Consider the following 112,322-nt stretch of genomic DNA (forward strand, 5'->3'; position numbering starts at 1 on the left):
ATCAAGATCTCCCTTGGCTCTCTCAGCCCTATCGAATACCGGGTGAGCCTTGGACTTGCAACATAAAACCAGTCCAAGTTTTTATCCGCACCCCCAGAGGGTCAATTTTCGGTGGCAATCAACACCCGGCCTCCTTGTGCTGAATGGCTTTCTCGATCTTGGTGCCGAAGCTGCCATGCTTCCATTCCGCACTGCCAAGGCCGCCGACCACAAGGTAGTGCAGCTTCTTGCTAACGCCTGAAATCGTCCCGCCGCGCGTTTCGATGGCTTGCTCGCAGAGTTTGCGTGGCCCGAAAACGAAGTCGCCGGTGAAGCAGAAGAGCTTGTTGGGGATCTCAACCTCTTCGAGGCGATCGATTGGCAACTCGGTCACGAAGCCCGCATCCGCAATCTCGTCCAGCTTGCCGCCAACGAGCTGGCGCAAGGTTTCGGCGAGATGGCTGCGTTCTTCCTCGGTCACAAGCCCATCCGCCAAGATGCTTTCGACTTGGGCTTTGATCACCGTGCCTGGCCATGTCAGGGCGACTGTTTCGGCGCCGGTGAGCCATGATCTGAGGAATCCGATTTCGGCATCGTTGAGATGTCCGTCAGACATGATGCCTTGGACGATGCCGACCAGCGCCGCACATGAAGTGCGCATCTCGTTTCGGAAGGCTGTCGCCTGGCGTTGGTAGATGTTGATCACTCGATGCCCCCGGGTTCGCTTGCTGCCTTCCAGATGAGAGAGGTATCGCCAGTGAATGTGACTGCCATACCGGTCAAGGTGCATGTGCGAGTGGCTCCAGCCGCAAGATCGATGGACAAGTCCTCACCGCGTAGTCCTTGCCACATGGCCAGATAGTGCAGCGCCCCTATCCGCTTGCCCGCCTTGATGGCCTTTCCTCCGCCGACCCAGGGCAGGCTTGGCAATTCACCACGCGAGGCCTGTGCAGCCAGTTCGGGGGATTCCTTCGCCTTCTCGATTCCCCTGAGCCAAGAACAAATGAGACCTTTGTCGGGGCCGCCCCATCGTTGCGCCCAAGACTCTCCCTGAGGTGAAGCAGAGCTGAAACTGCATTCAACGATCATGCTGGCTCCATTCGAGGGACGTACGAGGAATATTCAGGGCGCATCCTAGCGCTCGGCTCGCAAGCAATCATGCGCGCGAACCCTCATATTGCTGCAGCGCTACGCTATTGCGTGGCAAGGCGTTCCGCAACTTCGCGTGCACTGAGGTCTCGCACTGCCGCAAGGCTTTCGAGTTGCGCCGCCCGCGGACGTGCCTTGCCTTGTTCCCAGTGGTAGATCGTCTGCCCGGACACGCCAACCAGTTGCCCATAGCTCGCCGCGGACAGCCCGATCTTTGCGCGATGTGCCGCCAACCTGGTTGCACTGAATCGGCGCTTCGTGCCTGCTGCCGCTTCATTGTCCGGATCAGGCGTCGTGGCGGGGCGTTTCGCTCCCTTCGCAACACGACGCAATTCCTTCTCGAGCGCATTCACCTGTCGACGTAGTTCGGCAATCGACGCGCGATGCGCGACTGATGCCTTCTTGAGCGTTTCGATCTCAGCGCGCACTTCTTTGCGAGCAACGCGGGAGATTTCGGCTTTGAGGATCGAGGCGATATTTGGCATGGACGCATTGTGCCGCGCCGTTGCAGCGACGACGCTCTGCCGTCGGGCCTGTGAGTCCTGAGCATGAAAAGCGACAGCGGTCGGCATCGAGGCGGTTCCCTGAGCGGATTTTTTCTCCCTGGCCTTTACCAGCGCCGAACCACTGTCGAGAGGCAGTGTGCGTGACCCAAGTGAAGTCAGAGTGAAGTCCGTGCAGGAGTTCTGTGAAACGATACTTGTCGTCTTGTTTCGTGCAACCGCTGTCCCCAACACAGCCTGCCAGACCAAGGAGCTCAATTGCTCGGTATGCCGCCTTCATTTACTGGCTCGTCCACGCGAGCAGTCCGCAGTCTCTACGCAATCAGTTATCCCATTCTCGATACTCAGGGGGGTGTGCCATTGCGGCCCTCACAGTGCCCTATGCCGAGCGGATCGACCAGATTCAGCGGAAGTCAACTCCAGAAGTGACCGAACGACTAGGCGTGGCAGCCCGAACGCTGTCAGTGCGTGCTGGTGGAATGGTCTCGTTGGGAAGCTTGAATCCCACCGAACGGGAAAGCATCCTCAAACGCTCAGACCGATCCAACGGCCGCTGAGTTGCCAGAGGCAGCCATCGAAATTGCCTTCTCCTGCAAACCGAGCCGGCGACGGTCATGCTTTTCGACATCTAGGCGTATCAGTCGGTGGGACGAGAAATTCCCAACTCTCGGATGTGGCGATGGAGGGTTGCGCGCGACACGCCCATCGAGATTGCAGCTTCAGACACATTCCATCCACAGCGCTCCAGAACCGCTTCGATCGCAGCACGCCTGCCAGACGGACGAGTGTTTCGCGACACTCCTCTTTGCCCCAAAGGGGGAGGAAGATCGGCCAGATCGATCTTCCCGTCCGAGTCCATCGCAACGGCGAATCGCATGGCATGGTGGAGCTCACGTAAATTTCCGGGCCAATCGTGCGCGAGCAGCGCCTTCACGGCGGCAGCCGTCAGCACGGGAGCCCGCCGTCCGACGCGTTGCGCGGCGCCAATCACGGCCCGCTCTATCAGTTGCTCGAGATCGTCGCGCCGCCGCAGCGCCGGCAAGCGCACCGTAGCCCCAGCCAGTCTGAAATAGAGGTCTTCGCGAAAACGCCCTTCTCGCACCAGTTGCGCCACGTCGTGCAAACTTGCCGCGATAAGGGCAAAGCGCACTTGCACCGGCCGCGTCGCACCTACAGGCGTGAATTCACCATCTGACAACACTTGCAGCAACCGCGTCTGCAAGCCGAACGGCATATCGCCGATTTCATCGAGAAACAAGGTTCCGCCGTCCGCCTCCAGAAGCCGGCCTCGCGAGCCGTGCCGGGATGCACCAGTGAAGGCACCGGGACGGTAGCCAAAGAGCTCGCTTTCAATCAACTCCGCGGTGATCGCGGCGCAGTTGATACCAACGAACTTGTCGGGCCTGCCGCCTGCATCGACATGCAATGCGCGCGCCAACGCACTCTTTCCTGTTCCGGTCTCTCCGTGCACGAACACCGGTATCTGGTGGGCCATGAGCCTGCGCGCCATCAACACCGCTTCGCCAACTGCCGGGTCGTCTCCGATGATCTCCTCCACCGCAGGCTGGCTGATGTCGAAGGTGCGATCGAGCTTCTCCGGCGCCGAGACGGCGCGAAGCTGCCGTCTCGGCTGCTCCACGCGAAAGAAGTGCTGGCCGCTTGCAAGCTGGAGCACGAGATCCCTGCCGTCGAAAGCCTTTTGCCACTGGTCCATTCCGCAGACATCGGACAAAGGGCGGCCGATCAACGGCGCTCCTGCGGGAAGGAGAATGCGCTGCGCCAACGGCGTGGCGTCGAGCACTCTGCCTGATGAATCGAGGGCGACGCGTGACTCGACAGCCGCATCACAGAAGTCGCCATGCCTGGACACGCGAAGAATCGTGTGTCCCACATTGCGACGATCGAAATAGAGGTTCTCGATGCGTCGCGCCGACGCAATGACCACCTGGCGAACCACAGCCTGGGTCGCGCGGTCGGATGCCCGGAGCGTCGTGACATTCAACGCCGCGGCGAACTGGCCGCCGGCGCCGAAAACGGGCGCCACCGTACAGCTCACACTCGCCAAGCTCGAAGCGAAGTGATCCTGCATCACGACGGAGAGCGCCCTCTGCTCGCGGATGCACAGTGCAATTCCGTTCGTACCTTGCATCTCCTCCGACCAGATCGAGCCGGGCAAAACGCCCGCATTGCTGCAGGCGTCGAGAACCAGTTCGGTCGAACGAAAGCCCAGAGCGACGCCCTGGGGGTCAGTCAACATCACGACATAGTCCTGTTCGGCCAGGAGCTCGAACAGGCGTTGTACTTCGCCTTGCGACAGCGACAGAAGATCAGCGATGGGCTCGCGATGGTCCTGGATTTCGACCGCTGTGAGAACACCAGGGCGACCCACCCTTTCCGGGTTGAGGCCATGGAGCGAAACACAGCGTTCTCTCGACGCGGCAACGCTCCCACGTTCCATCACTTCATCCTGGATAGGTGCGAGCACTGCGGCAGCGCGCAGCACGTTCGAATGGGATGCTTTGTCCACAGCGCGTTGTCTCCTGCAGGGGGCCTGGAGCCGGCCCTTGTCGAAGGATTTTGCATCCTTTGCCCCCTGGTGTCACGCTGGCGGAACTGCGTGTCAGCCCCGCACAGACGCCTTGCGCACCTTCGGCATCACGTCCTGTGCAAGCCTGCGCATGGTCTCCCATTCCCATTCGCGGTTGACGCCGGATCCGTCCATCGATGCCATCATCAGTCCATGGAATGGCCCCGTGCGTTCGCGGAACGCCACCAGCTTGTCCGCCACGGTGCCGGGAGATCCGTAGATCACCATGCTCTCGATGAGTTGCTCAACGGTCACGGCGTCGTCGGGCTGCTTGGGGTCGTCCTTCATGACAGCCGTGTAGTTCACGGACTTGAGAACACGCCACAAATAGTCGAAGTAGTAGTAGTTGCTGCCGGCCGGATCCATCACCCGCTCACGGGCTTCAGCATCACTGGCAGCAATGACGATGTTTCGGGCGACCCGCCAGTCATTCCCGGTGGGTTCGCGGCCCGCGGACTCGCACCCCTCGACATACTTTTTCCAGTGACTGGCAATCACATACTCCGGACAGAAGTTGGCGCTCATCGCGCCGAACCCGCGCGCTGCAGCCGTCTTCACGCTGTCGGAGAACGGCGACATCGCGGTCATCGAGATCTCGGGGTGCGGGAGCTGGTACGGCTTGGGCATGAAGCCCACGCCCAGCTCGGGGATGACCATGTCCTTCAGAGAGATCTTCCAGTGCTTTCCCTGGATATCGTAGGGCGGGTCCTGCGACCAGAGCTTGAGGATCGTGTCGATCGATTCCATCATGCGCTCGGTGCGATACGCACCATCGAGCACTTCGAACAACTCCATGTCGCTGGCCAGGCCACCGGGGCCGATGCCGAACATCAGGCGTCCTTTGCTCATGTGATCGAACTGTGCAATCTCTGCGGCCACCACGGCCGGATGGTGGTTCGGCAAGGCGATGACGCCCGTTCCGAAGCGGATGCGCTTGGTCTGGTGGATCAGTGACGCAAGGAAGATGAGGGGTGACGAGATCGGCTCCGTCGTGCAGGAAATATGCTCACCGATCCACACCTCGTCGAAGCCGATTTCATCGGCGTACACGATCTTCTCGGTAGTTTCCGTGAAGCTTTCCGACTTGGGCCGGGCGGGTGGATGCAGAGGCATGCCGAACAATCCGAGTTTCATGAAGTCTCCTTTTTTGCAGGGTTGAAAAGCGCAGCGGATGCCGCGCGGGGAACATGGAAAGACTCAGGCCACGGCTTGTTCCGCAGCGGCCTTGCAGCGGCTCGAAACGGCCACGCCCGCTCCGTCGAACCAGACGAGCGGGTCCGATTGGCCCTCTGCCAGTTGCACGGCCGTGACGCGACCGATGAACAAAGTGTGGGTCGCGTACTCGACGCGCTGGTCGACTTCGCAGGAGACCGCGGCAAGTGCCGAGGTCAGGCAAGGGAGCGAGTCGGAGCTGTCTTGCCAATCGCCGGTAACGAAGCGCTCGCCTCTGCGCGAACTCTGCGAGAACGCGCCCAGCAAGGGGTGATGAGCCCCCGCCAGCAGGTTCACGCAGAACCGCCCCTGTGCGCTGAGCGCAGGATGCAGCCCTGACGTGCGATTCACCGCCACCAGGATGGCCGGCGGGTCCATGGACACCGGAATGACGGCGGAAGCGGCCATCCCGTGAGGCTCGCCATTCGCATCGCGTGTGGTGATCAGGGTGACCGAGGACGCAACGCGACGCATGGCGTCTCGAAATGCGGTTGCGACATCGAGTGCGGCAGAGGAATCGGGGAGCGAGGACATGGCGGGAAGTCTCCTGAGTTGGTTTGGTGATGCGCTCCCAACGATCTCTGCAGATCGCATGCCCGAAGCGAATCTCAATCAAATCAAGGACTTAGTCGCGATGCGCCGTCCCGGCCGCGACACTTTGCGACACATCGGTGTCGCATCGGAAAGCCGAGCCAGTGCTTTCCTGTTGGCTTTTGAAGAAGCTCAGACGGCGCTAGGCGCCGACCTTCAAAGCCCTAGTCGGGCGCGCCTTCCCCATGCAGCCCGACGATCAGCGAGCGCAGCCACGTGATGGCCGGGTCCTTGTGAAAGCGACCATGCCAGAACAGGTTGATCGCAATCTCCGGCAGCTTGGCCGGGTGCCGGATGTAGGACAGGCCAAAGGGCCCCGCCAAAGCCTGGGCGAGCCGCTCAGGAACGGTTGCCACCAAGTCGGAGTCGTGAAGGATGTGGCCCACCGCCACATAGTGCGGAACGGTGAGGACCACCTTTCGCACCACCTTCTTCCGTCCAAGGATTTCGTCGGCGTTGCCGTGCCCCGTTCCCGCGGAGATCACGACGACGTGGTCGGCCGAGGAAAACTCGCTCAATGAAACCGTCTTCTTGTCGAGGGGATGACCTCGCCTGAACATGCAGACGTACTGCTGCTTGAACAGCCGGCGCTGAAAATAGCCCGCCTTGAGCTGCGGCAACAGACCGATCGCAAGGTTCACATGACCCGCTTCCATCTCATCCTGCAGATTCACGGCCGTGTTCCGAACAGTGCTGATTGACACATTCGGCGCAACACGTGCCACCTCCTTCATCAGCTTGGGCAGGAAGTAAATCTCGCCGATGTCCGTCATGCCCACCGTGAAGGCGCGCTTCGAAGTCGACGGGTCGAATGACGCCTTCTGGTTGATGGCCGCGTGGATGACTTGCAATGCGCTCGCGGTGGGTCCTGCAAGCTGCTGCGCATACGGCGTCGGCTCCATGCCGTTTGGCGTTCGAAGGAACAACTGGTCATCGGTGAGCTTGCGCAGGCGAGCCAGCGCGTTGCTCACGCCCGGCTGGGAAAGGCCGAGGCTGCTGGCCACCTTCGAGACGCGTCGATCGACTAGCAACTGATGGAAAACGACCAGAAGGTTGAGGTCGATGTCTTTGAGCTCCATGGCGCCTCACATTCGCGAAATCAATCTGAACTATTCCCCATATTCTATTGAGCGATGGCACGGGAATGGAGATCATTGCTGCACCCACAAGACGCTGTTCCCCAACGGCAGCACAGGAGACACAAAACATGGATGACACATCAGCCGTCTTCCCCCAGAAGATCCACTGGGAAAACCAAGGCACCAGCCGGATCCCCTTCATGGCCTACACCGAGGCTGATCAGCATCGGCAAGAGTTGGAACGCCTCTTCTACCGAAACCACTGGTGCTACGTCGGCCTCGAAGCCGAGATTCCAGAGATCGGGGACTTCACGCGCACGGTGGTTGGCGAACGCTCCGTGATCATGGTGCGCGACGCCGAGGACTCCATCAGCGTCGTCGAGAACGTGTGCGCTCACCGAGGCATGCAGTTCTGCCGCGAGCGCCATGGAAACCGCAAGGCGGAGGGGTTCACCTGCCCTTATCACCAGTGGAACTACACGCTCACCGGCGACCTGCAGGGAGTGCCCTTCCGCCGGGGCGTCAAGCAGGATGGAAAAGTCAACGGCGGGATGCCCGCCGACTTCAAGCCCGCCGAGCATGGCCTGAACAAACTCAAAGTTGCAACCCGCGGGGGCGTTGTCTTTGCTTCCTTCGACCCCAACGTCGAATCGCTCGAAGACTTCATGGGGCCGGAGATCCTGGGCTATTTCGATCGGCTGTTCAACGGACGAAAGCTGAAGATCCTCGGCTACAACCGCCAGCGCATTCCTGGCAACTGGAAGCTGATGCAGGAGAACATCAAGGACCCGTACCACCCGGGTCTGCTGCACACCTGGTTCGTGACCTTCGGCCTCTGGCGTGCCGACAACAAGTCGGAGCTCAGGATGGACCGGCACCATCGGCATGCCGCCATGATTTCAACGCGCGGTGCGAGCGGCAAGGCCGACCAAGTCACCCAGGTGTCAAGCTTCAAGGAGAGCATGCAGCTCAACGACCCTCGCTTCCTCGACATCGTGCCGGAGCCCTGGTGGGGCGGACCGACGGCTGTGATGATGACGCTGTTCCCGAGCGTGATCTTTCAACAGCAGGTCAACAGCGTCTCTACGCGCCACATCCAACCGAGCGGCCCCGGCGCCTTCGATTTTGTTTGGACCCACTTCGGATTCGAGGACGATACCGAAGAAATGACGCAGCGCCGGCTGCGTCAGGCCAATCTCTTCGGACCCGCCGGATTCGTGTCCGCGGACGACGGTGAAGTGATCGAGTTGTCGCAAAAGGGTTTTGAGCAGAAGCCTTTTCATCGCACGCTCGCCGAGCTTGGCGGGCGCGAGGTCGGCGACACGGATCACATGGTCACCGAGACCCTGATCCGGGGCATGTACGAGTACTGGCGCAAGGTGATGGAGGCTTAACGTGGACTTCAAAGACTACTTCGAACTGTCCCAGCTCTACGCCAGCTACGCCCAGGCCGTCAGCTCCAGCCAATGGGAACTCTGGCCCGAATTCTTCACGGAAGACTGCATCTACAGGCTTCAGCCACGAGAGAACTACGACCGCGGCTTTCCGCTGGCGACGCTCTCGTTCGAGAGCAAGGGGATGCTCAAGGACCGTGTCTACGGGATTCGCGAAACCCTGTTTCACGACCCCTACTACCAGCGCCACATTGTCGGAACACCGGTTGTGCTGAAGGCCGAAGCCAATCGCTTCGAGTCGGAGGCCAACTACGCGGTGTTTCGCACCAAGCTCTCCGAGCTTTCGACGGTCTTCAGCGTCGGGCGCTACATCGACGTCGTCGTACGGACCGAACAGGGACTGAAATTCGCTTCGCGGCAGGTCATCTATGACAGCGAAATGATCCCGAACTCCGTCATCTACCCGTTGTGAGGCAACCCATGAGCCATCCTGATTTCCAATGGACCGACGCGACTCCGGTCGATGAAGTACCGGCAGACGATGTCGTGGGCATGCTCGTCGGCGGACGCGACATTGCCTTGTACAGCGTGGACGGTCAGATCTATGCGACCGACAACATCTGCACCCACGGACACGCCCGCCTGTGCGAGGGCTTTCTGGAGGGACACGAGATCGAGTGCCCTCTGCACCAAGGCAAGTTCGACGTGCGCAACGGCGCACCGACGTGCGCCCCCGTGACGGAAGCGATCCGCTCCTACCCGGTGAAGATCGAAGGCGGTCGGGTGTTTCTTTCACTGGGCTGATTCAGCTGCATGGCAATGCCCTTGCGGCGGCGTGAAGCGCCGCTGCAGGACGGCAGTTCGACAAGCGGAACACGAACGTCCGCTTCCCCTCGCGCCAAGAAGAATGGAGACATCAATGCGTCACATGGCGATGCTCGCGCACCGAGCACAGACACACCGTTCCCCAGCGGCCCGGAGGCCCCATGAGTGACCGAACGATCGTGATCGTGGGCGGTGGTCAGGCCGGAGGATGGGCTGCGCAGACGCTGCGCAGCGACGGCTTCGATGGCCGGGTGGTGCTGATCGGCGACGAACCTCACCGCCCCTACGAAAGGCCGCCCCTGTCAAAGGCGGTGCTCGCAGGCGATGCGCACCCGGACACGACCTACCTGCAGAAATCGGAAGCGTTCGATGCGCTGAACCTCGACTGGCGCCCCGATGTCAGCGCAACGCGCATCGACAGGACCGCGAAACGACTGCATCTGAGCCACGGCGAGCCGATTCACTACGACAGCTTGATCCTCTGCACCGGAGGACGTGCGCGCCGTTTGGGCATCCCGGGTTCCGACCTGCCTGGCATCTTCACCCTGCGCAGCATCGGCGATGCGGCAGCGCTCGGAGCGGCGCTCGTCGCCGGAAAGCGGCTGCTTGTGGTGGGCGGAGGATGGATCGGACTGGAAGTCGCGGCAACCGCCCGAAAGAAGGGCCTGGACGTCATCGTCGTCGAGGCCATGGACCGGCTGTGCGAGCGCACGGTGCCTGCGGAGATTTCCAGTTATCTGCTGCGGCTTCACACCGCGCATGGCGTTCAGGTCGAATTGGGTGCGGGGATCGAGCGGTTGGCCCAAGGGCCGGGCGAAGACCTGACGGCGACCCTCAGCGACGGACGGGAGCTGGCTTGCGACGTGGTTCTCTTCGGCGTTGGATTGATCGCGAACGATGAACTCGCACGCGAAGCGGGTCTGGCATGTGAAGGCGGCGTCCTGGTCGATTCCCAGTGCCGGACCTCGGATCCGGACATTCTTGCCGCTGGCGACGTCGCGGTCTGGCACTGCGACTGGGCTGCCCGACGCATGCGACTGGAGTCCTGGCAGAACGCCCAGGAGCAAGGGATCGCGGCCGCGCGCGCCGCGCTGGGAACCACGGTGAACCATCAGCCGCTGCCGTGGTTCTGGTCCGACCAATACGACGTCAATCTGCAGATATTCGGCCTTCCGACACCCAGGCACCAGGTGGTCGTACGCGGCGACGTGGGCTCCAACAGCTTTGTCATGTTCTTTCTTGAGGCAGACAGAGTTGCCGCTGCGCTCGGGCCAAACGCGGCACGCGACCTGCGCTTTGCGCGACGCCTGATCGAGCGCCGCACGAGCATCGATCCCCAACAACTCGCCGACCTCCAGGTCCCTCTTTCCAAGCTCTGAAGGTCGAAAACGACCGGACGGCTTTTCACATTCAACAGACCTAAATCATGACCCCCACCTATCTCTGGAATCCCCCTGCCGTTCCTTCGCTGCCGGTGCGCGGCACCTCGCAGCGCCTGCCCATCAACCGGCTTTTCTTCGTGGGCCGCAACTACCACGCGCATGCGGTGGAGATGGGACGACCCGTCGACAAGACCATCGAGGTCCCGTTCTATTTCACGAAGAGCCCCTCGACGTTGGTCGAGTCGGGTGTGACCGTCGCCTATCCGCCCGAAACCAAGAACTACCACCATGAGATGGAGTTGGTGCTGGTGGTCGGAGCGCCTGGCTTCCGTGTCAATCGCGACGACGCCCACAAGTTGATCTATGGGTATGCCTGCGGTCTGGACATGACGCGACGGGACCTCCAACTGGTTGCCCGCGACAAAGGCCGGCCATGGGACCTCGGCAAGGACGTCGAGCAATCGTCCGTCGTATCCGAAGTGGTGCCAATGGCCGGCAAGGTGCTCGACCAGGGCGCCCTGAGGCTCAGCGTGAACGGCCAGGAGCGGCAGAGCTCCGACCTTTCAAAGCTGATCTGGAACATTCCCGAACTTATTGAGGATCTCTCGAAGTTCTACCACCTCGAGCCGGGAGACCTGATCTTCACGGGAACACCCGAGGGCGTCGGTGCATTGCAGCCGGGCGATCGCGTCGAAGGCAGCGTTGCCGGCGTCGGAGAGATCACCCTCACGGTCGGCCCGGCCGAATGATGCAACAAGGCTCCCCAGAGCAACGCTGAACAGCCAAGCTGCGCCGTGCACCAGTCGCGCTCGCAGCCCCGCAAAGGAACCGCCGATGACCGCCGATACCGTCCCCTCCCCTGTGCACCTGAAGGCCGTCGCCGGCCCGTCCCAGCCCGACCCCAGTCCGGCGCTCGAGCAGCTTTACCGAGGCTTCGAGCGCGAGTTGCTGGTCCCACTCTGGACGGAGATCGGCGACCTGATGCCCCGCCACCCGCGCAGCAAGGCAGCCCCGCATGTTTGGCGTTGGGACCGGCTCGTGGAGCTCGCCGCCGAAGCCGGGCGCATCGTCCCTGTCGGCCGCGGCGGGGAGCGCCGCGCGATTGCGCTGGCCAATCCCGCGCTCGGCGGCAGGCCGTTCGCCACACCCACGCTGTGGGCCGCGATCCAGTACCTGATGCCGGGCGAAAACGCCCCGGAACATCGGCATACGCAACATGCCTTCCGCTTCGTGGTCGAAGGCGAAGGCGTATGGACCGTGGTCAATGGCGATCCGGTCCGCATGTCGCGTGGCGACTTCCTGCCGCAGGCCGGCTGGAACTGGCACTCGCACCACAACGCAGCCAGCGCACCGATGGCATGGATCGACGGGCTGGACATTCCGTTCTCCTACTACACCGAGTCGCAGTTCTTCGAGTTCGGACGCGAACGCGTCAGCACGGCCGAGCAGTCGACGCCCGAGCGTTCGCGATCGGAGCACTTGTGGGGACACCCTGGTTTGCGACCGCTGTCGCAGCCCGAGTCCCCGGTGGCCACGCCCTTGCTCGCTTACCGTTGGGTCGACACGGACAAGGCGCTCGCAGACCAGTTGATCCTGGAAGCCGAGGGCCATGCAGCCACGCTCAGCCCGGGTCATGCGGCCGTTCGCTTCACCAACCCGAGCAACGGGCGCGATGTGCTGCCCACGATCCGTACGGAGATGCACCGCATCCGAAGCGGTGCCAGCACCCTTTCGCGGCGCGAGGTGGGCTCGTCCGTGTACCAGGTGTTCGAAGGCAGCGGCAAGGTGAAGGTCGGCGATCACACCTGGACTGTCAAGCGTGGCGACATGTTCGTCGTACCGTCGTGGCAGCCTTTCTCGGCCCACTGCGATGAGACCTGCCCCGGATCGCTCGACCTGTTCCGCTTCAGCGACGCCCCGATTCTCGAGGCGCTCCACTCGCATAGAACTGCCTCCGCCGAGCTCGAGTGACGCGAGTGCCCCAGCGAGCCACCAAGGCACGGACGCAGGGATAGTCCGGCTTGTCAGCAGCGCCTGCTGGGGGACACTCGCAAGAGAAACGCACGGCAAGAAGTTTGACCACGCAGTCGTCGATGAACTCCCCCGGAACGTCGTTGTTCTTCAACTCCAGGACCGAGCGTCTTGCGCTCGCGCGCCGACGCTACTTCGAGGAAGGACTGCTGCCCTCTGGGGTCGTGAGCGACGCGGTGTATCAGTCCTGGGCGCGGTGCCAGCGCCTGCATGACGGCCCTGGCGCAAAGGTTTCCTTTCAGCCGGTTTCGAGCAGCCGGGCGCATCTGGCGCTGCAGAAGAATCGCGATCTCGTCCACGCCTGGCTCGAAGAACTCCCCCAACTGCAGTCGGTGCTGGGCGCGACGTCTTGCGCGGCCATGCTCACCGATGCAACAGGCGTACTCATCGGGGCAACGTGCGTGGGCCGTTCGCACGAACGCATCATGCCGATCGCGACCCGCACTGGCGTGAACCTCTGCGAGGAAGCAGTGGGCACGACCGCACCGGGCGTGGCTGCGCGCACTGGTCGTCCTGTGTCGGTCGACGGCGCGGAGCACTTCTTCGACGAAGTCAAGGCGATGCATTGTGCCGCAGCGCCTATTCACGACACCCGTGGCCGACTCGTTGGTGTGCTCGATATATCGAGTGAAGCCATTCCATTCAGCTTCGATGCGATCTCCGTGGTCGGACTGTATGCCGCGGCCATTGAGAACCGGCTCTTCATCTCGCAGTCCGACCAGCATCTCGTGGTGCGATTTCAAGTGGATGCAATGCTGCTCGATTCGAGATTTGTCGCGCTGGTCGGCATCGACATCAACGGCCAGCTCGCCTGGATGAACGGTGCGGCGGCCCGTCTACTGGGGTTGCCGCCAGCCGAGCGCGGCGCGAATACCTCGTCCGTGGAAGAGGCCATGGGCGCCAGCATCGCGCAACTGGCATCACTGCCCCGATCGGGCTCGGCGCCATTGCAACTGGCGAATGGACTGATGGTCTGGGCCCGCGGCGAGATGCGCGCCGCCGATGGTCACCGCGGCCTTGTCCCGGGGGTCGATGAGTTCGGGAAACGTGACCCCACTCCTGCACCAGCAGTGACTTCCCCTTGCGCCCTGGCCGTGCCGAGCGACGAAGAGAGCACTGCCGAGCTTGCGACCGCGAGCGCAATCGAAGAGCCGGACGTCGCCTCCTCACCGCCCGGACCTGAAGCGCCTCGCGATGCCAGCGAGCCATCGGTCAGGCTTCGCGAATGCGGCAACGATCTCATCGATCGAACCTTGGAAACCTACGGCGGCAACGTCACCAAGGCGGCCGAGAAGCTCGGCGTTTCGCGCGGGTTGATCTATCGGCGACTGCGCAATCGCGCACAGGTCAAGCGCTAGCTTCGCACCATCCACCGTTCCGAAACGGAACACCCGCATCGACCGGGTTTTCCCGATGCTTCGGTCACCGTATGCGGTGAATTACCTTCCCCCTCCGATACGACTTCGGCCTTCGTCCGGGGCGGTATCGAACGAGCATTTTTCTCCCAACCCGAGGTGGATACGCCATGCGACTCTCTCCGCATTCCCAGAACGACAAAGACAACGACGACAAGCTGGACCGATTGGAACGTGCATTGATCGCCGGACGGCTCGATCGACGAGGCTTCCTGCGAGCAGCCGCCGCGGCAGGCATCGCCACGACGAGCCTGCATTCGCTCGCCGACGAGCTGGATGCCGCGCGAGCCAATCAGGCCGAGCGAACCGCCTCGTTGCTGCCTGCCTACGACTACATCGTCGTCGGGACCGGCAGCGCCGGCTCCGCACTCGTCGGCCGTCTGGCGGCAAAGACAAGCGCGAGCATCCTTGTGATCGAAGCGGGCGATTGGGATACCGCACCCTCCGTCATGGACCCGCGGCTGTGGTTCACCAACCTGGGGACCGAACTCGACTGGAAGGACGTCGCACTGCCCTCGTCCAGCACAAACGGTCGGGCCATTCCCGAGCACATGGGCAAGGTGGTTGGCGGCGGTAGCAGCATTAACGCAACCATCTGGGCGCGGCCCTTTCGCAATGACCTCGAACACTGGGCTGCGCAGAGCGGTGACGCTGCCTGGGGCTATGAGCACGGCCTGGGTATCTATCGCCGGATGGAGAACTGGCAGGGCAAGGCCGACAGACACTACCGCGGCAAAGGCGGGCCGGTGTGGGTCCAGCCCGCATTCGATCCGCCGCCCGTCGCGCTGGGCATGCTGGCGGCATGCCGCTCGCTCGGCATGCCCATCCTGGACGACCTGAACGGCGCCCGGGAAGTCGGAGCCGGCGGCTTCGCGTTGATGAACCAGATCATCCGCAACGGGCGCCGGCAAAGCATGGCGCGTTCGTACCTTTACCCCGTCCTCGGGCGAAAGAACGTCACGGTCCTCGTCAAGGCGCACGTCAACCGCCTGACGTTCAGTGGCACTCGCGTCACGGGCGTGGAACTCACGCGCGACAACGCTGGGCCTGTTCGCATCCAGGCGAAGTCCGAAGTCATCCTGAGCGCGGGCGGGATCAACACGCCAAAGCTGCTCATGCTCAGTGGCATCGGCGACGAGGCGCAGTTGCGCGCACACGGCATCCAGACCGTGGCGCATTCGCCGGATGTGGGGCAGAACTTCCACGACCACCTGCTGCATGGCGGCTGCATCTGGGAGCCGAAGGAGCAGGTTCCGCATCGCAACAGCGCCGCCAACGTGTCGGGCTTCCTCAAGAGTCACGCTGGCCTGAACACGCCGGACTTGAATCTCGTACAGATCGAGCTGCCCTATGCCAGCGACGTCGTCGGCAAGCAGTTTTCCCCGCCGCCAAGCAGCTGGGCCCTGTGCGCAGGCCTCGTGGCCCCCAAGAGCCGCGGCGAGATCCGGCTTCGCTCGGCAAATCCGGCTGACCGTCCGATCGTCGATGCGCGCTTTCTCAGCCACCCCGACGACGTCAAGGCGCTGGCGCACGGCATCGAGGTGTGCAGGGAGATCGGCAATTCGGCGGCCATGCGCGATTTCGTGAAGCGCGAGGTCGCACCGGGCGAGCAGCTGTCGGGCAAGGCGATGGAAGACTTCGTGCGCAACGGCGCAACAACCTATTTCCATCAGGTCGGCACCTGCCGCATGGGCAAGGATGCAAAAGCCGTGGTCGATGCCAGGTTGCGCGTGAACGGTGTGCAGAACCTGCGAATCGCGGACAGCTCGATCATGCCGACCATCCCGGCGGTTGCAACCATGGCGACTTGCGCGCTGATCGGCGAACGCATGGCGGAGCTCCTGCGCCCGAAAGCCTGAACACCCGCTCCCTCACCGACCTCACTCATCCCTTTTCATTCAAAACCCCATCGACGGAAGACTCTCATGCAAACACAACTGCTCATCGACAACCAGAAGCGTGCCGCCCATGGAAACGCCATCTTCGAGCGCCGGCATCCGACCAGCGGCGACATCGTCACCCGCGCTGCCGCGGGCGACGTGGCCGATGCCATTGCGGCCGCGGACTCGGCCAGCATCGCGTTTCAATCGTGGCGACACAGCTCGCCGTCGGAGCGCCGCCGCATCCTGCTGAAGGCGGCCGACGCGCTGGAAGCGAGGATGCCGGATTTCATCGAAGCCATGGCGGCCGAAGTGGGCGCTGCCGCACTCTGGGCGGGCTTCAACGTCGTCCTGGCTGCAACCGCGTTTCGCGAGGCCGCGTCGATGACCACGCAGATCCAGGGCGAGACCATCCCGACCGACAAGCCCGGCGCGTTGTCGATGACCGTGCGCCAGCCCGTGGGCGTGATCCTGAGCATCGTGCCGTGGAACGGTCCGGTGGTGCTGGCCGCCCGGGCCATCGCCTACCCGCTGATGTGCGGCAACACCGTGGTGTTCCGGGCATCCGAAGCCAGCCCGCGCACCCACATGCTGGTGGCAGAGGCGCTAGTCGATGCAGGGCTCCCGCCTGGCGTGCTCAACTTCCTGACCAATGCGCCCCAGGACGCACCGGAGGTGATCGATGCGCTGATTGCCCACAAGGCTGTGCGACGCGTGAACTTCACCGGCTCGACGCGTGTCGGCCGCATCATTGCGCAAAAGGCCGCCGTGCATCTGAAGCGCTGCCTGCTGGAGCTCGGCGGGAAGTCGCCGCTGGTGATCCTGAAGGACGCGAACATCGACGATGCGGTGAACGCAGCCGTGTTCGGATCGTTCCTCTACCAAGGCCAGATCTGCATGTCCACCGAACGGATCGTCGTCGATGAATCGATTGCCGATGAATTTGTCGCGAAGTTCGCCGCACGCGCGAAGGAATTGCCGGCGGGCGACCCGATGAAGAACCCGCAATGCGTGATCGGCCCCATGGTGTCCAAAGACTCCGGCCCGCGACTCAATTCACTGCTCGAAGACGCCGTCGCCAAAGGCGCAAAGCTGGCGTGCGGCGGCCGTGCCGAAGGCGCGTCGATGCCGGCAACCATCGTCGATCACGTCACCCGCGACATGAAGATCTACGACGAGGAAACCTTCGGGCCAGTCACGACCATCGTTCGCGTCAACGGCGACCAGGAGGCCGCGACCGTGGCCAACGACACGGCCTACGGGCTCTCGGCGGCCGTCTTCTGCAAGGACGTCATGCGTGCCCTGAATGTTGCGATGCAGATCGACACCGGGGCGTGCCACGTGAACGGCGCTACGGTTCAGAACGAAGCACAGGCGCCCTACGGCGGAACCAAGCACAGCGGCTATGGCCGCTTCGACGGACGCGCGGTCATCGATGAATTCACCGAGCTGAAGTGGATCACCATCGAGCCATCCGGACAGCAGTATCCGATCTGAGGTTCATGCAAGGCACGATGGGTGCTCCCAGCCGTCATTGCTGACCAACGGCCTGCTCAAGCCACCTGTTTCGCGGGTCGTCGAACTCCCCATTCGATGGCCACGAGCAGGAGGCAGAGCAGGCCCAGCGCGGATATGCCCCAGAAATAGTCCGTCGTCGCCACGAAGGTCGATTGCACAGCCACCTGCTGTTGCAGGTAGCCCAGCGCGCGTTGCGCCGCAAGAAGCGGTGCATCCGTGGCGGCAAAGTGGGTGGTGAGCTGCGCAAGCATTTCATCCACCCCGGGCCGCCCTCGCACGATGTCCTGAGCAAACTGGTCGTAGTGCCAGGCGGTGCGCCACTGCGTCACCAGCGTGGCCAGCGCAATGCCTGCGGCCGTGCCGAACTGACCCAACATGTTCTTGACTTGGTTGGCAGTCGAAAAGACAGCCTCGTCGTGCTGAACGTTGCGGTAGGTCTGCACCGCCGTCGTCGCGAGCACGAGGATCACGAACATGCCATGCAACATGAGGACCGGTGCGATGTGCAGCCATGGGTGCACCTGCGGTGTCAGACGCGCCAGCAATGTGCCGTAGAGCGCGAGGCACGTGAAACCCAGTGCATAGAAGGGCGTCGACAGCGCATGGCGCTTCATCAGGTGAGCCATGAAGAACCAGGTAACGACACCTGTTGCAGCTCCCGTGGCGAGCAACGACCCCACGGTCTGCAGCGGCAGGCCCAGGCCCTGCCTGATGAGAAGCGGAACGACATAGTTATCGCCGGCCATGACCATGTACGCGACGGTGAACGCCGCGACTCCCAGCAGGTAGCGACCGTGACCCAGCCGCGCAAGTAGAAGCGGCGCCCGGTGCCGCCGCCGCTCCCTGAATGCGTAGATCGCGAGCAGGGCGATGGCCAGCAGGATCCATGCAAGGATCGTCGAGCGATCGGGGAACCAGTCATAGCTGGACCGCTGCAGCGCGTGAAGCAGCGCGAAGGTACCGAGCATCAGAAGAAGCAGGCCGGTCGGATGTGCTTCGGAGCGGAGTTCGGCCGGCGCCGACTCCTCGGGCAGCACCACGGTAGCGAGGGCGGCCATCGCCACCGCCGGCACACCCAGTATCCAGAACGCATACCGCCATGACCCGTGATCGAGCGCCATGACGGCAACCAGGGGCCCAAGCACACTGCCCGCAACAAGACCGTAGGCGAAAAACCTCACGCCGTCGAAGCGCCGCGCAGACGGGGGGATGTGATTAACGATGACTCTTGCCACCGTCACGAACGTCGCGCCGCCTGCGGCCATCAACACCCGCCCGACGACGAACTGCACCATGGAGCGGCCGGTCGAGCTGACCAGCAGACCCGCGACGAAGATCGCTATGGAGACCTGCGTGAACAGCCGCCAGCCCAGGCGCTCGACAAGCCAACGCTGCTTGTAGATCGCACCGACAGCCACCAGCGCATACATGGTTGCGGCAAGACTGAACTCCTCGGGACTTGCGCCCAGATCTCCGATGATCGCGGCGGCGTTGATCGCCACGATGGTGCTTTGAAGGAAGTCCGTCGTTGTGAGACAGAAGACCAGCATGAGCAGCAGGGCATGGCGCGAGAGAAGCCCCTGGGCGCCTCGAATGGTGGAACTCGTCGATTGCTTCATCGCTGGGCGAGCGCCGCATGGTCGGCAGCGCGTAGAATATAAATTTATTTACTGAACAGTACAGTAAACAAATAAACAGGATTCGGCATGAGCAGCATTCCCCCACCCACGACACGGTTGTCTGCGCGGCCGAGAGGCCGACCGCGCGACCCCGCCCGCCTTGACCGGATGCTCTCTGCCGCCCGTGAGCAGTTCGCCCAACTCGGGCTCGAAGGCTCCAGCATGGACGGCATTGCCGAAGCGTCGGGAGTCTCGAAAGTCACTCTCTACAAGTACTTTCCGTCCAAGGAAGCCCTGTTCAACGCGACCGTGAACGAGCCGGTGCGCCAGGCGCTGGACCTGGACATCGCGTCGCTGGATCCGGGCAATCCGCGAGAAGCACTGCTTCGCGTTGCACAGAGCTATCTGGGTCTGATCACGGATGCGGCAGTGATCCAACACGTCCGGATGCTCAATGCGTCCGGAGCCCGCAATGTCGACCTCTCGACCAGCTTCCTGGAGAGCGGTCCGGAGGCAGTGATCACGACGCTCATCAAATACCTGAGGGCCTGTGATCGCGTTCGCAGCCTCAGAATTGCTCATGCACAGGATGCGGCCGAACAGTTCGCCGCGATGGTTCGCGGAAACGAACAGCTTCGACTAATTCTTGGCCTGCAGTGCCGACGAACAGGCGCACAGACAAGGCGCTACTGCGCGGCTTGTGTCGAAGTTTTCCTGAAGGGTTACGCAGCCTGATGAATGCTGCACGGAGATGCCGATGAAACCGATGATGAAAGCCGTGGTTCTGGATGCCCCGGGCCCTCCCGAGGCGCTTCGCATTCGCCAATTGCCGGTGCCGGTTCCTCGGCGAGGCGAGGTGCTGATTCGCGTTCGCGCTTTCGGCATCAACCGGTCGGAGTTGCACACCAGGCTGGGCCTCGCCGAAGGCGTTACTTTTCCGCGCGTACTGGGTATCGAAGCCTGCGGCGTAGTCGAAGCCTGCCCCGGCGGGGAGCTTCAATCAGGTCAACAGGTGGCGGCGATGATGGGGAACATGGGACGCACGTACGACGGCGGCTACGCGGAGTACACCTGCGTGCCGGTAAGCCAGGCGATTGCCTTCCGGAGCGATCTTCCGTGGAGCACGTTGGGGGCCATACCGGAGATGCTTCAGACCGCTTATGGCTCTTTGACGGCCGCACTGGATGTGCAACCTGGCCAGTCCATCCTGATCAGGGGTGGCACATCCTCGGTGGGACTGGCCGCCGCCGTACTGGCGAAGCAACGCGGCATGACCGTGTATGCGACAACACGCAATACAGCCAAACGACAGGTCCTGGTGGACGCTGGCGTCGACCACGTACTCATCGACGACGGCGATGTCGCATCGCAGGTTCTCGCGCATAGCGAGGGCGTGGACACCGCGCTCGAGTTGGTAGGCACGCCCACCTTGCCGGACACCCTGCGGGCGACCCGCAACCGGGGCACCGTCTGCTTCACGGGAATGCTCTCCAACGAATGGACCGTAAGGGACTTCTACCCCATCGCGTACCTGCCGCGCTGCATTCGGCTTTGCGCATATTCTGGGGATGCGAGCGACCTGCCGGCGCCTGTGCTCCAGGACTTCCTGGACCGGGTTCGCGCCGGAACAGCAAAGGTCCCCATTGACCAGATCCGCAGCCTCGACGAGATCGTGGAGGTTCATCGAAGGATGGAGAACAACCAGGCGAGCGGAAAGATGGTCGTGCTCACCTAGCTTTCCCCGAATGCAGGCCATGAGCGAAGCGAACGCGATATTCGCCAAATCTATGCGCTGTATTCACTACATACTATTGGCTTATGTCTCCAGTGGCGCAATGATTGCGCCACCCGCACCCACGAACAGGCGCCCAGCGAGCAGCCTACAACGGAGACAAAAATGCATCGGTTCCACCTCTCATAGGGCCTCGGCGCCCGCCGCAGGAGCGTCAATACGCGCTGACTCGCAGATCGAACGAGCAGTTTGAACGCGACGCCTTGACGCCCTTCCCGTGACGATCGAAGTTTGAACTTCGAGCTTCCTTGAGCCAACACGAGCTCCTCTGAGCACTCCTGGCGCATCTCCCCAAATGATGCGCACGGATCGCGCTCGGCCCGGCTACGCGCGGCCGCATCTGCCTTCGCTTCGACGCAACGGCAATCCACCTTTCCTGCTACCTCACGCAACCCAGGACCTGGCTTCGCCAGAACGACCATGACGACACCGAACACCTCTTTTCGCCGCACTGCCCTGACACTCGCCGCACTGACCTGCGCGAGCATCGGTCATCTCGCGAGCGCAGCCACGATCGGCATCATGGCGCCGCTTTCCGGGCCCATTGCAGTCGTGGGTCAGGACCAGGTCGATGGCTTCATGCTGGCCGTCGAACAACTGGGCGGAAAGCTCGGCGGCCAGGCAGCCACCGTATTGAAAGAGGACGACCAGCTGAAGCCGGAGATCGGCGGCCAGATCGTGCGCAAGTTCATCGACAAGGACAAGGTCGACGCCATCGTTGGCCTGAGCTTCTCGAACGTCATGATGGCAAGCCTGCCGCGCATTGCCGAGTCCGGCACCGTGGCCATCGCGACCAATGCAGGACCGTCGCCAGTCGCTGGCGCCGGCTGCAAGGCGAATGTCTTCTCGACGGCTTGGCAGAACGACGGTGCAGCCGAAGCGATGGGCAAGTTCGCGCAGGACCGCGGTGTGAAGAAGGTCTACCTGATGGCGCCGAACTACCAGGCCGGCAAGGACATGCTGAGCGGCTTCAAGCGCTACTTCAAGGGGCAGATCGTTGAAGAGGTCTACACGCAGGTGAACCAGCCGGACTACTCCGCCGAACTCGCTCAACTCCAGGCGGCCAAGCCTGATGCCGCTTTCGTGTTCTATCCGGGTGGCATGGGGGTCAACTTCATCAAGCAGATGGCGCAGGCCGGACTGATGACGAAGGTTCCGCTGTACTCGGTCTTCACGGTGGACGGCACGACATTGCCCGCCTTGCGCGATGCGGCCGTCGGCAGCATCAGCGGCGCGATGTGGGACGCCGCGCTGGACACGCCGGAGAGCAAGAAGTTCGTCGCCGCCTTTGAAGCCAAGTACAAGCGCACGCCAAGCGAATACGCAGCCACCGCGTACGACGCGGCCAACCTGTTGAACATCGCGCTCGGCAAAGTCAAGCCAGGCGACGGCAAGGCGCTGGCTGCCGCAGTCCGAGCCGCCGGCGACGAGTTGAAATCGGTGCGCGGCCCTTTCGCATTCAACAACAACAACATGCCGGTGCAGAACTACTACGCCTTCGAGACCGTGAAGGACGGCGGGCGCATCACCGGCAAGTTGCTTGCAACGCCATTGACGAAGCACGTCGACGCGTATCACACGCAGTGCGCACAGAAGTGATCTCATGAGCAGCACGCTCGTTCTCGCACAGCTTCTCAACGGGCTCCAGTACGGGGTCCTGTTATTCCTGCTGGCCGCCGGCCTGACACTGGTCTTCGGCATCATGAGCTTCGTCAACCTGGCGCATGGATCGCTCTACATGATGGGCGCGTACTTCGCGGCCACCGCCTTCCAGTACACCGGCTCGTTCGGTCTTGCCGTTGCAGCGGCCATGGGCGGCGCGCTGCTGCTGGGCCTGGTGCTCGAACTCGCGGTCGTGGCGCGGCTCTATCGCCGCGACCACCTCGACCATGTGCTGGCCACATTCGGACTTGTGCTCTTCTTCAACGAGCTGGTGCGCATCGTCTGGGGTTCGCAACCGGTCTTCCTGCAGGTGCCCGACTTCCTGAGCGGCGCCATCGACATCGGCGGGTTCAGCTATCCCTCCTATCGGTTCGCGATCATCCTGGTCGGACTCGCGGTCGCGGTGGGTTCCTGGATGCTGATCAACAAGACAAGAGTGGGCATGCTAATCCGCGCAGGTGCCGTCAATCCGGCAATGGTTGCGGCCCTGGGCGTGAACATACGGTTGCTCAACGCCATGCTGTTTGCCGTTGGCGCCATGCTGGCAGGACTGGCAGGTGCGATGGCCGGGCCGATTCTTTCGGTTCAGTCGGGCATGGGCGAGTCTGTCCTGATCACCACGCTCGTGGTCATCGTCATCGGGGGTATCGGCTCGGTGACGGGGGCCTTCTATGCCGCCTTGATCGTGGGCATCGTCGACACGATGGGCCGTGTATTCCTGCCGCTGATCCTCAGGCAGATGACGGAGCGCTCCTTTGCCGACGCAGCCGGTCCCGCGTTGGCCTCGATGCTGGTCTACCTGCTGATGGCGGTGGTTCTGGCCTGGCGGCCCCAAGGGCTCTTTCCGGCCAACAGGTGATCCCATGAAATTACTCCTCTCACGCCCCAGTGTCTGGGTGCCGCTGCTTGTCCTACTGCTCCTTGCAAGCGTTCCCCTGGTCGCGCAAGCGACCGGCGAGACCTTTTACATCGCCTTCTTCGCACGCATCATCATCTATGCCATTGCCGCCTGCGCGCTCAACATCGCACTGGGCTACGGTGGGCTGGTGAGCTTCGGTCACTCGCTGTTCCTGGGGCTGGGAAGCTATGCGGTGGGCCTTGCGGCGTTTCACGGCATCGGCAGCGGCTGGGTCCATCTGCTCGTGTGCATGGTCGCGTGTGGCCTCGTGGGGCTTGTCACAGGCGCGATCAGCCTTCGCACAAGTGGCATCGCCTTCATCATGATCACGCTGGCCTTCGCCCAGATGGGCTATTTTCTGTTCGTGAGCCTGAAGGCTTATGGCGGGGATGACGGGCTGTCGATCGCGATGGGCAGCCGCTTCGGGCCGTTCGATCTTTCTTCGGCCACCAACGTCTACATCGCCGCATTCGTTGTTCTCGTCTTGTCGCTTTGGTGGTTAGCGCGCCTTCGCGTAGCGCCGTTCGGCATGGTGATTCGCGGCGCCAGGCAGAACCTGCGGCGCGTGAATGCGGCAGGCATTCCGGCCAGGCGCTACCAGTTGCTGGCCTACGTTATCTCTGGCATGTTGTGCGGCGTCGCGGGCCTGTTGCTGGCCAACCTCAATGCGTTCGCATCGCCCAGCACGCTTGCCTGGTCGGTGTCCGGCGAGCTGATCGTGATCGTGGTGATCGGCGGGCTCGGGTCGGTCTTCGGGCCACTCCTGGGTGCCCTGGTCTTCCTCGGCCTGGAAGAAGCGCTGAAAGGCGTGACGGAACACTGGATGGTGATCTTCGGCCCACTGATCGTGCTGGTCGCCCTGCTGGGCAAGCGCGGCATCGTCGGCCTGCTCGAACACTTCGACGCGCGCGCACCGGTCAACGTATCGACGACCGTTCCCATTGCAGAACACGCAGCCATCGATGCGACATCGACAGCCAGGAAGACGACATGACCTCAACCGTTCTTCGCACTGATTCGCTGATCAAGCGCTATGGCGCCCTGCTCGTCACCGATGCCGTATCGCTGGACATCGGCGAAGGCGAACTGCACGCGATCATCGGGCCCAATGGCGCCGGCAAGACGACGCTGATCAACCAGCTCTCGGGTGAGCTCGCATCAGACTCCGGCGCCGTATGGTTCAACGGCGCCGACGTGTCCCGCCTTCCCATCCAGGAAAGGGCGCAGCGCGGCCTGCTGCGTTCCTACCAGATCACTTCGGTGTTCGAAGACTTCACCGTGATCGAGAACGCCACGTTTGCTGCACTTGCCTCCAAGCGACATGCATTCCAGTTCTGGCGCCCGATGGCCGCCGATCGTCGAGCTCTGCGTTCGGCCGAAGAGGCCCTTGCAGCAACCGGCCTCGGGAGCCGCCATCATGTGGCCGCTGGCGATCTGGGGTACGGCGAGAAGCGGCAGCTCGAACTCGCCATGAGCCTGGCCGCAGGTCCAAAGTTTCTGCTGCTCGACGAGCCAATGGCCGGCATGAGCGTGCAGGAGTCCAGCAGCGTGATCGCGCTGCTTCAGCGGCTCAAACGTCAGTACACCATTCTCCTAGTGGAGCACGACATGGACGCGGTATTCGCATTGGCCGATCGCATCAGCGTCCTGGTCTACGGCAGGATCCTGTTCACCGGGACCCCCGACGAGATCCGCAACCACCCTGAGGTACGGGCTGTGTATCTGGGCGAAGAAGAGGCCGAAGCATGAGCACATTTCTGTCTGTCAAAGGCGTGAAGGCTTCCTACGGCCACGCGCAGGCGCTGTTCGACATTTCCTTCGACGTGGGCGCCGGCGAAGTCGTCACGCTGCTCGGGCGCAACGGCATGGGTCGCTCCACCACGGTGAAGTGCCTCTTCGGCATGTTGCCTGTGACGGGCGGGAACATCTGGGTCGGTGGCACCCGGGTCGATCGAATGCCCTCGCACCGCATTGCCCGGCACGGGCTCGCTCTGGTGCCCGAGGGGCGCCAGGTTTTCTCCAACCTCACGGTGGAAGAAAACCTCGTCGCCACGGCACGCGCAAGCAAGAAGGACGTTATTCGTCAATGGGATCTGGACCGCGTCTACGCCTTCTTTCCCCGGCTCAAGGAAAGGCGCGGCAACCTTGGAACGCAACTTTCCGGTGGCGAGCAGCAGATGCTGGCCATCGGCCGGGCGTTGATGACGAATCCTCGCCTGCTGGTGCTCGATGAAGCCACCGAGGGCCTGGCCCCCCTGATCCGCAACGAGATCTGGCGCGCGCTCACGGAACTCAAGCAGGACGGCCTGTCGCAGATCGTCATCGACAAGAACGTCAAGTCGCTGTTGAACCTCGCCGACCGTCACTTCGTGATCGAGAAGGGACGCGTCGTATGGAGCGGGAGCTCCACCGAACTGCGCGGGCAACCTGAGATCGTTCATCAATACATGGGGGTTTAGTGCGATGGCGGCGAAGCGGACGCCGCGCATCCGAGACCTCCGAAGAAGTCCCTTCCCGATATCCAACACCATGAAGCTCTACAACTTTTTCCGAAGCGGCACCTCACACCGCCTGCGCATCGCACTGAATCTCAAAGGTCTGAGCTATGAACAGATCGCGGTCGACTTGCGCAAAGAGGAGCATCTCGGCGAAGCCTACACGGCCATCAACCCCCAGCAGTTGGTGCCGACACTGGACATCGGTGACACCCTGCTCACCCAATCGCCAGCGATCATCGAGTGGCTGGAGGAACGCTATCCAGACGTTCCTCTTCTCCCCTCGGGGTTGCTCGAACGCGCACATGTCAGAGCCTTGGCCGCGATCGTCGGATGCGACGTTCATCCAATCAACAACCGTCGGATTCTGGAGACGCTCCGCCACCGCTTCGGCGCTGACGAAGCAGCGATCAATCAGTGGTGCGGCACCTGGATCGCCAGCGGGTTCGACGCTTTCGACGCGTTGATTGCAGCCAAGGGGTCCATCAGTGACTTCTCGTTCGGCGACCGTCCGACGCTGGCCGATGCGTATCTTGTCCCTCAGATCGAAAGCGCCCGCAGGTTCAAGGTCGAACTCGGTCGTTGGCCCAGGCTGCAGGCCATCGATGCTGCCTGTTCAAGCCTGGAGGCGTTCAAGCGCGCAGAACCGTCGGCGCAACCTGACGCCGCTTGAGTGGTGCAGAGCGATGCCTGGCCACAAGCAAGATGCCCGATACACCTCAACGCACCAGGAAAGTCCGCAGATCGTTGGTGAACTTGACAGGATTCTTGAACATCAGGAAGTGATCACCTTGCTCGGCTGAGGTGTAGCTGTAGAGCGTAGCGTTCGGGATCACCGACCGCGCCCAGCGTTGGCTGGGGAGATTGTTGCTTTCGTCGCCCGAGAAGATCGCAACGGGTATGTCGATCTTGTGGCGGACAACGTCACGCCAGTCGCTCACCGTGTGATTGAACAGAACCCGTCCCATCGCCTGTGGATCGCTCTTGATGACGGCGCTGGCAAAGCCCTCGGAATTCGCAAAGTAGGGCGAGTCGAATGACTGGGCGCGCTCGAACGGTTTCATGTCCGTGATGAGCTTGTTGACCGGGCCACCCGCAGTCAAGGCGGCCACCATCCGCTCCGGCGAACTGGTGCTCCCACCCGCTTCCGAACGCTCCTTTTCCGACCAATCGCTGTGCGAGTAGATGGAGATGGGTTCGTCCACGAAGACCGCCTTGTGCATGGCGCCGGTACCGAACAGGTCGATGTAGCTCCAGAGAATGGCCGCGCCCATCGAGTGCCCAACGTAGTCGGCCGACTTCACGCCGAGGTGGTCGCCGAACTCCTTCAGATCCATCGAATAGCGTGCGATCCGGTTGCCGTAGTCGACGTGCTGCGACAACCCCTGGTTGCGCGGATCCAGCACGTAGACACGGTAGTGCCTGGCAAGCAGATACATGACGTTGATGTACTGGGCACCATTGGCTGACCATCCTGGCACGAGGATCAACGGCTTGCCCTGCCCTGCCTCCCAGTAGGCCAGCTTGACCCCGTCGTTGGTGACGAAGTGGTTGACCTGGAGGTCCTTGAAATCGGACAGCCTCGCCGGCACGCCTTCGACGCGATGGGGAAACACGAAGTCTCGGCCCAAGACCTCCAGCGCGGGTTCGGCCCTGACCTGGACGGAAAGCAAGCCGCACACCGCGGCAAGCGCGAGGCCTGCGATCGTCTTTTGCATGTACTTCCTCCGAAAATCAGCCGGCGCTTTCTTCCGGCGCCTTCCCGAAGAGCTTCCCCGCACCAGCCCAGTCGGAAGCCTTGACGTCTTCGAAGATCACATAGATGTAGTTCGGGTCCGTCCCGGTATTGCGGACGATGCTCTCCGTGATTTCCGATGCGACCTTTTCCTTTTGTGCATGGTCCTTGCCTTCAAACCAACTCACACGAACGACGGGCATTAAGTGCTCCTTGAAACAGTTGAAGCCGGCACCTCAAGCGCCCTTGGTGAGCGTGGTGCTTCGGCCATGGAATGCCAATGCTAATGAGGAATTGAAGTCCATAATTAGCCATTTTTTCCACTCTGTGTAGCCTCAGAAGATACATCCATGCAGCGTGACCCCCTGTCCGGCGTGTCCGTCTTCGTGGCGGCCGCGCGATCGAGCACATTCACGGAAGCCGCCGAGCGGCTGAGCCTGACGAAGTCGGCGGTGGGCAAGACCATTGCCCGCCTGGAAGACCGGCTCGGCTTCAAACTGTTCCATCGAACCACCCGCCTGACGAAGCTGACGGCCGACGGCGAGGCCTATCTCGCCGCCTGCACTTCGGCAATCGACGAGATCACTGCGGCGCAGGCGGCCCTTTCGTCCGACAACCAGATCCTCAGTGGGCGACTGCACATCGACATGCCCATCGCGTTCGGTCGGCGGGTCCTCTTGCCCGCGCTCATCGAGATCACGCGGCCTCACCCGGATCTGAGCCTGACGCTCACGTTCACGGACGCCACCAGCGACCTGCTGCATGACGGGGTCGATCTGGCGATCCGCTTCGGGACCCTCCCAGACAGCGCCGAACTCGTTGCGCGCCATCTGGTGACACAAGAGCGCGTGATCTGTGCCTCGCCACCGTATCTGCGGGCACGCGGAGAGCCTCGGACCCTGGCGGACGTCCGTGCGCATCGCTGCATCGTTGGCTCATTGAAGGGCCCCCCCCTCGTCTGGTTCGTGAGCGATGGCGGAACGCAAAAGCGCTTCACTCCGCCTGCGACACACCAGCTGAGCGATGGAGAGGCCATGGTGGATGCCGCCATCGGTGGCCTCGGGATCGTCCAGTTGCCTCACTCGCTGGTGCGCGAGCCGTTGAGCACCGGCCTCCTGAGACCTGTATTGCAGGCTTACTCGGGCGTGGGAGTGGAGGTGCATGCCGTGTGGCCGCAACAGGCACATCTGAATCCTCGTGTGCGCTATGTGATCGATCAACTTCTGGCCTATGCGGCCAAAGGTCGGCTGGGTTGACGCCCAGACGGTCCCTCCCGAATTAATCAATTCTTAATTTCTCTAAAGAGTTATTAAAGCCCTTCGTTCAGCATCCGCTCCAGCAAGCGAAGACATGTCGTCACGCGCATGCCTTTCAGACCGGAGACCTCATGCTGAACTGCGCAATGAAGCGCCACCCGCTGCGTAGCGCGAATCCGAGATTCACAGCATCTCTTCTGATTCCACTGCTTGTCGCGATGGCTGGCTGCTCAACGCAGCCGCCGTATGCGGCCGACGCCATCTCAGCACCGACAGCCTGGTCCGCAATGCAGCAGGAGGCCCCCTCCGAAGCCACCGCGAACGTCCAGTGGTGGCGCCAGCTGCACGATCCCACCATCGACGCGCTGACCAGCGCAGCACTGGCCGACAACCCGACCCTCGCTCAAGCCATGGCACATGTCGATGAAGCCAGGGCTCAGTTGGGCGTTTCCAGCGCACAGCGCTTGCCGACTTTGAGCGTCAACGCCGGCAGCACGCGCAGCCGCAGCCTGAACACCGACAGCAGCGATGCAAGCACACGCACGACCACAGCGACCTCCGTCGGCATCGGCCCCAGTTGGGAGCTTGACCTCTTCGGCCGCATCCGCAACTCGGTGGAGGCCAGTGAGCGCAAGCTCGACGCCCGGGATGCCGATGCCCGCGCGGCCCACCTTTCGCTGACTTCGCAGATCGCAAGCCAGGTGCTGGCGTTGCGGGCCTGCGAGTTTTCCAGCATGGTGCTGGCCGAAGACATCGATTCGCGCGAGAAAACGCTTCAACTTACCCGTCGCCGCGTCACCACCGGATTTGTCGCACCCATCGAAGAAGCGCGCGCAATCAGCGGACTGGCCACCGCACGCACAAGCCTTGCCGCTCGGCGGCAGGAATGCGCCCGCAGTGCCAATGCACTGGTGGCACTGAGTGGACAGCCACTCGACACCGTTCGCGCACTTGTTTTCGTCCCGTTGTCAGCATCGCTTCCCGCTGCAATCGGCAGAGACACCCGGTTTGGGATCGACTCGGTGATGCCAGTCGCACCGCGCGCGCGGTTGTCCTTGCCAGCCGAGGTGCTTGCGGCACATCCCAGCGTGGTGAGTGCCGAGCGCGAAGTCGCCGCTGCCTGGGCGGAGATTGGCGTGGCACGGGCAGAACGCCTTCCGCGACTGGACCTTTCAGCGGCATTGAGCGGCCAATGGCTTCACGCGGCCGGCACCACGCTCGACTACACAGCCTGGTCAGCAGGTCCCGCTCTCGTGGGAAGTTTGTTCGACGGCGGACGCGGTGCGGCCAACGTGGCAGCGACAGAGGCCCGCTACCGAGGCGCAGTCGCGGCCTTGCGCATCGCCGTGCGCTCGGCGGCTCAGGAAACCGAAGACGCCTTGGCGGCGGTCGCCTCGTCCGATGAACGCCGTCTCACCACCCATGAGGCGGTGGTCGCCGCTCGGCTGGTTCTCGAAGCCACAGAAGCGCGTTGGCGCGCTGGCGCCGTGAGCCTCTTCGAGCTTGAGGACGCACGACGCCAGTTCGCGGCAGCGCAGGACAGCGCAATCACTGCCGCACAGGACAGCGGCCAAGCCTGGATCAGCCTCGTGCGAGCTTCAGGCAATGCCGCCGTCACCGAAACCGCTCTCTCTTCATGAACTCGAACGAGTACGACAACACCGAACTGGTCACGCTCCAGCCCGCAAAGCATGCCCCGCGCCCTGCTCTACGTTCGGGCCGACGCCTTGTGTGGGTTGTTGCCACATCCACGATCGCCGTGCTGTCCATCGCATTTGCCGTGTGGGGCCTTCGGGAACGCCATTCGCCGCTCCCCGCGGCACCGACCGCCTCTGCATTGACGGTAACGGAAGCCCTCGCGCGCACGACCGAATGGCCCACCACGCTGGATGCCACTGGCGCGATTGCGCCATGGCAGGAAGCTGTCGTCGGCTCCCAGACTTCGGGGCTGCGGATTGCAGAACTGCATGTCGGCGTGGGCGACGTCGTACGACGCGGCCAGCTCCTCGCGCGCTTCGACGCCGCCATGCTGCGCGCGGATGAAGCGCAACTTCTCGCCGGCGTTGCGCAAGCCGAAAGTCTCGCCGCGCAGGCCGATGCGAACCGCGAACGCGCCCTTCAACTCAAGGGCAGTGGGGGAATCAGCGAGCAGGAGATCCTTCAGTACGTCACGCAAGCCGCGACTGCGCGAGCGCAGGTCGATTCGGCTCGCGCGCAATTGAACTCCAAACGACTGCAGCTGCGCCACGCAGATGTCATCGCCCCTGACGATGGTGAAATCAGCGCGCGCTCCGCCACCCTTGGGGCGGTGGCGAGCAGCGGGCAGGAGCTCTTCCGGCTGGTGCGGCAAAGCAGGCTCGAATGGCGCGGCGAGCTCACGGCCAGGCAGATCGCAGCCGTGAGCTTGGGGCAGTCGATTTCGCTCGCGCTACCCGACGGAGGCTCCGCCCAGGCGCGCATTCGTCAGATCGCGCCCCTGCTTGACGAGCGTTCGCGACTCGGCGTCGTGTATGCGGACATTGCCCCTGGCAGCACTGCACGCGGCGGCATGTACGCCAGCGGTCACATCGCACTGGCGCCGAGCGATGCGTTGGTGGTGCCAGCGTCGAGCGTGGTGATCCGCGACGGTCGCAGTTTCGTTTTCAGGTTGATTGGGACCGGGGCCACGCTCAAGGTGCGTGCGCAGGCCGTGACGACCGGACGTCGACGTGGCACGGAAATCGAAATTCTGCAAAACCTCGCGCAAGGCGATCGCGTTGTTGCACAGGGCGCTGGCCTCCTCAACGATGGCGATACCGTGCGCGTCGCCAGTCCATCAGTCACCGCACCGTTGGCGGCGCTGACATCGCGAAAGGGTTGAGAGATGAACTTCGCCACGTGGTCCTTGCGCAACCCGATTCCCGCCATCCTGTTGTTCGCCCTCCTGACATTTGCGGGTGTGCGCGGTTTTCAGCAACTCCCGATCCAGACTCTTCCAGACCTGGATCTGCCAACCGTGAACATCGTGCTCTCTCAGCCAGGCGCGGCTCCCGCCCAGCTCGAGACCGAGGTCGCGCGCACGGTGGAGAACTCGCTCGCCACCATCACCGGACTCAAACACATACGCACGTCGATCACCGACGGCAACGTGCAGCTCCGTGTGGAGTTTTCGCTGGAGAAGAAGCTTTCGGACGCCCTGATCGACACGAAAGATGCGGTCGATCGCGTGCGTTCGAACCTGCCGACGGACCTGCTTCAACCGACCATCAGCGCCGTCACCGAACGCGGCAGCCCGATCCTTACCTACGCCATCGCATCCGATCGGATGAACGAGGAAGCACTCTCGTGGTTCGTCGATGACACGGTCGGCAAAGCGCTGCTCGCGGTACCCGGTGTCGGACGCATGGACCGGCTGGGTGGCGTCCAGCGCGAAGTCCGCGTCGAAGTGAATACCGCACAGATGAATGCGCTTGGCGTGACCACAACGGACGTCTCGCGGGCATTGCGGCGCACCCAGCAGGAATCGTCCGGTGGGCGCGGCCAGATCGGCCTCTCCGAGCAATCGGTAAGAACGGTTGCGACGGTGCGGCAGGCAGCCGAACTGGCGGACATGCCAGTGACCCTGGTCGATGGACGCGAGGTGCGGCTGGACCAGGTGGCATCGGTGCACGATACGAATGCCGAACGCAACCAGGCGGCATTGCTGGACGGCAAGGCCGTCGTGGGGTTCAGCGTCTATCGCGCCAAAGGCTTCGATGAGACGCGAATCGCACAGGGCGTCACCGAAACGCTGGAGCGCATGCAGGCGGCCGACGCGTCGCTGGTCATCACACCGGTATCGGGGAGTGTGGAGTACACCCGCGAACAGTTCCGCGGCTCGATGCAGATGCTGTACGAGGGCGCAATCCTTGCGGTGCTGGTCGTCTGGTGTTTCCTGCGTGACTGGCGTGCAACGCTGGTGGCAGCCTCTGCCCTGCCGCTGTCGATCTTGCCGGCGTTCGCGGCGATGTCCTGGCTCGGCTATTCGCTCAACACACTGACGCTGCTTGCCCTGGCAGTGATCGTCGGCGTCCTGGTCGACGATGCCATCGTCGAGATCGAGAACATCGAGCGCCACCGGCGCATGGGCAAGTCCGTGCTGCAGGCCACCGGCGACGCGGTCAATGAGATCGCGTTGGCGGTGATCGCGACCACGATGACGCTGGTGGTGGTTTTTGTGCCGACGACGTTGATGAGCGGGGTACCAGGACTCTTCTTCCGACAGTTCGGCTGGACTGCGGTGATCGCCGTGCTGGCGTCGCTTTTCGTGGCGCGTCTGCTCACACCCATCATGGCCTCATGGCTTCTGAAGCCGCATGCACCTTCGGGAAATCCGCAGGCAGACGGTAGGCTCATGCGCCTCTACCTGGGCTCGGTGCGGTGGTGCTTGACGCACCGCAGAACAACGATGGCCGCAGCCGCGGCGTTCTTCTTGATCTCGATCGCGCTGGTTCCGCTGATACCGTCAGGCTTGATTCCTGCATCGGATCGTGGCTTCACCACCGTCAACGTCGAGCTGCCGTCAGGCAGTTCGCTGAGCGACACCGTGGAAGTGTCGGAGCGCGTGCGCCGCGCGCTGCACGACGTCCCGGGAATTCGCAGCATATTTACCGTCGTGGGAGCCGCACAAATCGGTGGTTCGGGCCAGGTTTCCGATGTGCGCAAGAGCGCGCTAACCTTGGTGCTGCAAGCCCGTGAAGACCGCCCCTCACAGATGGCGATCGAAAAGAGTGTGCGCAGGATACTTGTCACGGTGCCTGGTGCACGCTTTGCCGTGGGGGGTGGCGGCGCAGGCGAACAGATGTCGTTGATTCTCACGAGTGACAACGCGCAGGCACTGAAGGCAAGCGCGCAAGCCTTCGAGCGCGATCTGCGCGGGGTGAGCCGACTCTCGAGCATTCGAACCACAGCCAGCCTGGAGCGCCCCGAGGTCATCGTGCGGCCTGACCTGAAACGTGCCGCCGAACGCGGAGTGAGCACGGCCACGATCGGCGAGACCATCCGAATCGCCACCAGTGGCGATTTCGATGCGCAGTTGGCCAAGCTCAACCTCGACAACCGCCAGGTCGACATCCGTGTGCGCGTGCCCGATACGACGCGACAGGACATCGAAGCGCTCTCGAACCTACGGGTGCCTTCTCGCAACGGACTGGTGCCGCTTTCGAGCCTGGCCGAACTGGCCGTCGAAAGCGGCCCGGCGCAGATCGACCGCTACGACAGGCGCCGCTACGTCACCGTCAGCGCCGACCTCGGCGGCATGCCGCTGGGCGAGGCACTGGCAGCAGCCCGCGCACTGCCGGCGGCACAGCAGATGCCGCCAAGCGTTTCGCTGATCAATACGGGCGATGCCGAAGTGGCAGCCGAGCTGACCTCGGGCTTCGGCCTCGCCATCCTCACTGGCGTGCTGTGCATGTTCTGTGTGCTGGTGCTTCTCTTCAAGGACTTCCTGCAGCCCATCACCATCCTTTCAGCGATTCCGCTTTCGCTGGGCGGCGCCTTCGTGGCGCTGCTTCTGGCGCGAAGTGAGTTGGATGTTCCGTCGATGATCGGATTGGTGATGCTCATGGGCATCGTCACCAAGAACTCGATCTTGCTGGTGGAACACACGGTCGTCGGCATGAGGGAACACGGCCTTCTTCCCATGGATGCGTTGATCGATGCCTGCCACAAGCGTTCGAGGCCGATCGTGATGACCACGGTAGCGATGATCGCGGGCATGCTGCCCATCGCCCTCGGGTTGGGCTCGGACGCGAGCTTTCGTCAGCCAATGGCGATCGCCGTGATCGGTGGGCTTGTGACCTCGACACTGCTCAGCCTGCTCGTGGTTCCTGTGGTATTCACTTATGTCGACGGGGTCGAGCGCTGGTTCAGGTCGCGCTTCGCGCAGTAGACCACCACGCACCTTAAAAAGATCCTAATAATCCACCGTCATCATTCAAGATGTCCCACCTGGCCAGAAGAAGTTCCCCTCCATGCACCTGCTCCTCGTAGAAGACGACGACATGCTGGGTGAAGCCGTGTGCGATGGCGCGCGCCAGAGCGGCTGGTCCATCGATCGTGTCGGCAATGCATCCGCTGCCCGGATCGCGCTGATCGACCATACCTACGCCGCCGTGCTGCTGGACCTGGGCCTGCCGGGCGGAGAGTCGGGGCTGACGGTATTGCGGTCGATGCGAAGCCGCTACGACCCGACACCGGTCCTGATTCTCACGGCGCGCGATCAGTTGAGCGAGCGCATCCACGGCCTGGACGCCGGCGCCGACGACTACCTCGTCAAGCCCTTCCAGTTCGACGAGTTGTGGGCGCGCGTTCGCTCGGTCATTCGCCGCAGTCAGGGTCGCGTGATACCCGTTTTCTCCCGTGGCGATGTCACGGTCGACCGCAGTCGCCGCGTGGTCACCAAGGCCGGGGTCGATGTGCCGCTGAGTGCGCACGAGTACCGCACCCTGCTCGCTTTGCTCGAACGCCCCGGCCACGTCGTCACGCGCGACCAGCTGCACGATGTGGTCTACGGAACGGCCAGCGCCGTCGAAAGCAACACCATCGCAGTGTTCATTCACCAGTTGCGCCGCAAGCTCGGCGACGACCTGATTCGCACCGTTCACGGCCACGGCTACGTTGTCGGCCAGCCTCCGCCGTGAACTCGAAATCGCTGTACGCGCGGATGATCCTCGTGCTGGGCGCGACCATCGCCCTGTGCTGGATCGCAGCGTTCGCGACGCTTTTCGCGTATCTCTCGCACAACAAGGCCAGCATCTGGGACGACAAGCTCAAGACCATCGCCACGCGCATCCTGCTGACAATTCCGGCTGGCAAAGACATGGTCGCGACGGGGCCCGGATTGCAACTGCGCGATCCCGCATTGGCCGAGAGCGAGCAACTCGTCTTCCAAGTCTGGATTGACCGCAAACGGTTGTCCGTTCGCACGCCCGGCGCACCGGCATCCCCGCTGCGGCCTGACTTCGAGGATGGCATTGCCACCACAGTGATCGAGGGAAGGCGCTGGCGCGTCTATTCGGTTTCGGATTCCGAGGGCCGAATCTGCGTGCAGGTCGGCAATCTCCACAGCGTGGTGGATGCCGAAATGCAGCACGAAGCATTGGTTGGCTTGGTACTCAGCTCGATTCTCTTGCTGATCGTAGGCACGCTGATGTGGTTCGTTGTTCGCAGTTCGCTCAAGCCCGTTGTGGCGCTGGAAGCCGCCATGCGAAGCCGGCGCAAGTTCGACCTCACACCGCTGACCTCTTCCACGCTGCCGCGCGAGTTGCATCCGTTGATTGCTTCGTTCAATCATCTGTTGGAACAGGTCTCCGATTCGATCGAAGGCGAGCGCCGCTTCATCGGTGATGCCGCGCACGAGTTGCGAACCCCCCTTTCCACGCTGCAGGCACAAGCCCAGATCGCCCTGCGTGCCACCACATTGGTCGACAAAGACGTGGCGCTGACCAAACTGCTTCTGGTCGCGCAGAGAAGTACTCGACTGTCCGAACAGCTGCTCGACCTGGCTCGACTGAATTCGAGCGCCAACGCCCCACAGCACGCGCTGGCAAACTTGAGCGATCTCACTCTGCTTGTGGCGCGAGATTTCGACACCCATGCCTTTCAGCAGGAGCGTTCGATCCAACTCGATATTCGCAGCAATTGCATCATCCTCTGCAATATCGATGAGATGGGAATCCTGCTGCGCAACCTGATCGACAACGCGCTGCGGTACACCGCGAAGGGAGGACGCATCCGCATCAGTTGCGGGCATGAGGCCGCCGCCACACAGGAAGGCGGGCAAACGGCGGAACAACGGGTCTGTCTCGAAGTGGCGGACGACGGGCCTGGCGTTCCACTGTCGGAACGCAATGCGATCTTCGAGCGCTTCTATCGAGTCGCAGGTACTTCCGTTCGCGGCAGCGGTATCGGGTTGTCGCTGGTGGCCGGGATTGCCCAACTACACCGAGCAACGATCGAAACCGGGGACGGCTTGGAAGGGCGAGGTTTCTGCATACGGCTCGTTTTCCCCTCGGTGGGAGCCCCGTCTTAGCTTCTAAGTACTCGCCCCCGGACCGCCGGTCCGAAGACTGGTGAGGATTGTCTCCGGAAGAGGAAATCCGTCACTTGCCAAATCCGAATGGCGGTCCGTCCAGCCTGCGGCCCTGGGACACGATCGTGACGTTCATCGCGCCGCTGCTACTGGAGACGGACCATCGACACGCTGCCAAGTTGGTCGCGAGTTCCACTTCTGGATCTGGAAAACAGGACATTCATGGATTGGAACCTTTTGCCGATGTCGAAGCTGGCGCGGCCGGAACATTCGCAGATGTGGTGGGGTGCCGGTGCGCGCAGCCGTCCATCAGAAAGACGCCGATCACCAGGGCAAGCACAGCGGCGTGGGCGACTGCAAAGCTGGAGGGATATTTCACTTGCTGTCATCCACTCGCAGACGCGGCTCGTCGCCGACCAGCGCGAAGCTTGTCTTGCTCCGGGCCGCGGGGCCGCCGGTGTCGTCCGTCGCGCCAAAGGCAATGCCCCAGAGCAGGAAAGATGCGAACAACGGCGTGCTCGGCGCCGCGTCGCTCGAGATGAGCTGCAGGTCAAACCTGCTCGTATGCCAAAAGCGGGTGTTGACACCCTCGAAGTTGTCATGGGGCGCGTTCACCAAGATCCGCAGCAACGCGCCGCGACCGCCGCCATCGGGCTCGCACTCTGCGACCCGACCGACCTTGACGCGCCGGAAGAACACCGGCGAGCCCACGCCGAGCAAACTGGCGTCCTCGACATGCAGCAGGAACTGCGCGCCGCCGGCATCCAGCCCGTCGGTTGTTCTGAGGCCCTCGTTGATCCTGCGGCCTCGGCCGAGGAGGAGCCGGGCGATCAGTGCGATACCAACCAATGCGGCGATCAAGGAGATGAGCCAGATCATCGTGTTCCCCTTGCCTGCGCGCTAGTCGAGCGACACGACACGATCACTCTCTCCCGGCGTGCAGCCGTCGGAGACGGGTGTCCAGCCGCGGCGCACCACAACCTGCTTGCCGTCGTGGCACAGCTCGACGCGCTCGCTCCCGGGGCGTTGTTCGCGCACGAATGCCTCCACGGTCGAGGGCAGGCTGATGTGCAGCTTGAGCGCATAGATGTCGTCTTGCGGGTGGTCGTCCAGATGCAGCAGCGGCACGAAATTCGACGCGAAGATGAGCGCATGCGAGTCGACATCGACCGGCTCGGGCTTGTAGGGGGCCTCGCGCAGCCATTGCTGGGCGCGCTCGCGCAGGTCATCCCCGTCGGGCAGTCCACCCCAAGCCACGGCAAGCAGCTCCATGACCCACTGGTTGCAGTTCTGGTAGCGCAGGCTGAACGGATAGGCATTGGCGCTGTAACGCGCGGCCAGCAGATGCAGGGCGCGTGGCGTGTCGAGTGCGGCACTGCGAAGCGCCTGTGCCGCTTCGGAGGGAAGGTCCACGATGGAGACGTAGCCCAGCGCGGCGTCGTCGATGCCCATGACGAAGCCGGCCAAGCCCTGGTCGTAGAGGCGCGGGTGTCCTTCGTCGCAGGCGTAGTACAGCTGCCGCGCGGACCAGGTGCCGTCCGCGGCTTTCCAGGCGATGGCAGCATGGGAGTAGCGGATGTGAAAGCGGGAGAGATCGAGGCCGGAGCGGCTGATCAGCACGGCGTCGCTGCCTGTGTTCGAAAGCGCTTCCTGCACGACGGCGGTGAAACGCAGCACGCGATCCTGCTCGCTCGCGGTGAGCGGTTTCGCACGATCGCAGAACTGCGAGGAGGCAGCTTGCGCGGCGCCCCCTGGGAAGGCGAGGATGGCCGCGAGGCCCAGCAGCGCCGCCAACTTGCGAGCCACGATCAAAGGCTCACGGGGCGCGCGGCGAGCCCCCCGTACCAGTCGTCGGCGAGCACGAGGTAGAACGCCTCGCGCGTGTCGTCACGTGCGAAGGCAGTGCCATAGGTGCGCTGCTGCGCGTGCACGAGGTCGCCGAGGCCCAGGCGTTCCTTCGCGAAAGTGGCTTGCGGCAGTTCGAGCACGATGCGCCGTTGCGCGTCGTCGTCGCTCTGCATCGCGACGCGCGTGAAGCCCTCGCGGTCGGTGGCCTGCGCGACTTCGGTGATGCGGTAGTCGCCTTCGGCCACCTTGTCGCCGTCGAAGGAACTCTTGCTCGAACCGCGCAGCGACGCCGACACGCCGTTGCTGGATGCGGAGCCGGCACTGGAGGCCACGGACGCCGCGAAGCTGCCGGCGTGGGCGTTGAAGGCCGCGGCGAGTACGGCTGCAATGCCTGCAACGCGGAAAAAATGGAGAAAGGTCATGGATTGCCTCGACGGATGTAAGGGAGGAAGTCATTTCGCGTGGAAGATGCCGAGCCCGGACCGGCGGCCCTGTGGAAAGGCGCACCGCAGCGCCATTCAGGCCCTGCAATCTGAAGCGCTGGGCGCCATGCAGCCCTCTGGCCGCGCAGGGGCGGCCAAGGTTTCTCAGAACCGGTAGACGTAGCCCAGACGCACGCCGGACTGGCTGGATCGGCTGACCAGCGGGCTGTTCTTGATGCCGCTGCCGAAGCTGGTTGCGCTCACGTCCAGGAACACCGTTTGCTTGGGCGCCACGGCGTAGTCCACGCGCAGGCCCACCTCCATGTTGGCGGTCGACTTCCCGGCGTAGGCGGGCCGGCCCGCCTGAGCTTCGGAGGCCTTCACGCCGTAGTAGTAGTCGACATACTTGCTGTCTACCCAATGTGCAGCCAGGCGAGGCGTGAAGCCGAAGGCGCCTGCAGCGAAGCGTCGGTCAACCTGCACCTTGAACCGAGAGCCCTTGCTGTTGCCCGACCCGTCGGCCAGCAGTTCAGCCGACAGGTTGGCAAAGTCATTGCGCCAGATGGCCGCGCCGCCCAGCCACAGACTGCTCTTGCGCTTGTCCATGCCGTTGAGGAATGGCGAATCGTCGGCCTCGTAGCCGTCTCCGGCGAACCGCGCGCGCAGCCGCAAAGAAACAGGCCCTATGGATGTCAGCTTCAGGTCGGCGCTCGGAAATGCGACGCTGACCCACTTGTTCTCGTAGGTGATCATCGGGAGGGCCTGGGCCTTGTTGTTGAAGTCGCGATAGGGCTTTCGCTCCATGGCCACGCCAATGCCGAGGCCCCATTGCGAACTCGCTTCGGGGATTTTTTCTTCATCGGCCTGTGCCCAGGCCGGTGAAAGGAAGGCGGCGCAAGCGACGCCCGCGGCGATGGCCGTGAAAGGCAGATGGGCACGGAAGTTCTTGCCCTGCTTCACAAGGCGGATTCGTTCTGACATGGGGATCCTCGGGGTTGAAAAAATCAGTGGTTTGCAGCGGGCGGCGGCGCGCTGTCGTCGTTGCTCTGACCGGGCTGCGAGGCGCCAAGGACGAGACTCTGTCTGCGTTGCAGATAGGTGTCGCGCACAAGCAGATAGCGATCGAGCGCGACGTCGTCGAGCAGGCGCGTTGCCGACAGAAGATCCGCACGCTTGCTTGCGAACTGCGCCACGGTCAAGCCACCGCCTAGCGCGCTGTTGGAGACGAAGGCCTGCGGCGTCAACATCATGTCGACTGGAATGTTGGCGGTGTCGCGCACGGTCGAAGGGCCCATCAGGGGCAAGACGACATAGGCGCCTGATCCGACGCCCCAGCGCCCAAGGGTCTGGCCCAGATCGGCGGATTGACGCGGCAGCCCCAGCGGCGTCGCGACATCGAAAACGCCGAGCAGGCCCGCCGTGGTGTTCGTTGCCACGCGTGCCAGGTCGGTCAGGCCTTCTTTCGGCCGACCTTGCAACACCAGGTTCACGCCAGAGCCAAGGTCGCGGGGATTGGCGAAGAAATTCCTGACGCCACCACGCACCGGCTCTGGCACAACGCGCTCGTAGCCGCGGGCAACAGGGGCCAGCACGGCCTTGTCTACGGTTTCGTTGAAGCCGAAGACCTGGCGGTTCATGGCTTCAAGGGGATCAGGGCGTTGGGGGGTGGCGCAACCGCCAAGCAACAAGGCGCCAGCCAGCGACAGGATAGGCGTGGCCTTGGCCGCGAGGCCCCTCGGGGCCGGCGTCGACCTGAGCGGGACGCCAGCGAATACGAGGCAGTTCAGCATGGGAACTCCAGTGGGGATACCTGGCGATCGACACCATGTCGTCGCCTTCTGGAGCGGATGCTGAGGGAGCGGCTTTAATAACTTTTTAGTGGTTTTAAGATTTGATTAACCAACCAGAAATCGGATGGGCTAGAAGAACCGTCCGTCGACGCGAGTCCCCGCAGCTCGCCATCAACGCATCACACGTGCGAGCTTGGCTCCCGGCCCCAAGGCGGATCCCGCAACGCGTCCACCAGAAAGTCGATTAGTCGCCGCACCTTCAGCGGCAGTTGCTTTCGCGTCGGGTACACGGCGAAGATGCCCAACTCAGCAGCGCGAAACTCTGGCATGAGCTCGACAAGGGCGCCACTGCGCAGATCCTCGTGAACCAGGAAATCGGGCTGCAGGATGATGCCCTGGTGCGCCAGTGCCGCTGCGCGGCAGGTGTCACCGTTGTTGGCGTGGATGCGCGAGTGCGTGCGCACCGTGACCTCGCTTTGAGGCCCCTGGAAGCTCCACATGTTCCCGGATGACCAGTAGCTGTACGAAACCACGTCGTGCTTCTCGAGCTCGTGCGGTTGAACGGGCGTTCCGTGCTGCGCAAGGTAGGCCGGCGAGGCGCACAGCATCATGCGCGTGCTGGCAAGCCGACGGCTCACGAGGTTGGAGTCGGACAGCCGCGCGATGCGCACCACCAGGTCGTAGCCCTCCTCGACCAGGTCGACTGCGCGGTCCGACAGTACGATGTCCAGCGTGACCTGGGGGTTCTCCGCCGCGAATCGGCCCCAGAGCGCCGCCAGGTGCAACGCGCCGAAGGTCTGCGGCGCGCCGATGCGCAGGCGTCCCTGGGCCTGACCTGTGCTCGCCCCCACTTCGGCCTCCGCTTCCTGGACGGCCTGCAGGACCTCCTTGCAGCGCTGGTAGTAGATCTGCCCCTCGCTGGTGAGCGAGAGCCGGCGCGTCGTGCGCTGCAGCAGTCTTGTGCCCAGGTGCGCCTCCAACTCGTTGACATGCCGCGACACGGCGGGCTTGGACAGCGCCGTCGCTCCCATCGCACCGACGAAGCTGCCGGCCTCGACCACCGCAGTGAAGGTTTTCATGGCTTGAAGAAGGTCCATCGTCTCGATTCTTAAAACAATATATGCCGCGAACAGTTATTTATCTCGTCGACTGATATTAATAAAGTTCTTCCATGCCGGCACAGCTTGCTGCCGGACAGGCCGCCGGGCATCTCGATTCCCGCGGCTCCACCCAACCACTGAAGGACTTTCATCATGAACATCACACTCATCGGCGCCGGCAACATGGGCGCGGGCTTTGCCAGACAACTCACCGCCGCCGGTCACAAGGTGCGCGTGACCTCGCGCGATCTGGCCAAGGCTCAGGCGTTGGCCTCCGCGCATCCCGGAGCCACCGCTGCGGCCCCGGCCGACGCGCTGGGCGATTCGCAAGTCGTGATCGTCGCCACCGGCTTTGCCGATGCCGTGCCCGCGCTGAAAGCGCTCGGCTCGCTCGAAGGTCGCGTGGTGATGGACATCACGAACCCACTGACGAATGACTACATGGGCCTGACGCTGGGCTTCGAGACGTCCGCTGCCGAAGAAATCGCCAAGGCGCTGCCTGGCGCGCAAGTGGTCAAGGCTTTCAACACCGTGCTGGCCCAGGTGCTGGCCGAAGGCCCGGCGTTCGCGAACGGCCAGACCGTGCCCGTGTTCTATGCCGGCGACGACGAGCGTGCCAAGCAGACCGTGCGTGCACTGATCGAAAGCATCGGCTTTGCAGCCGTGGACGCGGGCGGGCTGAAGAACGCGCGCTACCTGGAGCCAGTGGCCGGTCTCAACATTTACTTCGCCTACGGCGCCGGACAAGGCACGCAGATCTCGCCCACCTGGATCCGCCGCGCCTGATTCACCTCGACCTTCATCGCCAAAGAGAACACACATGCACAAGAAGCTGACCCAAGTTACCGCCGCCATCGCCCTGGCGGCTGCCACCACCCTCGCTGCTGCGCAGGATCGCCCGGCCGACATCGTGAGCCCGATCACCGACAAAGCACTGTCCACCAAAACCAGCCCGGCGGACGCCCGCAAGGCCGGCCGCGCGGCCTACGAAAAGCCCACCCCCGACAACAGCATCATCCTGTTCATCGACCATCAGGTCGGTCTGATGGCCAGCGTGCGCGACTTCGCCCAAGCCTCGGGCTACAAGGCCAACGTGGTGTCGCTGGCGCAGATGGCCAAGGCGCTGAAGATCCCGGTGCTCCTGTCTTCGTCGAACGCGCAATGGCAGAACGGCGACCTGCTGCCGGAACTCAAGGAAATCTTCAAGGACCAGCCCATCTACCGCCGCACCGGCATCATCAACGCCTACGAGGATCCGACCTTCCGCAAGGCACTGGAGAACCTGGTCGCCAAGACGGGCCGCAAGCACATCATCATCTCGGGCGTGACGCTGGGTACCTGCGTGGCGCTGCCGACGCTGGCGATGATCAACGACGGCTACGTCGTGCACCCCGTGGTCGATGCATCGGGCGCCTGGAGCAAGTACGAAGCCGAAGCCGCGATGCAGCGCATGAGTGCCGCGGGCGCGCAACTCAACACCGTCTATGCCCTCGGCGCGGAGCTGCAGGCCGACTGGAAGCTTCCGTCGGGCAACGACATGCTGCCGCCGTTCATCAACGGCCTGCCCGAATATGGCTGGATCGTGCAGCAGTTCTGGAACAACGCCGACCCGGCCAAGCGCCCGGTGAAAGACCCGTTCGGCCTCGTCAAGTAAGCAATCCTCTCCCTCGCGCCAAAGGGTGCGAGGGGCAAAGCCAAGGTGCATTCCCATGAAGATTCCTGCCCTGTTCGTCTCGCATGGCGCTCCGACGTTCGCACTGGAACCCGGTCGAGCCGGTCCCTTGCTGAAGGCCGTCGGCGAGCGTGTCCTCGCGCTGGACGGGCTGCGGGCCGTGCTCGTCATCTCGCCGCACTGGCGCACGCGCGGCCTGCGTGTCGGTGCCAGTACACGGCCCCAGACCGTCCATGACTTCGGTGGTTTCCCCGCATCGTTGTATGCACTGCGTTACCCTGTTCAAGGGGCCCCGGATGTCGCGCGTGAGGTGGCCGAGCTGTTGACGCAGTCGGGGCTCTCCGCGCAACTGGTGGATGAGCAGGGGCTGGATCACGGCGCCTGGGTGCCGCTGATGCACATGCTGCCTGGCGCATCAGTGCCGGTGTTTCAACTGTCGCTGCCGATTGAACTGCGCCCCGCCGATGCACTCGCCCTCGGGCGCGCCCTGGCACCGTTGCGTGAGCAAGGGGTACTTGTCGTGGGTTCGGGCAGCCTCACGCACAACCTCTACGAGTTCCGCCAGTCTGAAACCGAGACACCTGAAGACTACGTGCGCGAGTTCGTGCAGTGGGCGCGCCGGGCGGCCATCGCGCATGACATGAGCGCCCTGGTCGACTTCCGAGGTGCCCCGCACAGTCGTCGCGCCCACCCCTCGGACGAACACTACTTGCCGTTGCTCGTGGCCGTCGGCGCCAGCAGCGCGGGTGAGCCGGTCGAGGTCATCGAAGGCGGCGTCACCTACGGCGTGCTTTCGATGGAAGGCTACGTATTCGGTGAGTTGCCTGGCGCGTCCGCGCTGGCCTGAGCCTTTTCCATATCCAGAGAGCACACATGTCTTCCACCTCCATCATCGTCCAGCAGCCTCAAGGCCCCGCTTCCAGTCTGGTGCTGCTCACGCACGGCGTTGGCTCCATGCCGCAGTCCATGCTGGGCGTCGCGCGCTGGTTCGCCAACCACGACCGCAACGCCATGGTGGTCAGCGTCGCATCGCCCGATCCTTCCGATATTTCCAACGGGCTCCAGTGGTTCTCGGTACGCGACGTGACCGAGGGCAATCGCCAGGCACGCGTGGATGCGGCCATGCCCGCTTTCGTGGCGACCGTGCAGCACTGGCAGCAGGCTTCACGCGTCAACGCACAACGCACGCTGGTTGCAGGCTTCTCGCAGGGCGCAATCATGGCGCTTGAATCCACCAAGCTCGCAGAGCCGCCCGCGCTGCGCATCGTCGCCATCGCGGGGCGATTCGCTACGCCGCCGGAGCACAAATCCTCTGCGTTGATTCATCTCTTGCACGGCGGTGCAGACCCTGTGATGCCCGCAGCGTTGGCACAGGCCGCACAAGCGCGACTGCTTCAACTGGGCGTTGAAGCGACCTTGGATCTGGCGCCCGGCGTTGGGCATGAACCTCATCCGGCGTTGCTGACGCTCTTGGCGGCGCGACTTGTGCCCGCCTGAAATTTCAATAGTGTGAGTCTGGGCCACTTCGCTCAGCTTGCAGACGCCTCCTTCATAAGATCTGCAGTGCCGACAGGCATGCGGAGGGGCACAACCGGATCAGGCATCTTCAGGCAATGCGGGGCACGTTGGTTCAGAACTCGACGGTCCGAGAGGATGAGCAGCTTCACGAGTCGTCATCCTCGGCGAGAGATTGCACATCGATGACTAGGCCAGGCTCGAACGCCTTGTTCTCGATCCTTCCGCTCCAGTTCACGTAGCCGCGCGGATTGCTCACGACTCGGCAAGAACAGACTCGATAGTCGAACTGCTGATGCGTGTGACCATGCACCCAGAGCATGGGCACATCGAAGAAGGCCTCCGGGAGCTCGTTGACGAAGGCGCCTGAGGCCCAGTCATCGGCGTAGCGTTCTGCCAAAGAACCTCGGTGAGGTGCGTGGTGCGTCACAACCACTGTCGGTCCGGCAAACGGTTCGGAGAGTCTGTCGCGCAGCCAAGCACGCTGCGCCTGATGGATCCGAAGCGTGTCGGCCGCTTGAAGCTTTCTTCCCTGCTTGTCGCGCCAGGTATCGGGCTCCGCCGACTCGTCGACCGTCCGGATCAGCGCATAGTCGTTCAGCAGATTGGTCGCCATCTTCATGGCACGCCCGACATCACTGACCGGACCTTCAGGCGTCTCGATGGCGAGCGCGAAGTCGGTCCACAGCGTTGCGCCAAGGAAGCGCACGCCATCGATCACCAGTTCGTCACCGTCGAGCAGATGGACATTGCTTCCTTCGGCTTCGCGGCGCGCCTCGGCCATTGTCGTGTCCAACCGTCCGTCGTAGTACTCGTGGTTCCCAAGCAGATAAATCACGGGCATGCCGCGGAAGCGATCCGCCGCCCACTGGACGGCGCGCCTGGCCGGCGAATGGATATCGCCGGCGAGGATGACAACATCGAATTCGAGATCGGGTGCTGGTTCAAAGGGCGCGAACTCGAGGTGAAGGTCTGAAAGAATCAACACTTTCATCGGGATGCCCCTTCAAAGCGAGCGCGAAGCTCAGCACTGGCCTTGTCGTCGAAGCCGACGAACGAGCCGCACAGCACCAGATGGTCCTTGCAGCGATCGAACTGCCAATGGGCGTCGTCGAGCGCGACCCAGGACTCGTCGGCCGCATCGTGCAACTGGAGCCAAGCAAGGATCTCTCCTTCGCGCTTCCCATACGGCGGCGGAAGACCAAAGCCCGAATGAGGCGTGGCTCCGAGAATCCGGTCCCGGATGTCGCTGCAGAACGGCTTCAGCAAGGTCTCGTAGAGAAGCTGCTCGCGCCAGGATGAACTGATCACGATGTTCACGTGCGGGAACTCGCGCAGCAACGCCTCCAGGCGCGGCAGGAAGCAGAAGTCGGCGCCTCCGTTGAGGACGTGATCTTCTCCCTCCGGATGCAGCACGCCGTCGAAGTCAAGGAAGAGGATCACCCTGGGCCTCCGAATCCATTCTCATCGGGCCTCATACGACACCGCCGTATTGGATGGCGTTGAGCATCGATCGGACCTTTTCCGACCCACCCCCGGCTGCGAAAGCTGCTGGCGTCTGGCCGTCGAGCAGCTTGTGCGGCTTGTCCAGCCAAGCTGGAGCCTCTGCGCCGAGTACCTGCATGGCGAGGTCCAGCAAGTCTTGTGGAAGAACTTCCGATCCAGTCTCCTTTTGTGGATTCCGCGGCCACGCCAGATGCGAGCCCATGTCGACGCCGAAGGCGCGGAACGGTGCTGCAGCACTCTGCATCCCTTCCGCAAGATAGTCGATGCTCTGGTGATGGTGACCGTGGATTACGAGCTGGACGCCGAGCGTCTCGGCGAGCTCGTCGATCGCCTGCCAGCCGTGCGGATGTGCTGCCGGCGCCTCGTGCGTCACCAGAATGTCGGCGGGCGGGCTGCGCAGCAGTTGCAGATAGACGTCCGGGAAGATGGTGGAGCGGTGTCGGCGGCCAACGCCACCCCTCCACCGCTCCTCGGGACGCATGGACCGGTGCAAGGTATCCGCCGAGGCGAATGAGGCTTCCTTGATCGGCTGCCGCGGGTCCCAGATCTTGCTGCGGAAGATGCCGCCGAGGCCTGCGACCTTGTACCCGGCGATCTCGACGATGCGTCCGTGCAGGTTGCGGTCCGCGAGCTCTGACCCCCACAGGTTGTCGTAGTCGGCATCGGAATCCGTGTCGTGGTTCCCGTGGATGAACCAGACCTCGGTGAGATCCAGGACCGGCCTCAGCTCGACGTGCAGAGGCTGACGCGCCTGGATGTCACCCAGCAGCACGATCGCCTCAGGCTGAAAGCGCTCGACTGCGGCGATCACCGGATCGAGATCGCCGTGCGGGTCGCCGAAGAACATGAGCCTGGGCTTCGACTGGTTGTGTTCGGATCGCGCATGAAGGTCTGACGGGATGAGCGGTTTCATCTCATATGCCGATGGCGGTTCATCGTCCAGCCGCGAACCGCAGGAAGTGCGAGCGCAGTTCCTGGAAGCTGTCTTGATCGAATGCACGCTTGGGATCGGTGAGCACGAGCCGCGTGAAGCCCGCTTCGAAGTTCGAGGGCCAATCGTCAAGCGCGACCCACTCTGCGTCACTGCGGCCGTTCCCGTCGAGCCAAGTCTGGATCTCCAACTGCCGTCGGTATCGGACGACCAGATTCGGGTCAATCTGCGGCGTCGCTCCGATGATCCGGTGCCGAATGTCATCGCTGAAATACTGCTGCAACTGCTCGATGCTTTCGGCCAGCCGCCAATCCGACGAGATGACGACGTCGACAGACTCGAACTCTCGAAGAAGCGCTTCCAGCCGTGGCAAATGGCTGAAGAACCTGCTGCTAAAAGAGTAGTCCACGCCGACAGGATGAAGAACACCATCGATATCCAGGAACAGCAGATCACTGGAATCACCCGTGCGGCCAAAGGCATCATGGGCCAGCGTCGCTTCGGCCATGGTGAGACGGCAAGTACAGGGCTTCATCATCCAACAAACCCGGCCTGGAAGGACTCAAGGAGATTGAGCACATCGGCAGCTCTCCCTTCGGCTGTCAACGACTCGGCGGTCCTGTAATCAAACAGCGTGAGTGGCTCGTTCCTGTACCCGAAGATGGCCGCCTCAAAGCCCCCATCCGAGACCGCAGTTGCAGCAGCCAGCACTTGCTGGATCGTGCGGATAGGTGACTGGATGTCACTCATAGCTCGACCACGAACTCGGGGTTGAACTGCTTGTTCTCCAGGCCGCTGCCATGCTGCAAGTACCCACGGGGATTGCATACCACCCGGCAGTTGCCCGCTTGGTAGGCGTAGCTATCGTGGAGGTGACCGTGAATCCAGAGCGAGGGCACTTCGAAGAAGGAACTTGGGAGCTCGCTCACAAAAGATGGGGACAGCCAGTCGGACTGATAGTGCCGCACAAGGGAGTTTCGATGCGGGGCGTGGTGGGTCACAACCACCGTTGGCCCGTCGAAGGGCTCGGCCAGCTTCTGGGCCAGCCAGGCGCGGTCACGCTGGTGGAGCGCCAGTGTGTCCTCGGGTACCAGGCGGCGCTTTCTTGACTTGGCTGCTACCACGGGTGCGTCGCAGGATTCCTGCGCCTCGGCCCACCGGATCGCTGAGTAGTCGTTGAGACGGACCTTGGCCGCCTTCATGGCCCGTTCGGTGTCTACCAGCAACTCTGTCTTGGTCTGGATCGGCAGTTCGAAGTCTGTCCACAGCGTGCAGCCCAGAAAGCGGACGCCGGCGATCACGGCCTCGCCAGGCGCCAGGAGGTGCACATTGCACGCTCTCGCGGTGAGCGCCATTTCCTTGAGCGAGGTCTGGAGGACACCTTCGTAGAACTCATGGTTGCCGGGCACGAACAGGATGGGGGCTGTCTCCCCAAAGTTCCCCGCCCGCCGGGCCCAGCGCATGGCCTTGGAACCGGGGACGAAGATGTCCCCAGCAAGGATCACTGCGTCGTAGTCGACCTTCGGGACGTTGAAGATCCCGAACTCGAGGTGCAGGTCCGAAAGGATGAGCAGCTTCACGTCGGTAGGCCCATTTCTTTAGCAGCGCATTCAGGGCATCAGGATCGAGAGCTTGGCGTTCCATGCCTCGCCATCGGACCTGGAGGGCACGGCGACGCGAATCGTCGGGCGATCGAAGTCACTGGTCTCGAAGAGGAAGTGCACGTGCTGAAAGCGAAACACCGGGTTTGCGGGATATTCGGTCCACTTGAGCTGCCAGGTGTTGAAGTACTCGAAATCGACGGTTCGGGCTTTCTTTCCGCGAACGACGATGCAGGCCTTGCGGGCATCCGGATCGAACAGGATGCAGGTTTCATCCCAATCGCCCAGCATGCGACGCGGATCGACTGGGAAGAACGTGGCGCCCGATGTCCGGCTCTCCGTCTGAAGAAGGATCTCACGCCGACTCTGAGTCCCGCGCGGAACGGCGATCCATACCCAATAGAAAAGAGCCAAGGCAATGCCAAGTGCCAGCAAGAGCGGCATCAGCATGCGCAGCCCTTCCGAGCGCAAGCCAAACGCCGTGAGTGGTTCAGCGGCGGCCTTCCATCCAGCTTAGAAATGGCGAGCATCAACCCATTCTCGATAGTCTATTTTTCCAAGTTTGTACCATACAAGCGGGTGCATAAAGTAGTCCATGCAACGAGATTCGTTGCATGCGGTCGACCCAGAATCCTGCGCTGCTGAGAGCATTTGCAGCTGAGCTAAAGGCTCGGCGGTCAGCTCTTGGTTTCAATCAGGAAGAATTGGCATTCGCGGCGGGTCTCAACCGCACATTCGTCGCCAAGCTGGAGACGGCGACGACTAGCCCATCACTGACTAGCCTAGTTTTGCTATGCGAAGGTCTGACGGTCGAGCCCGCTGAACTAATGCAATCGTTGATAAAGCGATACAAGAAGGAGCTTCGAGCGAAATCAACGGGATACTGAAGGTCCGACGGTCGGCCCCGCACGACATCGCGAGTGCGGGCCGAAATGCGGATCAGACACGGTCACCCTTCGCTCACCAGCATATGGATCGCTGCGGACGGGGTCCTGTGAAAGACAACCCCGTCCAATATCTATCTATGGAGTTCGATCTCGTGCGTCGACCGCCGTGCTCGAGGTAAATCTCCACAAGGTCGCGTGCCGGTCACCTGCAAGGGACTGCAAAGGCCGCGTTCATCATTTGTGCACATCGCCACTCCGATCGTCGATCGTCGTCTTCCTCCAAGAGTCAGAGAAGCCCGCTAGCAGCACTAACTCGGCGCTCGCCCGGGCTCCAGAGGAGCGGTCGTAGTCGAAGCCCCAGAAATACAAGCACGAGTTGCTGCCCTCATCAGGGAGTGTGTCCATGGCAAGAGGGTACCCGTCGTCAGCGTCGATCACGCTACGGAAAGATGCTTGTCATGCAGCACTGCTGCTAGACATTCTTGGACTCAGCGCCGCACGGCCACTCGCGCAGCACGCCGCGCGGGCGCCCTACCCTTCTTGCACCCAGGAAGGTTTACGACTCTATTGCCCCGTTTACGACTCTATTTGCACGTTTACGACTTTATTAGGTCAGAACACCAGTCGACGCGCTGTCTCCGGATCACTCCACAGTCACGCTCTTCGCCAGATTCCGCGGCTTGTCCACATCGGTCCCCCGCGCACACGCCGTGTGATACGCCAGCAGCTGCAGTGGCACCACGTGCAGGATCGGCGAGAGCGCGCCGTAGTGCTCGGGCATGCGGATCACGTGCAGCCCGTCGCTGCTCTTGATCTTCGTGTCGCCGTCGGCCAGCACGTAGAGCACGCCGCCGCGCGCGCGCACTTCCTGCAGGTTGCTCTTGAGCTTTTCGAGCAGTGCGTCGTTGGGTGCGACGGCCACCACGGGCATCTCGCTCGTCACCAGCGCGAGCGGGCCGTGCTTGAGTTCGCCGGCGGCATAGGCCTCGGCGTGGATGTAGGTCACTTCCTTGAGCTTGAGCGCGCCTTCGAGCGCGATCGGGTAGTGCAGCCCGCGGCCGAGGAACAACGCGTTGTCCTTGCGCGCGAAGTCTTCGGCCCAGCCGATGATCTGCGGCTCCAGCGCCAGCACCGACTGCAGCGCAACCGGCAGGTGGCGCATTTCCTTCAGGTAGCGTGCCTCGTCGGCATCGCTCAGCCGGCCCTTGGCTTGCGCGATGGCGAGCGTAAGCAGGAAGAGGCCCGCGAGTTGCGTGGTGAAGGCCTTGGTCGATGCCACGCCGATTTCGACGCCTGCGCGCGTGATGTACGCCAGCTTGCACTCGCGCACCATCGCGCTGGTGGCGACGTTGCAGATGGTCAGCGTCTGTTCCATGCCGAGCGAGCGCGCATGCTTCAGCGCGGCCAGCGTGTCGGCGGTTTCGCCGGACTGACTGATGGTGACGACCAGCGTCTTCGGGTCGGGCACGGAGTCGCGGTAGCGGTATTCGCTCGCGATCTCGACCTGCGTGGAAATCTTCGCGATGCCTTCGAGCCAGTACTTGGCGGTGCAGCCGCTGTAGTAGCTGGTGCCGCAGGCGAGGATGAGGATCTTGTCGATGTCCTGGAACACGCGGTAGGCACTGGCGCCGGTCGCACCGTCCTGGCCGATGCCGTCGAACAGCTCGGGCACGATGCCTGCCACGCCTTCGAGCGTGTCGCCGATGGCGCGCGGCTGCTCGAAGATTTCCTTCTGCATGTAGTGGCGGTACGGGCCGAGCTCGGCCGCGCCGCTGTGGGCGAGCACGGTGCGCACCTGGCGGGTGACCGGCTTGTGGTTCTTGTCGACGATCCAGTACTTGCCCGGCTGCACGTCGACCACGTCGCCTTCTTCCAGATAGACGATCTGGTCGGTCACGCCGGCCAGGGCCATCGCGTCGCTGGCGAGGAAGTTCTCTGCGCCGTCCTTGCCGGCGCCGAGGATCAGCGGCGAGCCCGCACGCGCACCGACCACGCGCTGCGGCTCGTCGCGGCAGATCACGGCAATGGCGTAGGCGCCGTGCAGTTGCAGCACGGCGGCCTTCACGGCTTCGAACAGGTCACCGTCGTAGAGGCTGTCGACCAAGTGGGCGATAACCTCGGTGTCGGTCTGGCTCTCGAAGGCGTAGCCCTTGGCTTCGAGCGCGGCGCGCAGCGTTTCGTGGTTCTCGATGATGCCGTTGTGCACGAGCGCGATGCGGCCCGGCCGCGCGGTCTGCGCATCGGCGCCGGGGCCGTGGCTGAAATGCGGGTGCGCGTTGTGCACGGCCGGCGCGCCGTGCGTGGCCCAGCGCGTGTGGGCGATGCCGGTGAGGCCCTCGACCTTGTCGTCGCGCACCTGCGCCACGAGATCGGCCACGCGCGAAGTGGTGCGCGCCCGCGTCAGGCCACCGGCATGCACCGCCACGCCGCACGAGTCATAGCCACGGTATTCGAGCCGCTGGAGGCCCTGGACCAGGACCGGAACGATGTTGCGATGGGACGCTGCCCCGACGATGCCGCACATGGTGAGCTGCCTTTGAAAGAAGAAGAGTCTCGATGGTAGGAAGGCATGAAAGAAATATGCATTCGAAATTTTGTTTATTTCGGACTTTTATTTCTCCATTTCTCTGATTTGGACTTTTATTCCATAATTTCTTCCAATATGGAATCAATCTCCCTAGATTCAATCGACCTGCGCCTGCTCGACGCCCTCCAGCGCGATGCCTCGCAAACCAATCAGCGCCTGGCCACCGACGTCGGCATCTCGCCGCCCACCTGCCTGCGCCGCGTGCAGCGGCTGCGCGAAGTCGGCCTGATCGAACGCCAGGTCGCACTGCTGTCGCCCGACCGGCTCGCCACAGTACTGGGCCACGGCCTGCAGGCGGTGATCGAAATCTCGCTCGACCGGCAGGACGCCGCCTCGCTCGACGCCTTCGAGACGCGCGTGATTGCCGACGACGCAGTGCAGCAGTGCTGGCGCGTGTCGCCGGGCCCGGACTTCGTGCTGGTCGTGGCCGCGCGCGACATGCCCGACTACGGCGCACTCACGCAGCGCCTGTTCACGGCCGACGCGAACGTGCGCAACGTCAAGGCCTTCTTCAGCCTCAAGCGCGCCAAGTTCGAGCCCCGGTTGCCGCTGCGATAAAGCTTTCGTGCCTCTTCGCGGAACACCGCGGAACCGGCTTTGCCGGGCCGCTGGTGTTGCCCCCGGCAGGGGGTTGGCGAAGCGACACGAAGTGCGCGCAGCCTGGGGGCGAGCCTATTTCTTCTGAGGGCGCTTCCAGTTCGGAAAACTCACCTGCTTGCCCCGCGCCACGGTCAGCGCCCCCGGCTCGGTCGACTTGTTGATGGTCGAGCCGCCGCCGATGGTGCCGCCCGCACCGATGGTTATGGGCGCCACCAGCACGCAGTTACTGCCCACGTGCACGTCGTCGCCGATCACGGTGCGGTGCTTGTTGGCGCCGTCGTAGTTGGCGGTGATGCTGCCCGCCCCATAGTTCACTCGCTCGCCCACGGTGGCGTCGCCCAGGTAGGCCAGGTGGTTGGCCTTGGCGCCGGCAGCCAGCGTCGAGTTCTTGACCTCTACGAAATTGCCGATGTGTACCTCGGCACCCAGCTGTGCGCCGGGCCGCAGCCGAGCGAAGGGGCCGATGAGCGAGCCCGCGCCCACCGTCACGCCGGCCTTCTCGCCCTCGATATGCGTGAACGGATGAATCACCGCGCCCGCCTCGATGCGCGCATTGGCAATGACGCAGTTCGCGCCGATGCGCACGCCCTCGCCCAGCGACACCATGCCTTCGAACACGCAATTGACGTCGATCTCCACGTCGGCCCCGCAATCCAGCGTGCCGCGCAGGTCGAAGCGCGCCGGGTCGGCCAGGCGCACGCCCTGCTCCATCAGCGCATTCGCCTGGCGCAGTTGCCAGGCGCGCTCGAGCGCCGCGAGCTGGGCCGGGCTGTTGATGCCGGCCACCTGCAGTGCATCGGTGGTGATGTGCGCGACCACGGGCACGCCGTCGGCGGCGGCGAACTTCACCACGTCGGTCAGGTAGTACTCGCCCTGGGCGTTCTTGTTGTCCAGCCGCGCAAGCCAGCCCTTGAGCAGGCGCGCGGGCACGGCCATCACGCCGCTGTAGATCTCGCGCACGGCGCGCTGCGCTTCGGTGGCGTCCTTGTGCTCGACGATGGCGGTGACCTCGCCTTGCCCCGCTGCGCGGATGACGCGGCCGTAGCCGCTCGGGTCGTCGAATTCGATGGTCAGCAGCGCCAGCTTGCTGCCCGCGCTGGCCGCGATGAGCGCGCGCAGCGTGTCTTCGCCGATCAGCGGCACGTCGCCCGACAGCACGACCACCGTGCCGTCATCCGGCAGCAGCGGCGCGGCCTGCTGCACTGCGTGGCCGGTGCCGAGTTGCGGCTCCTGGCGCGCAAAGCGCAGCGTGGCGCCCTCGATGCCGCTGTTCAGCGAGGCCTCGACTTCGGCCGCGCCATGGCCGGTGATGACCACCACGTCGCGCGCGCCGATGCGTGCGGCGGTGCCCGTCACATGGGCCAGCAATGCGCGGCCGCCCAATCGATGCAACACTTTGGGCAGTCTGCTTTTCATGCGCGTGCCCTTGCCGGCCGCCATGATGACGACGTCGACCGGCCCCCGGCTGTCTTGTTGCGGAGTCTGATTCATGCGTTTTTCTTCCCGATTTCGTTGCGCTGCAGTGGCGCGAATTATCGGCGTGCTGCTCATCGCCGCCGCCCTGGGCGCCTGCAGCGCGATCAAGCTGGCTTACAACAACCTGCCCACGGTGAGCTACTGGTGGCTCGACGGCTACCTGGACTTCGACGGCGCGCAGACCCCGAAGGTGCGCGACGAGCTCGACCAGCTGCTGGCCTGGCACCGCCAGAACGAGCTGCCGCGCATCGCCTCGCTGCTGCAGGAAGCGCAGGCGCTGGCGCCGGGCGAGGTGACGCAGGAGCAAGTCTGCGCCATGGCCGACCGCATCCGCGAGCGCCTGCTGGCCGTTACCGAACGCGCCGAGCCCGCCGGCACCGAGCTGGCGCTGAGCCTGACCGACGCGCAACTGCAGCAGCTGGAGCGCAAATACGCGAAGAACAACGCCGAGTACCGCAAGGACTGGCTCGACCGCACCCCGGCGCAGGTGCAGGAAAAGCGCTACGACCAGTTCCTCGACCGCACCGAAGACTTCTACGGCCGCCTCAGCACGGAGCAGCGCGAGCTGCTGAAGCAGCAGGTCGCGCAGTCGGTGTTCGAACCACGGCTGGCGGACGCCGAGCGACGCAAGCGCCAGCAGGAGGCGCTGGTGCTGCTGCGCGGCTTCGTGGCCAGCAAGCCGTCGCCGGCCGAGGCGCGCGCGGCGCTGCATGGCTACATCCAGCGCATCGCCGAACCACCGCCCGGACCCTGGCGCGACCAGCAGCAGGCCTTGCTGCAGGAGGGTTGCCGCAACACGGCGGCGCTGCACAACGGCACCACGGCCAGCCAGCGCGCGCAGGCGGTGCGCCGGCTGCAGGCCTACGAGAGCGACCTGCGCCAGCTGGTGGCCACGCGCTGAAGGCCGTGTGGCGGATCAGATCAGCGGCGTAGGCCGCATCGGGCGTTCGAAGTAGTCGCCCAGCGTTTCCAGCGCGTGCGGCTCCATGATGCGCAGCCAGCCGGCGTCGATCTTGTAGAGCCCCAGCCGCTGCAGCCGCCGCAGCGTCTTGTTGGTGTGCACCAGCGACAGCCCCAGCGCATCGGCGATGTGCTGCTGGTTGAACGGAAACTCGACCCAGCCGTCGCGCACCATGCCCACGCGCTGCGCGCGGCGATACAGGTGCATCAGCAGCATGGCCACGCGCTCGCCGGCATTGCGCCGGCCGGTGGTGACGAGGTTGTCATCGACCATCTTTTCCTCGCGCGCTGCAAGCCAGGTGATGTCGTAGCCCAGCTTGGGCTGGGCATGGAACAGGTCCCACAGCCGGTCGCGCGAGAAGGCGCACAGCGTGACGTCGGTCACCGCCTCGACGCCGTGCGTCTGGCCCTCGGCGAACTCATCCTGCAGGCCGAGGAAATCGCCGGGCAGCAAGAAGCTCAGTATCTGCCGCCGGCCGTCGCTCAGCGTCTTGTAGCGGAAGGCCCAGCCTGAATAGAGGGTGAAGAGCTGCGGGCTCGGCCGGTGCTCGTCGATGATCGAACTGCCCGCCTCCACGCGCCGGGTGCCGACGCGGAAAGACTGGATGGCCTGCAACTCTTCGCCGGCAGGCGGCAGGAAGGCATCGAGCCGTCGCAATGCGCACTGGTCGCACGAATTCACGCCCTGGGGAGGCGCTGCGGCAGCGGGGTAGTCCTCGAATTTCACGCTTTACTATAGGCGCTTCGCCTGTGTCTTTTGACATTTCGCGGCGTCCCGGGGCTGCCTACACTCCGCACCGCTTTCCTCCCCAAGACGCATGACAGAAGACCCAAGGCTCCCGCTCTACGAAGTGCTTTACTGCAGCACGCTCGCCCAGGACCTGCCCCCGGGCACCGTGGGCTCGATCACCTCCCGGGCGCGCATGCGCAACGCGGAGCGCGACATCACCGGCCTGCTGGTGTTCGACGGGCAGCGTTTCTGCCAGCACCTGGAAGGCCCGCCCGAAGCCATCGACGCGCTGATGCAGCAGATCGAGGAAGACCCGCGCCATGTCGACGTCAGGGTGGTCTACGAAGCTCCGCTGGCGGCCCGGCGCTACAGCGGTTTCGGCATGGGGCTGGCCGAATGCGAGGGCCCCGACCTGATGGCCGGCGTGCATGTGCTGCTTGGCGAGGCGGCGCTGCGGCACTTTCTGGCCCTGGTGCCCAGCTTCGACATCAACGGTTGAATTGGACTGAACGGGCGGCCGCCCGACGGCCCTACCCCAAAAGACGCTTCAAAAAGAAAAAGGCGGCCGAGGCCGCCTTTTCAGCACTTGGAGGGAAAACAATCGCTCAGGCGTTGTCCCAGCTGTAGGTCGCGCCGTAGCCGTCCCACGCCTCCATGACGATGCGCTGGCCCGCGGCCACCGTCAGCGATTCGCCGGGTGCGAGCACCAGGTCTTCGCTGGGGTTCTTGAGCGTGGCATCGGGCGTGATCCACACCCGGCCCTGCTTGACCCGCAGAATGCTGGCCGCCCGCGCCTTCAGGCTCATCGCCTCGCCGGGCGCGATCTGCCAGGCACCACGACGCACGGCCGGCGGAACGGCGGCGGTGCGGGCGGGAACGGACAGGGACGAGAGCGATTCGGTGGTGCAGACGGCGGTGGACATGATGTAACTCCTTGGCTTTGCCGAAGCGCTTGTCAGAAAGTGGCAATAGCGCAGTTCGGGAATGAATGATCGTTTCTATGGCGTTGGCGGTCCAATGAAAACGAGGTAGCCTACTGATGCGCGTTTCGCATCAATCGATCCAAACGCCGATTCGCCCTCCAAAGTCATATCCATGCAACATTCGCAAACCCATCTGCGCTCCCGTCCGATCTCCGCCGGGCACCTGCGCGCCTTCGAGGCGGTGGCCCGGCACCTGAACTTCCGCGCAGCAGCGGAAGAAATGGCGCTGACCCAGTCGGCCGTGAGCCGCCAGATCCAGTCGCTGGAAGAAGAGGTGGGCGTGGCGCTGTTCCTGCGCCATACGCGCGCGGTGGAGCTCACGAGCGCGGGGGCACTGCTGCTGCTGGCGGTGCAGCAGTCGCTGCCGCGCATCGACACGGCCGTGCGCCAGATCCGCCAGAGCGCGGGGCGGCAGAGCGTGTCGCTGACCACTTTTGCCTCGTTCGCCTCGATGTGGCTGATCCCGCGGCTGGAGGCCTTCCAGCGCGACAACCCCGAGATCGACATCCGCATCGACGCCAGCGACGTGGCGGTCGACCTCGAAGTGGCCGACGTCGACATCGCCCTGCGCTACGGCCCGCGCGAGTCCATGACGGCCGGCGCGGTGCGCCTGTTCGGCGAAACGCTGACGCCGGTGGCCAGCCCCTGGCTGCTGAAGAGCAGCCCGCCCATCAAGACACCCGCCGACATCACCCAGTTCACGCTGATCGAGGCCGGCGACGCGCACCGCACGCACCTGGAATGGCTGACCTGGCGCCGCTGGTTCGAGGTGAACGGGCTGGAACGCGCGCAGCCCAAGCGCTGGCTCTATTTCAATTACGCCTACCAGATGGTGCAGGCGGCCCTCACCGGGCAGGGCGTGACGCTGGCGCGAAGCTCGCTCATTGCCGAGAGCCTGGCCAACGGCGACCTGGTCGAGGTGCTGCCGCAGCACCGCATGGATTCGCCGATGTCTTACTGGCTCATTGCCGGGCCGCGCAGTGCGCTGCGGCCGGAAATCAGGGCCTTCTGCGACTGGCTGCTGCTCCAGTCCGAGACCACCCGCCAGACCATCGGCGAGGTGCCCGACCCGGACACCATCGACAACATCGACTGACGCTGGCAGCTCAGCTGGTCGGCCAGACGACTCCGTTGTCGTTGAGGATGGCGTCGAGCGGCAGGTCGTGCGCCTCGGGCTCGAAGTCTTCGAGAAAGCCGTGGGTGAAGCCCAGCCCCACCGTGAACGGCCGCGGCTCGAGCGCCGCCAGCGTGCGGTCGTAGAAACCGCCGCCGTAGCCCAGTCGGTAGCCGCCCGCGCTGTAGCCCACGCAGGGCACGAACAGCAGGGTCGGCACGATCAGCTCGGTGTCCTTGGGCTTGGGAATGCCGTAGGCGTCTTCTTCCATCTGGCAGCCCGGGTACCAGGCATGGAAGGTCAGGGTCTTGTGGACTTTGTCGATCACCGGCAGTCCGATGCGCCGGCGCTGCGTCTCTTCCATGAGTTCGCCGTCTTCCTTCCAGCGGTGCAGGGCGGGCAGCGGATCGAACTCGCCCTTGATGGGCCAGTAGGCGCCTATCACGGTGTCGGGCCGGCCGACCAGCCAGATCCGCATCACGCGCTGCAAAAGGTCTGCGCGTGTCAGCCGGTCGGGCATCGCAAGACGTTGCTCGATGAGTGCCTTCCTCAACTGTTCCTTAAGAAAACTCGCCGTTGCCGAAGTGTCGGCACCCTTTGACTTGTCCATAATCCCCCGATGCAGTTCCCAAGCATTTTGGCACCCAAGCGCCATCGCCCGCGCGTCAACCCGCGCAACGCGGCACCCGCACTCGTTTTTTCCACTGTTCTTGCCCTCGCCGCGTTGCTCTCGCAGCAACCCGCAGCAGCCCAGAGCAACACCAACGACGACGTGCTGATCCAGATGAAGCAGGCCTTCCAGCGCGGCGACAAGGCCCGCCTGACCGCCCTGCTGCCGCAAGCCCGAGGCCATGCACTGGAACCCTGGGCCGCCTACTGGGAACTCAAGGCGCGCCTGCAGGACGCCCCCGCCAACGAAGTGCAGGACTTCTTCGCGCGCTACCCCGGCACCTACCAGGAAGACCGCCTGCGCAACGACTGGCTGCTTCTGCTCGGCCAGCGCCGCGACTGGGACAACTTCACCGCCTCGGTAGACGGTTTCCGCATGGGCGACGACGCGCAGGTGCGCTGCTACGCGGTCCTGGTCGACTCGCTGCGCACCGGCACCGCCACGCAGGCACAGGCCGACGAAGTGCGCCGCAACTGGTTTGCCCAGAAAGACCTGGACGACGGCTGCCTCACCGCCGCCGACCGCATGGTCGCCGCCCGCCTGATGTCGACCAACGACGCCTGGAAGAAGGCGCGCCTGGCCATCGAGGCCAACCGCCCCCAGGCCGCACGCGCCGCCGTCACCATCGCCGCGCCCGACGCGCTGCCGCTGTTCGAGGAGCTCAACGCCAGCTCGGCCAAGTTCCTGACCGGCCGCGCCTTCGTGGCCGCCAAGTCGCGCAAGGAGCTGGTGGTGCTCGCGCTCATCAAGATCGCCATTGCCGATCCCGAACTCGCCGCCTCTCAACTCGACAGCAAGTGGGGCCCGATGCTCTCCGCCGAGGAGCGCAACTGGCTCTGGGGCACCATCGGCCGCGCCGCCGCGCTGAAGCTCTGGCCACAGGCCGGCACCTATTACGCCAACGTCACGAAGAACAGCGACCTGTCCGACGACATGCTCGGCTGGCGCGTGCGCGCCGCCCTGCGCGCCGGCCAGTGGAAAGAGGTGGCGCCCGCCATCAACGCCATGAGCGAAACCGCCCAGCTCGAGCCGACCTGGGTCTACTGGAAGGCCCGCGCCCTGGCCAGCGCCGGCGGCGACGAACGCCGCGCGCAGGCCCGCGACCTCTACCAGAGCATCGCCGGCTCGCGCGGCTTCTACGAGATGCTGGCGCTCGAGGAACTCGGCCAGCGCACCATGGTGCCCACCCGCCCCGACCCGCTCACGCCCGAGGAAAAAGCCGCCGCGCGCAACAACCCGGCGCTCGCCCGCGGCCTCTACGCCATCGCCATCGGCCTGCGCCCCGAAGGCACGCGCGAGTGGAACTACGCCACCAACCTGCACGACAAGGGCGGCATGGACGACCGCGCGCTGCTGGCCGCGGCCGACTTCGCCTGCCAGCGCGAGGTGTGGGACCGCTGCATCAACACCAGCGAGCGCACCAAGGGCGTGGTCGACGTGGAGCAGCGCTTTCCCATGCCCTTCCACGACACGGTGCTGCGCAAGAGCCAGGACATCGGCCTCGACCCGGCCTACGTGTACGGCCTGATCCGCCAGGAAAGCCGCTTCATCATGGACGCGCGCTCGGGCGTCGGCGCCTCGGGCCTGATGCAGGTCATGCCCGCCACCGCGCGCTGGACGGCCCGCAAGATCGGCATGAACGACTTCTCGCCCGGCCAGATCAACGACCGCGAGACCAACATCACCATCGGCACCAACTACCTGAAGCTCGCACTCGACGACTTCGACGGGTCGATGGCGCTGGCGGCCGCCGCCTACAACGCCGGCCCGGGGCGCCCGCGCAGCTGGCGCAACGGCCCGGTGCTCGACGCCGCCATCTGGGCCGAGAACGTGCCGTTCAACGAGACACGCGACTACGTGAAGAAGGTACTGGCCAACACCACCAACTACGCGGCCATCATCAGCGGCCGGCCGCAGTCGCTGAAGGAACGCCTGGGTCGCATTGGCCCGCGTGACGCGGCTGAGCCGGAGCCCAACAAGGACCTCCCCTGAGATGAGCTGGCGCGACGAGGTGCTCGACACCCTCGCATCCGAGTTCTCGGACGTGAGCGACGTCGCGCAGCTCACCCGCATCGTGCTGCGCCTCACGCTCGCTGGCGCCCTCGGTTTCGTGCTCGGCTTCGAGCGCGAGCAGCAGGGCAAGGCGGCCGGCGTGCGCACCCACATGCTGGTGGCCATCGGCTCGGCGATGTTCGTGCTGATCCCGCAGCAGACCGGCATCGTGCCGGCCGACATGAGCCGCGTGATCCAGGGGCTGGTGGCGGGCGTGGGCTTCCTGTGCGCCGGCACCATCCTCAAGCAGGGCAAGGACGAGAGCCATGTGCAGGGCCTGACCACCGCCGCGGGCCTTTGGATGACGGCCGCCATCGGCATGGCCTGCGGACTCGGCCGCGAGGTGACCGCCGTGGTGAGCGCGCTGCTGGCTCTCGCCGTGCTGGCACTGGTGCCGCGCCTCGTGAGCGTGATCGAGCGCGTGGCCGGTCCGAAGAAGAACGACGACACCCGCGAGCGCTGAACGCGCTGCCGCATCAATTCGCGCTGCCTTCGGCATCAATCGCCGCACCGCGTCCGGCTAGCATCGAAGACCCCCTTTTTGAACCACCGCAACGGACCGGAGATCCCTCTCATGCGCAAGCTCTATGTCGGCAACAAGAACTACTCGTCGTGGTCCATGCGGCCTTGGGTACTGATGAAGCAGGCCGGCATCGATTTCGAGGAAGTCGTGGTGCGCTTCGATTCGTTCGAGGCCGATTCGCAGTTCAAGCACACCATCGCCGCGCTGAACCCGGTGGCCAAGGTGCCGGTGCTGGTGGACGACGGCCTCGTCGTCTGGGACACGCTGGCCATCGCCGAATACCTCGCCGAGACCTTCCCCGAAAAGCAGCTCTGGCCCCGGTCCGCGGCTGACCGTGCACGCGCCCGCAGCGTCTGCGCCGAGATGCACTCGGGCTTCGGCGGACTGCGCAACCATTGCGGCATGAACATCGAAGCCTCGCTGCCCGAGGTGGGCGCCCGGCTGCTGAAGGAAGTGCCCGAAGTCGCCAGCGACCTCGCGCGCATCGTGCAGATGTGGAGCGGCCTGCTCGACACGCATGGCGGCCCGATGCTGTTCGGTACCGGATTCGGCATCGCCGATGCCTACTTCGCGCCCATCGGCACGCGCATCAAGACCTATGGCCTGCCGGTGCCGACGCATATCACGGCCTACATCGAGCGCGTGCAGGCGCTGCCGGGCGTCAAGGCCTGGATCGACGATGCACTGGCGGAGAAAGATTTCCTGCAGTTCGAAGAGCCCTATCGCACGGGGCGTTAGGGTCTTCGAAGCAGGTGGGGCGGATCAGAACCGGTAGGTTGCCGCCACGTAGGTGACGATCGGGTTCAGCTTCAGGCTGGCTTCGCTATTGGCCACCGGCAGGCCGTAGATCGAGGTCGTCGTCAGCTTGGCCTTGGTCTTCAGCGGGATGTACGACACCGAGAACGAGACGCCCCAGTGCTTGTCGAACTGGTAGGCCGCGCCCACGTTGATCACCGGCGCGAACTTGCTGTCGAGCTTGGCCGTGGTGTTCACAGCGAACGGCGACTGGTGGAACTGGCCAGCCAGTGCGCTCTGCAGGTTCGAGGTCAGCTTGACGTCGCTGTACCAGACGTAGGTGGCGCCCAGACCCACGAACGGCCGGAAGGCGTCGGTGCCCTCGTTGAAGAAGTACTTGCCCAGGATCGTCGGGCTCCACTGGCGCGCCTCGCCGAGTTGTCCGACGCGGCCGAGGGTGCCGGTGCCGTTGAGCTTGAACTTCGGCGGCACGCCGAACACGCCTTCCACCGCCCAGTGGCTGTCGAGGAAATAGGTGGCGTTGAGACCCACCGTGTCGGAATCGCTCACGCTGGCACCCGAGCCGGCCAGCACGCTCGGAATGGGCGAGGTCACGGTCAGCGGCTTGCTGGAATCCTGTGGTGACAGATGGAACCAGCCCGCGCCGACGACCCAGTCGCCCGCCTGCTGCGCCATCGCGCTTCCGGATGCCAAGGCACCCAGAGCCGCCAGCGCAAACATTGTTTTCTTCATGATGTGAATTGCTCCTTTGGTTGACATATCCCTCTACGGATGCGGGCGTCGACTTGTGACTGCCGCTGAATTTCGTCCGATGAACGAACGATTTCCCGGTCCGCTCCGGGGATTATCGAACGACCGTTCTATTTTTTGGTACCGGGAGTATCCCTACACTGCACTTATGAAAATTTTTCTCGTTGGAGGTGCACTTCGCGACCGCCTGCTGCAGCGGCCGGTGTCCGACCATGACTGGCTGGTGGTCGGGGCCACGCCCGAAGAAATGGTGGCCCGCGGCTACCTGCCCGTGGGACGCGACTTTCCGGTGTTCCTGCACCCCGAGACGCGCGAGGAGTACGCGCTGGCCCGCACCGAACGCAAGAGCGCGCCGGGCTACCGCGGCTTCACCGTGCACGCCGCGCCCGATGTCACGCTGGAGCAAGACCTCGCGCGCCGCGACCTGACCGTCAACGCCATTGCGCTGCCGGCCGAGCTGGTGAGCGCCGACGGCCACTTCGACCCCACGCCTGCCACGCTGGCCGACCCCTTCCACGGCCAGCGCGACCTGCGCGACAAGGTGCTGCGCCACGTGACCGACGCCTTTCGCGAAGACCCGGTGCGCATCCTGCGCGTGGCGCGCTTCGCGGCACGCTTCGACGACTTCAGCGTCGCCCCCGAAACCATGGCGCTGATGCGCGAGATGGTCGCCGCCGGCGAGGTCGATGCGCTGGTGGCCGAGCGCGTGTGGCAGGAGCTGTCGCGCGGCCTGATGGAAACACGCCCCTCGCGCATGTTCAAGGTGCTGCGCGAATGCGGTGCGCTGGCCGTGCTGCTGCCCGAGCTCGACGGCGGCACGCAAACAACGATGGCAGTCATCGATGCCAGCGCCCGCCTGCAGGCCTCGCTGGCGGTGCGCTTCGCCTGCCTCATGCGCAACGAGAGCGTCAAGCAGCTGCAGCAGGTGTGCGACCGCTGGCGCGTGCCGGTGGACATCCGCGAGCTGGCCGAGGTGGTGGCGCGCGAGCACGGCCACATCGACGGCAGCGACGCGCTGGACGCCACGGGGCTGGTGCGCCTGCTGGAGCGCTGCGACGCCTTCCGCAAGCCCGCGCGCTTCGCCGAGGCGCTGCTGGCCTGCGAATGCTATGCGCGCGGCCGGCCCGGCTCCGGCGATGCGCCCTACCCGCAGCGCGAGCGCCTGCTCGCCGTGCTGGCGACGGCAGCGGCCGTGGTCACCGATGTGGTGGCCAAAGCCGCCCAGCAGTCCGGCGCCACCGGCCCGAAGATCGGCGAGGCGATCCACCAGGCCCGGGTCGAAGCCGTCGCGGCATCGCTGTCCGCCAGGGCATGACTTCTGGCACTTCCCGGAGCAGACCCGGCCGATAGCATCGACCGGGTGAATGCCACCGCGCCGAAGCCCGCACTCGAATCCGACGCTTCCCAGCATCCGACCGATCCATCCGCCGGGCCGGACGACCTGAGCCTGCGCGTGCTGCGCGAGCACGTGGCCTCGGTGTACGCGGCCTACAACGCATCGGTGTTCGTGCACTTCGGCCTGGGCGCGGCGCTCGGCGCCGCCATGTACGTGCACCAGCCCCGCCTGTGGATCCTGGCCTGGATGGCGGCCCACCTGTCGTTCGGCCTCGTCCTCTTCTTCATGCCGCGCTGGCACGAGGGCGTGCCGCTCGCGGACACGACGCGCTGGGCGCGCCGGCATTCGCGCACCGTCACTGCCGTGAGCATGGCCACGGCCACCGCGCCGCTGCTGTTCATCTCGGCCGGCGACCTGCCCGTGACCTCGGTGGTAACGGTGGTCATCATCGGCAGCTGCGCCCGGGCCATGCAGCTGCTGTGGCCGCTCAAGCCCGCGCTGTACGGCTACACCCTGCCGATGATGCTGAGCCTGATCGCCGCACTGGCCTGGCAGGGCGACGCCCTGCACTTCTTCCTCGCGGTGTTCAGCCTGGGCTACCTGCTGTTCACGCTGCGCGTGGGCGACCAGCAGCACAAGCTGCTGACCGACTCGCTGGTGCTGCGCTTCGAGAACGAGGCGCTGGCCACGCAGCTCGGCAAGCAGATTGCCGTCGCCGAACGCGCCAGCGCCGAGAAGACGCGCTTCCTCGCCACCGCCAGCCACGACCTGCGCCAGCCGCTGCATGCCATCGCCCTGTTCGGCGCCGCGCTGGAGAACGAGCTGCGCGAGCACCATGGCGGGCGCAACGCGCAGCGGCTGATGCGCGCGGTGAATGCACTGGGTAATTCGCTGGACACCATGCTCGACGTGTCGCGCCTCGACGCTGGCGTGGTCATGCCGGCCGTCGGGCCTGTGTCGCTGGACGCGCTGTTCCGCTCGCTCAACCACATGTTCGCGGCGCAGGCCGAGCAACGGCAATTGCAATTGCGGGTGCGCGCCAGCGGCCTGTGGGTGCGCAGCGATCCGCAGCTGCTGTACCGCATGCTCTCGAACCTCGTCGACAACGCGCTGAAGTACACCGCACGCGGCGGCGTTGCCGTGCGGGCCCGTTCGCGCGGCGACATGGTGTGGATCGAAGTGCTCGACACCGGCATCGGCATCGCGCCCGAGCAGCACGAGCGCGTGTTCGAGGAATACTACCAGGTGCAGAACCCGGGCCGCGACCGCGCGCAGGGCCTGGGCATCGGCCTGTCGATCGTGCAGCGGCTCTCGCGCCTGCTGCAGCATCCGGTGCAGGTGAAGTCGCGCCTGGGCGGTGGCTCGCGCTTCCGCATCCAGCTGCCGGCCGCGGCGCCCCTGGTGGCCGACGTCGAGCCGGCCGCAGCTTTCCGCAGCACCGCTGCTTCGCCCGAGGCGGTGATCCATGCGACACGCGCACGCGTCCTGCTGATCGACGACGAAGCGGAGATCCGCGAGGCCATGACCGGCCTCTTCCACGCCCACGACCTGGCCGTGGACGCCGTGGCCAGCGAAACCGAAGCCGTCGAGGTGCTGGGCCGGCCCGATGTGCAGGAGCGGCCCTTCGCACTGCTGATGTGCGACTACCGCCTTTCCAACGGCGACAACGGCCTCGATGTCGGCCTGAGGCTGCAGCGCCGCTTCGGGCTGCAGGCACCGCTGATGCTGGTGACCGGCGAGACCTCGCCCGAGCGGCTGCAGCACGTGCGCGCCTCCGGGGTGCCGGTGCTGTTCAAGCCGGTGAACGCCGCGGCGCTGCTGCGTGCGCTTGCCGATGTGGTGCCCAAGGCCGCCTGATTCACGGCCCTGACCTCGACGCACGTCCGGTTTTGGCCGACACGCGCATGCTTCGACGCGTGTTAAGGTTTTTCCCGATGCCAAAGTCCTCCAGCAACTTGCAGTTGCCTCCTCCGTTGGGCCGGGATGCAGCCCTCTTCCTCGACTTCGACGGTACGCTGGTCGGGCTTGCGCCCACGCCTGAAGCCATCGAGATTCCGCCTGCCCTCGTGCCCCTGCTGAGCGACCTGCGCGACCAGCTCGGCGGCGCGCTTGCCGTGGTGTCGGGCCGCCAGATCGACTCCATCGACCGCTTTCTCGCGCCGCTGCGGCTGCCCGCGGCCGGCGAGCACGGCGTGCAGCGCCGCAACGCCAGCGGCCACACGCAGGAGCAGCGCCCGCCCGACCTCATTCCCATCCTGGAAATTGCCAACGAACTCGCGCGCGTGCACGAAGGCCTGCTGGTGGAGCGCAAGCACGCCGCCATCGCCCTGCACTACCGGCTCGCGCCGCAGCTCGAAGCCGTATGCCGCGACGCGATGTCACGCGCCATCGAAAACCATCCGCAGCTCGAACTCATGCACGGCAAGTTCGTGTTCGAGGTAAAGCCCACGGGCGTCAACAAGGGCATCGCCATCGACGCCTTCATGACCGAGGCGCCGTTCGCGGGCCGCACGCCGGTCTTTCTGGGCGACGACACCACCGACGAGAGCGGCTTTGCGGTAGTGCAGCCGCGCGGCGGCATCGCCATCAAGGTCGGCTCGGGGCCGAGCCTGGCGCTGCACCGGCTCGAATCGCCGCGCGCCGTCTATGAATGGCTGGTGCAGGCACGCGACATGCTGGCGACACAAAAACCCGCAAAAACCAACGAAGAATCCCCGAGGAGCCCCCGATGAGCGAACAACAACTGCCGGTGGCGCCCGAGGATCGCGCCGGCCAGGCGCTGGCAGGCGCGGCCGGCCCGGACGACCGCGCGCCGGCCGACATGCAGGCAGCCGCAGCACCCGGCCCGCGCGGCTTTGCCCCGCCGGCCGAGCCTTCGCTCAACGTCGGCGTGATCGGCAACTGCGCCTACAGCGCACTCATCGACGCGCGCGGCCGTGCCGTGTGGTGCTGCCTGCCGCGCTTCGACGGCGACCCGGTGTTCAACGCCCTGCTGCACCCCGGCGAGGATGCGGGTGCGTGGAGCATCGACATCGAAGACTTCGCCGAGGCCAAGCAGTGGTACGAGCCGAACACGGCCGTGCTGCGCACGCAGCTGTTCGACAGCGCGGGCCAGGGCGTGGAGATCACCGACTTCGCGCCGCGCTTCTACAGCCGCTCGCGCTACTTCCGCCCGCTGATGATGGTGCGCCGCGTGCGGCCGATTGCCGGCGCGCCGCGCATCCGCGTGTCGCTCGACCCGCGCTTCCAGTGGGGCGCCTCGGCGCCGGTGGAGGTCACGCGCGGCAGCAACCACATCCGCTACGTCGGGCCCGACGTGACGCTGCGGCTGAACACCGACGCATCGATCTCGCACATCCTCTCGCGCCAGCCCTTCGTGCTCTCGCGCGAATACAACTTCATGTTCGGCGTGGACGAGACGCTGCTCGACGGCATTGCCGACACCGCGCGCAAGTTCGAGCAGGAAACCATCTCCTACTGGCGCACCTGGAGCAAGCGCCTGGCCATTCCCTTCGAGTACCAGGAGGCGGTGATCCGCGCGGCCATCACGCTGAAGCTCTCGCTGTACGAGGACACCGGCGCCATCGTCGCCGCCATGACCACCAGCATTCCCGAGGCGCCGGGCAGCCAGCGCAACTGGGACTACCGCTACTGCTGGCTGCGCGACGCATTCTTCGTGGTGCGCGCGCTCAATTCCCTGAGCGAAGTGGGCACCATGGAAGACTACCTGCGCTGGCTGGGCAACGTGGTGATCGGCTCGCACGGCGAGCACATCCAGCCGCTGTACGGCATCGGGCTGGAGCGCGAGCTGCCCGAGTCTTTTGTCGAGAACCTGGCGGGCTATCGCGGCATGGGCCCGGTGCGCGTGGGCAACCAGGCGCAGGAGCATTTCCAGCACGACGTGTACGGCAACATCGTGCTCGGCGCGGCGCAGGCCTTTCACGATCACCGGCTGCTCAGCCGCGCGGGGCTGGCGGAGTTTCCGCACCTCGAGGCGGTGGGCGAACAGGCGGTGCGCGTCTACGGCACGCCCGACGCGGGCATGTGGGAGCTGCGCACGCGCGCACGCGTGCACACCAGCTCGGCGCTGATGAGCTGGGCAGCCTGCGACCGGCTCAGCAAGATCGCCCGCGCGCTGCACCTGCCCGAGCGCGCCGCCTACTGGCACGGCCACGCCGCGCGCATGAAGGAAGAGATCCTCGCCAAGTCGTGGTGCGAAGAGCGCCAGGCCTTTGCGGAGAGCTTCGGCGGGCACGAGCTCGACGCGAGCATCCTGCTGATGGTGGAGGTGGGCCTGATCGACGCGCGCGACCCCCGCTTCATCTCCACGGTCGACGCAATGGAAAAGTCGCTGTGCGACGGCCCCTACATGCGCCGCTACGAGGCCGCCGACGATTTCGGCAAGCCCGAGACCGCCTTCAACATCTGCACCTTCTGGCGCATCGACGCGCTCGCCAAGATCGGCCGCAAGGCCGAGGCGCGCCAGATCTTCGAGACCATGCTCGCGGCGCGCAACCCGCTGGGCCTGCTGTCGGAAGACACGCACCCGGTCACGGGCGAGATGTGGGGCAACTTTCCGCAGACCTATTCGATGGTCGGCATCATCAACGCGGCCGTGCGCCTGTCCGCTCCCTGGGATTCGTGCATATGAGCCGTCTAGTCGTCGTTTCAAACCGCGTGGCAGACCCACGCAAGCCGGCAGCCGGCGGACTGGCCGTGGCGCTGGGCGAAAGCCTGCAGCAAAGCGGCGGCATGTGGTTCGGCTGGAGCGGACAGGTCATCGAAGGCGGCCCCACGGGCGAAGGCGAACTGCACCGGCAGCAGGCCGGCAAGGTAACGCTGGCCACCATCGACCTGAGCCGCGAAGACCACGACAGCTACTACCTCGGCTACAGCAACGACGTGCTCTGGCCGGTGTTCCACAACCGGCTCGACCTGGCGCACTTCGACGCCGGCTTCATCGGCGGCTACCGGCGCGTGAACCAGCTGTTCGCACGCAAGCTGCTGCCGCTGCTGAAGGAAGACGACATCATCTGGGTGCACGACTACCACCTGATCCCGCTGGCAGCCGAGCTGCGCGCCATGGGCTGCAGGCAGCGCATCGGCTTCTTCCTGCACATTCCGCTGCCGCCGCAGATCATCACCGCGGCCATCCCGCAGCACGAATGGCTGATGCGCTCGCTGTTCTCGTACGACCTGATCGGCTTCCAGGCGCAGCAGGACGTGCAGCACTTCGAGCACTACGTGCGCAACGAGGCCCACGGCGAGTACCTGGGCAACGACATGTACCGAGCCTACGGTCAGACGGTGCGAAGCAGCGCCTTTCCCATCGGCATCGACGTCGACGAATTCGCGGCGCTCACGCATGCGAAGGAATCGCGCGACATGTACGAGACCATGAAGCGCGAGTATTCGAGCCGCCGGCTGTTGCTGGGCATCGACCGGCTCGACTACTCCAAGGGCATTCCGCAGCGGGTGCGTTCGTTCCGCGAGCTGCTGGCCAACTACCCCGAGAACCGGCGCAGCGCCACGCTGATCCAGATCGCCTCGCCCACGCGCGAGACGGTCGACGCGTATGGCGACATCCGGCGCGAGCTCGAATCGCTCTGCGGTGCCATCAACGGCGACTATGGCGAACTCGACTGGATGCCGGTGCGCTACATCCACCGCATGGTGGCGCGCAAGCGTGTGCCGGGGCTGTGCCGCGCGGCGGCCGTGGGGCTTGTAACGCCACTGCGCGACGGCATGAACCTCGTCGCGAAGGAATACATCGCGGCGCAGGACCCGGCGGACCCGGGCGTGCTGGTGCTGTCACGCTTTGCGGGAGCGGCCGAGCAGCTGAAGGAAGCGTTGCTGGTGAATCCGTACGACACGCACGGCACGGCGGAGACGGTACAGCAGGCGCTACAGATGCCGCTGGAAGAGCGGCGCGAACGGCACCAGAAGCTGCTGTCTCGCATTCGGGAGCAGGACATTCACTGGTGGCGGAATAGCTTTCTCGAGGCGCTGCGGGAAGCGGCTAGCGAACGTTGATTGTTCGGGGTGCGATCACGCCGACGGGGGACATTCGCGGAGGGGAGTACCCGGTGTCATTCGCACGCACCCCGAACAAGCCCCCTACCAGCCAGTAAGCAGACGCACAAAGCGCATCACAGGCCGCGCTTCCACAGGCTCAGAAGCCCTTGAGGCCAGCGGCACGTGCACCCGCAAATGCACCGGCGTCAGCGCAGACACTTCGATCCAGCCGCCGTGCGGCAGCCGATGCACCTCGCCTTCCTCGAGCAGCGTCTCGGCCATGAACACGGTCTCGCCGAACCATCCGGGCGGCGACACGACCCGGGCGCGGCCCTCGGCCAACTGGAGCCAGGCCCCGGCATCGACCGAGGTGCGCAGGGACTGCCCGGGTTCCAGAACGATGGAATCGGGCGCTTGGGAGAGGGTGGTGATCATGGCGAACCTCGGGTGAATGAGGGTTCATCGTAGAAATTCCGTCGCCTAAAAAACAGGCACACGCCATGGCTATTGCGACCGTAACAGCGGTGCCGCCGACGCATCTGTTATGGTCGTTTTCCCTAGCAACTGCATCTGTTTTCGGATGCCCGATACGGGGAACATCGACCCCATGGACTCGCTACCGCTCTACCGCCAGCTCTCCGCGCACTATGTGGACGCGATCCACACCGGCTCCCTCAAGCAGGGCGACAAGCTGCCCTCGCTGCGCAGCCTGATGCGGCTGCACGACATCAGCCTGTCGACCGCGCTGCAGGTCTGCCGCGCGATGGAAAGCGACGGCTGGGTCGAGGCCCGCGACCGTTCGGGCTACTTCGTGCGGCGGCCACAGCGGCTGGCCATCGCGCCGATGGAAGAGCCGATTGCCGACGTGCCGCCCGACCCCGCGCAGTTCGTCAGCATGCGCACACGCATGGCCAACTTCATGGCGCGTGGCCGGCACACGGGCGTGAAGCTCAACTTCGCCATCGCCCGCGCGGCCCCCGAGCTGTATCCCGCCGAGGCCCTGCGCAACTCGATGACGCGCGCACTGCGCCAGCGGCCCGAGCTGCTGACCACCGCCTCGTCGCAAAAAGGCCACGAGCAGTTCCGCGAAGCGCTGGCACAGCGCAGCCTGCGCGTGGGCATGACGGTGCCGCCCGACGAAGTGCTCGTCACCAACGGCTGCATCGAGGCGCTGAACCTCGCGCTGCGCGCCATCGCCAAGCCCGGCGACACGGTAGCCGTGGAGTCGCCCACCTTCTACGGCCTGCTGCAGGTGCTCGAAAGCCTGGGGCTGCGCGCGCTGGAGATTCCGACCAGCCCGCAAACGGGCATCTCCCTGGAAGCGCTCGACCTCGCCATCCACACCTACGACGACATCAAGGCCGTGGTAGTGGTGCCGCACCTGCAGAACCCCATCGGCAGCGTGATGCCCGACACCCACAAGCAGCGGCTGGTGCACCTGTGCGAGAGCCACGGCATCGCGCTGGTCGAAGACGACACCTACAGCGACCTCGTGGAAAGCGACGCGCCGCTGCGCGCGGTGAAGTCGTGGGACCGCACGGGCAACGTGATCTATTGCGCCTCGCTGCACAAGGTGCTGGCGCCGGGGCTGCGGCTGGGCTGGATCACCGCCGGGCGCTGGCACGCGCAGGTGGAAATGCTCAAGTACGCGCAGACCCGCAACAACGAGGCGCTGGCGCAGATTGCCGCGGGCGAGTTCGTCGCGAGCGGCGGCTACGACCGCCACCTGCGCCGGCTGCGCGAGCGGCTGCACGTGCAGCGCGACCAGACGGCGGATGCCATCGCCAAATACTTTCCGTCGGGCACGCGGCTGAACCTGCCGCGCGGCGGGCTGCAGCTGTGGGTCGAGCTACCCGGGCAACGCTCGTCGGTGGACGTGTTCGACGCGGCACTGCGCGAACACATGCTGGTGGCGCCGGGCGCGCAGTTTTCGAACTCGGGGCGCTTCGACAACTACCTGCGCATCAACTGCGGCTGGCCGTATTCGAAGGCGGTGGATGCGGGGCTGCGGCGGCTGGGCGAGATCGTGTCGGCCGTGCGGCCGCCGCACTAGCAGCCAGCCGGCGATTCAGACGATGTAGAACACGACGGCGTCGCGCCTTGCGGCCGCGCCGGCGAAGAAGCGCTTCACGCCTTCCATGAAGCCCTCGAGGTCCCGGGCGCCGTCCTGCCAGACCTTGGCCCAGTAGAGCTCGCTGAACTTCGCCGGCTCGCCGGTGAAGCGGCCCATCAGTTCCGCCACGTCGCGCTGCGCGAGCCGGGCCGCGGTGCGCTCGACGTGGGCGGCCGTGAGATAGATGCAGCCCAGCCCATCGGTGCCGTCGAGCTCTTCGCCGTCCACCGCCTCGGGCAGCAGCGTGCGCACCACGTCCCAGGCCTGCTCCACCGTCTGGCTGTCGTGCGGGCCGCCCTGCGCGGCCGGCGAATGCAGGAAGCCCGACACGGTGGACGGATCGATCACCAGCGCGCGCAGCCGGTAGCGGTCCAGGGCGTAGAAGGCGCCGCCGATGCTCATGTGCTGGGTTCCATGCGTGCGGCGCGAGCGACCGTGGCGAGCACCATGCTCACGCTGTCGATGTTGCGCTGCGCGTTGTCGATGTTTCTGAAGTGGTCGGGCGCGCAGATCTGGTTGAGCAGCAGCGTGCGCTTGAAGTGCATCAGCGCCTGGCGCAAGTCGCCCTCTTCCTGCGCGATCAGGCCCAGGTCGTTGTGGGCGGTTGCGGCCGCCTGGGAAATGCCCCGGCAGCTGCCCTGCTGGATGTCGAGCGAGCGCTCGAACAGCGGCCTGGCCTTGTCGAATTCGCGGCGCGCCATGAACAGGCTGGCGAAGTTGTTGAGCATGTCGGAGTGCAGTTCGGCGTCGCCCTCGCCCGGCGGGAGCTTGTCCAGATGCACGAGGGCGCGCGCGTAGCAAAGCTCGGCTTTGGCGTCCTGGCCGGACTCGGCATAGAGAAACGCCAGGTTGTTGAATGCGCGCACCACGCCATCGCTGGAGCCGCCCCGGGCTTCGGCCACCGCCATGGCGATGGTCTTCTTGTAGAGCGCTTCGGCCTCTTCGGCCCGCCCGGCCGCGGCATGCAGCAGCGCCAGGGTGTTGGTCGGCCCGCGCCGCCAGCTGTCGTCGAGGCCGAGCAGCCCGATCATGGCCAGGGCTTCGTCCGCCGAGGCCTGTGCCTTGTCGTACCACTGCAGCCGGCGGCACAGTTCCGCATAGCTGGCCAGTTGGAGCACCACGGCCCTGTCCGCGCCGCCGTACAGCCGGCGACTGGCGGCGACGGCTTCGGCGCAGAACTTCTCGGCCCGGGGCAGGTCGCCCTGGGCCAGTGCGTCGCGGTAGCGCGCGTCGCGGTCTTCGAGCAGGTTCAGCAGCGCGCCTTCTTCGTCGGATGCAGCGCCGTGGGCCTTGCGTTCGGCGATGCCGGTCAGGGTCAGGTCCAGCGCCTTGCGGGCGATGTCCATGTCTTCCGCCGGCATGCCGATCTTGCGGCCGATGGAAAGGCTTTCCTCCAGGCTGGCCCGGGCCCTGTCGAAGGCCTTGAACTGGTAGCAGGCCTGGCCGAGCATGCACAGCGTCATCGCGAGGTTCTGGTGCGGGCCCTTGAACACGCGGCGCGCGGTGGCGACGATCTGCTCGGCGATGGCGACGGCTCCGGCCCAGTCTTCGGCCTCGGCGGCGGCCACGAAGCGCTCCTGCAGCTTGTTGGCTTCAGCGAGGGCGGCGAAGTCGTATTCCTTGGCCTCCCTTGTCCCGGCGCGACGGGCGCGCTGGCGGGCCGGAGCTTCTTCACCATCTTCGACAGCGGCCCCGTCCTGCTGCTTCATCCGCCGGTAGATCCAGTAGACGTCGAACAGCATCCACGGCAGCACAAGCGCCAGGCCGAAGCGCGATCCCGGCAGGCCGGCGACGCCATACAGCAGCAGCGCCAGTTGCGCCGCGCCGCCCAGGTAGCTCCCGAGATAGAAGCGATGCGCCCCGATGAAGCCGCCCACCAGCCACAGCAGGTAGGCATAGGAGCGACGGCGAGGCAGCAGGGTCATGGTGTTCGCCGGATCGTACGATGTGGCCGTTCAGTCGAGCAGCGCCAGTGCGGCGTAGTCGCCGACCTTGTCGCCCAGGCCGGCGGGCACGAGGCGCACGCCTTGCGTGAGCGGCGGCAGCTTGCCGTCTACATGCGCCTGCAGCCTCGGCAGCAGAAAGTCGCGGTGGTGCCAGAACACGCTGCCGCCCAGGCTGATGCGCTGCAGGTCGAGCGTGGCGATCAGGTTGTAGAGCATGCGGCCCATCACCCTGCACAGCGCGTCGACGATTTCCAGCGAATGCGGCTCGCCGGCCGCGGCCGAGCTGAACAGATCGGCCGCGGGCTGGCCGAAGCGCCGGGCGATCGAGTTGCCGGCAATCAGCCCTTCGACGTCGCCGACGTTGCCGCAGCCGCACAGCGCCCCGCTGGCGTCGTCCACCACGAAGCTGTGACCCGCATGGCCAGCGTTGCCGTTCTTGCCGCGCAGCGCGCGGCCGTCCACGCACAGGCCGACGCCAACGCCGGTGCTCCACGTAACGTAGGCACAATCGTCCAGCCCCTTGAGCGCGCCCCAGTGGCGCTCGGCCTCCAGCGCGGCGACCGCATCGTTCTCGACCCGCACGCGGGCGAAGCGCTTTGCCAGCGGCGCCTCGACCAGCGCGGTCATCCATGTGTTGGGCAGGCCGCGCGCCGGGCCGGCGATGCCGCCGCAGATGTTGGGCGTGGCCAGTTCGACCTTGCCCTCGCGCAGCTCGAAGGGCCCGGCCGACGACACGCCCACGCGGTCGATGGTTGCGGCATCGATGCCTTGCTCCGCGCAGACCTCGTCGATCATCCGCATGATCTGCACCGCCACCGCGTCGTTTTCGCCGGTCTTGGCCGTGGGCTCGCTGCGGCGGCCGATCAGCGGCGCGTCGCTCGAAGCGGAAAGGCTTACGGCCACCTTGGTGCCGCCGATGTCTACGCAGGCTCTCATTGCTGTTTGTCTTTTCTCTACAGAAGACGCGCGACCAGCGCCGCGATCATGCTGAGCACCACGGTGCTGGCAATCGGCAGTTGCCACTCGCGGCCGAAGGCGCGGAACTCGAAATCGCCGGGCAGTCGTCCGAAGCCGAAGCGGCGCAACCAGGCGGTCAGGCCGCTCATGAGCACCAGTGCGAGGACGACGACGATCAGCCAGCGGAACATGTTCGACAGTCTAGGCCGAGAGGATGGCCATCGCTTGCCGGTGGAGTTCGGGTGTTGCCGCCGCAATCACCCGCCCGTCTGACTTCAGCCCCAGCGGCTGGCCCTGCCAGTCGGTGATGACGCCGCCCGCGGCCTCGATCAGACCGGCGGGGCCGAGGTAGTCGTAAGGCTGCAGGCCAGTCTCGACCACGAGGTCGATGGTGCCGCCCGCCAGCTGGGCATAGCCGTAGCAGTCGCCGCCGAAGCGGCGCATCGCGCACTGGCGGCTGAGCCGGTCGAAGGCAGTCCAGTCGGCCGGCGCGAAGATGTCGGGCGAGGTGGTGACGATGCGGGCCTTGGCCACCTCGGTGCAGCCGCTGGCGCGCACGGGCTGGCCGTCGCGCGTGGCGCCCTTGCCGGCCTCGCCGATCCAGCGCTCCTTGAGCACCGGCATGTCGACCACGCCCAGCACGATGCGGCCGCCCTGCAGCACACCGATCAGCGTGCCCCACAGCGGTGAGCCGGTGATGAAGCTGCGCGTGCCGTCGATGGGGTCGAGCACCCAGACGCGCTCTGCATCGAGCCGCTCGGGGCCGTGCTCCTCGCCGTAGATGCCGTCGGCCGGCACGCGCGCACCAAGAATTTCGCGCATGGCCGTCTCCGCGGCGCGGTCGGCCAGCGTGACCGGGCTTTCGTCGGCCTTGGTGATGATGTCCAGCGGCGTACGGAAGTAGTGCATCGACTGCGCTGCGGCGGCATCGGCCAGCGCCTGGGCAATCGACGAAAGATCGGGGGTCGAGGAGCTCATGGGAGAGTGGTTAACACATGCCAAAACCTGCGATTAGACCCGAGCCGGGCCGGGTTTGACACGGCGGGGGCGCCAGTCCTAGCATGGCCCGAAAATTGCCAGGAGACAAAACAAATGGCCTCGCTCAAATTCCTGCGCACCACGCTGCTCGCCCTCCTGCTCGGCGCCTCGGCCCTGCTGGCGCACGCCACCCCTTCCGACGCCGAGGACAAGCTGATCGACACGCTGATCCAGCGCGTCTCGAAGATGTCGGCCATGGTCTTCCTGCGCAATGGCAACGAATACACCGCCGCCGACGCCGCCAAGCACATGCAGGCGAAGTACGACTACTTCAAAAAGGAGCTGGTGACGGCCGAAGACTTCATCGAACGCTGCGCCTCGCGCTCGGAGATGACGGGGCAGGCCTACAAGGTGAAGCTCAACAACGGCACGGTGCGCGACGCCAACGAGTTCCTCAACGGCGAGCTGCGCGCGATGCGGCAGGCCGCGAAGAAGACCAGCGGCTAGCTAGCGCTGCTGGCCCCAGCGGCGCACCGTGAGCCGCTCCAACGTCTTGAAGCCCAGACTCTCGACCAGCAGGCCGATCAGCACCACCATCGCAAGGCCCGCGAATACGCGGTCGGTGTACAGCTCGTTGCGGTTCTGGAAGATGTACCAGCCCAGCCCGCCCTTGCCCGACGAGGCGCCGAACACCAGCTCGGCCGCGATCAGCGTACGCCAGGCAAAGGCCCAGCCGATCTTCAGGCCCGACAGGATCGACGGCAGCGCAGCCGGCACCAGGATCTGCAGCACGTAGCGCAGGCCCTTCAGCCCGTAGTTGCGCCCCGCCATGCGCAGCGTCTCGGGCACGCCCTGGAAGCCCGCATAGGTGTTGAGCGCCAGCGGCCACAGCACCGAATGGATCAGCACGAACACGAGGCTGCCGCGCCCCAGCCCGAACCACAGCAACGCCAGCGGCAGCAGCGCGATGGCGGGCAGCGGGTTGAACATCGACGTGAGCGTGTCCAACAGGTCGCGGCCGATCTGTGTCGACACGGCGAGCGTGGTGAGCGCGAATGCCAGCAGCACGCCGGCGAGGTAGCCCTGAAGCAGCACGGCCAGCGAGATACGCACCTTCTCGATCAGCTCGCCGCTGGCAAGCCCTTCGAACAGCGCGCTCGCCGTGGCGGTGAAGGTGGGCAGCAGCAGGTCGTTGTTCTGCCAGCGGGCCGCAAGCTCCCACAGCACGGCGATGGCGGCGAGGATCAGCCCCTTGCGCAGCCAGGCCTGCGACCAGATACGCGCGCCCAGGGGTAGCGTGCGTTCGACCGGCAGCTCGGTGAAGGGCTCGAGCGTGCGCTCGTATTCGGGGCGGATGGGAGGAACGATCGCGCTCATGCCGCGGCCTCCTCATGTTCTTCCTCGAAAAGCATGTCGTGGATGCGCTGCGCCGTGCTTTGGAACTCGGCGCCACCCAGGCTCGCAAGCGAAAAGCCGTGGCTGTTGATCTCGGCGCGCATGCGCCCCGGGTGCGGCGAAAGCAGCGCGATGCGGTTGCCCACTACCAGCGCTTCTTCGATCGAGTGCGTGACGAACAGCAGCGTGAAGCGCACCTCGTCCCACAGCTCAAGCAGTTCCTGCTGCATCTTGCGGCGCGTGAGCGCGTCGAGTGCGGCAAAGGGTTCGTCCATCAGCAGCACGCGCGGCTGCATCGCGAGCGCGCGAGCAATCGCCACGCGCTGCTTCATGCCACCTGAAAGCTGGTGCGGATGCACATCGGCAAACTTTGCAAGGCCGACCTTGTCGAGGTAGTGCAGCGCGCGTTCGGCGGCTTCCTTCTTGCCGAGCGTGCGCGAAGCCAGCAGCGGGAACATCACGTTCTGCTTCACGGTCTTCCACGGCGGCAGCTGGTCGAACTCCTGGAACACGACGATGCGGTCGGGGCCGGGCTGCGTCACGCGCTGGCCTTCGAGGCGGATCTCGCCTTCGACCGGCGGGATGAAGCCCGCCACGGCCTTCAGCAGCGTGGACTTGCCGCAGCCCGAGGGGCCGAGCAGCACGAAACGGTCGGCGGCGTGGACGTCGAAACTCACGCGGTGCGTGGCGCGGACGACTCGCTCGGGGGTGCGGTATTCGAGGCTGACCTTGTCCACCTGTAGCAGCGGTGCGCTTTCTTGCCCCCTCTCCCTCTCCCTCTCCCTCTCTCGCTCGCGGGAGAGGGTTGGGGTGAGGGCTGCGGGCGATGCCGAAGGCTCCCCCCTCACCCCCGCCCTCTCCCGATGTGAGAGGGAGTCACCCCGGGAAGGCAAAGCCGCTGCCGTGCTCATCGATCAATTCCCCGACGAATTCTGCGCATCGTCGAAGAAGTAATCCTTCACCGAAGCCGGCTTGTTCTTGATCGCGCCCACACGGTGCATGAACTCCGCCAGCGGATACGTGTTCTGCGGCGTGGTCTTGAACTGCACCTCGGGGTTCTTGATGATCTTCAGCAGCAGATCGCGGTCGAGCTTCGCGTTGCTCACCTTCAGGTAGATGTCGGCCGCCTTCTCAGGGTTGGCCGTGACGAACTTCGCCGCCTCGTCGAGCGCATCGACAAAGGCCTTGTACGTCTTCGGGTTCTCGCTGCGGAATTTTTCCGTCGCGTAGAGCACCGTCGCCGACGACGGACCGCCCAGCACCTGGTACGAGTTGAGCACGATGTGTGCATTCGGATTGCCCGCGAGCTCCTGCTCCTGGAACGGCGGATTGCCGAAGTGCCCCGTGATCTCCGTGCCGCCCTTGATGATGGCCGCAGCCGCATCGGGGTGCGGCAGCGCCACGCTGATCTTGTCGAGCCGGTTGAACTCCTTGTCGCCCCACAGCTTGGCCGAGGCGAACTGCAGCACGCGCGACTGCACCGACACGCCCACGGCGGGCAGCGCGACGCGGTCCTTGTCGGTGAAGTCGGCGATCGTCTTCACGTTCGGGTTGTTGCTAACCAGGTAGTACGGGAAGTTGCCCAGCGAGGCCACGCCCTTCACGTTCTGCTTGCCCTTGGTGCGGTCCCACAGCGTGAGCAGCGGGCCCACGCCGGCGCCCGCGATCTCGATGTTGCCGGACAGCAGCGCGTCGTTGACGGCCGAGCCGCCCGAGAGCTTGACCCATTCGACCTTGGCATCGACGCCCGCGGCCTTCGCGTGCTTCTCGATGAGCTTCTGCTCCTGCGCGACGTTGAGCAGCAGATAGACGATGCCGAATTGCTCGGCGATGCGGATCTGGCCTTCGGCATGCGCAGCGAGGCTGCCAGCGAGAAGGCCGAGGCCGGTGACGAGCGCGGCGGCTTTGCGGGTGAAGCGGTTCATTGACGGGGGTCCGGAAGAAAGATCAGAAAGGCGTGTCGCCGACGATGGTGGTGCGGTTGAGGCGGCGGCGCAGGTGGTCTGGCGTACCCGCTGCGAGGTGCATCAGCGAGCGGTTGTCCCAGAACACCAGGTCGTGCGGCGCCCACTGGTGGCGATAGACGAACTCGGGCTTCACGCTGTGCGCGAACAGCTCGGCGAGCAAGGCGTCGCTTTCGGCCTGCGGCAAACCGACGATGCGCGTGGTGAAGTGCTCGCTGACGAACAGCGCCTTGCGGCCTGTCTCGGGGTGCGTGCGCACCACGGGCTGGACGGCTGGGGCGACCTGATCGATCTGCGCTTGCGAGAGCTTGGGGCGCCACGGGTTCTTCGCGCGCAGCTCTTCGTACTTGGCGAGGTAGCTGTGCTCGGCCTTGAGCGGCAGGACGCGCTGCTGCAGCTCGGGGCTCAGCGACTCCCATGCGAGATGCTGGTCGGCGAACAGCGTGTCGCCGCCTTCGCTCGGCAGTTCCTGCGCATGCAGCAGGGAGCCCAGGCTGGGGTTGGGTTTGTACGAAATGTCGGAATGCCAGTAGACGCCCGCATCGCCGAGGCCGATGGGCTCGCCGTTCTCCTTGATGTTGGAGACGATGAGGATCTCGGGGTGGTTCTTCAGCTGGAATTGGTGCAGGACGTGGATTTCGAGCGGGCCGAAGCGGCGGCTGAAGTCGATGTGCTCCTGCGGGGTGATCTGCTGGTCGCGGAATACCAGGACGTGGTGGTCGAGGTGGGCTTTGTGGATTCGGACGAAGTCTTCGGTGCTGATTGGCTTCGAGATGTCGAGGCCGATGATTTCGGCGCCGACCGGGGCATCGAAAGGGCGCACTTCGAAGTGCTGTGCGGCGGGCTCGGGCCTGCTGCTGGAAAGAACGGCTGTCATGCCGGGAATGTAGGGGCCGGTTTGTTGTTTCCCAACGAACTCTTCGTTGATAGCTTATGACTTTGGATGTTTGGGTTCCGGGGCCGGGTCTCGCCCCGGCGGGCGAGCTACTTTCTTTTGCTTCGCCAAAAGAAAGTAGCCAAAGAAAAGGCGACCCTACTGTCTGCGTCCCTACGCTTCGCTTCGGGCAACCTGCGGTGCTCGACGTAGACGGGAGTCCGCAGAACTCGCTTCGCTCAAACAGCTGCGGCCCTGATCCCGTCTACGTCTGCGCTCCTCGGCGCAGCCAGAAGGGATTTCGAACAAGCCTTCGCTGCGCTCGGCCTGACAACAGCCAATACCAACCACCGCAGGCGCTACGCGCCTGCGGTGGCCTCATGGCCGAGCGAAGCAAAGAAAAGCAGGTCGCCCGCCGGGGCGAGTCCCGGCCTCGGAAAAACAAACAACCACAGTCACTCAAAGCGTATGACTGCGATCCCCATCAACAAACCCCATCGCATCCCAAGCCCCCCCAACAGCAAACCCGACAACCTTGAACAGTTCCCCCATCTCATGCTCATGGATCAACCGCGCAGCCATCGCCCGCTCGGCAACAGACCCTGCTTCCATCCGAGCCAACAACCCACAGTTCAGCAGAAACCGCGCCTGACTCGTATAGCCCAGCACCTCAAGCCCCGCGTCCTGCCCAGCCAGCGCAATACCAGTGAAGTCGACATGCGCAGTGATGTCCTTGTAGCCCACATCGGACAGCGGATCGCCATCAGCCTGGTGCGCCCGATGGCACATCACCGTGCCCATATGCCGCTGCGGGTGGTAGTACTCGGCTTCGGGAAAACCGTAGTCGATAAGAAAAGCCGCGCCCTTCCCAAGCCGATCCGCCAGCGTGGCAATGAACGCCCGAGCCTGCGGATGAATCTCGGTGAGGTAGTCGTGTTCGCCGGGCACTTCGATCGGCGGGCGAAGTTCGGTGGAACGGTCCGCCCATGCCCAACCGTCGTCGCTCGCATTGCGCACCACGCCGCGTTCGAACCACTGCCCGCCCACACGCGCCAGCAATTGCACCGGCATCGCATCGAGCACTTCGTTTCCGACCACCACGCCTTCCATCGACTCAGGCAGCTCGTTCAGCCACTCGACACGATCCGCATACCGCACCAGCGCCTGCTGCTGCCGCTCCCGCAACGTGCCGGACAGATCGACGATGCGATAGCGCACATCGCTGCGCCCCATCTCGTCGAGCGCATGCAGCAGCTGAACCGCCAACGCACCAGAGCCAGCACCGAATTCCCACACCGTGTCGGTCCCCGTCTTCTCCAGCGCCTCGGCCACCTGAGCTGCCAGTGTCTGCCCGAACATCGGCGTGAGTTCCGGCGCCGTCACGAAGTCGCTACCCGAAGAAGGCATGTGCCCGAACTTGGCGGAAGTGTTGGCGTAGTAGCCCAGGCCGGGCGCATACAACGCGAGTGCCATGAAGCGGTCGAACCCGATCCATCCACCCGCGCGCTCGACGGAACGCGCGATGAGGTGGTCGAGGGCGGTAGGTAAACTGCTGGGGGTCGTCTTTGTCGTCACAGCGCCATTCTCCCTCTCCCCGCATGAGCCCCGCTTCCCAAGCCCCTGCCTCCCGCCGCACCGTTCTCGTCACGGGCGCAGGCCGCAGGCTGGGCCGCGAGATCGCGCTGGGGCTTGCCGCAGGCGGCTGGCAAGTGGCGGTGCACTACCGGAGTTCGCTGGCCGAGGCGGAGCAGACGGTGGCCGACTGCGCCACACTCTCGGGCGACTCGGCCCTGTTCGCCGCCGACCTCGAAGACGAACAGGCCACGCGCGCCCTGCTGCCCCGCGTGGTCGCGCGCTTTCGCAGCGTCGACGCCGTGGTGCACAGCGCAGCGCTGTTCGAGCACGACGCAGCCGCCACCTTCGGCTATGCGCTCATGGAACGCCATGCGCGCAGCAACACCGGCGCGGCGATCCTGCTGGCGCAGGCGCTGCATGAACACGTGACGGCGCGCGACGCGCAAGGCGCGGTTGTCCATCTGCTCGACCAGAAGTTGTGGAACCCGAACCCCGACTTCCTGAGCTACACGCTGTCGAAGGCCGCGCTCGAAGCCGCTACGCCGATGCTGGCACTGGCCCTCGCGCCTCGCGTGCGCGTGGTGGGCGTGGCGCCCGGCCTCACGCTGGCGAGCCACATGCTGGACGACGACAAGTTCGCGCAATTGCACAAACTGTCGCCGCTGGGCCGCTCTTCCACGCCGGATGACGTGGTCGCCACAGTGAAGTTCGCGCTGGAGAACCGCTCGATCACCGGCACCACGCTGCTGGTGGACGGCGGCCAGCACCTGATGAAATTCGAGCGCGATTTCTCGCTCATGTGAGCACCACCACCATGTCCACTCCCTCGCAAGGCCACCAGACACTCACCCTCCAGGGCCTGCGCTTCGACGCCAACCTGGGCATCCTCGAACAGGAGAAGACGGCGCCGCAACCGATCCTGGTCGATGCCGAACTCAACCTCGGCCCGCAGCCGCTGCTGCCGCAGGACGACGACATCTTCCACGTGCTCGACTACCGCAAGGTGCGCCGCATCATCATCGAAGAGTGCACCGCCGAGCACGTCAACCTGCTCGAAAGCCTGATCGGCAAGCTGGTGCAGCGCCTGCTGCAGCTGCCCGGCGTGGTGGGCGTGCGCGTGAAGATCGCCAAGCTCGAAATCTTCGACGACTGCGAAGTGGCGATCCGCATGGAAGCAGGCGAGTGGTGAGCAACAGCCCTTCAGGCCGCTGAACCACAAGCCACGGCGGGCTTGACGGCCAAGGGCCACATCCGCACGGCAAGCGCCCCCAGCCCCGACACCGCCCCCAGCAAGGCCACGGCCGACCAGCCCCACTGCGCCAGCACCAGGGCGCCGAGCGCGGAACCCGTGGCCATGCCGATGAACACGCCGGTGAAGAACACCGCATTGAGCCGGCTGCGCGCACCGGGGTCGATGCCGTAGACCACGGTCTGGTGCGCGATCAACGCGGCCTGCAGCCCGAAGTCGAAGCCGATGGCGCTGGCCACGATCAACCCCAGCCGCGCGGCGGGCGCCATCAGCGGCGCAAACAGCATGGCCGCGAACGACACCACGACCAGCACGGCGCCCATGCGGATCACCAGCTCGGGGCCGCGGCGGTCCGCCAGGCGCCCGGCGAGGGGCGCGGCCAGCGCACCCGCGGCGCCAGCCAGGCCGAAGGCGCCGGCAGCTGCGCTGCCCAGATGAAAGGGCGCGCCGTGCAGCATCACGGCCAGCGTCGACCAGAAGGCGCTGAAACCCACCGACAGCAGGGCCTGCGCGAAGGCGGCGCGGCGCAGCGCGCTGTGGCGCTTCCACAGATCCGCCAGCGAGCCCAGCAGTGCGCCGTAGCCCAGCTGTGTGGTCGGGCGCAGGTGCGGCAGGCCGCGCGCCGCGGCAACGCCAATGAACGCGATGCTGGCCGCCGCGACCATGAACATCGTGCGCCAGCCGAAGTGCTCGGCCACGAAGCCGCTGAGCACGCGCGACAGCAGGATGCCCAGCAGCAACCCCGTCATCACCGTGCCGACAATCTTGCCGCGGTGCGCTTCGGGCGCCAGCGTGGCGGCGGCCGGCACCACGTCCTGCGCCATGGTGGCGGCAAGGCCGATGACGAGGCTGGCCGCCAGCAGCGGGCCGACCGAGGGCGAAAAAGCTGCACCGAGCAGCGCCAGCACCAGCACCGCTGCCTTGACGAGGATGATGCGGCGGCGGTCGAAGCGGTCGCCCAGCGGGGCGAGCAGCAGGATGCCGAGCGCGTAGCCCAGCTGCGTGAGCGTGGGGACGAAACCCACGGAACGGGCCGAGGCGCCGATGTCGGGCCCGAGCACGCCCAGCATGGGCTGGCTGTAGTAGAGCGCCGCGACACCGAAGCCGGCGCTGGCGGCCAGCAGCAGGATCAGCGAGCCGGGCAGTCGCTCATGCGTTGATTGAATGGAAGACATGGTGTTAACCCTTAGAACCAGAAGCAAGGGCCGGAGTTTGCAGGGCGGCGTCAGCCAAAGGTAGCCTCCCGGGTCGAACAATTGATATACGCTTGGCGTATGGAAAAGCCTGCTCCCGCCGACCGCATCGAGCTGATGCAGACCTTCGTGCGCATCGTCGAGGCCGGCAGCCTGTCGGCCGCAGCCACGCAGATGGGCACCACCCAGCCCACCGTGAGCCGCCGCCTGCAGGCGCTCGAGCGCTCGCTGGGCGTGCGGCTGCTGCAGCGCTCCACGCACGCGATGAAGCTCACGGAGGACGGCGAGCGCTGCTTCGACCGCGCCAAGGAGCTGATCCAGAGCTGGGGCGCCTTCGAGGCCGAGCTGCGCGGCGTCGGCGACCAGCCCGAGGGCCGGCTGCGCGTGGTGGCGCCGCATGCCTTCGGGCAGCAGTTGCTGGTCGGCCCGCTGGCCGGGTACCTGCAGCGCCATCCGCAGGTGACGGTCGAATGGCTGCTGCACGACAGCCCGCACGACCAGACGCCCGACTTCATCGCCGAGGGCGTCGACTGTGCGATTCGCGTCGGCGAAGTGACTGACCCGGCCGTGGTGGCGATCCGCCTGTCCGAGGTGCCGCGCATCGCGATTGCCGCGCCTTCTCTTTTCGAGGGTGCGGCCGCAGTGCCCACCCACCCCCGCGAACTGGAAGCCCTGCCCTGGCTGGCCGCGCGCAACTTCTACCGCACCGAGGTCGTGCTGACGCACGAGACCACCGGCGAGGTGTGCCGCGTGCCGATCCGCCCGCGCCTGATCACCGACAGCCTCTACGCCCTGCGCAGCGCCGTCGTGCTGGGCCTGGGCGCAGGCGTGTCGTCGACATGGATGCTGACCGAGGAGATCGCCGCGGGCCGGCTGCTGCACCTGGTGCCGCAGTGGCGCGGGACGCCCGCGCCGGTGTACCTGGCGTACCCGTATGCGCGCTTCTACCCGGCGAAGCTGCGACTCTTCGTCGAGGCGATGCGCACCGCCTTTCCCGCCGCATAGCGTGTGGAATGGGGATCGGGGACAATCACCCCCTTCCCCCGACTCCCCGAAGTAGCCTGCCCATGAACGCCGTCTGGATCGACGAGGCGCCCGCCGCCGCCGACGCCACTGCCAATTCCCTGAAGATCGAGCGCGAAACGCACAAGCTCGAAAAGCGCCTGTGCCGCCAGGTCGGGCAGGCCATCGTCGACTACAACATGATCGAAGAGGGCGACAAGGTCATGGTGTGCGTATCGGGCGGCAAAGACAGCTACGCGCTGCTCGACATCCTGCTCAAGCTGAAGGCGCGCGCGCCGATTCACTTCGACATCGTCGCGGTCAACCTCGACCAGAAGCAGCCCGGCTTTCCCGAAGAGGTGCTGCCCAAGTACCTGAGCGACCTGGGCGTGGACTTCCACATCGAGAACCAGGACACCTACAGCATCGTCAAGCGCGTGATCCCGGAGGGCAAGACCACCTGCGGCCTGTGCAGCCGGCTGCGCCGCGGCATCCTGTACCGCGTGGCCGACGAGCTGGGCGCCACCAAGGTCGCGCTGGGCCACCACCGCGACGACATGCTGCAGACCTTCTTCCTCAACATGTTCTTCGCCGGCAAGCTCAAGAGCATGCCGCCCAAGCTGGTGAGCGACGACGGCAAGCACATCGTGATCCGCCCGCTGGCCTACGTGGCCGAAAAAGACACGGTGCGCTGGGCCCAGCACCGCGAGTTCCCGATCATTCCGTGCACGCTGTGCGGCAGCCAGGAAAACCTGCAGCGCAAGCAGGTCGGCGAAATGCTGCGCGAGTGGGACAAGAAGTACCCCGGCCGCGTGGAGAACATGTTCACCGCGCTGCAGAACGTGGTGCCTTCGCACCTGCTCGACGGAACGCGGCACGACTTCAAGGGTCTGAAGGCGACGGGCGTGGCGGATGACGACGGCGACAAGGCCTTCGACACCCCCTCCTTCGATCTGCTCTCCCAGGCACCTGCCGCCCTGCGCATCGTCCAGGGCTGACCGGGCAACCCAGGGGAATTTTGGGCTTTGCGCCCGGAGACCCTCATGAAACTTGCGTTCTCTGCTCTTCTTCTTGCAGCAAGCCTGACAGGTTGCGCCACCTCCTGGGTGGTCGACAGCGACGTCAAGAGCTTTGCCTCCCCCGGCACCGTGGCGCCCGGCGCCACCTACCGCTTCGACCGCCTGCCCTCGCAGCAGGCCGACGGCGCGCGGCAGGAATCGCTCGAAGCCATGGCCGCCGCGGCGCTCGACAAAGTCGGCCTGCGCCGCGACGACGCCAAGCCCCAGTACACCGCGCAGATCGGCGCGCGCGTGACGGCCGGCCTCTCGCCCTGGGCCGATCCGTGGCTCTACAACGGCCCCTGGGGTTATGGCTACGGCGGCTATGGCTACTACGGCCGGCGCTGGTACGGCGGCGGCTGGTATGGCGGCCCGGCGTTCGCGCCGCCAGCCAACCCCTGGTATGAGCGCGAAGTGAGCGTGGTGCTGCGCGAGGTGGGCTCCAACCGCGTGGTCTACGAGACCCGCGCCCGCAACGATGGCCCCTACACCTCGAGTGCGGCGATCCTGCCGGTGATGTTCCAGGCCGCGCTGCAGGGCTTCCCGAACCCGCCGCAGGGTGAGCGCCGGGTCAACATCGAGCTGTCAACGGCCAAAAAGTAGCGCTTCTAGAATCCCGCGAATGGAAGAAGCCACCCGCCTGATCGCCGTTCGCCACGGCGAAACCGCCTGGAACGTCGACACCCGCATCCAGGGCCAGCTCGACATCGGGCTCAACGAGACCGGACTCTGGCAGGCGCGGCGCGCCGGTGGTGCGCTGGCCGACGAGCCGATTGGTGTCGTCTACGCCAGCGACCTCTCGCGCGCCTGGCAGACCGCAGAAGAAATCGCCAAGCCCCATGGCCTGGCCGTGCAACCCGAGCCGCGCCTGCGCGAGCGTGCCTTCGGGCATTTCGAGGGCCTGAGCTTCGCCGAGATCGAAGCCACGCTGCCGGTGCAGGCCAAGCTCTGGCGCGAGCGCGACCCCGAGTTCGAACCCGACGGCGGCGAGAGCCTGCTGGTGTTCCGCGACCGCGTGACAGGCGTGGCCTCCGAGCTGGCGGCACGACATCCGGGCGAGCTGGTCGTGCTGGTTGCACACGGCGGCGTGATGGACGTGCTCTACCGCGCAGCCACCCGCCAGGAGCTGCAGGCGCCACGCACCTGGCAGCTGGGCAATGCAGCCATCAACCGCATGCTGTGGACGCCGGAAGGTTTCAGCCTTGTGGGCTGGAGCGATACCGCCCACCTGGCGGCGGACACGCCGCTCGATGAGCCCACGACCTAGCGCGACGGCACGATGGGCCGCTTGCCTTTCTCCGACCCGGGCAAGACGCTCCCATGAAAAGAACAAATTCGCCCCCCTCGGCGTACGCCAGTTGGGATGCATCCCAGACGCTGTCTGCGCCGTGGACCGACGCCACGCATCTGGGAAGCTTCGTCACCCTGGAGGCCGGCGACACCATTGCGCGCGAAGGCGAACGGCACGACTACTTCTATCTTTTGCGATCGGGGTTCGTTCACTCCACGATCCAGCGAAGCAACGGCTCGGAGTTCCTGCTCGAGATCTTCGGACCGGGTGCGATTTTTGGCGAAGGCCCCGCGTTTGCCGACAGTCCTCGGCCCACGACGACCCGGGCGGTCGCGCCGGCCATTCTCAGCCGCTATCGCCCGGCGGATGTCGCGCAGCAATTTTCGGAGCTTCCCGAACTCGCGACCTCATTGATCCAGCTGCTCGGCTTCAAGAATCACATGATCGTCGCCAAGCTTGCCGGGGTGGCCTCGGCGGCGCCCAAGGAGCGGGTCATCGATTTGCTGCTGCGTGTGGCACGCCTGCCATCGGCGCAGGCATCGAAACAACTCACCGTCGATCTGACGCATGAGCAGATCGGCGCCATGACGGCATTGAGCCGCGTCACCGTCACCCGCACGTTGAATGCGCTGGCGGGACACGGGCTCATTGAAACGCGGGCCCGGCAGGTCAGCATCCCGAATGCGCCGGCCCTGCGGCGTTTCCGCGATGCGTCACCATAAGAAAAAAGCCCACTTCCTGTATCGCTGGATACCGTCGAGCCCTTCCCCCATCGCCATCATTCACCCCGTCACACACATGGATGGGAAGAGCGGAGGAGGGAACGGGAGGAGCCGTTGAAGAAGAGGCCCGCCTTCAATTGGCGATGGCCCGGGTGTGACGTTTCGCAGGACTGCCAAAGTCCTTTCTGGCCGGGTGGCTCACGCTCATGACCATCCGGCATCTTTTGGATCGCCGTCAGGCGTGCGAGGCGGCGTGACCGCCCGCTGCAGCTTCGGCTTTGGCCTCTCCCGGCAGATCGACCATCGGCCCCGTGCCGCTGTAGCGGTCCAGCGCCAGGTAGATGGCCGGCGTGATGTACAGCGTGATCACCTGCGAGAAGATCAGCCCGCCCACCACGGCCACGCCCAGCGGCTGGCGCAGCTCGGCGCCGGCGCCCAGGCCCAGCGCCAGCGGCAGCGCGCCCATCAGCGCGGCCAGCGTGGTCATCAGGATCGGGCGGAAACGAAGGCGGCAGGCCTCGCGGATCGCGTCCACCGGCTGCATGCCCTCGGTGCGCTGCGCGTCGAGCGCGAAGTCGATCATCATGATCGCGTTCTTCTTCACGATGCCGATCAGCAGCAGGATGCCGATGGTCGCGATCAGCGTCAGGTCGAAGCCGAAGAGCTTCAGCGAGATCAGCGCCCCCACTGCCGCCGAAGGCAGCCCCGCCAGAATCGTCAGCGGGTGGATGTAGCTCTCGTACAGCACGCCCAGCAGCACGTAAATGACCAGCACCGCCAGCACCAGCAGCACGGCCTGGCTCGATTGCGAACTCTGGAACACCGCCGCATCGCCGCCGTAGGTGGTGATGATCGACTGCGGCATCTTCAGCTCGTCCTTGAACTGGTCGATCTTCGCGGTCGCGTTGCCCAGCGGCACGTCGGGCGCGAGGTTGAACGACACCGTCACCGCCTGCAGCTGGCCCTGGTGGTTGACCGAAGTCGGACCCACCGTGCGCTTGACAGTCGAGAAGGCCGACAGCGGCACCAGCCTGCCCGTGGTGCTGCGCACCGACAGGCGCGAGACGTCTTCCTCGAACTGGCGGTCGTTGTCGGCGGCCGAGAGGATCACCTGGTAGGTGTTGCTCGAACCGTAGATGCTGCCGATCTGGCGGTCGCCGTAGGCGTTGTAGAGCGCGGTGCGCAGGTCGCCTACCGCCACGCCGAGCACGCCGGCCTTGTCGCGGTCAATGTCGAGCGTGGCCTGCAGGCCGCGGTTCTGCGAGTCGCTGGTCACGTCGCGGAAAGCCGGGTCGGCGCGCATGCGCTCCATGAGCTTGGTAGACCAGGGCACCATCTCGCCCGCGTTCACGCTCTGCAGCGTGTACTGGAAGCGCGCCTTGCTCTGGCGGCCGCCCAGGCGCAGGTTCTGCACCGGCTGCATGTAGACGGCGATGCCCGGGATCTCGCGGAAGCGCTGGCGCAGCGACTCGAGCACCTTCGCCATCTGCGGGCGCTCGCTGCGCGGCTTGAGCACCGCAAACAGCCGGCCGGAGTTCTGCGTGGCCGTGGGCCCGCCGACGCCGACGAAGGAACTCACGTAGTCGACGCTCGGGTCGTCCTTGAGCGTTGCGGCCACGCGGTCCTGCAGCGCCTTCATGGCGGTGAATGAAATGTCTTCGGCCGCCTCGGTCGTGATCTGGATCTGGCCGATATCTTCTTCTGGGAAGAAGCCCTTCGGGATCGTCGCGAACAGCCAGCCCGTGATGACGAAGGTCAGCGCCGCCATCATCAGCATCACCTTGCGATGCCCCAGCGTCCAGTCGAGCGTGCGCATGTAGCCGCCATGCACCGCGCGGTAGCCGCGCTCGAATGCGCGGCCGATGGCAGTGCCCGGCTCGGGGTGTTCTTCTTCGTGGTCGAGCGCGCCTTCCTTGCGCGGCACCTGCTTGAGCAAGCGGCTCGCGAGCATCGGCACCAGCGTGAGCGACACCACGGCCGACACCAGCACCGCCAGCGCCACCACCACCGCGAACTCGTGGAACAGCAGGCCGATCACGCCCGGCATGAAGAAGATCGGGATGAACACGGCCACCAGCGAGATCGAAATCGACACGATGGTGAAGCCCACCTCGCGCGCGCCGCGCAGCGCCGCCGCGAACGGGTCCATGCCCTTCTCGACGTAGCGCATGATGTTTTCGAGCACCACGATGGCGTCGTCCACCACCAGGCCCACCGCCAGCGTGATGCCGAGCAGCGAGATGTTGTCGAGGCTGTAGCCGAAGGCGTAGAGCAGCGCCACCGCGCCGATCAGCGAAATGGGAATGGTCGCGGCCGGAATCAGCGTGGCCACCAACCGGTGCAAAAACAGGAAGATCACCAGCACCACCAGCGCGATGGTGCCCAGCAACGTGAGCTGCACGTCGTGCACGGCCTCGCGAATCGACAGCGAGCGGTCGTTCACCATCTGGATTTCCACCGACTGCGGCAGCTCGGCCTTGAAGCGCGGGATGAGCGCGCGCACCGCGTCCACAACCTGCACGGTGTTGGCATTGGGCTGGCGCTGCACGGCGAGCGAAATCGAGTCCTGCCCGTTGAAGCTGCTGGCGGTCTTGACCGACTCGAAGCTGTCCTCGATGGTCGCCACCTCGTCGAGCCGCACCGGTGCGCCGTTGCGCTGGCCGACGATCAGCTTGGCGAAGTCGGCCGCCTTCATGAGCTGGCGGTTGGCCTGGATGGTGAGCGTCTGGCGCGGGCCGTCGAGCACGCCGACCGGCGTGTTGGCATTCGCCGAGTTCACCGCCTTGGCGAGTTCGTCGAGCGTGATGTTGCGCGCGTTGAGCAGGTCGGCGTTGGCCTTGATGCGCACCGCAAAAGCCTTGCGGCCATACACGCCCACTTGCGCCACGCCGTCGATGGTCGAGAGCGTGGGCGAGATCAGGTTCTCGGCGTAGTCGTTGAGCTCCGACGGGTTCATCGACGGCGAGATCAGCGCTATGAACAGCACCGGCGCATCGGCCGGATTCACCTTGCGGTACGAGGGCAGCTGCGTGAGCTCTTGCGGCAGCTGGCGCTGGGCGCGCAGCAGCGCGGCCTGCACGTCGACGGCGGCGGCGTCGATATCGCGGCTGCTCACGAATTCGAGTGTGAGCGAGGTCACGCCCTGCGTGTTCACCGAGCTGATGGTCTGCAGGCCCGGGATGGTCGAGAACTGCTTTTCGAGCGGCAGCGCCACTGACGATGCCATGGTGTCCGGGCTCGCGCCCGGCAGCTGCGCGTTGACGTTGATGACCGGCGTGTTGTAGCTCGGCAGCGCGGCCACGGGGATGCTGAAGTACGCAAAGATGCCGATGACCACCACGGCCGCAGACAGCAGCACCGTCATCGCAGGACGACGGATGCAGAGCTCCGAAATGTTCATGCGCGTTCCTGCTTCGGCGGCTTGATGTCGGCGCCGTCGGAAGACGCGGCACTGCCCGGCGTGACGCCGGTGGTGCCGTTGGCGGGCGCTGCAGGCTCGGCGGGCGCACCCGGCGCCTTGACATCAACGCGGACCTTGCCGCCCGGGCGCACGTTCTGACTGCCCTCGATCACCACCTGCTCGCCTGGCTCCACGCCGCTGACCGCGACCTTGGTGCCGAAGGTGTGCAGCGTCTTCACCTTGCGGCGCGTGGCGGTCTTGCCCTCGTCGACCACATAGAGCGAAGTGCCCTCGGACAGCATCATCAGCGCCGCGGCCGGCACAACGGTGACGCCATTGAGCGTGCGCACCGTGATGCGCGTGCCGACGAACTGGCCCGGCCACAGGCTCTGGTCGGCGTTGGCGAACACGGCCTTGGCGCGTACAGTGCCGATCTGCGGATCGACGGTGTTGTCGACGAAGTCGAGCGTGCCGCTCAGCGGCGCCTTGCCGCCGGTGACGACGGCTTCGACCTTCGAACGCGAGCGCGCGGCCTCCAGCAGGTCTTGCAGGTTGCCTTCGGGCACCGGGAAGCTCACTGCGATCGGGTCGAGCTGCGTGATGGTGACCAGCGACAGCGTCGGCTGCACCAGCGTGCCCGGGTAGATGTTGACGGCGCCGATACGCCCCGCAATGGGCGCGCGCAGCGTCGCATAGCCCAGCGCCACCTGCGCCGACTGCACGGCCGCGCGGTCGGCGGCCACGGCGGCGCGCTGTGCCTCGAGCTGCGAGAGCGTGGCGTCGGCAGCGCTCTTAGCGATGAAGTTCTGCGCCACCAGGTCCTGGCTGCGCTTGTACTGGCGCTCGAGGTCGGCCATGGTGGCCTCGTCCTTTTGCTGCTGTGCACGGGCGCGCGCGAGATTGGCCTGGTCGTTGCGGTCGTCGAGCGTGAAGAGCAGCTGGCCGGACTTGACGAACTGGCCTTCCTTCACGTGCACCGCGCTCACCGTGTTGGTCACCTGCGGGCGCAGGTCGACGCTGTTGAGGGACACCACGCTGCCGTTGACCTGCACGGTCACCGGCACGTCCTGCTTCTGCGCCGTGGCCAGCGTCACGAGCGCGGGCGCGCCGCCGCCTGAAGCAGCGCCGCCGTTGGCTGTCGGGGCCTTGGCACTCTTTGTGGCGGACTTGTCGCCGGACATGCTCCACCACCCGCCTGCGACGGCTACGATCAACACGCCCGCAAGGGCAACCGCGACATTTTTCTTCATGGGTTCTTTGTGCACTTTGGGCTGACAGCGACTATTGGATCAGCGGCTGACTCTCGGTGTTCATGGGGCCTGTAAAGAAATGTAAAGCAGGTCAACCCGAAGCCCCGCATAACTGACTGTGGCCGGCGCGAGGAAACCACACCCCCTCGCTAAAATCGCCGCTCCACAGCCTCTGGATAAACCCCATGAACCGCTGCAAGACAATCACGAATGCTCTCACTTTCATAGCAGTTTGCACAGCAGCCATTGCTGCTGCAGGCCTTTTCCCGCTCACCGCCAGCGCCCAGGACGAAGTGCCCCGGCCGCAGACCCAGAACGAATCGCTCGTTGGCGGTCGCACTTTCCCTATCGGCACTTTGCGCGGCAAATTCATGGTCACCAACGCGCCCGAGGTCGAGCTCGATGGCAAGCCTGACCGCCTGGGCGCCGGCGCGCGCATCCGCAGCGGCCAGAACATGCTGGTGATGCCCGGTGCCATCGTCGGCCAGAAGTACCTCGTCAACTACACGCGCGACGCCGCCGGACTGCTGCGCGAGGTGTGGATCCTCACGCCCGACGAAGCCATGGCCAGCCGCGAGTCGCTGGACAAGCCGCTCCTGAACATCTGGCCGTTCACCTCGAACGACACCGTCAACACGCAATAACGCAGCGGCGCGCCGCGCGCACCTGCAGCCCTCCACCCTCGGAGGGCAGAGAGAGTTCCCCATGAAAAAAGTATTCATCAAGACCTTCGGCTGCCAGATGAACGAGTACGACTCGGACAAGATGGCCGACGTGCTCAACGCAGCCCAGGGCTACGAGCCCACGCAGAACGTGGACGAGGCCGACCTCATCCTGTTCAACACCTGCTCGGTGCGCGAGAAGGCGCAGGAGAAGGTGTTCTCCGACCTCGGCCGCGTGAAGCACCTGAAGGCCAAGGGCGTGAAGATCGGCGTGGGCGGCTGCGTGGCGAGCCAGGAGGGCGAGGCCATCATCGCGCGCGCTCCCTACGTCGACATCGTGTTCGGGCCGCAGACGCTGCACCGCCTGCCCGAGATGCTGAACGACCGCGAGCGCCTGAACCGCCCGCAGGTGGACATCAGCTTTCCCGAGATCGAGAAGTTCGACCACCTGCCGCCCGCGCGCGTCGAGGGTGCGACGGCCTTCGTATCGATCATGGAAGGCTGCTCCAAGTACTGCAGCTACTGCGTGGTGCCCTACACCCGCGGCGAGGAAGTGAACCGCCCCCTCGACGACGTGCTGGTCGAGATCGCCGGCCTGGCCGACCAGGGCGTACGCGAGATCACGCTGCTGGGCCAGAACGTGAATGCCTACCGCGGCAAGATGGGCGACACCGCCGAAATTGCCGACTTCGCGCTGCTGATCGAATACGTCGCAGAAATTCCCGGCATCGAGCGCATCCGCTACACCACGAGCCACCCGAACGAGTTCACGCCGCGGCTGATCGAGGCCTACGCGAAGGTGCCCCAGCTCGTGAGCCACCTGCACCTGCCGGTGCAGCACGGCAGCGACCGCATCCTGATGGCGATGAAGCGTGGCTACACCGCCATGGAATACAAGAGCACGGTGCGCAAGCTGCGCGCCATCCGCCCCGAGCTCGCATTGAGCAGCGACTTCATCGTCGGCTTCCCCGGCGAGAGCGACGACGACTTCAACAAGATGATGAAGCTGATCGACGACTGCCAGTTCGACGCCAGCTTCAGCTTCATCTTCAGCCCGCGCCCCGGCACGCCCGCCGCCGCGCTGCATGACGACACGCCGCACGAGGTGAAGCTCGCGCGCCTGCACACGCTGCAGGCCGTGATCGACACCAACGTGAAGCGCTTCGGCCAGGCGCTGGTCGGCACCACGCAGCGCGTGCTGGTGGAAGGCGCCTCGCGCAAGGATGCGAACGAACTCATGGGCCGCACCGCCTGCAACCGCGTCGTCAACTTCGAGGGCGACGCAAGGCTAGTCGGCCAGATGACCGATCTGCGCATCACCCGCTCGCTGGCCTACACGCTGCGCGGCGAGGTGGTCACGAGCGAATCGTTGATGCCGGCGCTCGCCCACTGATGGCGAAGCGACCTTCCATACGGGGCTCGTTCCAGCAGCTCCTGCTGTTTGCCTTCTTGCTGATCACCGCGCTGCTGGTTGGCGTGGCGCTGCGCTCGGTGCTGCAGTACGACGTACTGATGACGCAAAGCCGCGACGCGGCCGCGCGTGCGCTGCGCCTGTCGGGCGCGTCCCAGTCGCTGGCCGAACGCAGCGCGGCCATGGAGCGCGCGGGGCGCCAGTCGCTGGTGCTCAACGACGCGGTGCTGCGCCGCCGCTTCGACGACGCGGCGCGCGAAGCGCATCAGGTGCTGGAGCGGCTGGAAAAGAACGGCCTCGCGCCCGCCGGCATCGAGATGTGGCGCACCCAGCTCGGCGTGATCGAGGGCCTGATGAGCGGCAACGCCGACAGCGCCCTCGCCCGCGAAAGCACGATGGCCATGCAGTTCCGCGAGCTCGACGCGCTCAACACCAATCTCGCGCAGCAGGCGCAGTTTTTGATCGAAACGCAGAACGATGCGTTGGCCAAGCGCATCGAGAACGCGCGCCGCCGGCTGATGCGCGAAGTGGTGGCCGCCAGCGTGCTGGCCGTGTCGCTGGCGCTGGCCTTCGGCATCTGGCTGGCGCGGCCGTTCAAGCGGCTGGAGCACGCCATCGTCGGCCTCGGCCAGAACCGGCTCGACGAGCCCATCGACATCCGCGGCCCGGCCGACGTGCGGCGCGTGTCGCAGCAGCTCGAATGGCTGCGGCTGCGCCTGACCGAGCTCGACGCCGACAAGGCGCGCTTCCTGCGCCACGTATCGCACGAGCTGAAGACACCGCTGGCCGCGCTGCGCGAGGGCGTCTCGCTGCTCGAAGACGGTGTGACCGGGCCGCTGAACCCGGCGCAGCTCGAAGTCGCACAGATCCTGCAGCAGAACACCGTGGCGCTGCAGGGCCAGATCGAGGCGCTGCTGCGCTTCAACGCCGCCGCCTTCGAGGCGCGCGAATTGCGCCGCGAACGCACCGAGCTGCTGCCGCTGATCGAGGAACAGATCGAGGCGCAGCGCCTGCAGTGGCAGTCGCACGGACTGCGCGTGCGCGCCGAGGGCGAGCCCATCGCAATGACGGTCGACCGCACCAAGCTCGGCACCGCAATCGCCAATCTGTTGAGCAACGCCATTCGCTTTTCGGTAACGGGCGGTGTCATCACCCTGGCGGTGTCGGGGACGCCCGAGGCGGTGCACATCGACGTGAACGACGCCGGGCCCGGCATTGCCGAGGGCGACCGCGACCGGATCTTCGAACCCTTCTTCCGCGGCGAACGCCAGCCCGAGCACACGGTGAAAGGTACGGGCATCGGACTTTCCATCGTGCAGGAGTACATTGCAGCCCACGGGGGCCGCATCACTCTGCAGCCCGGCGGTCCCGGTGCTCGCTTTCGCATCGAACTGCCGCGCACGGCCTGACCTCCCCGGCTTCCCCTCTCCAACACTGCCTGACCGCCTCGCGTCCTTTCTTCGACCCATGTCTTTTTCGTTCGTCCGCCGTTCCTCCTTCGCCGGGGCGATGACCGTGCCTTTCGTCCTGCTGCTGGCCGCCTGCGCCACGCAGCCCAAGCCGCCCGCGGAGGCCGATGCGCTGCCGCCGCCCCCGGTCGTGCCGCGCGTGATGCCGGTCGAGGCCGAGCCCAAGGCCCCGGCCACGCAGCCGGCCTCGTCGCTCTTCACATTGATGACGCAGGGGCCGCAGGCGGCCATGCTGTCGTATGCCGACAGGGTGCGCCCGCTGAACGGCGCCGACCTGAACACGGAAATCGCGCGCATCGGCGACCCCGGCGATGCGCCCACGGCGCAGATGCAACTGGCGCTGCTGCTCTCGCAAACCCGCGTGCCAGCCGACCTGGCGCGCGCGCTGGGCCTGCTGCAACGCGTGATCGCCAACCCCGCGCCCGAGGCGCAGGCCCTGCATCCGCTGGCACGCGCCTTGGCCGCGCGCTATGTAGAGCAGCGCCGCGTGGAAGACGACCGTGACAGGCAGGTGCAGCAGCTGCGCGACAGCCAGCGCCGCATAGACCAGCTGAACGACCGCATCGAAGCCCTGCGCGCCATCGAGCGCAGCTTTGCGCGGCCCAACACCACCCCGGCCGCAGCCACCCCTGCGGCGCCGCCTACCGGAAGCAAACCGAACCAATGAGCACCTCTGGCGCCCGTCTTCTCGTGGTCGACGACGACCCGGACATGCTGCGGCTGCTCTCGATGCGGCTGAGCTCGGCGGGCTACCAGGTCACGGCCGTCACCTCTGCAGAGACGGCGCTCACGCAGCTGGAAATCGAGCATCCGCAGCTCGTGCTGAGCGACGTGCGCCTGCCCGGGCGCGACGGCCTCCAGCTGTTCGACGAGATCCGCAAGCGCCACCCTTCGCTGCCGGTGATTCTGCTCACCGCGCACGGCACCATTCCCGACGCGGTCGAGGCTACGGCGCGGGGCGTGTTCACCTACCTCACCAAGCCCTACGACGGCCGCGAGCTGCTCGACAAGATCGCGCAGGCACTGGCGCTCGGCGCCCCCGCCACCACGCCGAGCAAGGCCGGCGACGACAGCTGGCGCGCCGAGATCGTGAGCCGCAGCAACCGCATGGCCGAGCTGCTGGCCGAGGCGCGCATGGTCGCCAAGTCAGATGCTTCCGTGCTGCTGCGCGGCGACTCCGGCGCCGGCAAGGAGCTGCTGGCACGCGCCATCCACAAGGCCAGCGCGCGCGCCGACAAGCCCTTCGTGGCCGTCAATTGCGGCGCCATTCCGGAAGCGCTGCTCGAGTCGGAACTGTTCGGCCACATGAAGGGCGCCTTCACTGACGCCCACGCGAATCACAAGGGCCTGTTCCAGCAGGCCGACGGCGGCACGCTGCTGCTCGACGAAATCGGGGACATGCCGCCTGCCCTGCAGGTCAAACTGCTGCGCGTGCTGCAGGAGCGCGCGGTGCGGCCGCTGGGCGCGAGCCAGTCGATCGAGGTCGACGTGCGCATCGTCTCGGCCACCCACCGCGACCTCGACGCCGCGATGGAAGCCGGCCAGTTCCGCGAAGACCTGTATTACCGCCTGAACGTGGTGACGCTCACGCTGCCGCCGCTGTCGGCACGGCGCGAAGACATCCCGCTGCTGGCCAATCACTTCCTGCAGCGCCTGTCGACCAAGTACGGCAAGCGGCTGTCCGGCTTTGCACCCGAGGCGCTGAAGGCGCTGACCACGGCCGCCTGGCCGGGCAATGTGCGCCAGCTGTTCAACGTGGTCGAGCAGGTCTGTGCGCTGTCGAGCTCGCCGCTGATTCCGCTCGCGCTGGTGCAGCGGGCGCTGCGTGTGCCGACGGTCGAAGTCCAGACCTACGCCGAAGCCAAGCAGCGTTTCGAGCGCGATTACCTCGTCGGCCTGCTGAAACTGACGGACGGCAACGTGGCCGACGCGGCCCGCCTGGCCGACCGCAACCGCACGGAGTTCTACCGGCTTTTGCAGAAGCACGAACTCACGCCGGGCCACTTCAAGGCCGACGCTGTCGCTCCGGGCGGGGACCCTGTCGCCGAGTAGCGACGCACCTAAGTCATTGATTTATATGACCTATCCCCACCAGCCCAGAAGGCTTGTCGGGATTCGGCGACAAAAACAGGGGTTTTGAGGCCTTCCAGCAGCCTCTTCCCGCGAAAAACACCGTCAGATCGCTCCAAGTTGTTGATCTGAAAGCGTTTTTCCAGCCTGGCACAGGGTTTGCCCCTGTACAGGCATGACAGCACTCACCAGCCCATCTTTCGCACTGCGCCAGCAGCGCGACGGCCTGCGTCAAAAGCAGTTTTCCCCCTCGCGGCCCCGTGCCGCGGGTCATTCGCTGGCCGCGCTCGCAAGCGCTGGCGGCGCTGAGCCGGATTGCGTGATCAAGCGCTTTCCCGCCATTGGCGACACCCCTTCCCTCGACAAGCAACGTTGGTAAATCACATGAAGCCGAACGACTTCTCCCAACTGAACGTGCTGGCCGATACCGATTTTTCGCGCCGTAGCCCGGTTCGCGAAGAACGCCATCCCAACTCGGTCACCGCCCCCCCCGTCAACCGCGGTTCCATGACACCTCGCCCCTGGCGCGGCTTCTGGAACAGCCTCGGCACCGCCGCGCTGGTCAAGCTCGGCGCGGGCCGTGACGCCGAAGCCGGCGTCCACGACGCCCGGCAGGCCAAGCAACCCTGGCAGCGCGCCGCCGCACAGCGCCGCTTCGCTTTCATGATGCTCACGCTGCTGAGCACCGTGATCGCGTCGTCGCTGTTCGCCAGCGTGCAACCCGACTACGACAACCTCTGGCTCGAATACGGCCAGATCGGTCTCTACGGCCTGCTTTCGGGCTGGGTCGTGACCGGCTTCGTGACCGCGCTCATGGGCTTCTACGTTTCCGTGCGCGGTGACAAGCACGCCCTCTCGGCGAAACAGGTGGTCAACCACCCGATGAATCCCGAGGCACGCACCGCGATCATCATGCCGATCTGCAACGAGGACGTGGCCACGGTGTTCGCCGGCCTGCGCGCCACCTGCGAATCGGTCGCGGCCACCGGCCACGCCAAGCAGTTCGACGTGTTCGTGCTGTCCGACAGCTACAACCCCGAGACCGCCGCCGCCGAGCGCGCCGCCTGGGAAGACCTGCGCGCCGCCCTGGCCGAGAGCCCGAACCAGCCGCAGGTCGAGGTGTACTACCGCCTGCGCACCCGCCGCACGCACCGCAAGGCCGGCAACGTGGCCGACTTCTGCCGCCGCTGGGGCAAGGACTACCGCTACATGGTCGTGCTCGACGCCGACTCGGTGATGAGCGGCGACTGCCTGACCTCGATGGTCAAGCTGATGGAAGCCAACCCCACCGCCGGCATCATCCAGACCGCGACGCAAGCCATCGGCCACGTCACGCTGCACGCCCGCGCACAGCAATTCGCTTCCCGCGTGACGGGCCGCCTGTTCACGCTGGGCATGCAGTTCTGGCAACTGGGCGAATCGCACTACTGGGGCCACAACGCCATCATTCGCGTCGAACCCTTCATGAAGCATTGCGCGCTGGCCCCGATCAAGGGCACCGGCGGCATGTCGGGCGGCATCATGTCGCACGACTTCGTCGAAGCTGCGCTGATGCGCCGTGCCGGCTACAACGTATGGCTGGTGTCCGACCTGGTCGGCAGCTACGAACAGCAACCGCCGGACCTGCTGGCCGAACTGCAGCGTGACCGCCGCTGGTGCCAGGGCAACCTGCAGAACGCCCGCCTGATGGCCGAGCCCGGCATCCACCCGGTGCACCGCGCGATGTTCGTGACCGGCACCATGGCCTATGTCTCGGCTCCGCTGTGGCTCGCGTTCCTGACGCTGGGCACCGCCCTGTGGCTGAGCGGCTCGAGCCTCGTGTCGAGCTGGAGCGTGCTGCCCGCCGAACTGGCCGGCCTGTGGGTCTGGACCCTGTGCCTGCTGTTCCTGCCGCGCGTGCTGGGCATCGCTGCCGTGCTGATGCGCGGTGAGCAACGCCAGTACGGCGGTGCGTGGGGCCTGGTGAAGAGCTCGGTGATGGAAAGCGGCCTTGCCATCGTGCAAGCCCCGGTCCGCATGCTGGCCCACTCGCTGTTCGTGCTGGTCGCCCTCACCGGCATCAAGCTCGACTGGAAGTCGCCCCCGCGTGAAGCCGCTGCCGTGCCGTGGAAGGTCGCTGCCTCGCAGCTGGCCCCCATGACGCTGGTGATCGCCATGCTGGCCGTCGGCGTCGCGATGATCGACCCGAGCGCTCTGATCTGGCTCATGCCCGTTGGCCTGCCGCTGCTGCTGGCGATTCCGCTGACCGTGCTGACCAGCCAGATCGCGCTGGGCACCACGCTGCGTGACCGCGGCTACCTGCTGATTCCCGAGGAATCGCGCTCGCCGGCCGTGCTGCGCCGCGCATGGATGCATGCAGTGCGCCTGGCGCGCCCCGCACTGGCAACTGTCTGATGCGCTGAAGACACAGCACCTCGAAAAGCCGGCCTCAGGGTCGGCTTTTTTCATGCTGCGTGGCTAGAATCGCGCCTTCCTTTTTTCAACCCACGGATCCCTCGATCCCCTGGAGCGCCAAGTGCCCCGATTCGCCGTCATCACTCTCTGACGCCGACAACGCCACTTCATTGCTGGTCAAGTCGGGCGCCTGGCTGCGCTTTCCGCTGACCGCACTCTTTTCCAGCTTCGCTCCCGCACGTTGTCGGTTCTTCCTGATTTCCATCTGGAGAACAACGTGTTCCCTCTCTCTTCTTCTCTTTCATCGATTCCGCTGCTCAAGTACCCGCGTACTGCGCATCTGGAAGGCTCGCGCCTGCAGGCCGGCGACAGCGACGACGGCCAGACGCCGCTGTCGGCGCTGCATGGCCAGCACGTGGTCATCGAGGAAAAATTCGATGGCGCCAATGCGGCCGTGTCGTTCACTTCGGCGGGCGAACTGCTGCTGCAATCGCGCGGCCACTACCTCGCAGGCGGCGCCGGCGAGCGGCAGTTCAACCTGTTCAAGCACTGGGCCGCCGCCCATGAAGCAGCGCTGCTGGAGCGCCTCGAAGACCGCTACGTGATGTACGGCGAATGGTGCTTTGCCAAGCACAGCTGCTGGTACGACCGGCTGCCGGCCTTCTTCCTGGAGTTCGACATCTACGACCGGCAGGCGCAGCGCTTTCTCTCGACACCGGCGCGGCATGCGTTGCTCGCGGGCAGCCCCGTGCTGCCGGTGCCCGTGCTCTACGAAGGCGTGATGCCGCGCCATGCCAAAGCACTGCGAGCGCTCGTGCGGCCTTCGCTGGCGCGCAGCGCGGACTGGAAGACGGCCTTCGAGGACGCGGTGGCGAACGAAGGCCAGCCGCTCGATCTCGTGCGCCAGCAGACCGACCTGTCCGATCTGGCCGAGGGCCTGTACCTCAAGACCGAATCGGATGGGCAGGTGACGGGCCGCTACAAGTGGGTGCGCCCGGACTTCGTCCAGACCATCCTCGACTCGGGCTCGCACCACAGCCGCCGGCCAGTGCTGCCCAACCAGCTCGCGCCCGGCGTGGACCTCTACGCACCGACGCCGCCGGTCACCTGGCAAGACCTGGGGCTGCGCACCTTGCGCGACCCCGCCGAACTCGCAACCCAAGGGAGGCCGCGATGACATACGACGATCTGCGCGCCCTGGTGCCCGCGCCCGACAAAGGCACCGACTGGGCGCAATGCTGCGACCTGCTGCCGGCCTTGCTGCGCCTCGAAGAGACGCCGCAAGACCCGTACTACCACGCCGAAGGCAACGTCGGCATCCACACGCGCATGGTGCTCGACGCGCTGATGCAGGACGCGCACTACCAGCGCGCCGATGCCGACGGCCGCTTCGTGCTGTTCATGGCCTGCCTGCTGCACGACATCGCCAAGCCCGACACCACGGTGATCGACGAAGCCAGCGGCTGCATCGGCCAGCCCGGCCACTCGCGCCGCGGCGCGGTCGACGTGCGGGTGCTGATGTGGAAGGCCCGCGTGCCTTTCGCGCTGCGCGAGGCCGTGTGCCGGATCATCGCCGTGCACCAGGTGCCGTTCCATGCCTTCGCCTCGCGCAAGGGCGTGCGGCCGGAGTGGCTGGTGCACAAGCTCTCCTGGGAGTTGAGCCTGCCCGACCTGTGTTGCGTGGCGCGCTGCGACATGCTCGGCCGCCACTACGAGAAGCGCGCGGACAGCATGGCCGACATCGCGCTCTTCGAGGAGCTGGCACAGGAAGAAGGCTGCTGGGAAGGCCCTCGCCAGATGGTCGACGCCCACACGCGCCTGGCCTACTTCCGCGGAGCCGACACCAGCCCCGACTACCCGCTGTTCCAGACGCCGGGCTCACGGGTAACGGTGATGTGCGGCCTGCCGGCCAGCGGCAAGAACCACTGGGTGGCACGGCACCGCAAGGGCTGGCCGGTTGTGTCCTTCGACGATGCGCGCGCCGAGCTGGGCCTGAAGCACGGCGAGAACGACGGGCTCGCGGCACATCACGCGGTCGATCAGGCGAAGGCGTTGCTGCGCAAGCAGCAGCGCTTCGTCTGGAACGCCACGCACCTGAGCCAGCAGATGCGCACCAAGACGCTCGACCTGCTATGGGCCTACCACGCGCAGATCGAGCTGGTGTACCTGGAAGCGCCGCACGCAGAGCTGATGCGCCGCAACCGCGAGCGCGACACGACGCTGTCGAACGCGGGCATCGAGCGGATGCTGCACCGCTGGGAGTTGCCTGCGCCAACCGAGGCGCACGAAACGGTCTACGAAGTGCAGACCTGAAGACAGAAGGCCCGCCAGTGCGAACCGGCGGGCCTTCTTATATATATGGAGGGGCGAAGCGTTCGCCTAGAACGGCAGCTTGGGACCGCCGGGCCCACCCATTCCGCCCATGCCCTTCATGCCGCCCATCTTCTTCATCATCTTCATGAGGCCGGCGCCCTTCATCTTCTTCATCATCCCCTGCATCTGCTCGAACTCGTTGAGCAGGCGGTTCACTTCCTGAACCTGCACGCCGGCGCCGGCCGCGATGCGGCGCTTGCGCGTGGCCTTCAGCAGTTCGGGCTTGCGGCGCTCCAGCGGCGTCATGCTGTTGATGATGCCTTCCTTGCGGCGGATGTCGCGCTCGGCGCGGGTCATGTCGGCTTCGGTGGCCTTGGCGGCCATCTGCGCGGGCAGCTTGTCCATCAGGCTGGAGAGGCCGCCCATCTGCTTCATCTGCTGCAGCTGGCCGAGGAAGTCGTTGAGGTCGAAGCCCGCGCCGCTCTTGACCTTGGCGGCGAGCTTCTGCGCCGCCGCCACGTCGACGCCGGCCGTGACCTGCTCGACCAGCGCGACGATGTCGCCCATGCCCAGGATGCGGCCCGCATGGCGCTCGGCGTCGAACACTTCGAGGCCGTCGATCTTCTCGCTGGTGCCCGCGAACTTGATCGGCACGCCCGTGACCTGGCGCACCGACAGCGCCGCACCGCCGCGCGAGTCGCCATCGGTCTTGGTCAGGATGATGCCGGTGAGCGGCAGCGCTTCCTTGAAGGCCTTGGCGGTGTTGATCGCGTCCTGGCCCTGCATGGCATCGACCACGAACAGGGTTTCGACCGGGTCGAGCGCCGCATGCAGCTGCTTGATTTCGGTCATCAGCACTTCGTCGATGGCAAGGCGGCCGGCCGTGTCGACCAGCAGCACGTCGAAGTAATGGCGCTTGGCGTGGTCGAGCGCGGCGCGTGCGATGTCGAGCGGCTTCTGGTCGGGCGTGCTCGGGAACCACTCGGCGCCGGCCTGCTTGGTAACGGTCTTGAGCTGCTCGATGGCGGCCGGGCGATACACGTCGCCCGACACCGTGAGCACCTTCTTCTTGCGCTTCTCGATCAGGTGCTTGGCGAGCTTGGCGGTGGTGGTGGTCTTGCCGGCACCTTGCAGGCCGGCCATCAGGATCACCGCCGGCGGCTGGGCCGCGAGGTTGATGTCGGACACGCCCTCGCCCATGGTTGCGGCGAGTTCCCGATTGACGATGCCGACCAGCGCCTGGCCCGGCTTGAGCGAGCCCAGCACTTCCTGGCCGAGCGACTTCTCTTTCACGCGGGCGACGAAGTCGCGCACCACGGGCAGCGCCACGTCGGCCTCCAGCAGCGCCATGCGCACTTCGCGCAGCATGTCCTGCACGTTGCTTTCGGTGATGCGGGCCTGGCCGCTCATCGTCTTGACGAGGCGGGAGAACTTTTCTGTGAGGGCGGTGGCCATGAAGAGGAAGCCTTGCTGCCCGCTGGGGCGGGACAAATGGAAAATCGCAGGAAACGAAAAATCTGAAGCCAGTATCGCCGCCCCGCCCTGGTGGAACACCGCGGAACCGGCTTCGCCGGGCCGCTGGTGTTGCCCCCGGTGAGGGGGTTGGCGAAGCGACACGAAGTGCGCGAAGCCTGGGGGAGGTCTTAATTCAGCCGGTACACTCCGGCCGATGATTTTAGCGATCCCCTCCCCGCTCGGCGTGGCGCTGGGCATCGCCACTGCGGTTGCCTACGGTTTCGTTGCCGGTGCCGGTGCCAAACTGAGCCGTCAATCGACCCAGTGGGCCCTCGGAATTGCATGGATTCTGCATGCCGCCGTGCTGGCCCACGGCCTCATCGGCAGCGAGCCGCGCTTCGGTTTCGCACCCGCCCTGTCGGTCACCGCGTGGCTGGTGCTCACCGTCTACGCGGTCGAAAGCCGCATGTATCCCCAATTGAAGGTGCGGCGCGCGCTCGCCTGGCTGGGCGCGGCCGCGGTGCTGCTGGCCATCCTGTTTCCCGGCACGCCGCTGCACGTCACGGCTTCGCCGTGGCTGCCGCTGCATCTGGCGCTGGGCATCGCCTCGTACGGCCTGTTCGGCGCCGCTGTCGTGCACGCCTGGCTGATCACCCGTGCCGAAAAGCAGATCCGCCTGGCCACCGCCGAGCCGCAGGGCGGCGTGCCGCTGCTCACGCTCGAACGGCTCACCTTCCGATTCGTCACCGCCGGCTTCGTGCTGCTGTCGGCCACGCTGCTGGCCGGCCTGCTGTTCAGCGAGCAGCTGTACGGCGCCGCCGGCCGCGTCTGGAAGTGGGACCACAAGACCATCTTCTCGGTGCTCGCCTGGATCACCTTCGCGATCCTTTTGATCGGCCGGGCCCGCTTCGGCTGGCGCGGCCGCACTGCGCGCCGCGTGCTGTACGCCGGCTCGGCCCTGTTGCTGCTGGCCTACGTGGGTTCACGCTTCGTGCTCGAAGTGGTGCTTGCGCGTCCTCCCGTCTGAAATGAAATACCTCCTCGTCCTCGCGGTGCTCTGGGTCGCGATCTGGCTCTGGCGCAAGAACCGCCGCGAAGAAATGCGCGACGCCATGCGCGAGCGCGCGGCCAAGGCGCAGCAGCGCCCCGCCGCACCAGCCGGCCCGCCGCAGGCCATGGTGCGCTGCGCCCATTGCGGCCTGCACCTGCCGGCGACCGATGCCATCGCCGGCCCCGGCGGCGCGGTCTATTGCAGCACCGCGCACCGCGAAGCCGCAACGCCCCAATGAGCGCCCCCCTCTGGTCGCGCGGCGAGCCGGTCACCGACTGGGACGTGCTCGACCAGGGCACGGGCGAAAGCTCGGCGCTGATCCGGCTCTGGCGTGGCTTCATGGCCGCGCGCTGCTTCATCGCGCTGGTGCTGATGCTGCTGCAGGGCGTGGCCTTTGTCATCGGGCAGACGATGCAGCCGATGGCCATCACCATCTCGGCGCTCTACCTCGCCGCGACCTGGCTGGGCATGCGCTACACGCGCGTGCAGCCGCCGATCCGCGGTTTTGCCGCGCTCTGGCTGCTGACCATCGGCATCGATCTGGCCGCCTTCACCGCCTTGCAGGTGCTGCAGGGCGGCAACGTCAACTACACGCCGCTGTTCGCGCTGCCGGTGCTCATGAGCGCGGTGCTGGGCACCATGATCGTGAGCCTGGGCACCACCGCCACGGTCACGCTGCTGTTGCTGGCCGACGCGGGCTGGCACTGGCTGCAGCAGCCGGGCGATTCTTCGCCGCGCTTCGTGCAGGCGGCGCTCACCGGCACGGGTCTCTTCGTGGTGGCGCTGCTCGCGCACGAAATGGCCCGCCGGCTGGCGCGCGAGGAAGCCGTGGCGCAGCGCAGCCGCAGCAGCGCGCAGATGCAGGCGCAGGTCAACGACCTGGTGATCGAGACGCTGAGCGAAGGCGTGCTGGTGATCGACGCCGAAGGCCTGGTACATGCGGCCAACCCAGCAGCCGATGCCATCCTTGGCCAGGGCCTGGCGAAGCTGACGCTGCCGTTCCCGCTGCATGCTCAACCCGCCTGGCATGCGCTGGCCGCGCTGGCGCGCCAGACCTTCGCGCGGCGAGCGCCGCAGACGGAAGAAATCCCGGTGGCGCAGGTGCGCGGCGCGGCGCGCGAGGTGCGCGTGCGCACGCGGCTCACGCCCACCAGCGAGAAGCGCATCGACAGCCTGTGCGTGATGTTCCTGCAGGACCTGCGCGAGCTCGAAGCCCGCATCCGCACCGAGAAGCTGGCCGCAATGGGCCGCATGTCGGCGGCCGTGGCGCATGAAATCCGCAACCCGCTGGCCGCCATCACCCAGGCCAGCGCGCTGCTCAACGAAGACCTGACAGACCCGGCGCACCGCAAGCTCACGAGCATGGTGCAGCACAACGCGCAGCGGCTCGCGCGCATCGTGGACGACGTGCTCGACGTCTCGCGCGCCCGCCAGCAGCGCGTGCTGTCGCTCGGCGAGCAGGTCGTGCTCGACCCTGCGGTGCAGGTGCTGGCCGAGGAATGGGTGCGCCAGACCCAGCGCAAGGGCGTGCTGGTGTCGCTCGATGCGCCCAGCAGCGAGGTGCGCTTCGACGCCGAGCACCTGCGCCGCCTGATCGTGAACCTGCTGGACAACGCCTCGCGCTACGCCGGCAAGCGCGAAGACTCGATCCAGGTGCTGACCGCGCTGCAGCGCAGCGGCACCAACCGCCCCAGCCTGATGGTGTGGAGCGACGGCGCGCCGCTGGAGCCGGCGGTGCAGCGGCACCTGTTCGAGCCCTTCTTCTCTTCCGAAAGCCGCTCCAGCGGGCTCGGCCTGTTCCTGTGCCGCGAGTTGTGCCGGCGGCATGGCGCCACCATCGGCTACGAGCGGCGCGCGCTGGTGCCGGGCGGGCCCGAGGGCAACGAATTCTTCGTCAGCTTCGCCCCCAGCGAAAACCGGCTGACACAATAGCGCCGTGAGCACTCCCCCCCCTTCCACCCAGCGACCGGCGCAGATCCTGGTCATCGACGACGAACCCGACCTGCGCACGCTCTATGAATTGACGCTGCTGCGCGAGGGCTATCGCGTCGAGGCCGCAGGCAGCGTGTCGGAAGCCTGGCAGCACCTGGAGGCCGGCCGCTTCGACGCCGTGATCACCGACATGCGGCTGCCCGACGGGCAGGGCATGGAGATCATCCACCGCATCCAGAAGGCCCAGCGCAGCGAGCGCTGCGTGGTGATGACGGCATACGGCTCGGCCGAGAACGCGGTGGAAGCACTGAAGGCCGGCGCCTTCGACTACCTCACGAAGCCGGTCGACCTGAAGCAGTTCCGCGCCGTCGTGGCTTCCGCCGTGCAGGCGCGGCTGGCGCCGCAGCCGGTGGCCAAGCCCGTGCAGGCGGTACCCGCGAGCAACAACAGCGCCGACGCAACGGTGGTCACCTCCGGCACCGGCATCGCCGCGCTCGACCGTCTCGTGGGCGAATCGGAGCCCATGCGCCTCGTCAAGTCGCGCATCGCCAAGGTGGCGCGCGGCATGGCGCCGGTGCTGGTGCGCGGCGAATCGGGCACAGGCAAGGAACTGGTTGCGCGCGCCGTGCATGCCTGCAGCCAGCGCAGCGAAGGCCCATTCGTCGCGGTGAACTGCGGCGCGATTCCCGAGAATCTGCTCGAGGCCGAATTCTTCGGCGCGCGCAAGGGCTCGTACACCGGCTCCTCGCAAGACCGTGACGGCTACTTCCAGGCCGCGCGCGGCGGCACGCTGTTTCTCGACGAGATCGGCGACCTGCCGCTGGCCATGCAGTCGAAGCTGCTGCGCGCGATCCAGGAGCGCAGCGTGCGCTCGATCGGCTCGACGCAGGAAGAAGCTGTCGACGTGCGCATCGTCAGTGCCACTCATAAAGACCTGCACGCCGAAGTGCAGGCCGGCCGCTTCCGCCAGGATCTTTTCTACCGCCTCAACGTGATCGAGATCGCGGTGCCCGCACTGCGCGACCGCCGTGAGGACCTGCCCGCGCTGTGCGCCGCGCTGCTCTCGCGCATCGCACAGGACGGCGGCCTGCCCGTGCCGCATCTGTCGAACGAACTGCTGCGCCGCCTCGCGCAGCATCCGCTGAACGGCAACGTGCGCGAGCTCGAAAACCTGTTGCACCGCGCAGTGGCGCTGAACGATGGCGACGAACTTCATCTCGACCTGATGGGCGGCTTCACTGCTGCGGCCGAAGCCGCGGCGTCCGCGCCGGCCCCGCTGTCGCCCGTCACCGACGCGCCTGTCGCGCTGGCTCCGCTTCCGAGCGTGCCGGTGGCGCCGCCCAAGGTCGCGCCGCCGCCGCTGCCCTCCGACCTGCAGGCCTATCTCGATCAGCAGGAGCGCGAGATCCTCGTGCGTGCGCTGCACGAGAGCGGCTTCAACCGCACCGCGGCCGCCGCGCGGCTCGGCATGAGCCTGCGCCAGATCCGCTACCGCATCGCGCGGCTGGGTATCACCACGCCCAACGGCGACGATGGCGCGAGCAGCCATGTCGACGACTGAAGCCAACGACAGCGGGCTCTGGCAAGCCGGCTGGTATCGCTTCGCGAAGGCGCTGCGCTCGCCAAATTTCGGGCCCCGCCCCACGGGCGCGCAGACCGACCTCATCGTGCTGCATTCAATCAGCCTGCCGCCCGGCGAATATGGCGGCGACGCGGTGCAGCAACTGTTCACCAACCAGCTCGACTGGGACGCACACCCCTACTTCCAGTCGATCCGCGGCCTCGAGGTGTCCTCGCATTTCTTCGTGCGCCGCAACGGCGAACTCTGGCAGTTCGTGAGCTGCGACGACCGTGCCTGGCATGCCGGCGTGTCGTCGTGGCGCGGCCGCGGCAACTGCAACGACGACTCAGTCGGCATCGAACTCGAAGGCCTCGAAGGCCAGCCCTTCGAAGAGCCGCAATACGAGACGCTCGCGAGCCTGTGCGCCGCCATCGCGCAGCACTACGCGATCGCGCACATCGCCGGCCACGAGCACATCGCGCCGGGCCGCAAACAGGATCCGGGCGCGGGCTTCGACTGGCGCCTGCTGCGCGAACAGCTCGGCTGGAATCCACAGATGTTTCCGCCGCAGGTGGTGCAGCGCTAATTTTTTCAATCGTGCGGCGTCTCGTGATGCGTCGTTCTTGCAGCGCAGCAATGCGAAAATAGCAACCGCGCGATTCAGCAACCATGCGGCCTGCAGGCCCAAATCGGCTTGCAAGCCAAGCCCCATGCGGGTTGAGAGACCATAGGCCAGTATTCAAGCGGCATCGCTGGCCGTGTCCTATGGCGGAAGTAATACCGGCAATCCTTGTATCCATAGGAAAACGCTACATCTAGTGGGTTGTACACCCCCCGCACCCTAGATATAGTGTCCCCTGTCCGGTCATCCACACCGGCGCAGCGCCCGGCCCAGGCGCCGCCATCCAACAAGAATTGCCAACCGAGAGGAAGCGAATGCAAACTGCCCTGAACCCCCAATCGACCCCGCGTGCCGTTCCCTCGACGCCACCGCAGCAGCAGCGAGACACTGCTGGCTCCCCCACCGGCCAGAACCTGGCCCACTACCAGATCATCCGCCGCAACGGCGCTGTCGTGCCCTTCGAGCCGAACAAGATCGCCATCGCGATGATGAAAGCCTTCCTGGCCGTGCACGGCACTCAGGGCGCGGCTTCGGCCAGCGTGCGCGAAACGGTCGACGTGCTCACGCAGGGCGTGATCCGCGCGCTGGTGCGCTCGCGTCCGGGCGGCGGCACCTTCCACATCGAAGACGTGCAAGACCAGGTCGAACTCGGCCTGATGCGCGGCGGCCACCATGAAATTGCCCGCGCCTACGTGCTGTACCGCGAACGCCGCACGCAGGAGCGCTCGAAGCAGGGCGAGCAAGACGTGCCGGCCACGCCTGCACTGCACGTGCTGGACAACGGCGAGCTCGTCACCCTTGACCTGAACGAACTCAAGGGCCTGATCGAGTCGGCCTGCGAAAACCTGGGCGACAGCATCACGTCCGCACCGATCGTCGCCGAGACGATGCGCAACCTGTACGACGGCGTGCCGCTCGACGAGGTCTACAAGGCTTCGATCCTGGCGGCCCGCACGCTGATCGAGAAAGACCCCGACTACACCTTCGCCACCGCGCGCCTGCTGCTGCACACGATCTTCAAGGAGATCATCGGCCGCGAAGTGATGCCGGTCGACCGCGCCACCGCCTACGCCGACTACTTCCCGCAGTTCATCAAGAAGGGCGTGGACAACGACCTGCTCGACGAAAAGCTGCTGCAGTACGACCTGCCCCGCCTGGGCGCGGCGCTGAAGGCCGAGCGTGACAACCAGTTCGACTACCTCGGCCTGCAGACCCTGTACGACCGCTACTTCCTGCACGTGCGCAAGACCCGCATCGAGCTGCCGCAGGCCTTCTTCATGCGCGTGGCCATGGGCCTGTCGCTGAACGAAATCGACCGCGAAGCCCGCGCCATCGAGTTCTATGAAGTGCTGTCGTCGTTCGACTTCATGTCGAGCACGCCCACGCTGTTCAACGCCGGCACGCTGCGCTCGCAACTGTCGAGCTGCTACCTGACCACGGTGCCCGACGACCTCGACGGCATCTACGAGTCGATCAAGGAAAACGCGCTGCTGTCGAAGTTCGCCGGCGGCCTGGGCAACGACTGGACCCGCGTGCGCG

General features: G+C 65.4%; 108 protein-coding genes (1 of these 108 running past the window's edge). 64 read left to right on the plus strand and 44 right to left on the minus strand.

Features of this window, described 5'->3' with window-relative positions:
- Window positions 1-118 precede the first annotated feature (118 nt).
- The 7 genes from BLV60_RS15475 to BLV60_RS15505 form a co-directional block, all read right to left on the minus strand.
- A complete protein-coding gene (locus BLV60_RS15475) occupies window positions 119-685 on the minus strand; it encodes a BRCT domain-containing protein (RefSeq protein ID WP_093056005.1) in 567 nt (188 codons plus the stop codon).
- Window positions 682-1,068, minus strand: a complete 387-nt coding sequence (locus tag BLV60_RS15480; RefSeq protein ID WP_093056007.1) for a hypothetical protein — start codon at window positions 1,066-1,068, stop codon at window positions 682-684. Before BLV60_RS15480 ends, BLV60_RS15475 begins: the two co-directional genes overlap by 4 nt.
- A 104-nt stretch (window positions 1,069-1,172) precedes the next feature.
- A complete protein-coding gene (locus tag BLV60_RS15485) occupies window positions 1,173-1,613 on the minus strand; it encodes a helix-turn-helix domain-containing protein (RefSeq protein WP_093056380.1) in 441 nt (146 codons plus the stop codon).
- A gap of 655 nt (window positions 1,614-2,268) precedes the next feature.
- Window positions 2,269-4,158, minus strand: a complete 1,890-nt coding sequence (locus tag BLV60_RS15490; protein WP_143042591.1) for a sigma-54-dependent Fis family transcriptional regulator — start codon at window positions 4,156-4,158, stop codon at window positions 2,269-2,271.
- A 93-nt stretch (window positions 4,159-4,251) separates the two neighbouring features.
- Complete coding sequence (locus tag BLV60_RS15495) at window positions 4,252-5,352, minus strand: LLM class flavin-dependent oxidoreductase (protein ID WP_093056011.1); 1,101 nt, start codon at window positions 5,350-5,352, stop codon at window positions 4,252-4,254.
- A gap of 63 nt (window positions 5,353-5,415) precedes the next feature.
- The gene (locus BLV60_RS15500; protein WP_021005394.1) at window positions 5,416-5,964 is read right to left on the minus strand and encodes a flavin reductase family protein; all 549 of its coding nucleotides are present in this window, start codon (window positions 5,962-5,964) and stop codon (window positions 5,416-5,418) included.
- Window positions 5,965-6,185: 221 nt separating this feature from the next.
- Window positions 6,186-7,100, minus strand: coding sequence for a LysR family transcriptional regulator (locus tag BLV60_RS15505; RefSeq protein WP_093056015.1), 915 nt, complete (start codon window positions 7,098-7,100; stop codon window positions 6,186-6,188).
- 128 nt (window positions 7,101-7,228) lie between these two features.
- On the opposite strand from BLV60_RS15505, the gene BLV60_RS15510 reads away from it, so the two are divergent.
- The 9 genes from BLV60_RS15510 (at window position 7,229) to BLV60_RS15550 (ending at window position 17,524) form a co-directional block, all read left to right on the plus strand.
- Window positions 7,229-8,494 (plus strand): aromatic ring-hydroxylating dioxygenase subunit alpha, encoded by a 1,266-nt coding sequence (locus tag BLV60_RS15510; RefSeq protein WP_093056017.1) that lies wholly within the window; start codon window positions 7,229-7,231, stop codon window positions 8,492-8,494.
- Between the two features lies 1 nt (window position 8,495).
- Window positions 8,496-8,966 carry an aromatic-ring-hydroxylating dioxygenase subunit beta gene (locus BLV60_RS15515; RefSeq protein WP_021005391.1) on the plus strand — a complete coding sequence of 157 codons (471 nt, stop codon included), beginning with the start codon at window positions 8,496-8,498 and terminating at the stop codon, window positions 8,964-8,966.
- An 8-nt stretch (window positions 8,967-8,974) separates the two neighbouring features.
- Complete coding sequence (locus BLV60_RS15520) at window positions 8,975-9,298, plus strand: non-heme iron oxygenase ferredoxin subunit (protein WP_093056019.1); 324 nt, start codon at window positions 8,975-8,977, stop codon at window positions 9,296-9,298.
- Window positions 9,299-9,480: 182 nt separating this feature from the next.
- Entirely contained in the window at window positions 9,481-10,698 is a 1,218-nt protein-coding gene (locus BLV60_RS15525; protein WP_093056021.1) for an NAD(P)/FAD-dependent oxidoreductase, read from the plus strand.
- A 47-nt stretch (window positions 10,699-10,745) separates the two neighbouring features.
- Window positions 10,746-11,450: a fumarylacetoacetate hydrolase family protein gene (locus BLV60_RS15530; protein WP_093056023.1), complete on the plus strand. Its 705-nt coding sequence runs from the start codon at window positions 10,746-10,748 to the stop codon at window positions 11,448-11,450.
- 85 nt (window positions 11,451-11,535) lie between these two features.
- Window positions 11,536-12,672 carry a cupin domain-containing protein gene (locus tag BLV60_RS15535; protein WP_093056025.1) on the plus strand — a complete coding sequence of 379 codons (1,137 nt, stop codon included), beginning with the start codon at window positions 11,536-11,538 and terminating at the stop codon, window positions 12,670-12,672.
- 122 nt (window positions 12,673-12,794) lie between these two features.
- Window positions 12,795-14,090: a GAF domain-containing protein gene (locus BLV60_RS15540; RefSeq protein ID WP_093056027.1), complete on the plus strand. Its 1,296-nt coding sequence runs from the start codon at window positions 12,795-12,797 to the stop codon at window positions 14,088-14,090.
- 167 nt (window positions 14,091-14,257) lie between these two features.
- On the plus strand, window positions 14,258-16,006 hold the full coding sequence (locus BLV60_RS15545; RefSeq protein ID WP_093056029.1) for a GMC family oxidoreductase: 1,749 nt from the start codon (window positions 14,258-14,260) through the stop codon (window positions 16,004-16,006).
- A gap of 66 nt (window positions 16,007-16,072) precedes the next feature.
- A complete protein-coding gene (locus BLV60_RS15550; protein ID WP_093056031.1) occupies window positions 16,073-17,524 on the plus strand; it encodes an aldehyde dehydrogenase in 1,452 nt (483 codons plus the stop codon).
- A gap of 56 nt (window positions 17,525-17,580) precedes the next feature.
- Here the strand turns inward: BLV60_RS15550 and BLV60_RS15555 are convergent, their stop codons facing one another.
- Window positions 17,581-19,164 (minus strand): MFS transporter, encoded by a 1,584-nt coding sequence (locus BLV60_RS15555; protein ID WP_093056033.1) that lies wholly within the window; start codon window positions 19,162-19,164, stop codon window positions 17,581-17,583.
- A gap of 87 nt (window positions 19,165-19,251) precedes the next feature.
- Between BLV60_RS15555 and BLV60_RS15560 the strand changes: the two genes are divergently transcribed.
- The 8 genes from BLV60_RS15560 to maiA all read left to right on the plus strand — a co-directional run bounded on the left by BLV60_RS15560 (window position 19,252) and on the right by maiA (window position 26,684).
- Entirely contained in the window at window positions 19,252-19,899 is a 648-nt protein-coding gene (locus tag BLV60_RS15560; RefSeq protein ID WP_093056035.1) for a TetR/AcrR family transcriptional regulator, read from the plus strand.
- Between the two features lie 22 nt (window positions 19,900-19,921).
- Entirely contained in the window at window positions 19,922-20,899 is a 978-nt protein-coding gene (locus BLV60_RS15565; protein WP_093056381.1) for a zinc-binding alcohol dehydrogenase family protein, read from the plus strand.
- Window positions 20,900-21,376: 477 nt separating this feature from the next.
- Window positions 21,377-22,555, plus strand: a complete 1,179-nt coding sequence (locus tag BLV60_RS15570) for an ABC transporter substrate-binding protein (RefSeq protein WP_093056037.1) — start codon at window positions 21,377-21,379, stop codon at window positions 22,553-22,555.
- Between the two features lie 4 nt (window positions 22,556-22,559).
- The gene (locus BLV60_RS15575; protein WP_093056040.1) at window positions 22,560-23,477 is read left to right on the plus strand and encodes a branched-chain amino acid ABC transporter permease; all 918 of its coding nucleotides are present in this window, start codon (window positions 22,560-22,562) and stop codon (window positions 23,475-23,477) included.
- A gap of 4 nt (window positions 23,478-23,481) precedes the next feature.
- Complete coding sequence (locus BLV60_RS15580) at window positions 23,482-24,510, plus strand: branched-chain amino acid ABC transporter permease (RefSeq protein ID WP_093056042.1); 1,029 nt, start codon at window positions 23,482-23,484, stop codon at window positions 24,508-24,510.
- Window positions 24,507-25,265, plus strand: coding sequence for an ABC transporter ATP-binding protein (locus tag BLV60_RS15585; RefSeq protein ID WP_093056044.1), 759 nt, complete (start codon window positions 24,507-24,509; stop codon window positions 25,263-25,265). The genes BLV60_RS15580 and BLV60_RS15585 overlap by 4 nt, the downstream gene beginning before the upstream one ends.
- Window positions 25,262-25,975, plus strand: coding sequence for an ABC transporter ATP-binding protein (locus tag BLV60_RS15590; RefSeq protein ID WP_093056046.1), 714 nt, complete (start codon window positions 25,262-25,264; stop codon window positions 25,973-25,975). Before BLV60_RS15585 ends, BLV60_RS15590 begins: the two co-directional genes overlap by 4 nt.
- A gap of 70 nt (window positions 25,976-26,045) precedes the next feature.
- Window positions 26,046-26,684: a maleylacetoacetate isomerase gene (gene maiA, locus BLV60_RS15595; protein ID WP_093056382.1), complete on the plus strand. Its 639-nt coding sequence runs from the start codon at window positions 26,046-26,048 to the stop codon at window positions 26,682-26,684.
- A 46-nt stretch (window positions 26,685-26,730) separates the two neighbouring features.
- On the opposite strand, the gene BLV60_RS15600 is transcribed toward maiA, so the two are convergent.
- Window positions 26,731-27,729, minus strand: a complete 999-nt coding sequence (locus BLV60_RS15600; protein WP_093056048.1) for an alpha/beta fold hydrolase — start codon at window positions 27,727-27,729, stop codon at window positions 26,731-26,733.
- Window positions 27,730-27,745: 16 nt separating this feature from the next.
- Window positions 27,746-27,949 (minus strand): tautomerase family protein, encoded by a 204-nt coding sequence (locus tag BLV60_RS15605; RefSeq protein WP_093056050.1) that lies wholly within the window; start codon window positions 27,947-27,949, stop codon window positions 27,746-27,748.
- A gap of 147 nt (window positions 27,950-28,096) precedes the next feature.
- On the opposite strand from BLV60_RS15605, the gene BLV60_RS15610 reads away from it, so the two are divergent.
- The 6 genes from BLV60_RS15610 to BLV60_RS15635 all read left to right on the plus strand — a co-directional run bounded on the left by BLV60_RS15610 (window position 28,097) and on the right by BLV60_RS15635 (window position 37,052).
- Window positions 28,097-29,002 carry a LysR family transcriptional regulator gene (locus BLV60_RS15610; RefSeq protein ID WP_093056052.1) on the plus strand — a complete coding sequence of 302 codons (906 nt, stop codon included), beginning with the start codon at window positions 28,097-28,099 and terminating at the stop codon, window positions 29,000-29,002.
- A gap of 146 nt (window positions 29,003-29,148) precedes the next feature.
- On the plus strand, window positions 29,149-30,642 hold the full coding sequence (locus BLV60_RS15615) for an efflux transporter outer membrane subunit (protein ID WP_371127375.1): 1,494 nt from the start codon (window positions 29,149-29,151) through the stop codon (window positions 30,640-30,642).
- Complete coding sequence (locus BLV60_RS15620) at window positions 30,639-31,862, plus strand: efflux RND transporter periplasmic adaptor subunit (protein ID WP_093056056.1); 1,224 nt, start codon at window positions 30,639-30,641, stop codon at window positions 31,860-31,862. Before BLV60_RS15615 ends, BLV60_RS15620 begins: the two co-directional genes overlap by 4 nt.
- A 3-nt stretch (window positions 31,863-31,865) precedes the next feature.
- Complete coding sequence (locus tag BLV60_RS15625) at window positions 31,866-34,910, plus strand: efflux RND transporter permease subunit (protein WP_093056058.1); 3,045 nt, start codon at window positions 31,866-31,868, stop codon at window positions 34,908-34,910.
- Window positions 34,911-34,992: 82 nt separating this feature from the next.
- Window positions 34,993-35,661, plus strand: coding sequence for a response regulator transcription factor (locus BLV60_RS15630; RefSeq protein ID WP_093056060.1), 669 nt, complete (start codon window positions 34,993-34,995; stop codon window positions 35,659-35,661).
- Window positions 35,658-37,052 carry an ATP-binding protein gene (locus BLV60_RS15635; protein WP_256329156.1) on the plus strand — a complete coding sequence of 465 codons (1,395 nt, stop codon included), beginning with the start codon at window positions 35,658-35,660 and terminating at the stop codon, window positions 37,050-37,052. Before BLV60_RS15630 ends, BLV60_RS15635 begins: the two co-directional genes overlap by 4 nt.
- Before the next feature lie 375 nt (window positions 37,053-37,427).
- Here the strand turns inward: BLV60_RS15635 and BLV60_RS15640 are convergent, their stop codons facing one another.
- The 6 genes from BLV60_RS15640 to BLV60_RS15665 all read right to left on the minus strand — a co-directional run bounded on the left by BLV60_RS15640 (window position 37,428) and on the right by BLV60_RS15665 (window position 42,209).
- Window positions 37,428-37,931 carry an MlaD/PqiB family protein gene (locus tag BLV60_RS15640; protein ID WP_093056064.1) on the minus strand — a complete coding sequence of 168 codons (504 nt, stop codon included), beginning with the start codon at window positions 37,929-37,931 and terminating at the stop codon, window positions 37,428-37,430.
- Between the two features lie 21 nt (window positions 37,932-37,952).
- On the minus strand, window positions 37,953-38,864 hold the full coding sequence (locus BLV60_RS15645) for a DUF2145 domain-containing protein (RefSeq protein WP_093056066.1): 912 nt from the start codon (window positions 38,862-38,864) through the stop codon (window positions 37,953-37,955).
- Window positions 38,861-39,322: a hypothetical protein gene (locus BLV60_RS15650; RefSeq protein ID WP_093056068.1), complete on the minus strand. Its 462-nt coding sequence runs from the start codon at window positions 39,320-39,322 to the stop codon at window positions 38,861-38,863. The genes BLV60_RS15645 and BLV60_RS15650 overlap by 4 nt, the downstream gene beginning before the upstream one ends.
- A 165-nt stretch (window positions 39,323-39,487) precedes the next feature.
- The gene (locus tag BLV60_RS15655; protein WP_093056070.1) at window positions 39,488-40,303 is read right to left on the minus strand and encodes a MipA/OmpV family protein; all 816 of its coding nucleotides are present in this window, start codon (window positions 40,301-40,303) and stop codon (window positions 39,488-39,490) included.
- 23 nt (window positions 40,304-40,326) lie between these two features.
- Complete coding sequence (locus BLV60_RS15660) at window positions 40,327-41,010, minus strand: MlaA family lipoprotein (RefSeq protein WP_371127376.1); 684 nt, start codon at window positions 41,008-41,010, stop codon at window positions 40,327-40,329.
- Between the two features lie 281 nt (window positions 41,011-41,291).
- Window positions 41,292-42,209: a LysR family transcriptional regulator gene (locus BLV60_RS15665; protein WP_093056074.1), complete on the minus strand. Its 918-nt coding sequence runs from the start codon at window positions 42,207-42,209 to the stop codon at window positions 41,292-41,294.
- A 156-nt stretch (window positions 42,210-42,365) separates the two neighbouring features.
- Here BLV60_RS15665 and BLV60_RS15670 point away from each other — a divergent pair, with 156 nt between their 5' ends.
- From BLV60_RS15670 to ypfH, 4 genes are read left to right on the plus strand one after another with little or no spacing between them, the layout of a single operon-like run.
- Complete coding sequence (locus BLV60_RS15670) at window positions 42,366-42,998, plus strand: NADPH-dependent F420 reductase (protein ID WP_093056076.1); 633 nt, start codon at window positions 42,366-42,368, stop codon at window positions 42,996-42,998.
- A 34-nt stretch (window positions 42,999-43,032) separates the two neighbouring features.
- Window positions 43,033-43,866, plus strand: coding sequence for an isochorismatase family protein (locus tag BLV60_RS15675; protein WP_093056078.1), 834 nt, complete (start codon window positions 43,033-43,035; stop codon window positions 43,864-43,866).
- Window positions 43,867-43,921: 55 nt separating this feature from the next.
- Window positions 43,922-44,731 carry a dioxygenase family protein gene (locus BLV60_RS15680; protein WP_093056080.1) on the plus strand — a complete coding sequence of 270 codons (810 nt, stop codon included), beginning with the start codon at window positions 43,922-43,924 and terminating at the stop codon, window positions 44,729-44,731.
- Window positions 44,732-44,757: 26 nt separating this feature from the next.
- Window positions 44,758-45,381, plus strand: coding sequence for an esterase (gene ypfH / locus BLV60_RS15685; RefSeq protein ID WP_093056082.1), 624 nt, complete (start codon window positions 44,758-44,760; stop codon window positions 45,379-45,381).
- A gap of 166 nt (window positions 45,382-45,547) precedes the next feature.
- Here ypfH and BLV60_RS15690 read toward each other — a convergent pair whose 3' ends face one another.
- The 7 genes from BLV60_RS15690 to BLV60_RS15720 are packed head-to-tail and all read right to left on the minus strand — an operon-like array spanning window position 45,548 to window position 49,887.
- The gene (locus BLV60_RS15690) at window positions 45,548-46,393 is read right to left on the minus strand and encodes a metallophosphoesterase (RefSeq protein ID WP_093056084.1); all 846 of its coding nucleotides are present in this window, start codon (window positions 46,391-46,393) and stop codon (window positions 45,548-45,550) included.
- Complete coding sequence (locus BLV60_RS15695) at window positions 46,390-46,842, minus strand: HAD domain-containing protein (RefSeq protein ID WP_093056086.1); 453 nt, start codon at window positions 46,840-46,842, stop codon at window positions 46,390-46,392. The genes BLV60_RS15690 and BLV60_RS15695 overlap by 4 nt, the downstream gene beginning before the upstream one ends.
- Window positions 46,843-46,873: 31 nt before the next feature.
- Complete coding sequence (locus BLV60_RS15700) at window positions 46,874-47,818, minus strand: metallophosphoesterase (RefSeq protein ID WP_093056088.1); 945 nt, start codon at window positions 47,816-47,818, stop codon at window positions 46,874-46,876.
- A gap of 19 nt (window positions 47,819-47,837) precedes the next feature.
- Window positions 47,838-48,344 (minus strand): HAD domain-containing protein, encoded by a 507-nt coding sequence (locus BLV60_RS15705; protein ID WP_093056383.1) that lies wholly within the window; start codon window positions 48,342-48,344, stop codon window positions 47,838-47,840.
- A 26-nt stretch (window positions 48,345-48,370) separates the two neighbouring features.
- On the minus strand, window positions 48,371-48,586 hold the full coding sequence (locus tag BLV60_RS15710; RefSeq protein WP_093056090.1) for a hypothetical protein: 216 nt from the start codon (window positions 48,584-48,586) through the stop codon (window positions 48,371-48,373).
- Window positions 48,583-49,416, minus strand: coding sequence for a metallophosphoesterase (locus tag BLV60_RS15715; RefSeq protein WP_093056092.1), 834 nt, complete (start codon window positions 49,414-49,416; stop codon window positions 48,583-48,585). Before BLV60_RS15715 ends, BLV60_RS15710 begins: the two co-directional genes overlap by 4 nt.
- Window positions 49,417-49,446: 30 nt before the next feature.
- On the minus strand, window positions 49,447-49,887 hold the full coding sequence (locus BLV60_RS15720; protein WP_042673127.1) for a hypothetical protein: 441 nt from the start codon (window positions 49,885-49,887) through the stop codon (window positions 49,447-49,449).
- 164 nt (window positions 49,888-50,051) lie between these two features.
- Here BLV60_RS15720 and BLV60_RS15725 point away from each other — a divergent pair, with 164 nt between their 5' ends.
- Window positions 50,052-50,324, plus strand: a complete 273-nt coding sequence (locus tag BLV60_RS15725) for a helix-turn-helix domain-containing protein (protein WP_081502633.1) — start codon at window positions 50,052-50,054, stop codon at window positions 50,322-50,324.
- Between the two features lie 643 nt (window positions 50,325-50,967).
- On the opposite strand, the gene glmS is transcribed toward BLV60_RS15725, so the two are convergent.
- Window positions 50,968-52,848 (minus strand): glutamine--fructose-6-phosphate transaminase (isomerizing), encoded by a 1,881-nt coding sequence (gene glmS, locus BLV60_RS15735; RefSeq protein ID WP_093056097.1) that lies wholly within the window; start codon window positions 52,846-52,848, stop codon window positions 50,968-50,970.
- Between the two features lie 138 nt (window positions 52,849-52,986).
- Between glmS and BLV60_RS15740 the strand changes: the two genes are divergently transcribed.
- Complete coding sequence (locus BLV60_RS15740; protein ID WP_093056099.1) at window positions 52,987-53,469, plus strand: Lrp/AsnC family transcriptional regulator; 483 nt, start codon at window positions 52,987-52,989, stop codon at window positions 53,467-53,469.
- Window positions 53,470-53,583: 114 nt separating this feature from the next.
- On the opposite strand, the gene glmU is transcribed toward BLV60_RS15740, so the two are convergent.
- The gene (gene glmU / locus BLV60_RS15745; RefSeq protein ID WP_093056101.1) at window positions 53,584-55,002 is read right to left on the minus strand and encodes a bifunctional UDP-N-acetylglucosamine diphosphorylase/glucosamine-1-phosphate N-acetyltransferase GlmU; all 1,419 of its coding nucleotides are present in this window, start codon (window positions 55,000-55,002) and stop codon (window positions 53,584-53,586) included.
- On the opposite strand from glmU, the gene BLV60_RS15750 reads away from it, so the two are divergent.
- Window positions 55,001-55,888 (plus strand): DUF6279 family lipoprotein, encoded by an 888-nt coding sequence (locus tag BLV60_RS15750; protein ID WP_093056103.1) that lies wholly within the window; start codon window positions 55,001-55,003, stop codon window positions 55,886-55,888. The two genes, glmU and BLV60_RS15750, sit on opposite strands and share 2 nt — an antisense overlap.
- A 15-nt stretch (window positions 55,889-55,903) precedes the next feature.
- Here BLV60_RS15750 and BLV60_RS15755 read toward each other — a convergent pair whose 3' ends face one another.
- The gene (locus BLV60_RS15755; protein ID WP_256216864.1) at window positions 55,904-56,674 is read right to left on the minus strand and encodes a Crp/Fnr family transcriptional regulator; all 771 of its coding nucleotides are present in this window, start codon (window positions 56,672-56,674) and stop codon (window positions 55,904-55,906) included.
- A gap of 91 nt (window positions 56,675-56,765) precedes the next feature.
- On the opposite strand from BLV60_RS15755, the gene BLV60_RS15760 reads away from it, so the two are divergent.
- Complete coding sequence (locus BLV60_RS15760) at window positions 56,766-57,176, plus strand: BLUF domain-containing protein (protein WP_093056105.1); 411 nt, start codon at window positions 56,766-56,768, stop codon at window positions 57,174-57,176.
- Window positions 57,177-57,282: 106 nt separating this feature from the next.
- Here the strand turns inward: BLV60_RS15760 and BLV60_RS15765 are convergent, their stop codons facing one another.
- Window positions 57,283-57,600 carry a DUF2917 domain-containing protein gene (locus BLV60_RS15765; protein WP_093056107.1) on the minus strand — a complete coding sequence of 106 codons (318 nt, stop codon included), beginning with the start codon at window positions 57,598-57,600 and terminating at the stop codon, window positions 57,283-57,285.
- Between the two features lie 172 nt (window positions 57,601-57,772).
- Here BLV60_RS15765 and BLV60_RS15770 point away from each other — a divergent pair, with 172 nt between their 5' ends.
- Window positions 57,773-58,756, plus strand: a complete 984-nt coding sequence (locus tag BLV60_RS15770; RefSeq protein ID WP_093056109.1) for a LysR substrate-binding domain-containing protein — start codon at window positions 57,773-57,775, stop codon at window positions 58,754-58,756.
- 10 nt (window positions 58,757-58,766) lie between these two features.
- Here the strand turns inward: BLV60_RS15770 and BLV60_RS15775 are convergent, their stop codons facing one another.
- Window positions 58,767-59,384 (minus strand): 5-formyltetrahydrofolate cyclo-ligase, encoded by a 618-nt coding sequence (locus BLV60_RS15775; protein ID WP_093056112.1) that lies wholly within the window; start codon window positions 59,382-59,384, stop codon window positions 58,767-58,769.
- 9 nt (window positions 59,385-59,393) lie between these two features.
- Between BLV60_RS15775 and BLV60_RS15780 the strand changes: the two genes are divergently transcribed.
- From BLV60_RS15780 to BLV60_RS15790, 3 genes are all read left to right on the plus strand, one after another.
- Window positions 59,394-61,436, plus strand: coding sequence for a lytic transglycosylase domain-containing protein (locus BLV60_RS15780; RefSeq protein ID WP_093056114.1), 2,043 nt, complete (start codon window positions 59,394-59,396; stop codon window positions 61,434-61,436).
- A gap of 1 nt (window position 61,437) precedes the next feature.
- A complete protein-coding gene (locus BLV60_RS15785; RefSeq protein ID WP_093056116.1) occupies window positions 61,438-61,959 on the plus strand; it encodes an MgtC/SapB family protein in 522 nt (173 codons plus the stop codon).
- 111 nt (window positions 61,960-62,070) lie between these two features.
- Window positions 62,071-62,757, plus strand: coding sequence for a glutathione S-transferase family protein (locus tag BLV60_RS15790; RefSeq protein ID WP_093056118.1), 687 nt, complete (start codon window positions 62,071-62,073; stop codon window positions 62,755-62,757).
- Window positions 62,758-62,781: 24 nt separating this feature from the next.
- Here BLV60_RS15790 and BLV60_RS15795 read toward each other — a convergent pair whose 3' ends face one another.
- Window positions 62,782-63,507, minus strand: a complete 726-nt coding sequence (locus tag BLV60_RS15795) for an OmpW/AlkL family protein (RefSeq protein WP_093056120.1) — start codon at window positions 63,505-63,507, stop codon at window positions 62,782-62,784.
- Between the two features lie 166 nt (window positions 63,508-63,673).
- Here BLV60_RS15795 and BLV60_RS15800 point away from each other — a divergent pair, with 166 nt between their 5' ends.
- The 5 genes from BLV60_RS15800 to otsA all read left to right on the plus strand — a co-directional run bounded on the left by BLV60_RS15800 (window position 63,674) and on the right by otsA (window position 70,894).
- Window positions 63,674-64,840 carry a multifunctional CCA addition/repair protein gene (locus BLV60_RS15800; protein WP_093056122.1) on the plus strand — a complete coding sequence of 389 codons (1,167 nt, stop codon included), beginning with the start codon at window positions 63,674-63,676 and terminating at the stop codon, window positions 64,838-64,840.
- A 45-nt stretch (window positions 64,841-64,885) separates the two neighbouring features.
- A complete protein-coding gene (locus tag BLV60_RS15805) occupies window positions 64,886-66,718 on the plus strand; it encodes an ATP-binding response regulator (RefSeq protein WP_093056124.1) in 1,833 nt (610 codons plus the stop codon).
- A gap of 77 nt (window positions 66,719-66,795) precedes the next feature.
- On the plus strand, window positions 66,796-67,593 hold the full coding sequence (otsB, locus tag BLV60_RS15810; RefSeq protein ID WP_093056127.1) for a trehalose-phosphatase: 798 nt from the start codon (window positions 66,796-66,798) through the stop codon (window positions 67,591-67,593).
- Window positions 67,590-69,512 carry a glycoside hydrolase family 15 protein gene (locus BLV60_RS15815; protein ID WP_093056129.1) on the plus strand — a complete coding sequence of 641 codons (1,923 nt, stop codon included), beginning with the start codon at window positions 67,590-67,592 and terminating at the stop codon, window positions 69,510-69,512. The genes otsB and BLV60_RS15815 overlap by 4 nt, the downstream gene beginning before the upstream one ends.
- A complete protein-coding gene (gene otsA, locus BLV60_RS15820; RefSeq protein ID WP_093056131.1) occupies window positions 69,509-70,894 on the plus strand; it encodes an alpha,alpha-trehalose-phosphate synthase (UDP-forming) in 1,386 nt (461 codons plus the stop codon). The genes BLV60_RS15815 and otsA overlap by 4 nt, the downstream gene beginning before the upstream one ends.
- A gap of 84 nt (window positions 70,895-70,978) precedes the next feature.
- Here the strand turns inward: otsA and BLV60_RS15825 are convergent, their stop codons facing one another.
- A complete protein-coding gene (locus BLV60_RS15825; protein WP_093056133.1) occupies window positions 70,979-71,311 on the minus strand; it encodes a hypothetical protein in 333 nt (110 codons plus the stop codon).
- Window positions 71,312-71,483: 172 nt separating this feature from the next.
- Between BLV60_RS15825 and BLV60_RS15830 the strand changes: the two genes are divergently transcribed.
- Window positions 71,484-72,929, plus strand: a complete 1,446-nt coding sequence (locus tag BLV60_RS15830; protein WP_093056385.1) for an aminotransferase-like domain-containing protein — start codon at window positions 71,484-71,486, stop codon at window positions 72,927-72,929.
- Between the two features lie 15 nt (window positions 72,930-72,944).
- On the opposite strand, the gene BLV60_RS15835 is transcribed toward BLV60_RS15830, so the two are convergent.
- Genes BLV60_RS15835 through hisN form a run of 5 tightly spaced genes read right to left on the minus strand, consistent with a single transcriptional unit; the run spans window position 72,945 to window position 76,870 of the window.
- The gene (locus BLV60_RS15835) at window positions 72,945-73,391 is read right to left on the minus strand and encodes a DUF1877 family protein (RefSeq protein ID WP_093056135.1); all 447 of its coding nucleotides are present in this window, start codon (window positions 73,389-73,391) and stop codon (window positions 72,945-72,947) included.
- Window positions 73,388-74,914 carry a tetratricopeptide repeat protein gene (locus tag BLV60_RS15840; RefSeq protein WP_093056137.1) on the minus strand — a complete coding sequence of 509 codons (1,527 nt, stop codon included), beginning with the start codon at window positions 74,912-74,914 and terminating at the stop codon, window positions 73,388-73,390. The genes BLV60_RS15835 and BLV60_RS15840 overlap by 4 nt, the downstream gene beginning before the upstream one ends.
- A gap of 30 nt (window positions 74,915-74,944) precedes the next feature.
- Entirely contained in the window at window positions 74,945-75,871 is a 927-nt protein-coding gene (locus BLV60_RS15845) for an ROK family protein (protein ID WP_093056139.1), read from the minus strand.
- A 17-nt stretch (window positions 75,872-75,888) separates the two neighbouring features.
- A complete protein-coding gene (locus BLV60_RS15850) occupies window positions 75,889-76,083 on the minus strand; it encodes a DUF2905 domain-containing protein (protein ID WP_056509065.1) in 195 nt (64 codons plus the stop codon).
- A 10-nt stretch (window positions 76,084-76,093) separates the two neighbouring features.
- Window positions 76,094-76,870, minus strand: coding sequence for a histidinol-phosphatase (gene hisN / locus BLV60_RS15855; RefSeq protein ID WP_093056141.1), 777 nt, complete (start codon window positions 76,868-76,870; stop codon window positions 76,094-76,096).
- Between the two features lie 114 nt (window positions 76,871-76,984).
- On the opposite strand from hisN, the gene BLV60_RS15860 reads away from it, so the two are divergent.
- Window positions 76,985-77,377, plus strand: a complete 393-nt coding sequence (locus BLV60_RS15860; protein WP_093056143.1) for a DUF5329 family protein — start codon at window positions 76,985-76,987, stop codon at window positions 77,375-77,377.
- Here BLV60_RS15860 and BLV60_RS15865 read toward each other — a convergent pair whose 3' ends face one another.
- The 5 genes from BLV60_RS15865 to BLV60_RS15890 form a co-directional block, all read right to left on the minus strand.
- The gene (locus BLV60_RS15865) at window positions 77,378-78,247 is read right to left on the minus strand and encodes an ABC transporter permease (RefSeq protein WP_093056145.1); all 870 of its coding nucleotides are present in this window, start codon (window positions 78,245-78,247) and stop codon (window positions 77,378-77,380) included.
- Entirely contained in the window at window positions 78,244-79,176 is a 933-nt protein-coding gene (locus tag BLV60_RS15870; RefSeq protein WP_371127374.1) for an ABC transporter ATP-binding protein, read from the minus strand. Before BLV60_RS15870 ends, BLV60_RS15865 begins: the two co-directional genes overlap by 4 nt.
- A 3-nt stretch (window positions 79,177-79,179) precedes the next feature.
- A complete protein-coding gene (locus tag BLV60_RS15875) occupies window positions 79,180-80,190 on the minus strand; it encodes an ABC transporter substrate-binding protein (RefSeq protein ID WP_093056147.1) in 1,011 nt (336 codons plus the stop codon).
- A gap of 22 nt (window positions 80,191-80,212) precedes the next feature.
- Window positions 80,213-81,106: a TauD/TfdA dioxygenase family protein gene (locus BLV60_RS15880; RefSeq protein WP_093056149.1), complete on the minus strand. Its 894-nt coding sequence runs from the start codon at window positions 81,104-81,106 to the stop codon at window positions 80,213-80,215.
- Between the two features lie 456 nt (window positions 81,107-81,562).
- Window positions 81,563-82,678 carry a class I SAM-dependent methyltransferase gene (locus BLV60_RS15890; protein ID WP_093056151.1) on the minus strand — a complete coding sequence of 372 codons (1,116 nt, stop codon included), beginning with the start codon at window positions 82,676-82,678 and terminating at the stop codon, window positions 81,563-81,565.
- 23 nt (window positions 82,679-82,701) lie between these two features.
- On the opposite strand from BLV60_RS15890, the gene BLV60_RS15895 reads away from it, so the two are divergent.
- Together BLV60_RS15895 and BLV60_RS15900 are read left to right on the plus strand one after the other, a co-directional pair.
- Window positions 82,702-83,481 carry an SDR family oxidoreductase gene (locus BLV60_RS15895; protein WP_093056153.1) on the plus strand — a complete coding sequence of 260 codons (780 nt, stop codon included), beginning with the start codon at window positions 82,702-82,704 and terminating at the stop codon, window positions 83,479-83,481.
- A gap of 11 nt (window positions 83,482-83,492) precedes the next feature.
- A complete protein-coding gene (locus BLV60_RS15900; protein WP_093056387.1) occupies window positions 83,493-83,867 on the plus strand; it encodes a dihydroneopterin aldolase in 375 nt (124 codons plus the stop codon).
- 11 nt (window positions 83,868-83,878) lie between these two features.
- Here the strand turns inward: BLV60_RS15900 and BLV60_RS15905 are convergent, their stop codons facing one another.
- Entirely contained in the window at window positions 83,879-85,102 is a 1,224-nt protein-coding gene (locus tag BLV60_RS15905) for an MFS transporter (RefSeq protein WP_093056155.1), read from the minus strand.
- A gap of 99 nt (window positions 85,103-85,201) precedes the next feature.
- Between BLV60_RS15905 and BLV60_RS15910 the strand changes: the two genes are divergently transcribed.
- The 5 genes from BLV60_RS15910 to BLV60_RS15930 all read left to right on the plus strand — a co-directional run bounded on the left by BLV60_RS15910 (window position 85,202) and on the right by BLV60_RS15930 (window position 89,193).
- On the plus strand, window positions 85,202-86,125 hold the full coding sequence (locus tag BLV60_RS15910; RefSeq protein WP_093056157.1) for a LysR family transcriptional regulator: 924 nt from the start codon (window positions 85,202-85,204) through the stop codon (window positions 86,123-86,125).
- A 62-nt stretch (window positions 86,126-86,187) separates the two neighbouring features.
- On the plus strand, window positions 86,188-87,120 hold the full coding sequence (gene ttcA, locus BLV60_RS15915; RefSeq protein WP_093056159.1) for a tRNA 2-thiocytidine(32) synthetase TtcA: 933 nt from the start codon (window positions 86,188-86,190) through the stop codon (window positions 87,118-87,120).
- Between the two features lie 45 nt (window positions 87,121-87,165).
- Window positions 87,166-87,783, plus strand: coding sequence for a DUF4136 domain-containing protein (locus tag BLV60_RS15920; RefSeq protein ID WP_093056161.1), 618 nt, complete (start codon window positions 87,166-87,168; stop codon window positions 87,781-87,783).
- Window positions 87,784-87,802: 19 nt separating this feature from the next.
- A complete protein-coding gene (locus tag BLV60_RS15925; protein ID WP_093056163.1) occupies window positions 87,803-88,447 on the plus strand; it encodes a histidine phosphatase family protein in 645 nt (214 codons plus the stop codon).
- A gap of 53 nt (window positions 88,448-88,500) precedes the next feature.
- Window positions 88,501-89,193, plus strand: coding sequence for a Crp/Fnr family transcriptional regulator (locus BLV60_RS15930; RefSeq protein ID WP_093056165.1), 693 nt, complete (start codon window positions 88,501-88,503; stop codon window positions 89,191-89,193).
- Window positions 89,194-89,428: 235 nt separating this feature from the next.
- Here the strand turns inward: BLV60_RS15930 and BLV60_RS15935 are convergent, their stop codons facing one another.
- Both BLV60_RS15935 and BLV60_RS15940 read right to left on the minus strand, forming a co-directional pair.
- Complete coding sequence (locus BLV60_RS15935) at window positions 89,429-92,593, minus strand: efflux RND transporter permease subunit (protein ID WP_093056167.1); 3,165 nt, start codon at window positions 92,591-92,593, stop codon at window positions 89,429-89,431.
- Window positions 92,590-93,774, minus strand: coding sequence for an efflux RND transporter periplasmic adaptor subunit (locus BLV60_RS15940; protein ID WP_093056170.1), 1,185 nt, complete (start codon window positions 93,772-93,774; stop codon window positions 92,590-92,592). The genes BLV60_RS15935 and BLV60_RS15940 overlap by 4 nt, the downstream gene beginning before the upstream one ends.
- A 440-nt stretch (window positions 93,775-94,214) precedes the next feature.
- Between BLV60_RS15940 and BLV60_RS34665 the strand changes: the two genes are divergently transcribed.
- The 9 genes from BLV60_RS34665 (at window position 94,215) to BLV60_RS15990 (ending at window position 104,162) form a co-directional block, all read left to right on the plus strand.
- A complete protein-coding gene (locus BLV60_RS34665) occupies window positions 94,215-94,487 on the plus strand; it encodes a hypothetical protein (protein WP_256329181.1) in 273 nt (90 codons plus the stop codon).
- Window positions 94,488-94,548: 61 nt separating this feature from the next.
- On the plus strand, window positions 94,549-95,898 hold the full coding sequence (gene miaB, locus BLV60_RS15950) for a tRNA (N6-isopentenyl adenosine(37)-C2)-methylthiotransferase MiaB (protein WP_093056174.1): 1,350 nt from the start codon (window positions 94,549-94,551) through the stop codon (window positions 95,896-95,898).
- A complete protein-coding gene (locus BLV60_RS15955) occupies window positions 95,898-97,325 on the plus strand; it encodes a sensor histidine kinase (protein ID WP_093056176.1) in 1,428 nt (475 codons plus the stop codon). The genes miaB and BLV60_RS15955 overlap by 1 nt, the downstream gene beginning before the upstream one ends.
- Before the next feature lie 100 nt (window positions 97,326-97,425).
- Entirely contained in the window at window positions 97,426-98,052 is a 627-nt protein-coding gene (locus tag BLV60_RS15960) for a hypothetical protein (protein ID WP_256329183.1), read from the plus strand.
- On the plus strand, window positions 98,049-99,437 hold the full coding sequence (locus BLV60_RS15965; protein WP_093056180.1) for a sigma 54-interacting transcriptional regulator: 1,389 nt from the start codon (window positions 98,049-98,051) through the stop codon (window positions 99,435-99,437). The genes BLV60_RS15960 and BLV60_RS15965 overlap by 4 nt, the downstream gene beginning before the upstream one ends.
- Before the next feature lie 193 nt (window positions 99,438-99,630).
- On the plus strand, window positions 99,631-99,834 hold the full coding sequence (locus BLV60_RS15970) for a hypothetical protein (RefSeq protein WP_093056182.1): 204 nt from the start codon (window positions 99,631-99,633) through the stop codon (window positions 99,832-99,834).
- A gap of 5 nt (window positions 99,835-99,839) precedes the next feature.
- Window positions 99,840-101,849 carry a glucans biosynthesis glucosyltransferase MdoH gene (gene mdoH, locus BLV60_RS15975; protein WP_093056184.1) on the plus strand — a complete coding sequence of 670 codons (2,010 nt, stop codon included), beginning with the start codon at window positions 99,840-99,842 and terminating at the stop codon, window positions 101,847-101,849.
- A 277-nt stretch (window positions 101,850-102,126) separates the two neighbouring features.
- Complete coding sequence (locus tag BLV60_RS15985; RefSeq protein ID WP_093056188.1) at window positions 102,127-103,026, plus strand: RNA ligase family protein; 900 nt, start codon at window positions 102,127-102,129, stop codon at window positions 103,024-103,026.
- Window positions 103,023-104,162, plus strand: coding sequence for an AAA family ATPase (locus tag BLV60_RS15990; protein WP_093056190.1), 1,140 nt, complete (start codon window positions 103,023-103,025; stop codon window positions 104,160-104,162). Before BLV60_RS15985 ends, BLV60_RS15990 begins: the two co-directional genes overlap by 4 nt.
- A 66-nt stretch (window positions 104,163-104,228) precedes the next feature.
- On the opposite strand, the gene ffh is transcribed toward BLV60_RS15990, so the two are convergent.
- Window positions 104,229-105,617 carry a signal recognition particle protein gene (gene ffh / locus BLV60_RS15995; RefSeq protein WP_093056193.1) on the minus strand — a complete coding sequence of 463 codons (1,389 nt, stop codon included), beginning with the start codon at window positions 105,615-105,617 and terminating at the stop codon, window positions 104,229-104,231.
- A gap of 214 nt (window positions 105,618-105,831) precedes the next feature.
- Here ffh and BLV60_RS16000 point away from each other — a divergent pair, with 214 nt between their 5' ends.
- From BLV60_RS16000 to BLV60_RS16025, 6 genes are all read left to right on the plus strand, one after another.
- A complete protein-coding gene (locus tag BLV60_RS16000) occupies window positions 105,832-106,644 on the plus strand; it encodes a cytochrome C assembly family protein (RefSeq protein ID WP_093056195.1) in 813 nt (270 codons plus the stop codon).
- Window position 106,645: 1 nt separating this feature from the next.
- The gene (locus BLV60_RS16005; RefSeq protein ID WP_093056197.1) at window positions 106,646-106,906 is read left to right on the plus strand and encodes a PP0621 family protein; all 261 of its coding nucleotides are present in this window, start codon (window positions 106,646-106,648) and stop codon (window positions 106,904-106,906) included.
- The gene (locus tag BLV60_RS16010; RefSeq protein ID WP_093056199.1) at window positions 106,903-108,600 is read left to right on the plus strand and encodes a two-component system sensor histidine kinase NtrB; all 1,698 of its coding nucleotides are present in this window, start codon (window positions 106,903-106,905) and stop codon (window positions 108,598-108,600) included. The genes BLV60_RS16005 and BLV60_RS16010 overlap by 4 nt, the downstream gene beginning before the upstream one ends.
- A 4-nt stretch (window positions 108,601-108,604) precedes the next feature.
- Entirely contained in the window at window positions 108,605-110,161 is a 1,557-nt protein-coding gene (locus BLV60_RS16015) for a sigma-54-dependent transcriptional regulator (RefSeq protein WP_093056201.1), read from the plus strand.
- The gene (ampD, locus tag BLV60_RS16020) at window positions 110,148-110,747 is read left to right on the plus strand and encodes a 1,6-anhydro-N-acetylmuramyl-L-alanine amidase AmpD (RefSeq protein ID WP_093056203.1); all 600 of its coding nucleotides are present in this window, start codon (window positions 110,148-110,150) and stop codon (window positions 110,745-110,747) included. Before BLV60_RS16015 ends, ampD begins: the two co-directional genes overlap by 14 nt.
- Before the next feature lie 350 nt (window positions 110,748-111,097).
- Window positions 111,098-112,322, plus strand: partial view of a ribonucleoside-diphosphate reductase subunit alpha gene (locus BLV60_RS16025; protein ID WP_093056205.1) — the start only. 1,691 nt of this gene lie beyond the right edge of the window; the window shows 1,225 of its 2,916 coding nt (coding positions 1-1,225); the start codon lies at window positions 111,098-111,100; the stop codon falls past the right edge of the window.

Origin of the sequence: Variovorax sp. YR634 (assembly GCF_900106655.1) — a bacterium.
Taxonomy (GTDB): domain Bacteria; phylum Pseudomonadota; class Gammaproteobacteria; order Burkholderiales; family Burkholderiaceae_C; genus Variovorax.

Bases quoted from the DNA above. Each gene is read 5' to 3' on its own strand.
- BLV60_RS15920 (WP_093056161.1), top strand. From the start codon at position 87,166: ATGAAACTTGCGTTCTCTGCTCTTCTTCTTGCAGCAAGCCTGACAGGT.
- BLV60_RS15670 (WP_093056076.1), top strand. From the start codon at position 42,366: ATGAACATCACACTCATCGGCGCCGGCAACATGGGCGCGGGCTTTGCC.
- glmU (WP_093056101.1), bottom strand. From the start codon at position 55,002: ATGAATCAGACTCCGCAACAAGACAGCCGGGGGCCGGTCGACGTCGTC.
- BLV60_RS15655 (WP_093056070.1), bottom strand. From the start codon at position 40,303: ATGTCAGAACGAATCCGCCTTGTGAAGCAGGGCAAGAACTTCCGTGCC.
- BLV60_RS15610 (WP_093056052.1), top strand. From the start codon at position 28,097: ATGCAGCGTGACCCCCTGTCCGGCGTGTCCGTCTTCGTGGCGGCCGCG.
- BLV60_RS15770 (WP_093056109.1), top strand. From the start codon at position 57,773: ATGCAACATTCGCAAACCCATCTGCGCTCCCGTCCGATCTCCGCCGGG.
- BLV60_RS15740 (WP_093056099.1), top strand. From the start codon at position 52,987: ATGGAATCAATCTCCCTAGATTCAATCGACCTGCGCCTGCTCGACGCC.
- BLV60_RS15580 (WP_093056042.1), top strand. From the start codon at position 23,482: ATGAAATTACTCCTCTCACGCCCCAGTGTCTGGGTGCCGCTGCTTGTC.
- ypfH (WP_093056082.1), top strand. From the start codon at position 44,758: ATGTCTTCCACCTCCATCATCGTCCAGCAGCCTCAAGGCCCCGCTTCC.
- BLV60_RS15585 (WP_093056044.1), top strand. From the start codon at position 24,507: ATGACCTCAACCGTTCTTCGCACTGATTCGCTGATCAAGCGCTATGGC.
- BLV60_RS15480 (WP_093056007.1), bottom strand. From the start codon at position 1,068: ATGATCGTTGAATGCAGTTTCAGCTCTGCTTCACCTCAGGGAGAGTCT.
- BLV60_RS15500 (WP_021005394.1), bottom strand. From the start codon at position 5,964: ATGTCCTCGCTCCCCGATTCCTCTGCCGCACTCGATGTCGCAACCGCA.
- BLV60_RS15795 (WP_093056120.1), bottom strand. From the start codon at position 63,507: ATGAAGAAAACAATGTTTGCGCTGGCGGCTCTGGGTGCCTTGGCATCC.
- BLV60_RS15675 (WP_093056078.1), top strand. From the start codon at position 43,033: ATGCACAAGAAGCTGACCCAAGTTACCGCCGCCATCGCCCTGGCGGCT.
- BLV60_RS15790 (WP_093056118.1), top strand. From the start codon at position 62,071: ATGCGCAAGCTCTATGTCGGCAACAAGAACTACTCGTCGTGGTCCATG.
- BLV60_RS15565 (WP_093056381.1), top strand. From the start codon at position 19,922: ATGAAACCGATGATGAAAGCCGTGGTTCTGGATGCCCCGGGCCCTCCC.
- BLV60_RS15560 (WP_093056035.1), top strand. From the start codon at position 19,252: ATGAGCAGCATTCCCCCACCCACGACACGGTTGTCTGCGCGGCCGAGA.
- BLV60_RS15905 (WP_093056155.1), bottom strand. From the start codon at position 85,102: ATGTCTTCCATTCAATCAACGCATGAGCGACTGCCCGGCTCGCTGATC.
- BLV60_RS15930 (WP_093056165.1), top strand. From the start codon at position 88,501: ATGAAAAGAACAAATTCGCCCCCCTCGGCGTACGCCAGTTGGGATGCA.
- BLV60_RS15570 (WP_093056037.1), top strand. From the start codon at position 21,377: ATGACGACACCGAACACCTCTTTTCGCCGCACTGCCCTGACACTCGCC.
- BLV60_RS15575 (WP_093056040.1), top strand. From the start codon at position 22,560: ATGAGCAGCACGCTCGTTCTCGCACAGCTTCTCAACGGGCTCCAGTAC.
- ttcA (WP_093056159.1), top strand. From the start codon at position 86,188: ATGAACGCCGTCTGGATCGACGAGGCGCCCGCCGCCGCCGACGCCACT.
- BLV60_RS15835 (WP_093056135.1), bottom strand. From the start codon at position 73,391: ATGAGCATCGGCGGCGCCTTCTACGCCCTGGACCGCTACCGGCTGCGC.
- BLV60_RS15785 (WP_093056116.1), top strand. From the start codon at position 61,438: ATGAGCTGGCGCGACGAGGTGCTCGACACCCTCGCATCCGAGTTCTCG.
- BLV60_RS15485 (WP_093056380.1), bottom strand. From the start codon at position 1,613: ATGCCAAATATCGCCTCGATCCTCAAAGCCGAAATCTCCCGCGTTGCT.
- BLV60_RS15555 (WP_093056033.1), bottom strand. From the start codon at position 19,164: ATGAAGCAATCGACGAGTTCCACCATTCGAGGCGCCCAGGGGCTTCTC.
- BLV60_RS15925 (WP_093056163.1), top strand. From the start codon at position 87,803: ATGGAAGAAGCCACCCGCCTGATCGCCGTTCGCCACGGCGAAACCGCC.
- BLV60_RS15940 (WP_093056170.1), bottom strand. From the start codon at position 93,774: ATGTCCGGCGACAAGTCCGCCACAAAGAGTGCCAAGGCCCCGACAGCC.
- BLV60_RS15800 (WP_093056122.1), top strand. From the start codon at position 63,674: ATGAAAATTTTTCTCGTTGGAGGTGCACTTCGCGACCGCCTGCTGCAG.
- BLV60_RS15510 (WP_093056017.1), top strand. From the start codon at position 7,229: ATGGATGACACATCAGCCGTCTTCCCCCAGAAGATCCACTGGGAAAAC.
- BLV60_RS16005 (WP_093056197.1), top strand. From the start codon at position 106,646: ATGAAATACCTCCTCGTCCTCGCGGTGCTCTGGGTCGCGATCTGGCTC.
- ampD (WP_093056203.1), top strand. From the start codon at position 110,148: ATGTCGACGACTGAAGCCAACGACAGCGGGCTCTGGCAAGCCGGCTGG.
- BLV60_RS15860 (WP_093056143.1), top strand. From the start codon at position 76,985: ATGGCCTCGCTCAAATTCCTGCGCACCACGCTGCTCGCCCTCCTGCTC.
- BLV60_RS15965 (WP_093056180.1), top strand. From the start codon at position 98,049: ATGAGCACCTCTGGCGCCCGTCTTCTCGTGGTCGACGACGACCCGGAC.
- BLV60_RS15955 (WP_093056176.1), top strand. From the start codon at position 95,898: ATGGCGAAGCGACCTTCCATACGGGGCTCGTTCCAGCAGCTCCTGCTG.
- BLV60_RS15705 (WP_093056383.1), bottom strand. From the start codon at position 48,344: ATGGCCGAAGCGACGCTGGCCCATGATGCCTTTGGCCGCACGGGTGAT.
- BLV60_RS15600 (WP_093056048.1), bottom strand. From the start codon at position 27,729: ATGCAAAAGACGATCGCAGGCCTCGCGCTTGCCGCGGTGTGCGGCTTG.
- BLV60_RS15780 (WP_093056114.1), top strand. From the start codon at position 59,394: ATGCAGTTCCCAAGCATTTTGGCACCCAAGCGCCATCGCCCGCGCGTC.
- BLV60_RS15725 (WP_081502633.1), top strand. From the start codon at position 50,052: ATGCGGTCGACCCAGAATCCTGCGCTGCTGAGAGCATTTGCAGCTGAG.
- BLV60_RS15605 (WP_093056050.1), bottom strand. From the start codon at position 27,949: ATGCCCGTCGTTCGTGTGAGTTGGTTTGAAGGCAAGGACCATGCACAA.
- BLV60_RS15530 (WP_093056023.1), top strand. From the start codon at position 10,746: ATGACCCCCACCTATCTCTGGAATCCCCCTGCCGTTCCTTCGCTGCCG.
- ffh (WP_093056193.1), bottom strand. From the start codon at position 105,617: ATGGCCACCGCCCTCACAGAAAAGTTCTCCCGCCTCGTCAAGACGATG.
- BLV60_RS15520 (WP_093056019.1), top strand. From the start codon at position 8,975: ATGAGCCATCCTGATTTCCAATGGACCGACGCGACTCCGGTCGATGAA.
- BLV60_RS16010 (WP_093056199.1), top strand. From the start codon at position 106,903: ATGAGCGCCCCCCTCTGGTCGCGCGGCGAGCCGGTCACCGACTGGGAC.
- BLV60_RS15900 (WP_093056387.1), top strand. From the start codon at position 83,493: ATGTCCACTCCCTCGCAAGGCCACCAGACACTCACCCTCCAGGGCCTG.
- glmS (WP_093056097.1), bottom strand. From the start codon at position 52,848: ATGTGCGGCATCGTCGGGGCAGCGTCCCATCGCAACATCGTTCCGGTC.
- mdoH (WP_093056184.1), top strand. From the start codon at position 99,840: ATGAAGCCGAACGACTTCTCCCAACTGAACGTGCTGGCCGATACCGAT.
- BLV60_RS15545 (WP_093056029.1), top strand. From the start codon at position 14,258: ATGCGACTCTCTCCGCATTCCCAGAACGACAAAGACAACGACGACAAG.
- BLV60_RS15880 (WP_093056149.1), bottom strand. From the start codon at position 81,106: ATGACAGCCGTTCTTTCCAGCAGCAGGCCCGAGCCCGCCGCACAGCAC.
- BLV60_RS15775 (WP_093056112.1), bottom strand. From the start codon at position 59,384: ATGGACAAGTCAAAGGGTGCCGACACTTCGGCAACGGCGAGTTTTCTT.
- BLV60_RS15665 (WP_093056074.1), bottom strand. From the start codon at position 42,209: ATGGACCTTCTTCAAGCCATGAAAACCTTCACTGCGGTGGTCGAGGCC.
- maiA (WP_093056382.1), top strand. From the start codon at position 26,046: ATGAAGCTCTACAACTTTTTCCGAAGCGGCACCTCACACCGCCTGCGC.
- BLV60_RS15840 (WP_093056137.1), bottom strand. From the start codon at position 74,914: ATGACCCTGCTGCCTCGCCGTCGCTCCTATGCCTACCTGCTGTGGCTG.
- BLV60_RS15970 (WP_093056182.1), top strand. From the start codon at position 99,631: ATGACAGCACTCACCAGCCCATCTTTCGCACTGCGCCAGCAGCGCGAC.
- BLV60_RS15620 (WP_093056056.1), top strand. From the start codon at position 30,639: ATGAACTCGAACGAGTACGACAACACCGAACTGGTCACGCTCCAGCCC.
- BLV60_RS34665 (WP_256329181.1), top strand. From the start codon at position 94,215: ATGGTCACCAACGCGCCCGAGGTCGAGCTCGATGGCAAGCCTGACCGC.
- BLV60_RS15760 (WP_093056105.1), top strand. From the start codon at position 56,766: ATGACAGAAGACCCAAGGCTCCCGCTCTACGAAGTGCTTTACTGCAGC.
- BLV60_RS15690 (WP_093056084.1), bottom strand. From the start codon at position 46,393: ATGAAAGTGTTGATTCTTTCAGACCTTCACCTCGAGTTCGCGCCCTTT.
- BLV60_RS15845 (WP_093056139.1), bottom strand. From the start codon at position 75,871: ATGAGAGCCTGCGTAGACATCGGCGGCACCAAGGTGGCCGTAAGCCTT.
- BLV60_RS15535 (WP_093056025.1), top strand. From the start codon at position 11,536: ATGACCGCCGATACCGTCCCCTCCCCTGTGCACCTGAAGGCCGTCGCC.
- BLV60_RS15700 (WP_093056088.1), bottom strand. From the start codon at position 47,818: ATGAAACCGCTCATCCCGTCAGACCTTCATGCGCGATCCGAACACAAC.
- BLV60_RS15615 (WP_371127375.1), top strand. From the start codon at position 29,149: ATGAAGCGCCACCCGCTGCGTAGCGCGAATCCGAGATTCACAGCATCT.
- BLV60_RS15720 (WP_042673127.1), bottom strand. From the start codon at position 49,887: ATGCTGATGCCGCTCTTGCTGGCACTTGGCATTGCCTTGGCTCTTTTC.
- miaB (WP_093056174.1), top strand. From the start codon at position 94,549: ATGAAAAAAGTATTCATCAAGACCTTCGGCTGCCAGATGAACGAGTAC.
- BLV60_RS15910 (WP_093056157.1), top strand. From the start codon at position 85,202: ATGGAAAAGCCTGCTCCCGCCGACCGCATCGAGCTGATGCAGACCTTC.
- BLV60_RS15710 (WP_093056090.1), bottom strand. From the start codon at position 48,586: ATGAGTGACATCCAGTCACCTATCCGCACGATCCAGCAAGTGCTGGCT.
- BLV60_RS15525 (WP_093056021.1), top strand. From the start codon at position 9,481: ATGAGTGACCGAACGATCGTGATCGTGGGCGGTGGTCAGGCCGGAGGA.
- BLV60_RS15865 (WP_093056145.1), bottom strand. From the start codon at position 78,247: ATGAGCGCGATCGTTCCTCCCATCCGCCCCGAATACGAGCGCACGCTC.
- BLV60_RS15590 (WP_093056046.1), top strand. From the start codon at position 25,262: ATGAGCACATTTCTGTCTGTCAAAGGCGTGAAGGCTTCCTACGGCCAC.
- otsB (WP_093056127.1), top strand. From the start codon at position 66,796: ATGCCAAAGTCCTCCAGCAACTTGCAGTTGCCTCCTCCGTTGGGCCGG.
- BLV60_RS15815 (WP_093056129.1), top strand. From the start codon at position 67,590: ATGAGCGAACAACAACTGCCGGTGGCGCCCGAGGATCGCGCCGGCCAG.
- BLV60_RS15960 (WP_256329183.1), top strand. From the start codon at position 97,426: ATGACCGTGCCTTTCGTCCTGCTGCTGGCCGCCTGCGCCACGCAGCCC.
- BLV60_RS15870 (WP_371127374.1), bottom strand. From the start codon at position 79,176: ATGAGCACGGCAGCGGCTTTGCCTTCCCGGGGTGACTCCCTCTCACAT.
- BLV60_RS15505 (WP_093056015.1), bottom strand. From the start codon at position 7,100: ATGGAGCTCAAAGACATCGACCTCAACCTTCTGGTCGTTTTCCATCAG.
- hisN (WP_093056141.1), bottom strand. From the start codon at position 76,870: ATGAGCTCCTCGACCCCCGATCTTTCGTCGATTGCCCAGGCGCTGGCC.
- BLV60_RS15990 (WP_093056190.1), top strand. From the start codon at position 103,023: ATGACATACGACGATCTGCGCGCCCTGGTGCCCGCGCCCGACAAAGGC.
- BLV60_RS15765 (WP_093056107.1), bottom strand. From the start codon at position 57,600: ATGTCCACCGCCGTCTGCACCACCGAATCGCTCTCGTCCCTGTCCGTT.
- BLV60_RS15630 (WP_093056060.1), top strand. From the start codon at position 34,993: ATGCACCTGCTCCTCGTAGAAGACGACGACATGCTGGGTGAAGCCGTG.
- BLV60_RS15875 (WP_093056147.1), bottom strand. From the start codon at position 80,190: ATGAACCGCTTCACCCGCAAAGCCGCCGCGCTCGTCACCGGCCTCGGC.
- BLV60_RS15540 (WP_093056027.1), top strand. From the start codon at position 12,795: ATGAACTCCCCCGGAACGTCGTTGTTCTTCAACTCCAGGACCGAGCGT.
- BLV60_RS15640 (WP_093056064.1), bottom strand. From the start codon at position 37,931: ATGATCTGGCTCATCTCCTTGATCGCCGCATTGGTTGGTATCGCACTG.
- BLV60_RS16000 (WP_093056195.1), top strand. From the start codon at position 105,832: ATGATTTTAGCGATCCCCTCCCCGCTCGGCGTGGCGCTGGGCATCGCC.
- BLV60_RS15650 (WP_093056068.1), bottom strand. From the start codon at position 39,322: ATGACCTTTCTCCATTTTTTCCGCGTTGCAGGCATTGCAGCCGTACTC.
- BLV60_RS15850 (WP_056509065.1), bottom strand. From the start codon at position 76,083: ATGTTCCGCTGGCTGATCGTCGTCGTCCTCGCACTGGTGCTCATGAGC.
- otsA (WP_093056131.1), top strand. From the start codon at position 69,509: ATGAGCCGTCTAGTCGTCGTTTCAAACCGCGTGGCAGACCCACGCAAG.
- BLV60_RS15550 (WP_093056031.1), top strand. From the start codon at position 16,073: ATGCAAACACAACTGCTCATCGACAACCAGAAGCGTGCCGCCCATGGA.
- BLV60_RS15825 (WP_093056133.1), bottom strand. From the start codon at position 71,311: ATGATCACCACCCTCTCCCAAGCGCCCGATTCCATCGTTCTGGAACCC.
- BLV60_RS15680 (WP_093056080.1), top strand. From the start codon at position 43,922: ATGAAGATTCCTGCCCTGTTCGTCTCGCATGGCGCTCCGACGTTCGCA.
- BLV60_RS15935 (WP_093056167.1), bottom strand. From the start codon at position 92,593: ATGAACATTTCGGAGCTCTGCATCCGTCGTCCTGCGATGACGGTGCTG.
- BLV60_RS15830 (WP_093056385.1), top strand. From the start codon at position 71,484: ATGGACTCGCTACCGCTCTACCGCCAGCTCTCCGCGCACTATGTGGAC.
- BLV60_RS15750 (WP_093056103.1), top strand. From the start codon at position 55,001: ATGCGTTTTTCTTCCCGATTTCGTTGCGCTGCAGTGGCGCGAATTATC.
- BLV60_RS15895 (WP_093056153.1), top strand. From the start codon at position 82,702: ATGAGCCCCGCTTCCCAAGCCCCTGCCTCCCGCCGCACCGTTCTCGTC.
- BLV60_RS15495 (WP_093056011.1), bottom strand. From the start codon at position 5,352: ATGAAACTCGGATTGTTCGGCATGCCTCTGCATCCACCCGCCCGGCCC.
- BLV60_RS15625 (WP_093056058.1), top strand. From the start codon at position 31,866: ATGAACTTCGCCACGTGGTCCTTGCGCAACCCGATTCCCGCCATCCTG.